Origin of the sequence: Parabacteroides sp. Marseille-P3160, assembly GCF_900162725.1 — a bacterium.
Lineage (GTDB): Bacteria > Bacteroidota > Bacteroidia > Bacteroidales > Tannerellaceae > Marseille-P3160.
This window is the reverse complement of sequence record NZ_LT799418.1, coordinates 4579387-4694729: the sequence shown is the minus strand read 5'-3', so window position 1 is coordinate 4694729 and position 115343 is coordinate 4579387. Positions and strand designations below refer to the sequence as shown.

Annotated in this window: 96 protein-coding genes and 1 riboswitch (2 of these 97 only partly in view); of the genes, 51 read left to right on the top strand and 45 right to left on the bottom strand. The window is 45.1% G+C overall.

Annotation, left to right across the window (positions count from 1 at the left end):
• Positions 1-310, bottom strand: partial view of a hypothetical protein gene (locus BQ8014_RS18645; RefSeq protein ID WP_080905671.1) — the beginning only. Its footprint begins 902 nt before the window's first position; the window shows 310 of its 1212 coding nt (coding positions 1-310); its start codon is at positions 308-310; its stop codon lies off the left edge, out of view.
• A gap of 60 nt (positions 311-370) precedes the next feature.
• On the bottom strand, positions 371-2266 hold the full coding sequence (locus tag BQ8014_RS18640) for a DUF349 domain-containing protein (protein WP_080905670.1): 1896 nt from the start codon (positions 2264-2266) through the stop codon (positions 371-373).
• A gap of 645 nt (positions 2267-2911) precedes the next feature.
• Here BQ8014_RS18640 and BQ8014_RS18630 point away from each other — a divergent pair.
• The 3 genes from BQ8014_RS18630 (at position 2912) to BQ8014_RS18620 (ending at position 11229) form a co-directional block, all read left to right on the top strand.
• The gene (locus BQ8014_RS18630) at positions 2912-4180 is read left to right on the top strand and encodes a DUF3472 domain-containing protein (RefSeq protein ID WP_080905668.1); all 1269 of its coding nucleotides are present in this window, start codon (positions 2912-2914) and stop codon (positions 4178-4180) included.
• Between the two features lie 100 nt (positions 4181-4280).
• Complete coding sequence (locus BQ8014_RS18625) at positions 4281-8900, top strand: translocation/assembly module TamB domain-containing protein (RefSeq protein WP_080905667.1); 4620 nt, start codon at positions 4281-4283, stop codon at positions 8898-8900.
• Entirely contained in the window at positions 8893-11229 is a 2337-nt protein-coding gene (locus tag BQ8014_RS18620; protein ID WP_080906066.1) for a translocation and assembly module lipoprotein TamL, read from the top strand. Before BQ8014_RS18625 ends, BQ8014_RS18620 begins: the two co-directional genes overlap by 8 nt.
• Here BQ8014_RS18620 and BQ8014_RS18615 read toward each other — a convergent pair.
• The 6 genes from BQ8014_RS18615 to BQ8014_RS18590 all read right to left on the bottom strand — a co-directional run bounded on the left by BQ8014_RS18615 (position 11226) and on the right by BQ8014_RS18590 (position 16892).
• On the bottom strand, positions 11226-12383 hold the full coding sequence (locus BQ8014_RS18615) for a 1-acyl-sn-glycerol-3-phosphate acyltransferase (protein WP_080905666.1): 1158 nt from the start codon (positions 12381-12383) through the stop codon (positions 11226-11228). The genes BQ8014_RS18620 and BQ8014_RS18615 overlap by 4 nt on opposite strands.
• A gap of 28 nt (positions 12384-12411) precedes the next feature.
• The gene (locus BQ8014_RS18610) at positions 12412-13392 is read right to left on the bottom strand and encodes a D-alanine--D-alanine ligase (RefSeq protein WP_080905665.1); all 981 of its coding nucleotides are present in this window, start codon (positions 13390-13392) and stop codon (positions 12412-12414) included.
• Between the two features lies 1 nt (position 13393).
• Positions 13394-14476, bottom strand: a complete 1083-nt coding sequence (locus tag BQ8014_RS18605) for an RluA family pseudouridine synthase (protein ID WP_080905664.1) — start codon at positions 14474-14476, stop codon at positions 13394-13396.
• Positions 14477-14478: 2 nt separating this feature from the next.
• Positions 14479-15096, bottom strand: coding sequence for a PASTA domain-containing protein (locus BQ8014_RS18600; protein ID WP_080905663.1), 618 nt, complete (start codon positions 15094-15096; stop codon positions 14479-14481).
• A gap of 158 nt (positions 15097-15254) precedes the next feature.
• Positions 15255-15407 (bottom strand): 50S ribosomal protein L34, encoded by a 153-nt coding sequence (gene rpmH, locus BQ8014_RS18595; RefSeq protein WP_080905662.1) that lies wholly within the window; start codon positions 15405-15407, stop codon positions 15255-15257.
• A 108-nt stretch (positions 15408-15515) separates the two neighbouring features.
• On the bottom strand, positions 15516-16892 hold the full coding sequence (locus BQ8014_RS18590; RefSeq protein ID WP_369808820.1) for a Gfo/Idh/MocA family protein: 1377 nt from the start codon (positions 16890-16892) through the stop codon (positions 15516-15518).
• Positions 16893-17047: 155 nt separating this feature from the next.
• On the opposite strand from BQ8014_RS18590, the gene BQ8014_RS18585 reads away from it, so the two are divergent.
• From BQ8014_RS18585 to BQ8014_RS18570, 4 genes are read left to right on the top strand one after another with little or no spacing between them, the layout of a single operon-like run.
• The gene (locus BQ8014_RS18585) at positions 17048-18025 is read left to right on the top strand and encodes a metal ABC transporter solute-binding protein, Zn/Mn family (protein WP_080905661.1); all 978 of its coding nucleotides are present in this window, start codon (positions 17048-17050) and stop codon (positions 18023-18025) included.
• A complete protein-coding gene (locus tag BQ8014_RS18580; RefSeq protein ID WP_080905660.1) occupies positions 18009-18767 on the top strand; it encodes a metal ABC transporter ATP-binding protein in 759 nt (252 codons plus the stop codon). The genes BQ8014_RS18585 and BQ8014_RS18580 overlap by 17 nt, the downstream gene beginning before the upstream one ends.
• 14 nt (positions 18768-18781) lie before the next feature.
• Positions 18782-18982 carry a hypothetical protein gene (locus BQ8014_RS18575; protein WP_080905659.1) on the top strand — a complete coding sequence of 67 codons (201 nt, stop codon included), beginning with the start codon at positions 18782-18784 and terminating at the stop codon, positions 18980-18982.
• Positions 18979-19986: an NAD-dependent epimerase/dehydratase family protein gene (locus tag BQ8014_RS18570; RefSeq protein WP_080905658.1), complete on the top strand. Its 1008-nt coding sequence runs from the start codon at positions 18979-18981 to the stop codon at positions 19984-19986. The genes BQ8014_RS18575 and BQ8014_RS18570 overlap by 4 nt, the downstream gene beginning before the upstream one ends.
• A gap of 9 nt (positions 19987-19995) precedes the next feature.
• Here BQ8014_RS18570 and BQ8014_RS18565 read toward each other — a convergent pair whose 3' ends face one another.
• Positions 19996-20808: a head GIN domain-containing protein gene (locus BQ8014_RS18565; RefSeq protein WP_080905657.1), complete on the bottom strand. Its 813-nt coding sequence runs from the start codon at positions 20806-20808 to the stop codon at positions 19996-19998.
• A gap of 451 nt (positions 20809-21259) precedes the next feature.
• Between BQ8014_RS18565 and BQ8014_RS18560 the strand changes: the two genes are divergently transcribed.
• Genes BQ8014_RS18560 through BQ8014_RS18545 form a run of 4 tightly spaced genes read left to right on the top strand, consistent with a single transcriptional unit; the run spans position 21260 to position 26381 of the window.
• Positions 21260-22387: a hypothetical protein gene (locus tag BQ8014_RS18560; RefSeq protein ID WP_080905656.1), complete on the top strand. Its 1128-nt coding sequence runs from the start codon at positions 21260-21262 to the stop codon at positions 22385-22387.
• Positions 22388-22403: 16 nt separating this feature from the next.
• Positions 22404-24272, top strand: a complete 1869-nt coding sequence (locus BQ8014_RS18555; protein ID WP_080905655.1) for a DNA topoisomerase IV subunit B — start codon at positions 22404-22406, stop codon at positions 24270-24272.
• Positions 24273-24293: 21 nt separating this feature from the next.
• On the top strand, positions 24294-24773 hold the full coding sequence (coaD, locus tag BQ8014_RS18550; protein WP_080905654.1) for a pantetheine-phosphate adenylyltransferase: 480 nt from the start codon (positions 24294-24296) through the stop codon (positions 24771-24773).
• A gap of 21 nt (positions 24774-24794) precedes the next feature.
• Positions 24795-26381: a S41 family peptidase gene (locus tag BQ8014_RS18545; protein WP_080905653.1), complete on the top strand. Its 1587-nt coding sequence runs from the start codon at positions 24795-24797 to the stop codon at positions 26379-26381.
• 39 nt (positions 26382-26420) lie between these two features.
• On the opposite strand, the gene BQ8014_RS18540 is transcribed toward BQ8014_RS18545, so the two are convergent.
• From BQ8014_RS18540 to BQ8014_RS18475, 14 genes are all read right to left on the bottom strand, one after another.
• Complete coding sequence (locus BQ8014_RS18540; RefSeq protein ID WP_080905652.1) at positions 26421-28577, bottom strand: TonB-dependent receptor; 2157 nt, start codon at positions 28575-28577, stop codon at positions 26421-26423.
• A gap of 12 nt (positions 28578-28589) precedes the next feature.
• A complete protein-coding gene (locus BQ8014_RS18535) occupies positions 28590-29294 on the bottom strand; it encodes a tetratricopeptide repeat protein (protein ID WP_080905651.1) in 705 nt (234 codons plus the stop codon).
• A gap of 129 nt (positions 29295-29423) precedes the next feature.
• The gene (locus BQ8014_RS18530; protein ID WP_080906064.1) at positions 29424-29714 is read right to left on the bottom strand and encodes a winged helix-turn-helix domain-containing protein; all 291 of its coding nucleotides are present in this window, start codon (positions 29712-29714) and stop codon (positions 29424-29426) included.
• 24 nt (positions 29715-29738) lie between these two features.
• Positions 29739-30362, bottom strand: a complete 624-nt coding sequence (locus BQ8014_RS18525; RefSeq protein WP_080905650.1) for a hypothetical protein — start codon at positions 30360-30362, stop codon at positions 29739-29741.
• A 593-nt stretch (positions 30363-30955) separates the two neighbouring features.
• Complete coding sequence (locus tag BQ8014_RS18520) at positions 30956-31507, bottom strand: RNA polymerase sigma-70 factor (protein ID WP_080905649.1); 552 nt, start codon at positions 31505-31507, stop codon at positions 30956-30958.
• A 71-nt stretch (positions 31508-31578) separates the two neighbouring features.
• Positions 31579-31797, bottom strand: a complete 219-nt coding sequence (locus BQ8014_RS18515; protein WP_080905648.1) for an immunity 17 family protein — start codon at positions 31795-31797, stop codon at positions 31579-31581.
• Positions 31798-31815: 18 nt separating this feature from the next.
• Positions 31816-32238, bottom strand: a complete 423-nt coding sequence (gene tsaE / locus BQ8014_RS18510; RefSeq protein WP_080905647.1) for a tRNA (adenosine(37)-N6)-threonylcarbamoyltransferase complex ATPase subunit type 1 TsaE — start codon at positions 32236-32238, stop codon at positions 31816-31818.
• Position 32239: 1 nt separating this feature from the next.
• Positions 32240-33790, bottom strand: coding sequence for a T9SS response regulator signal transducer PorX (locus BQ8014_RS18505; RefSeq protein ID WP_080905646.1), 1551 nt, complete (start codon positions 33788-33790; stop codon positions 32240-32242).
• 228 nt (positions 33791-34018) lie between these two features.
• Positions 34019-35539 (bottom strand): hypothetical protein, encoded by a 1521-nt coding sequence (locus BQ8014_RS18500; RefSeq protein ID WP_080905645.1) that lies wholly within the window; start codon positions 35537-35539, stop codon positions 34019-34021.
• Positions 35540-35597: 58 nt separating this feature from the next.
• Positions 35598-36377, bottom strand: coding sequence for a hypothetical protein (locus tag BQ8014_RS18495; protein WP_080905644.1), 780 nt, complete (start codon positions 36375-36377; stop codon positions 35598-35600).
• Positions 36378-36379: 2 nt separating this feature from the next.
• Positions 36380-37159, bottom strand: a complete 780-nt coding sequence (locus BQ8014_RS18490; protein WP_234998093.1) for an endonuclease/exonuclease/phosphatase family protein — start codon at positions 37157-37159, stop codon at positions 36380-36382.
• Positions 37160-37183: 24 nt separating this feature from the next.
• Entirely contained in the window at positions 37184-38968 is a 1785-nt protein-coding gene (locus tag BQ8014_RS18485) for a RagB/SusD family nutrient uptake outer membrane protein (RefSeq protein WP_080905643.1), read from the bottom strand.
• A gap of 18 nt (positions 38969-38986) precedes the next feature.
• Positions 38987-42343, bottom strand: a complete 3357-nt coding sequence (locus BQ8014_RS18480) for a SusC/RagA family TonB-linked outer membrane protein (protein WP_080905642.1) — start codon at positions 42341-42343, stop codon at positions 38987-38989.
• A gap of 120 nt (positions 42344-42463) precedes the next feature.
• Complete coding sequence (locus tag BQ8014_RS18475) at positions 42464-43465, bottom strand: FecR family protein (RefSeq protein ID WP_139785152.1); 1002 nt, start codon at positions 43463-43465, stop codon at positions 42464-42466.
• Positions 43466-43698: 233 nt separating this feature from the next.
• Between BQ8014_RS18475 and BQ8014_RS18470 the strand changes: the two genes are divergently transcribed.
• From BQ8014_RS18470 to BQ8014_RS18440, 8 genes are all read left to right on the top strand, one after another.
• Complete coding sequence (locus BQ8014_RS18470; RefSeq protein WP_234998092.1) at positions 43699-44265, top strand: RNA polymerase sigma factor; 567 nt, start codon at positions 43699-43701, stop codon at positions 44263-44265.
• Positions 44266-44383: 118 nt separating this feature from the next.
• Complete coding sequence (locus BQ8014_RS18465; protein WP_080905640.1) at positions 44384-44914, top strand: sigma factor; 531 nt, start codon at positions 44384-44386, stop codon at positions 44912-44914.
• A 128-nt stretch (positions 44915-45042) separates the two neighbouring features.
• Positions 45043-48159 (top strand): FAD-dependent oxidoreductase, encoded by a 3117-nt coding sequence (locus BQ8014_RS18460; protein ID WP_080905639.1) that lies wholly within the window; start codon positions 45043-45045, stop codon positions 48157-48159.
• Positions 48160-48333: 174 nt separating this feature from the next.
• Positions 48334-51606, top strand: coding sequence for a glycosyl hydrolase (locus BQ8014_RS18455; RefSeq protein WP_234998091.1), 3273 nt, complete (start codon positions 48334-48336; stop codon positions 51604-51606).
• Positions 51607-51642: 36 nt separating this feature from the next.
• Positions 51643-51765 (top strand): hypothetical protein, encoded by a 123-nt coding sequence (locus BQ8014_RS19915; protein WP_255376317.1) that lies wholly within the window; start codon positions 51643-51645, stop codon positions 51763-51765.
• A gap of 324 nt (positions 51766-52089) precedes the next feature.
• The gene (locus BQ8014_RS18450) at positions 52090-52788 is read left to right on the top strand and encodes a succinate dehydrogenase cytochrome b subunit (RefSeq protein ID WP_080905637.1); all 699 of its coding nucleotides are present in this window, start codon (positions 52090-52092) and stop codon (positions 52786-52788) included.
• A gap of 47 nt (positions 52789-52835) precedes the next feature.
• Positions 52836-54779, top strand: a complete 1944-nt coding sequence (locus BQ8014_RS18445) for a fumarate reductase/succinate dehydrogenase flavoprotein subunit (protein ID WP_080905636.1) — start codon at positions 52836-52838, stop codon at positions 54777-54779.
• 39 nt (positions 54780-54818) lie between these two features.
• The gene (locus BQ8014_RS18440) at positions 54819-55577 is read left to right on the top strand and encodes a succinate dehydrogenase/fumarate reductase iron-sulfur subunit (protein ID WP_080905635.1); all 759 of its coding nucleotides are present in this window, start codon (positions 54819-54821) and stop codon (positions 55575-55577) included.
• A gap of 144 nt (positions 55578-55721) precedes the next feature.
• Here BQ8014_RS18440 and BQ8014_RS18435 read toward each other — a convergent pair whose 3' ends face one another.
• Entirely contained in the window at positions 55722-55913 is a 192-nt protein-coding gene (locus BQ8014_RS18435) for a hypothetical protein (RefSeq protein ID WP_080905634.1), read from the bottom strand.
• A 410-nt stretch (positions 55914-56323) separates the two neighbouring features.
• Entirely contained in the window at positions 56324-57982 is a 1659-nt protein-coding gene (locus tag BQ8014_RS18430; RefSeq protein WP_080905633.1) for a sulfatase-like hydrolase/transferase, read from the bottom strand.
• A gap of 245 nt (positions 57983-58227) precedes the next feature.
• Between BQ8014_RS18430 and BQ8014_RS18425 the strand changes: the two genes are divergently transcribed.
• Positions 58228-58959: a LiaI-LiaF-like domain-containing protein gene (locus BQ8014_RS18425; protein ID WP_160150126.1), complete on the top strand. Its 732-nt coding sequence runs from the start codon at positions 58228-58230 to the stop codon at positions 58957-58959.
• Positions 58960-59748 carry a LytR/AlgR family response regulator transcription factor gene (locus BQ8014_RS18420; protein ID WP_080905631.1) on the top strand — a complete coding sequence of 263 codons (789 nt, stop codon included), beginning with the start codon at positions 58960-58962 and terminating at the stop codon, positions 59746-59748.
• Here the strand turns inward: BQ8014_RS18420 and dprA are convergent.
• From dprA to pnp, 4 genes are all read right to left on the bottom strand, one after another.
• Entirely contained in the window at positions 59745-60860 is a 1116-nt protein-coding gene (dprA, locus tag BQ8014_RS18415) for a DNA-processing protein DprA (protein ID WP_080905630.1), read from the bottom strand. The two genes, BQ8014_RS18420 and dprA, sit on opposite strands and share 4 nt — an antisense overlap.
• Positions 60857-61267, bottom strand: a complete 411-nt coding sequence (locus BQ8014_RS18410) for an acyl-CoA thioesterase (RefSeq protein WP_080905629.1) — start codon at positions 61265-61267, stop codon at positions 60857-60859. The genes dprA and BQ8014_RS18410 overlap by 4 nt, the downstream gene beginning before the upstream one ends.
• Before the next feature lie 2 nt (positions 61268-61269).
• The gene (locus BQ8014_RS18405; RefSeq protein ID WP_080905628.1) at positions 61270-62526 is read right to left on the bottom strand and encodes a peptidase U32 family protein; all 1257 of its coding nucleotides are present in this window, start codon (positions 62524-62526) and stop codon (positions 61270-61272) included.
• Positions 62527-62665: 139 nt separating this feature from the next.
• On the bottom strand, positions 62666-64855 hold the full coding sequence (pnp, locus tag BQ8014_RS18400; RefSeq protein WP_080905627.1) for a polyribonucleotide nucleotidyltransferase: 2190 nt from the start codon (positions 64853-64855) through the stop codon (positions 62666-62668).
• A gap of 512 nt (positions 64856-65367) precedes the next feature.
• Between pnp and BQ8014_RS18395 the strand changes: the two genes are divergently transcribed.
• The 3 genes from BQ8014_RS18395 (at position 65368) to BQ8014_RS18385 (ending at position 67597) form a co-directional block, all read left to right on the top strand.
• The gene (locus BQ8014_RS18395) at positions 65368-66534 is read left to right on the top strand and encodes a TlpA disulfide reductase family protein (protein ID WP_080905626.1); all 1167 of its coding nucleotides are present in this window, start codon (positions 65368-65370) and stop codon (positions 66532-66534) included.
• Between the two features lie 187 nt (positions 66535-66721).
• The gene (gene greA, locus BQ8014_RS18390; protein ID WP_080905625.1) at positions 66722-67192 is read left to right on the top strand and encodes a transcription elongation factor GreA; all 471 of its coding nucleotides are present in this window, start codon (positions 66722-66724) and stop codon (positions 67190-67192) included.
• A 12-nt stretch (positions 67193-67204) separates the two neighbouring features.
• Positions 67205-67597 carry an HIT family protein gene (locus BQ8014_RS18385; protein ID WP_080905624.1) on the top strand — a complete coding sequence of 131 codons (393 nt, stop codon included), beginning with the start codon at positions 67205-67207 and terminating at the stop codon, positions 67595-67597.
• Between the two features lie 344 nt (positions 67598-67941).
• Here BQ8014_RS18385 and BQ8014_RS18380 read toward each other — a convergent pair whose 3' ends face one another.
• Both BQ8014_RS18380 and BQ8014_RS18375 read right to left on the bottom strand, forming a co-directional pair.
• Entirely contained in the window at positions 67942-69042 is a 1101-nt protein-coding gene (locus tag BQ8014_RS18380; protein ID WP_080905623.1) for a PspC domain-containing protein, read from the bottom strand.
• A 4-nt stretch (positions 69043-69046) separates the two neighbouring features.
• Positions 69047-69379: a PadR family transcriptional regulator gene (locus BQ8014_RS18375; RefSeq protein WP_080905622.1), complete on the bottom strand. Its 333-nt coding sequence runs from the start codon at positions 69377-69379 to the stop codon at positions 69047-69049.
• Positions 69380-69572: 193 nt separating this feature from the next.
• On the opposite strand from BQ8014_RS18375, the gene BQ8014_RS18370 reads away from it, so the two are divergent.
• The 4 genes from BQ8014_RS18370 to BQ8014_RS18355 all read left to right on the top strand — a co-directional run bounded on the left by BQ8014_RS18370 (position 69573) and on the right by BQ8014_RS18355 (position 75096).
• Positions 69573-71393 carry an AMP-dependent synthetase/ligase gene (locus tag BQ8014_RS18370; RefSeq protein WP_080906061.1) on the top strand — a complete coding sequence of 607 codons (1821 nt, stop codon included), beginning with the start codon at positions 69573-69575 and terminating at the stop codon, positions 71391-71393.
• 50 nt (positions 71394-71443) lie between these two features.
• Positions 71444-72569 (top strand): peptide chain release factor 2 gene (gene prfB, locus BQ8014_RS18365; RefSeq protein WP_139785151.1). Its coding sequence is split into 2 segments (ribosomal slippage): positions 71444-71506 and positions 71508-72569, totalling 1125 coding nucleotides; the frame shifts between segments, so codons are not numbered across the junction.
• 21 nt (positions 72570-72590) lie between these two features.
• The gene (locus tag BQ8014_RS18360) at positions 72591-73550 is read left to right on the top strand and encodes a tetratricopeptide repeat protein (RefSeq protein ID WP_080905621.1); all 960 of its coding nucleotides are present in this window, start codon (positions 72591-72593) and stop codon (positions 73548-73550) included.
• A 1-nt stretch (position 73551) separates the two neighbouring features.
• Entirely contained in the window at positions 73552-75096 is a 1545-nt protein-coding gene (locus BQ8014_RS18355) for a glycoside hydrolase family 10-like protein (RefSeq protein ID WP_080905620.1), read from the top strand.
• 12 nt (positions 75097-75108) lie between these two features.
• Here BQ8014_RS18355 and BQ8014_RS18350 read toward each other — a convergent pair whose 3' ends face one another.
• On the bottom strand, positions 75109-75651 hold the full coding sequence (locus tag BQ8014_RS18350; protein ID WP_080905619.1) for a glutathione peroxidase: 543 nt from the start codon (positions 75649-75651) through the stop codon (positions 75109-75111).
• A gap of 266 nt (positions 75652-75917) precedes the next feature.
• Positions 75918-77804, bottom strand: a complete 1887-nt coding sequence (locus BQ8014_RS18345) for a lamin tail domain-containing protein (RefSeq protein WP_080905618.1) — start codon at positions 77802-77804, stop codon at positions 75918-75920.
• 131 nt (positions 77805-77935) lie between these two features.
• Between BQ8014_RS18345 and BQ8014_RS18340 the strand changes: the two genes are divergently transcribed.
• From BQ8014_RS18340 to BQ8014_RS18320, 5 genes are all read left to right on the top strand, one after another.
• Entirely contained in the window at positions 77936-78946 is a 1011-nt protein-coding gene (locus BQ8014_RS18340; protein ID WP_080905617.1) for an aspartate-semialdehyde dehydrogenase, read from the top strand.
• A 125-nt stretch (positions 78947-79071) separates the two neighbouring features.
• On the top strand, positions 79072-80433 hold the full coding sequence (locus BQ8014_RS18335; RefSeq protein WP_080905616.1) for an NAD(P)/FAD-dependent oxidoreductase: 1362 nt from the start codon (positions 79072-79074) through the stop codon (positions 80431-80433).
• A 445-nt stretch (positions 80434-80878) separates the two neighbouring features.
• Positions 80879-81694, top strand: coding sequence for a polysaccharide biosynthesis/export family protein (locus BQ8014_RS18330; protein WP_080906060.1), 816 nt, complete (start codon positions 80879-80881; stop codon positions 81692-81694).
• A gap of 22 nt (positions 81695-81716) precedes the next feature.
• Positions 81717-84047, top strand: coding sequence for a GumC family protein (locus tag BQ8014_RS18325; protein WP_080905615.1), 2331 nt, complete (start codon positions 81717-81719; stop codon positions 84045-84047).
• The gene (locus BQ8014_RS18320; protein WP_234998090.1) at positions 83983-84774 is read left to right on the top strand and encodes a tyrosine-protein phosphatase; all 792 of its coding nucleotides are present in this window, start codon (positions 83983-83985) and stop codon (positions 84772-84774) included. The genes BQ8014_RS18325 and BQ8014_RS18320 overlap by 65 nt, the downstream gene beginning before the upstream one ends.
• Positions 84775-84867: 93 nt before the next feature.
• Here the strand turns inward: BQ8014_RS18320 and thiH are convergent, their stop codons facing one another.
• The 7 genes from thiH to BQ8014_RS18285 form a co-directional block, all read right to left on the bottom strand.
• Positions 84868-85986, bottom strand: a complete 1119-nt coding sequence (thiH, locus tag BQ8014_RS18315) for a 2-iminoacetate synthase ThiH (protein WP_080905613.1) — start codon at positions 85984-85986, stop codon at positions 84868-84870.
• Between the two features lie 3 nt (positions 85987-85989).
• Complete coding sequence (gene thiC, locus BQ8014_RS18310) at positions 85990-87699, bottom strand: phosphomethylpyrimidine synthase ThiC (protein WP_080905612.1); 1710 nt, start codon at positions 87697-87699, stop codon at positions 85990-85992.
• Entirely contained in the window at positions 87699-88475 is a 777-nt protein-coding gene (locus tag BQ8014_RS18305; protein WP_080906059.1) for a thiazole synthase, read from the bottom strand. The genes thiC and BQ8014_RS18305 overlap by 1 nt, the downstream gene beginning before the upstream one ends.
• A 19-nt stretch (positions 88476-88494) precedes the next feature.
• Positions 88495-89133, bottom strand: coding sequence for a thiamine phosphate synthase (locus BQ8014_RS18300; RefSeq protein ID WP_080905611.1), 639 nt, complete (start codon positions 89131-89133; stop codon positions 88495-88497).
• Positions 89130-89726, bottom strand: coding sequence for a thiamine phosphate synthase (locus tag BQ8014_RS18295; RefSeq protein WP_080905610.1), 597 nt, complete (start codon positions 89724-89726; stop codon positions 89130-89132). The genes BQ8014_RS18300 and BQ8014_RS18295 overlap by 4 nt, the downstream gene beginning before the upstream one ends.
• A complete protein-coding gene (thiS, locus tag BQ8014_RS18290; RefSeq protein ID WP_080905609.1) occupies positions 89723-89947 on the bottom strand; it encodes a sulfur carrier protein ThiS in 225 nt (74 codons plus the stop codon). Before thiS ends, BQ8014_RS18295 begins: the two co-directional genes overlap by 4 nt.
• A gap of 60 nt (positions 89948-90007) precedes the next feature.
• A riboswitch (TPP riboswitch) is annotated at positions 90008-90100 on the bottom strand.
• A gap of 23 nt (positions 90101-90123) precedes the next feature.
• The gene (locus BQ8014_RS18285) at positions 90124-91347 is read right to left on the bottom strand and encodes a hypothetical protein (protein ID WP_080905608.1); all 1224 of its coding nucleotides are present in this window, start codon (positions 91345-91347) and stop codon (positions 90124-90126) included.
• Positions 91348-91701: 354 nt separating this feature from the next.
• Between BQ8014_RS18285 and BQ8014_RS18280 the strand changes: the two genes are divergently transcribed.
• Together BQ8014_RS18280 and BQ8014_RS18275 are read left to right on the top strand one after the other, a co-directional pair.
• Positions 91702-93066: a TrpB-like pyridoxal phosphate-dependent enzyme gene (locus BQ8014_RS18280; RefSeq protein ID WP_080905607.1), complete on the top strand. Its 1365-nt coding sequence runs from the start codon at positions 91702-91704 to the stop codon at positions 93064-93066.
• Positions 93067-93137: 71 nt separating this feature from the next.
• Positions 93138-94814, top strand: coding sequence for a uridine kinase family protein (locus tag BQ8014_RS18275; protein ID WP_080905606.1), 1677 nt, complete (start codon positions 93138-93140; stop codon positions 94812-94814).
• A 368-nt stretch (positions 94815-95182) separates the two neighbouring features.
• On the opposite strand, the gene BQ8014_RS18270 is transcribed toward BQ8014_RS18275, so the two are convergent.
• Together BQ8014_RS18270 and BQ8014_RS18265 are read right to left on the bottom strand one after the other, a co-directional pair.
• Positions 95183-95854, bottom strand: coding sequence for a bifunctional 4-hydroxy-2-oxoglutarate aldolase/2-dehydro-3-deoxy-phosphogluconate aldolase (locus BQ8014_RS18270; RefSeq protein WP_080905605.1), 672 nt, complete (start codon positions 95852-95854; stop codon positions 95183-95185).
• A 102-nt stretch (positions 95855-95956) separates the two neighbouring features.
• Positions 95957-97681, bottom strand: a complete 1725-nt coding sequence (locus tag BQ8014_RS18265; RefSeq protein WP_080905604.1) for a S1 family peptidase — start codon at positions 97679-97681, stop codon at positions 95957-95959.
• Between the two features lie 170 nt (positions 97682-97851).
• Between BQ8014_RS18265 and BQ8014_RS18260 the strand changes: the two genes are divergently transcribed.
• The 15 genes from BQ8014_RS18260 (at position 97852) to BQ8014_RS18190 (ending at position 111505) form a co-directional block, all read left to right on the top strand.
• Positions 97852-98772: a Mur ligase domain-containing protein gene (locus tag BQ8014_RS18260; RefSeq protein WP_080905603.1), complete on the top strand. Its 921-nt coding sequence runs from the start codon at positions 97852-97854 to the stop codon at positions 98770-98772.
• Positions 98769-99317, top strand: coding sequence for a DUF4924 family protein (locus tag BQ8014_RS18255; protein ID WP_080905602.1), 549 nt, complete (start codon positions 98769-98771; stop codon positions 99315-99317). Before BQ8014_RS18260 ends, BQ8014_RS18255 begins: the two co-directional genes overlap by 4 nt.
• Positions 99310-100182 carry a dTDP-4-dehydrorhamnose reductase gene (gene rfbD, locus BQ8014_RS18250; protein ID WP_080905601.1) on the top strand — a complete coding sequence of 291 codons (873 nt, stop codon included), beginning with the start codon at positions 99310-99312 and terminating at the stop codon, positions 100180-100182. The genes BQ8014_RS18255 and rfbD overlap by 8 nt, the downstream gene beginning before the upstream one ends.
• Before the next feature lie 3 nt (positions 100183-100185).
• Entirely contained in the window at positions 100186-101766 is a 1581-nt protein-coding gene (locus tag BQ8014_RS18245) for a peptide chain release factor 3 (RefSeq protein WP_080905600.1), read from the top strand.
• 436 nt (positions 101767-102202) lie between these two features.
• Positions 102203-103027, top strand: a complete 825-nt coding sequence (gene nifH, locus BQ8014_RS18240; protein WP_080905599.1) for a nitrogenase iron protein — start codon at positions 102203-102205, stop codon at positions 103025-103027.
• A gap of 44 nt (positions 103028-103071) precedes the next feature.
• A complete protein-coding gene (locus BQ8014_RS18235; protein ID WP_080905598.1) occupies positions 103072-103389 on the top strand; it encodes a P-II family nitrogen regulator in 318 nt (105 codons plus the stop codon).
• 13 nt (positions 103390-103402) lie between these two features.
• Positions 103403-103774 (top strand): P-II family nitrogen regulator, encoded by a 372-nt coding sequence (locus BQ8014_RS18230; RefSeq protein WP_080905597.1) that lies wholly within the window; start codon positions 103403-103405, stop codon positions 103772-103774.
• Between the two features lie 28 nt (positions 103775-103802).
• Positions 103803-105425: a nitrogenase iron-iron protein, alpha chain gene (gene anfD, locus BQ8014_RS18225; RefSeq protein WP_080905596.1), complete on the top strand. Its 1623-nt coding sequence runs from the start codon at positions 103803-103805 to the stop codon at positions 105423-105425.
• 18 nt (positions 105426-105443) lie between these two features.
• Positions 105444-105800: a Fe-only nitrogenase subunit delta gene (gene anfG, locus BQ8014_RS18220; protein WP_200814433.1), complete on the top strand. Its 357-nt coding sequence runs from the start codon at positions 105444-105446 to the stop codon at positions 105798-105800.
• A 142-nt stretch (positions 105801-105942) separates the two neighbouring features.
• A complete protein-coding gene (gene anfK / locus BQ8014_RS18215) occupies positions 105943-107334 on the top strand; it encodes a Fe-only nitrogenase subunit beta (protein ID WP_080905594.1) in 1392 nt (463 codons plus the stop codon).
• Positions 107335-107350: 16 nt separating this feature from the next.
• Complete coding sequence (locus BQ8014_RS18210; protein WP_080906058.1) at positions 107351-107794, top strand: hypothetical protein; 444 nt, start codon at positions 107351-107353, stop codon at positions 107792-107794.
• A gap of 27 nt (positions 107795-107821) precedes the next feature.
• Positions 107822-108316: a pyridoxamine 5'-phosphate oxidase family protein gene (locus BQ8014_RS18205; RefSeq protein ID WP_200814432.1), complete on the top strand. Its 495-nt coding sequence runs from the start codon at positions 107822-107824 to the stop codon at positions 108314-108316.
• 24 nt (positions 108317-108340) lie between these two features.
• Positions 108341-108988, top strand: coding sequence for a Fe-only nitrogenase accessory AnfO family protein (locus BQ8014_RS18200; RefSeq protein ID WP_080905593.1), 648 nt, complete (start codon positions 108341-108343; stop codon positions 108986-108988).
• Positions 108989-109112: 124 nt separating this feature from the next.
• The gene (locus BQ8014_RS18195; protein ID WP_080905592.1) at positions 109113-110378 is read left to right on the top strand and encodes a radical SAM protein; all 1266 of its coding nucleotides are present in this window, start codon (positions 109113-109115) and stop codon (positions 110376-110378) included.
• Positions 110375-111505 (top strand): homocitrate synthase/isopropylmalate synthase family protein, encoded by a 1131-nt coding sequence (locus BQ8014_RS18190; RefSeq protein WP_160150125.1) that lies wholly within the window; start codon positions 110375-110377, stop codon positions 111503-111505. The genes BQ8014_RS18195 and BQ8014_RS18190 overlap by 4 nt, the downstream gene beginning before the upstream one ends.
• A 5-nt stretch (positions 111506-111510) precedes the next feature.
• On the opposite strand, the gene BQ8014_RS18185 is transcribed toward BQ8014_RS18190, so the two are convergent.
• The 3 genes from BQ8014_RS18185 to cls form a co-directional block, all read right to left on the bottom strand.
• Positions 111511-111987, bottom strand: a complete 477-nt coding sequence (locus BQ8014_RS18185) for a GNAT family N-acetyltransferase (RefSeq protein ID WP_080905590.1) — start codon at positions 111985-111987, stop codon at positions 111511-111513.
• A complete protein-coding gene (locus BQ8014_RS18180; protein ID WP_080905589.1) occupies positions 111974-113536 on the bottom strand; it encodes a sigma-54 interaction domain-containing protein in 1563 nt (520 codons plus the stop codon). The genes BQ8014_RS18185 and BQ8014_RS18180 overlap by 14 nt, the downstream gene beginning before the upstream one ends.
• A gap of 192 nt (positions 113537-113728) precedes the next feature.
• On the bottom strand, positions 113729-115165 hold the full coding sequence (gene cls, locus BQ8014_RS18175) for a cardiolipin synthase (protein ID WP_080905588.1): 1437 nt from the start codon (positions 115163-115165) through the stop codon (positions 113729-113731).
• 165 nt (positions 115166-115330) lie between these two features.
• On the opposite strand from cls, the gene surE reads away from it, so the two are divergent.
• Positions 115331-115343, top strand: partial view of a 5'/3'-nucleotidase SurE gene (gene surE / locus BQ8014_RS18170; RefSeq protein WP_080905587.1) — the 5' portion only. It continues 767 nt past the right edge of the window; the window shows 13 of its 780 coding nt (coding positions 1-13); it begins with the start codon at positions 115331-115333; its stop codon lies off the right edge, out of view.

The following is a 115343-nucleotide window of genomic DNA, read 5'->3' as shown; positions in this document are numbered from 1 at the left end:
AAACGCTTTGGGGAGAGATACCCCAGGGCATTGCTTGGACGGGGGTTGGAAAAGGATTTTGTCCGCGGAGCAGGTTTTCTTTGTATACAGGTTTAGGAAATGTCATCCCCCATGTCTTAGTCAACGAAGAAAGAAAAAGGGGAGAGGCCTTCTCTTCCATGAAAATATAATCTTCCGAATCGGCATACCAGGCTGGAAGTAAAGCCAATTCATGTGTCATCGACCGTACCGTCTGGGTCGGTGTATAATTCGGCGAACCATCTAAGATTGCCGTTTCATGTCCCGGATTGAAGAAATGCAATTTGGGCATAGGACAAGAAATAAAAAAGCTACCTTCCGTTATGAGATAGCTTCTTTATTGATTAAGTTACTATTGTTCTAAATTTTCATCGATGGCATTGATTTTCTGTACCACCAGTTCCATATCTTTTTTAAGCTTTTCGATTTTGTGTTCCATCTCTTTGACCAATCCTCCTCCGCCTTTGGAAGAGATACTCAGGAATCCGATGTTGTTTTCATACGTCTGCAACTCGTTTTTCATCCGCTCGTAGGTGCGCATCAGCCGATCCCGTTCGTTCAGGATCTTTCCCCTGCCCTGTTCGCCCAGCCCGCTGAGGTTGGATCGGAACTGCTGTATCTTGCGTTCGCCCCGATCGATGTTCAGCGCCTCGAACTTCTTATCTACCTCGGCATGGAAGACCTTGTATATTTTATCCTTTTCCTTGAACGGAACAAATCCGATGGCATTCCATTCGGCGATATATTCTTTCAATGTTTCCAGTGCCTCGCTTGTATTTGTTGTTACGTCCAGATTGATGATTTTGTCGATCAGTTCCTTTTTGGCCGTTAGGTTCTCCTGCTCTTCCGACTTATGGGAGGCAAAGACCTTGTTCTTCTGTTCGAAGAAATAGTCGCAGGCAGTAATGAATCGTTTCCATATCGTATCCGAATACTTGCGCGCCACCGGTCCGATTGTTTTCCATTCGTTTTGCAGCGCAATGAACTGTTCGGTCGCCTTTTTCCAATCCGTACTGTCTTTCAGCTGTTCGGCCTTTTCGCAGAGCACCTTCTTCTGTTCCATATTCCTTTCCATATCTTCCTTGATGGATTTATAGAAGGCCGCTTTCTTGCTGAAATAGAAGTCATATGCCGCACGGAAGCGCTCGAATATCTTTATGTTCTGTCTCTTGGGAGCATAGCCGATCGTCTTCCATTTATCCTGTAATCCGATGATCTCTTTCGTCTTGCTGTCCCAGTCCTTAAAGCTTTTCAGGGAATCATAGTCGATCGCTTCGATCTGTTCGCAGATCGCCGTCTTTTCCTCCAGGTTTTCCTGTTCCCTTTCCTTTAATTTGTCGAAATGAGCTTGGTGCTTTTTATTGATGATGGAAGAAGCCGCCTTGAATCGGTTCCATATATCTTCCCGTATCTCTTTGGCTACCGGCCCGATTTCGCGCCATTGGCCATGCAATTTCTGTAATTGGTGGAATGCGGAAATGACATCCGGTTCTTCATCCAGCCTCTCTACCGTTTCGCAAAGCGCCGTTTTCAGTTCCAGGTTTTTTTTGAAATCATAATCGCGGAACTGGTTGTTTATTTTGATAATATCATAGAATTGTTCGGTATAGAGCTGGTATTCTTTCCACAACTCTTTGGCATGTTCTTGCGGAACCTGCTTGGTTTCTTTCCACTTGGCCTGGATGCTCTTAAATTCATTGTACAGCTTGTTGAAATCCTCCTGACTATTGATCAACGCTTTTAATTGGTCTATCAGTTGGAGTTTCAGTGCATAGTTCGCCTCTCTCTGCCGTTCTTCTTCAGCGGTCAGGTTGGCTTTTTTCTCCTTGATTACGTTCAATAACTCTTTTACCTGCGATTCGATTTCATCTTCAGAAGGAATAAATTCACTTTCAACCCCTCCGTTCTCCAGAAACTCTTTCTTTTGTTCTTCCACTTCTGCCCTATGAAGTTTATAGAAGGCCTGTTTAAGAGAATCCACTTCACTGCGTGAGGATTCCTCCACTTTTTCGGCAAGTGCTTTTAGCTTGTTTACAATTTCCTGCTTTGTTGCAATTTGGGGTGTAGGTGTGGGTGCTACCGATTCTACCAGCGGCGTTGTTTCTTCCTTAGCCATTTCAATCACTTCGTGTTCCGCAGTATCAGCTTTGCTTTCGTTTTCCGGGTTTGTGCCATTTACCGGAGCCTGAGTTTCTTCTAACTTACCGGTTTCTTCCGGTGGTAAATTAGTTTCATGAGAGTCCATCATATTCAATCGCATTTAACTATAAGAACAATTGTTCTTATGGATTTGTTCCGACTACAAATTAAACTAAATATTTTTTGATTCCACCAATTAAATAAAAAGATTTAATGACAGATTGCAAATCCATGGGCTTTTTAGCCCTGTTTCCACCTTTGGCCGACGTACGCTTTGTCTTTTTAGAATCAACAAGAAATCCAAAAGATAAAAACCAAAGGTTTTCAAACCAGTTAAATTCGGTCTGGCTGTCGACTGGGGTTACCGGACGGTCCGGGTAGACCTTCCCGTAGGGATCAGGTTTAATGTGTAATGTTGCAGTTGCTGAATAGAGATTTATCCGCACCTTCCTTGAATTGAAAATTCAGTTGCCTGAATAAATGCAACCAGTTAACTGAATGAAAGAATTCAGTCAACTGAATTTTCATAATGAGTTAACTGAATTTTTTCTATACAAATAACTGTGAACACGAAGTATCCGGCAGCCTCTAAATATAAAAAAACAATTGATTTTTGAAGTAAAGGAACCGTTTACCGATGTCTTTAGAATAAAAAAATGTATTTTTGAAAGCAAGAAGAATAGAGGAGGATTGTATCTTTCGATTTTAGAGATTAGCTAGGCAAGTGATTCCGACTCCTAAAAGATAGAGAAAAATGAGAAAAATTACATTACTGGCGTTGTTAATCAATGTGATAATAAGTCTGAGTGCCGCTCCCATTACTATCTCTTTTTCGGGCAATGCCTACGTAACGGAGGGCAAGGAGGGTGCACAAATTACGGATAACGGAGTTGAAGATTGGAAAGAGTCATCCAGCGTGATCTCTTCATGGTTTAAAGTAAACAAGTCCGGTAGTTTAAACCTGTCATTACGCGTGAAATCTTTATCAAAAGAGTCCCGTATCAACGTTACCATACAGGGGGATGTTTATCCACTCACGCTGGAGAGTTCCGAGTGGGCTATTATTCCCGTTGCCAACCATATCCTGATCGAACGCCCCGGATATGTAAGGGTCGACCTGCAGGGAATAAGTAAAACGGACGAATATTTTGCTGTTGTATCGGATTGGATAATCGATGGCTCTGTTGTTGAAGAACCCCTCAATTACATACATGACTTTTCTACCTATTGGGGGCGCCGAGGGCCTTCGGTTCATATGAAGTATACCTTTCCGGATGAAGATGTGGAATATTTTTATAATGAAGTAACCGTACCCGAAGGTGAAGACGTGGTAGGCAGTTACTTTATGGTGAATGGTTTCGGTGAAGGATATTGCGGCATACAAGTTAATTCGGAAAAAGAAAGAAGGATCCTTTTTTCGGTATGGAGCCCTTTTGCTACCGATGATCCGAAAGTGATACCCGAAGACCAAAGGATCAAAGTTCTGGGAAAAGGAAAAGATGTTCATATCGGTGAATTCGGCAATGAAGGGTCCGGGGGACAGAGTTTTCTCCGTTATATGTGGAAGGCGGGGGTCACTTATCGGTTTATAACCCGTGTACGCCCCGATAAAAAGGGAAATACTGAATATACGGCCTATTTCTTTTCGCCTGATGAAAATAATTGGCGCATGATCGCCAGCTTTCTTCGCCCTTTAACTCAAACATGGTATAAAAATGCGCATTCGTTTCTTGAAAACTTTAATAAGGAGCAGGGATATATCGAACGTAAAGTTTATTTCTCCAATCAATGGGTGGTAACAGCCAAGGGGAAATGGGCCGAAATAACCGAGGGACGTTTTACATACGATAATACGGCCCGGGCAAAAGTGAGAATGGACTATTCGGGAGGAATTGACGAGTCAAAGAACAGTTTTTTCCTGCATAATTGCGGTTTTTTTGATGATAATACCCCATATGGAAGCCTCTTTCACCGTACTAAAACCGGAAAACGCCCCGAGGTCAACCTGAAAAAACTGAAATAACATAAAGCGGTCTGTAATTGTTATGAATTAGTAAAGGGTGGATGGGCTTGTTTTATGCGAATGAAATAGCGGGAAGGGAGGAGTAAAAAATTATAATAAGATGAAGAGGTGGTTAAAGTGGATTGTGATTATAGGATTGGCGCCGATAGGATTGGTGCTTCTTGTCTCTGTCCTTTTGTATATACCCGCTATTCAGAATTATGCGGTTAAGAAAGCCACCACTTACGCTTCGGAAGTGTCTCAAATGAAAATCGACATTGAAAAAGTGCGCTTGTCTTTTCCTTTGGACCTGACAGTGAAAGGTGTGGAAGTGATCGCACCGCCGGCGGATACTTTGCTTCTGCTGGAAAGCCTGAGAATCGGCATCCACCCGCTTCCCCTCCTTAAGAAAGAGATTTCTCTTTCCGGTATGACTTTAAAAGGCGCCAGGGTAAATACCGGACAATTTATAGACGGCATCGAAATTAAAGGGCTTGTCGGAACTTTTAAGGCTTATTCCGACCGGATTAGCTTAACCGAAGAAACAGCCCGGTTGAACTTGCTGGAATTATCGGATGCCTCCCTGACAGTCATTATTACGGATACGACTCAGAAGGATACTACGGCCACTGCTCCTCTCAATTGGAAAATCCTTCTGGATGAGGTCTCCCTTCATAATGTTTTGTTTGCTTTACAAATGCCTCTTCTCGATTCGATGCAGATAAGTACGGCTATCAATAAAGCCGTACTGGCGGGAGGGACGGTTGACTTGGCTTCTTCTACTTACGAAGCTTCCCGCCTTACTCTCGATGCAGCCCTGTTAAATTATGATGCTAATACGCATGCTCCTGCCGAAGGTTTGGATGTGTCGCATATACGGCTGAAAAATATCAACTTCCGTATCGATTCGATTTTTAATCGCGGATTGGAAGCAAATGCTTCGATCCGGGAGTTTCGGTTGGAAGAACGTTCCGGCTTATCAGTTACTTCCCTGGCCGGGGAAGTATATAGCGATAGCATTTCATTACAAATTCCCCGGCTTTCGTTACAGACTCCCCATTCGGAGGCGGAACTTGCAGTTGCTTTGCCTTGGAGTGCCTTGGATAAGGAACCGACGGATGTCCTGTCTGCACTTTTTTCCGCTAAAATAGGGAAAGAAGACATCCTGATGGCGGCGGGAGAACTAAAACCTTATTTCCTGGAAAATCTACCCGAACGCCCGCTTACCCTCTCGGCAAAAGTCGACGGAAATTATAATCGGCTGAATATAGCCCGGCTTGAAGGAGATTGGCCGGGCGTCCTCCGCCTAAACATATTCGGTGTTGTTAAAGCATTGAACGATAGTCTGAGAACCTCCGGTGATTTCAGCCTGACGGCGGAAGGGGGTAACCTGAACTTCCTTAAAGGGCTCTTGCCTGTTTCTATACGGGAAACATACCGGATTCCTTTCGGAATGAAACTGTCGGGAAAGCTGGCGTTCCAACGGAATGCTTATCAGACGGCGCTTCTCCTGAAGGAAGGAAATGGACGTGTGCAGTTGACAGGGCGCTACAATACGTCGCTGGAAAGTTATAAAGTGGATCTGAAGGTGGATAGCCTGGAGCCGGTGCATTTTATGCCGAAAGATTCCCTCTTTTGGATAACTGCCCAGGTGCAGGCCGAAGGCAAAGGGTTGGATGTGTTTAAGAAAAAAACCTGGGCGACGGTGGATGGAAAACTGACCAACATTCGTTATGGGAGCAACGAGTTGTCGGACGTTACCCTCTCGGGTTCGTTGAAGGAACATGCGCTGAAAGCGAATTTGCATAGCTTGTATCCGTTGGCTGTCATGGATATTCTGTGGGATGGGACGCTCCGAAAGGATTCATTGGACGGGATGCTGATCGCAGACGTGCAGAAATTGGATATTCAGGGATTCCATTGGGTGGATATGCCGCTGACAACTTCGTTCCAGATTTTCTCCGAGGCGAAGAGCAACCTGAAGAATAATCACCAACTGGATGTATCGCTGGGAAACTGGAAAATGGAGATGCAGGATAAAACCTATGAGCCCAAAATGTTGACGCTCCATTTGCGTGCCGATGACGATACGACCCGCCTCTCTTTTCATGCCGGCGACTTTGGCATCCTGCTGACGGGAAATGCCAATGCACAGAAGATGGTCGACCAGTTGACGAAAACATCCGACCATCTTTTCACCCAGTTCAAGAGGGATTCTCTGATCGATTTTACCACGCTTCGGCCCTTGCTTCCCGAATTGCATCTACAGGTTCGCGCCTCGACGGATAATCCGATTTACAACTACCTACAGGAAAACCATATCTTCTTCGACAGTCTGTCGGTCGAAGGCTTTACCTCTCCGGAAAGCGGAATCCAACTGAATAGTTCGTTGTTTTCTTTTATTAATGATACGACCAAAATAGATACCATCCGGCTCGCTGTCTGGCAGGATTCATTGGGATTGAGATTTACCGGAGATGTCAAGAAAAACCGTTTCCGTATGCAGGAACCTTTCACTGTCGATCTGAAAGGGCAGCTCCAATATGGCTGGGGGGAAATGGAAGCGACTTACCTGAACGGCGAAGGAGAAACCGGATTGCAGTTGGGCGTGAGGGCAACGAAGATACCGGGCGGCTTTAGTTTTCACCTCTATCCTGAGAATCTGACCATTGCCTTCCTGCCTTTTACCATAAATAAAGATAATTATTTCAACTTCAGATCGATGAAGGATATGGATGCGGATGTCAGGCTGACGGGACAACGTTTTGCCTCCCTGGCTTTCCATACTGAACGGGATAGCAGTAAAATGGTTTCCTTACAAATGGAACTAAGCCAGATAAGCCTAGATACCATATCAAGAGGTTTTGCCGGCTTCCCGGAAATGAAGGGTAACCTGAACGCTTCGGTACGCTATGAACCGTCGGAAACTTCTTTCATGGTGGCCGGCGGACTGACGGTCGACAGCATGATGTATCAGGGTTCACGCGTCGGGGAGATATTGCTCTCGGCTGTATATCTCCCGCTGGAAAACGGGGAGCACCAGTTCGACGTGCATCTGTTCCGGGATGAAGCGGAAGTTTCTTCCTTATTCGCCCTTTATAGTGCCGGGAAGAATGACAAGGTGGAAGGGAATTTGTCGGTTCATCATCTACCTTTGGAGATGGTGAGCCCGTTTATCCCGAATGGGATGGCTCGGATGAATGGTGCGCTGGTGGGGGATATGGCGATCAGCGGAAGTACTGAAAAGCCACTGATCAATGGTTTCCTGCGGATGGATACAGCGACGATGTATGTGGTTCCCGCCGGGACAACTGTCCGGTTCGACAGTATTCCTGTTGATATTAAGGATAACCTATTTACATTCAGGAAATATAAGATCAATACGGAGGGAAATAATCCGTTTATTATTGATGGAACGATTGATGCACAGAATTTAAACCGTATGACCGCCGATTTGAAACTGACGGCAAACAATATGCTTTTGCTAAATGCCAAAAGGACGAACGAGAGCTTGGTCTATGGGAAATTGCTGGTGAATTTGAATTCAACCGTGAAAGGACGGCTCGAAGCGCTTCAAATGAGGGGAAACCTCGAGGTGCTCGGCAGTACGAATGTTACTTACGTAATGAAAGATTCCCCCTTGGCGGTGCAGGATCGTTTGTCCGGATTAGTTACTTTTACCTATTTCGAGGATACGATTCCGCAGAGCACCAGCCGTTTCCGGCGGGGAGATAGGTCGGCTTCGGTGGGAGGTATGGATATACTGCTGACCATTCATGTTGATCCGGTAGTACGCCTGAATGCGGATTTAAGTGCCGATCAGTCCAACCAGGTGGAATTGGTGGGAGGCGGCGACCTCACCTTCCAGTATACCCCGCAAGGAGATATGAACCTGACCGGGCGGTATACGATGACCGGTGGTAATGTAAAATACGCTTTCCCAGTAATCGGTACGAAGGATTTAGTGATAAAGGATGGGAGCTATGTGGATTGGAGCGGGGATATGATGGATCCTTATCTAAACTTAACAGCAACCGAACGGGTACGCGTTTCGGTGGCTCCGGCCGGGCAAAGCTCCCGTTTGGTGAACTTCGATGCCGGAATTGAAATCAAACAGCGGATGGAAAACCTCTCCCTGCAATTTACATTGGCCGCTCCCGAAGACATCTCTATTCAGGATGAACTTACGGCCTTGGGTGAAGAAGAACGGAACAAGCGGGCTATTGCCATGCTGGTGACCGGCATGTATCTGGCGGACGGCAGTAGTGGCAGCGGTGGCCTGGATATGGGCAATGCGCTGAACAGCTTCCTGCAGAGCGAAATCAACAATCTGGCAGGGAGTGTCCTGAAAGGGGTGGATGTCTCGTTCGGTATGGAGAGCTATAATGATGGAAGCGGAGCTTCGGATCGGACGGATTATTCGTTCCGTTTCTCCAAGCGATTCTATAATGACCGGATCAATATCATTCTGGGCGGACGAATCTCTACAGGAAGAGAGGTAGAGCAAAATCAGAGCTTTATTGATGACGCTTCGATTGAATATCGCCTCGACGAAGGGGGGACCCGTTACGTAAAACTTTTCCATAACAAGAACTTCGAAAGCCTGTTAGAGGGAGAGATCATCGAGACGGGGGCGGGTATTGTCTTCCGGCGTAAAATGAAAAACATGGGCGAATTGTTTATCTTCAGGAAAAAGAAACCGCAACCTGTAAATGAAGTGGAGGGCGAAAAAGATGAATAGATTAAGACCAAAACAACTGAACTTTTATCTCCTCATGGGAGTAATCATTATGATCTGTTTCTCCTGTTCGACCACGAAGAATTTGCCGCAGGATGAAGTTTTATATACCGGTATCTCCAAGATGGATTGGGCGGATAAGAAAGAAAAGACGGAGCGGGAAGCGGATGACGCCTGGGAGGAGGTAAGCGTTGCTCTGGCTTATCCGCCGAACAATGCATTGTTGGGCAGTTCTTCCGTACGGGTGCCGTTTCCTTTCGGGTTATGGGTCTATAATTCCTTCGTCCATTCGGAAAAGGGACTGGGTAAATGGATATTCAAAAATATGGCCGCCAAGCCGGTTTATATCTCGACCGTCAACCCCGAAGTCCGGACAAAAGTCGTACAGAATATACTGAAGGAGAACGGCTATTTCAATAATTCCGTTTTTTTTGAGGTCGTGCCGCATAAGAATAACCCTAAAAAGGCAAAGGTCAATTATATAATCCGGATGAATGAGCCTTATGCATATGATTCCATCGAATACAGGCGAATGCAGCATCGGGCGGACACGCTGTTAAAGATGACCGAGAGCGAACGCCTGATAAGAAAAGGGGACATTTTCAATGTCGTAAAACTTGAGGGAGAAAGACAGCGGATCTCTTCGCTCCTGCGGAACAACGGCTATTTCTATTTCCGGCCGGACTATCTTTCTTACCAGGCGGATACGAGCATCACAAAAGGAAAGGTCGCTCTCCGGCTTTCCTTGAATCCGGGAACTCCGAGGAATGCTCTGAGACCTTGGAAGGTGGGGAATATATCTCTTCGCTTGAATGGTTATACAAACGAAACTCCGACGGATTCCCTTCTATATAAAGATATGATGATTCATTATGAAGGGAAATTAAGAGTGAGGCCTTCGGTCATTTACGACAGGATCATGTTTAAAACCGGTGAAACGTATTCCCAGTTGGAACAATCCAGGACACAGTCGAGGCTTAATCAACTGGGAATTTTCCGGTATACGGAAATGCAATATGTCCCTCAGGATACCTCCCGGCGGAGCCGGAACGATAGCCTGGACCTTCGGATCAATACGGTCTATGATTTGCCTCTGGACGGTGAACTGGAGTTCAACATGACTTCTAAAAGCAATAATATGATGGGGCCCGGCATGATTTACAGCCTGACCAAGCGGAATCTGTTCGGCGGAGGGGAAACGTTTGGAGCCAGTATTCGGGGATCTTACGAATGGCAAACGGGGAACCGGATCGACGGAACCAATACGGCAATTAATAATTACGAATTTGGCTTGAGTACGACGCTGACTTTCCCGACGGTGCTGTTCCCCGGATTTCGTAGGAGGAGCTTTGATTTTCCTGCTACGACAACCTTCCGCCTTTACGGAAGTCAGCTTAACCGTTCGAAGTTTTTCCGGATGCTTTCTTTCGGCGGTACCATGACATACGATTTCCAACCGACAGTGACGAGCCGGCATTCGATTATCCCGTTTCGTCTGACTTTTAATAAGCTGACGAACCCGACCGCCCGTTTTGACAGTATCATTAATGAGAACAAGGCGCTGGCCCAAAGCCTGGAGGATCAGTTTGTCCCTGCAATCGGCTATACATATACCTATGATAACTCGTCCCTGCGGCAGTGGGGCAATTCATGGTGGTGGCAGGTTTCAGTTACCGAATCCGGAAACCTGCTCTCCGGACTGTATGCTTTGGCCGGGCAGGGATTCAATACGAAAAAGAAGTTGCTGGGAAGTACCTTTTCCCAGTTCCTGAAAGTGACCAATGAGCTTCGTTACAATCTTGCTATCGACCGGAACCAGTCGATTGCTGCGCGTTTGGGCGTCGGCGCCATTTATAGTTATGGAAATGCAATGGTTTCTCCTTATAGCGAACAATTCTATGTCGGAGGAGCCAACAGCATTCGCGCCTTTACCATCCGGAGTATCGGCCCCGGTAGGTTTAAACCTCAGGAAGGAAGCGCTTATTCGTATATCGACCAGACAGGGGATTTAAAACTGGAGGCTAACGTGGAATACCGGTTCCGCTTGCTTGGAGACCTTAAAGGCGCCGTCTTCCTGGATGCCGGAAACGTATGGCTCATCCGGGATGATGAGAATCGTCCCGACGGTCGCCTTAAATTGGGAAGTTTCCTGAACGACCTTGCGGTAGGAACCGGCGCCGGCCTGCGTTACGATCTCAGTTTCCTGGTCGTCCGTTTTGATGTGGGTGTAGCTTTGCACGTACCTTATGAAACCTCGAAAAGCGGATATTATAATATCGAGAAATTCGGTAAAGGCTTAGGCTTCCACCTGGCTGTGGGGTACCCTTTCTAATCGGCGTAAGTCAGATTGTTCTTTAAAGGATTGGAGTACATTTCCAGCATTTTGGTGCGCAGGAAAACATCGTCCTTTTCGGGCAAATCGATTTTATCCAGTTGCTTTTGTACGTATTCTTCAAATTCTTTCTTGTCTTTTAAACTGTAATGGCCATTAAAGCGACGGGTTCCGTTTAACCAGTCGTAGGCAATGTAGTTGCAAGGATAGAAGCGGTAGTATTTGAAAATCTGTAAATCGATGGCATGTGCAATCGCCGAGTATAGCTCGTTTTTCTCCATCTTAGGATCCAGCGTTGAGATCTGTGGATCCAACGGATCGCAGATCGTAAAGTGAACTCGTCCTTTATACCCGAGGATGCCGGTTCTCATACTGATCAAATCGTCATAAGGACTCTTCTGGAAATCCGGTTGGATACGTTTCTGCTGAAACTCTTTTGCCTTCAGGTAATCGCAAGGATCATACTCATAGGAGATGGAGATCGGAACGATATTCAGGGAGCGGAGATTCGTCAGGATGTCCCCGGTTCCGCCGAGATTCAACATCTTTAACACACTGTTCTGCGTCCGGTCGTCAGAATCCTTTGCTCTTCCTTCCCGTTGGGCAATCCAAAGGGACTCTTTCGTCTCCTTGATCGTATGATGTATGTAGGCGGATAATGTCTTGCTGGTTTCCAACATTTGGCGCATAGGCACATTCCGCTTGACAATGAAGCTGTTGTTCAGGCGGACCAACGTTTTGATCCACGGGCGGACGAGCAGATTATCTCCGATGGCGACTTGGGTTAATCCATGGCCGACATCATACATCAGTACATTTAGGAAGGCGACATCCAATACGATATCCCGGTGATTGGAGATGAACGTACAAGGGTTTTCCGGCAAACGGCTCCGCCCGGAGATCGTCAATGAGAAAGCCGTTTGTTTGGCGACAGCCATAACCGCATTATAACTGAAGGTCGCCTTAAATTCCTCCTTCGTCTTGCTGGCGAGCATTTGTTTTGCCAATTCTTCATAATCGATCCCCGGCATAATGACTTTTAGGCCATCCTTGAATGCCTGGTCGTTTACAAGTTCTTTGATGGCTTGCGGTACTTCGTCATTATTTAACGGGCGAATATCTTCAAAATCGTAAGCTGTCGTTTCTGTGTTCATCTCTATATCTTCTTTTATACAGTTATTCTTAGCTGTTCAATCTGTTTTCAATAATTTCCGTCAGGACTTTCCGAATGTCCAAGCCTGCCGCTTTGATTTGCTGCGGAATAAAGCTTGTGGCGGTCATTCCCGGCGTAGTGTTGATTTCCAATATGACAGGTTCCCCGTCCGGTAAGATAATATAATCAACCCGGATAAGCCCCTGCGCACCGAGGATATCATAAACGCGGGACGTTTCGCTCTGTATGCGGGACGTTAACTCCGTGGAAATACGCGCCGGCGTAATTTCCTGCACCTGTCCGTTATATTTTGCGTCAAAATCGAAGAACTCGTTCGGCGTTACCACCTCCGTGACCGGAAATACCTCCTCTTTTCCTTTGACCTTGTAACAACCGCAGGTGACCTCCGTTCCTCCCAGGAAGCTCTCGAGTATCACCTCTTTTCCTTCGCTGAACGCTTTGGAAATTGCTTCCTGCAAGGCTTCCGCTTCCTTGACTTTCGTCACGCCGAAGCTGCTTCCGCTATCGTTCGGTTTCACAAAGACCGGTAATCCCAGCCGATTGACCACTTCTTCCGTATCAATCGTCTGCCCTTTGAATAAGCGTATCGAGTCGGCTACCCGGAGGCCTTGGCTACGCAGGAAGCTGTTGCATACGAACTTGTTAAATGTCAATGCACTGACTAATGTGTTACAGGAAGAATAGGGCAGACCGATCAAGTCGAAATACCCTTGCAGAAGTCCGTCTTCTCCTGGTGTCCCATGAATTGTAATATAGGCAAAGTCGAACAACTTGGGCATCCCGAACTCCGTAAAACCGAAGTTATTCTTGTTGATCGGGATGAGTTCTCCATCCGGCAGTTTGACCACCCATTCATCTCTCTTGATGATGACAATATACAAATTATATTTGTCTTTATCAATAAAAGAATAAAGTCCTTCAGCACTTTTTAAAGAAACAACGACTTCGGAGGAAAAGCCTCCGGCAACAATGGCGATGTTTTTTTTCATTTTATAATTCTTTAGTGTTTACATAATTTGTCCATTTCTCTTTCAACGCTTTCAAGTCGTCGGGGATCTCGGAGTCGAAAAGCATTTGTTTGCCTGTCGCCGGATGAATAAATCCCAGCGTTTTGGCATGCAGCGCCTGCCTTGGGCAAACGGCAAAGCAATTTTGCACGAAAAGCTTATATTTGGAGAATGATTGCCCTTTTAGGATCTGGTCGCCTCCATAGCGGGCGTCGTTGAAAAGAGGATGTCCGATATACTTCATATGCGCCCGGATCTGGTGGGTACGCCCGGTTTCCAGTTGGCATTCGATCCAACTGACATAGCCCAAGCGCTCTAATACCTTGTAATGGGTAATAGCCGTTTTCCCTTGGTCTCCTTCCGGAAAGACCGTCATTTGCATCCGGTCGTGCGGATTGCGTCCGATATTTCCTTCAATCGTTCCTTCGTTGTCTTTCATTATGCCCCAGACAAGCGACACATATTTCCGTTGTGTCGTTTTATGGAAGAACTGAAGGCTGAGGTTGGCTTTTGCTTCCGGCTTTTTGGCAATAACCAATAATCCGGATGTATCTTTATCGATGCGGTGCACTAATCCGAGACGGGGATCCGCGGGGTCATAGAAAGGATCGTCCCGGAGGTAATAAGCGAGGGCATTGACCAGCGTCCCGGTGTAGTTCCCGTGCCCGGGATGCACTACCAGCCCCGCCGGTTTGTTGACGACCAACAGCTCCTCGTCTTCATATACGATATTCAAGGGTATATCTTCCGGGATGATCTCGAACTCGCGGCGGGGACGGGACATAACAAGAGAAACCGTATCCAGCGGTTTCACTCGGTAGTTACTTTTCACCGGACGGTCGTTCACCAGGATACAGCCCGCTTCTGCAGCTGCCTGGATGCGGTTACGCGTAGCATTTACCAGCCGACTCGCTAGAAATTTGTCAACCCGCAGCAAACTCTGTCCTTTGTCTGCGATAAACCGGAAATGCTCATATCGTTGAGATGAACCATCGACCGGTTCGTCTTCATCCGGAAAATCGTCATTTATCTGATCGTCATCCCATTCTTCCAGTTTTTCTTCCATAACTAAAACCAAGTTTCTTCTTCGCTGTCAATGGGGGTTGGTTCGCTGGTTGACAGGGAGTCGGTGTAGATGCCTCCGCCGTCACTCACGAGAAGTTGCAGTGGAGTTCCTATCGGCACCAGGGTTCCGGGAGACAAGGTTTTTCCTCCGGAAGCGACGCCGATTGCCAGATCTTTATAAGTCCCTGCGATATAACTTATTTCAATAGACGTGAAGCCCCTTGCCTGGAGAAGAGCCTGCGCCTGCCGGTAAGACAAATCCTCAACGTCGGGTATCGACGCTTTCTTTGAGGAAGTCGCATTGATCGTTACAAAGATAATGCGTCCTTGCTTTACTTTGGAACCTATGGCGGGAACTACTTCGGCAATGGCTCCCGGAGCGACTCCGGATGTATATACCGAGTCGACTATCGTATAATCAAGCTGGTTGTTTCTGAAAAATTCGGCGGCTTCCCCGATGGATAACCCTTTCACGTCCGGGACGGTTACCGACTGGTTATGCCGTGTGTAACCGTTCAACCATTGGAGCGTTAAAACAATCAGAATGAGGGTCACGAGAACCGCCAGCATGAAGTTGAGGAAAAACGGATTTTTTATCAGCTTAGATAGATTTTGTTTCATAACCCATTTCTGTTATCAGTAAGACAAAAGTAGAGAATAAAGAGACACTTTGCAACAGGAGCTGTGTACTTTTTAATGGTTTATACGGATAAATAGAAAAGGGTGCCCTCTTGCAAGGGCACCCGCTTCTTATAACACTATTATGCGCTTCCGTCTGCTTATTTCGGATATTCGTCCGAGACGGTTAATTTAGATCTTCCTTTCGCACGGCGTGCAGCTAATACGCGACGGCCGTTAGCGGTAGCCATACGGTTACGAAAACCATGCTTATTTTTTCTCTTACGATTGGAGGGTTGAAATGTTCTTTTCATCTTATTTTATATTTGTTATTATTATTCCTCTTTGAATCGAATCATAAGATTATGATTTGGGCTGCAAAGTTAGGCGCTTTTTTGTAATAAACAAACAGTTATTCCTAATTATTTGAAATATGGCAGACTGTACGGATTGCGATATTCATAATGGTACAGGCGATGGGCGGCCGCTTCCGGATCGTTGGCGAAACTGAGGGTCGCCGGATCCCATTTCACCGGACGCTGCAATTCCGTAGCGATATTTGCCAGGCAGCAAAGCGTATTGGTGCTACATCCTACTTCCACCGGGGCAATCGGATTCTTCCGTGAGCGCACGCAATCGATAAAGTTCTGCATGTGCGGCGCGTTAGTTTCGTAGTTGGCGGCTCCTCTCTTTGTGTCGTCTTCCGAGATCTTGGATGGGTCGGAGCATTTCAGATATCCGCGGGCTACTTCGATCCAGCCTTTATCTCCGATAAATTTGAGACCTTGGGCATTCGGATTATTATCCAAATAGGGTTGCTCCGTCATCACGATGCCGTTGGCGTATTTCATGGTCAGGTAAGAGGCACCGTTGTATCCTTTCGGAATATATTCGATCGGTCCCGAGCCATCCATGCCGATCGCTGCCTGGGCGATGTCAAACATGTGCGCTCCCCAGTCGGCGGTGAAACCGTTTCCGGTCTCCCGATACCAGCGCCAGGCGCCCCATAGCTTTTCGTTCTGTTCCGGATCGAGCGAAATCGGCGGACATAAATCGGGATGATAATGAATTTTCGGATCATTCAACGGACCCATCCACTGGTTGAAATTGAGATTAGCGGGAATGGCTAGTTCGGGAAGGTCCAATGGTTTTGGGGGATCTCCCACCTTGGCATAAATCTTTTCGATATGGCCGATCGCACCGCTGCGTACCAGTTCGATAGCTTTTTGGAATTCACGGCTGGAACGTTGCTGGCTTCCCACCTGCAGGACGCGTTTGTTTTCCCGGACAGCTCTTACCATGGCCAGTCCTTCGGCGATGGTGAAGGCTAACGGTTTCTGGCAATAGACGTCCTTCCCGGATTGGCAGCTATGGATAGTTATCAAGGCATGCCAATGGTCCGGCACAGCTACCTCTATAGCGTCGATATCTTTCCGTTCCAGTAAATCTTCATAAAATTCGTATGGGTCGCAGCGTTCCGCCATCCCTTTGGAGGCTTGCCATTTCCGGATACGTCTTATGAAACGTTCCCTTTTGATGGAGTCGACATCTGAGCAGGCGGCGACCTGTACGCCCGGACAACCGGAGAATCCCGCAAAATCCGATAATCCCTGCTGGCCGAGGCCGATAAATCCCAGTACTACTCGGTCACTGGGAGGGATGCGTATCCCGTCTGTTGTCCAACTGGGGAGGATGGTTAAACTGGCTAATCCTAATGCGGATAGGCTTAAAAAATCGCGGCGGCTGATGTTCTTTTGTTCTTGTGTGCCTTTTTCTTTCATGTTTAATTTCGTTAACATTGTTTTTTATTAAGGTATGTAAAGATAAGAAAACCCTTTATAAGGAAGATGCTTTTGCCCCATTATTTTGAGGAAGGAACTTTTAAAAAAAATAAAAATGAAAAGTTTCAGTATTTTTACTTAAGTTTGTTTTCCCAAAAATAAGGTTTCTTGATATGAAAGATGTGGTAAAAATAAGGAATAAGGTAAAAAATAGTTTCGGGGTATTCTTGTTATTTCTTTGCATTCTATGTGGCTGCCAGGGTAAACAACAGGGTGAGGAGCCGCTTATTTCGGTCACGATTGAGCCGCAACGCTATTTTGTGGAGCGGATCGGCGGCGAGCGGTTTAAAGTGAATTGCGTAGTGCCTTCCGGGCAAAGTCCCGAAACCTATGATCCGACACCCCAGGAGATGGTTCGCCTGGGCAAGAGCGTCGCCTATTTCCAGGTCGGGCACATTGGGTTCGAACTGGCATGGATGAAAAAGATACAGGAGAATAACCCCCAGCTAAAGCTCTTCGATTTATCCGAGGGGATGAATATCATTAAAGACGAAAAGGAGGAAGAAGGACATGACCACGAGTTCGAGGGCGGGCATGATCATAAGCAGGATTCTTCGGCAGAAGAAGGAGAACCTTCCTTTCATCACCATCATCCGGGCGGAATCGACCCGCATATCTGGAGCTCGATTCAGGGCGGTAAGGTGATCGCCCTCAATACGTTGAATGCGTTGATCGCCCTTGAGCCGGACCAGGAGGCTTATTTTAAGGCGAATTACGAAAGGGTTTTATCCGAAATCGAAGAAACGGAAAAAACAATCCGTACATTGCTGGAGCCTCTCCGCGGCCAGGCATTTATCATCTATCATCCTTCCCTGACTTATTTTGCGATGGAGAACGGACTGGTACAGCTATGCATCGAGATGGACGGGAAAGAGCCTTCACCGGGGCAACTGGAAGAACTGGTACGGACGGCCAAAGAGGCCCATGCGCGTGTCGTTTTCATCCAAAAAGAATTCGACCGGAAAAACGCCGAGCTGATTGCAAAAGAGGTTGGTTGCCGGCTCGTGCAGATCAATCCCCTGGCTTATGATTGGAAGGCTGAAATGATTCATATCGCAAAAACGCTGGCGGAGAATGGAAAAGCTGATTGAAATAAAAGGCGTCACGACTGCGTACGGAACCAAAATAGCTCTGAGAAATGTTTCGCTGGAGGTCTTCAGTGATGATTTCCTTGGGATTATCGGTCCGAACGGCGGTGGAAAAACGACGTTGCTGAAGGTGATCCTCGGTTTGTTGGAACCGGTGTCCGGCACGGTTACTTTCTTTTCGGAGGGGCATGAAGTGCCTTCCTTGAAGATAGGATATCTTCCTCAGTTGAATCAGATCGACCGGAAGTTCCCAATTTCCGTAAAGGAAGTGATTGCCTCCGGACTTGCCTCCGAGAAACGCCGTTTCCGTGATTTTACCGGAGAACAGAAGCTGCGGATCGGGGAGGTTATTACCCAGATGGGGCTGGACGACCTGGCCGGGAGGGCTATCGGAGAACTTTCGGGAGGGCAGTTGCAGCGTGTTCTGCTGGGGCGTTCTATCGTCTCACGTCCCCGGTTGCTGATCTTGGATGAACCTAATTCGTATGTGGACAAGCGCTTTGAGTCGCGTTTTTACGAGTTGCTGGGTGAAATCAACCGGGAGAGCGCCATCATTCTCGTTTCCCATGACATCGGAACCATCCTGGCCATGGTGAAGAACATTGCTTGTGTGAATGAGACCTTGCATTATCATCCCGGGACGGATGTTACGACGGATTGGCTGAACGAAACGTATGCTTGTCCGATAGAACTGATCGGTCATGGCGACTTGCCTCACCGGGTACTGAAAAGGCACGATCACTGAGGAAGGGAATCACGATGTTAGCTATGATCTCTTTTCCCGAAATCGGATATATTGTCGGAGTTGCGGTGATCCTCTTCGGGATTAAAGCTGTGCAGCAGAATCCGATACTCACTATAAAGCAGAAGATTCTCTGGATGTTGACCATCGTGTTCCTAAACTGGATCGGCCTCCTATGGTATTATTACATCTATTATATGAAAGGAAAAGACGAATGAGACTATTGATTACCGGAGCCAGCGGCTTCATTGGGGGGTATCTGGTAGAGGAGGCGCTGGGGCGTGGCTATGAAGTCTGGGCAGGCGTGCGGAAAAGCAGTCCCAGAGAGCGCCTGCAGGACGGACGGATCCGTTTTATCGACCTGCATTATTCCGATCCGGAAGCGTTGACCGCCCAACTGAAGGCATTCGTGAAAGAATATGGCGCCTGGGACTATGTGATCCATAATGCGGGATTAACGAAAACACCCCGCAAGGAAGATTTTTTCCTTGTGAACGCTGAATATACCTCCCATTTGATTCAATCCCTGGCCGCCGCCGGGGCCTCCCCGAAGAAATTCCTGCTGATGAGCAGCTTGAGCAGCTACGGGGCTGGGGATGAAAAGACTTTCCACCCCATCCGCCTGGAGGATCCGCAAAACCCGGATACGGCTTACGGCCGTAGCAAATTGCAGGCGGAGAAATATCTTCGCGAGCAATCTTATTTCCCTTATATCATTCTTCGTCCGACCGGAGTCTATGGACCCGGCGATAAGGATTATTTTCTGGAAATCCAAAGTATCAGGTCCGGCTTTGACTTTACGGTCGGACTCAAACCGCAACGGATCACGTTCATCTATGTGAAGGACTTGGCACGGGCAGCCTTTCTGGCCTTGGAGAAAGAAGGACTGGTGAACCGGCATTATTTCGTGGCGGACGGGGATGTGTATACCGATACGTCTTTTGCCCGCCTGATCCAGCGTTTATTGGGGAAGAAGCAGGTGTTGCACCTGCGTATCCCGCTTGGCTTGGTGAAGCTTGCCTGCCTTTGTTCGGAAGGGATAGGGAAACTGACAGGGAAGGCAATGACCCTGAACAGTGATAAATACCTCATCCTGAAACAGCGCAATTGGATCTGTGAGACCGCACCGCTTCAGGATGAGTTGGGTTTTGTTCCATCTTTCCTGTTGGAGAAAGGGTTGGAAGAGAGCATCGCCTGGTACCGTGAGAAAGGTTGGCTATGATTTCTGAGATTAATTGGAAGCTTGGACTTTACCGGAACCCATCGTGCTTTTCTTGACTTCCGGATCTCCTTTGTAGTAAATATCTCCGCTACCGATGATGTTTGCGCTCAGTTTGTTATCGGCATAGGTTTCCACCGAACCGCTGCCTGCAATGCTGCAGGAAACCGTATTCGCCTTGCAACCGTAGGCCTTTACACTCCCGCTGCCGCTGAGGTTAAAGGAGGCTTTGTCCGTTGTCCCGGCCAAAGACGCCGAACCGGAACCAGCAACATTGCAGGATAATTCATCGGCTTTCAGGTTATCGGAACGGATGCTTCCGCTTCCGGCTGTGTTAAGTTCAAGTCGGGAGACGGCAAGTGGTTTAGGCAGTTGGATATTTCCGCTTCCCGCCAGGTTCAACACAAGCCGGTCTGTCGACAAGGTGCTGTTTATGATAAAATCCCCACTCCCAGCCGTATTCAGTTCCTTCAATGTTTTGGAATTGGATTTAACCTTAAACACGGTAGGCTGGAGGTTATAAGAAGTGTTGCCCAAAATAGTCATTACACTTTTCGGCCCGATTTTAAGTTCTTTCTCTTTTACTTCGACTTTCAGGTATTCGAAGAGGTTTTCATCCAATGTTACTTCCAGGTAGGGACTTGCACTCGATTGTTCATATACGAAGACGACCGGGCCTGCACTCGAAATTTTTTCATAATCTTCGATTGAGAAGACTTTCTTTACCGCTTTCCCATTTCCCTTGATTTTGTTATTTGCAGCAAAAGAAGTAGCAATCCCAAAGAAAAAGAAGATTGCTAAACTGATAATCCATTTTGTTTTCATCTTTTTAAAGCATTTGTTTTTAATAAAGACGTAAGGACATGGCCGGCGTTGCATCTTTTTGAAAAAATATCGATACTTGTTCGATTTTATTTCCGTTCGGTGCAATATGGACGTTACGCCGAGGGGAGACACATGGCAATGCGTCTCTACTGACTTGTACGGAAAATCCAGTGCACTGGATTTTATAAATGAGTATACTGGATTTCAGAAATGAGTATGCTGAATCAAGTCATTGACTGCACTGGATTTTCAGGGTGGTGACCTTTATTGGAATCTTGCTGCTTGGGTATGTGGAAAAGAGATTTAAGGGAAGGAAAGGAAATTCCTGGGTACATATAAAAGGATATTTCGGTAAAATTTAAACAGATTCTCCGCTTTTCCAAGAGTATTTCGTTGTACCTTTGCATCTAATTCGTTAAAATAATTACTTTTGCGATCAAACTGTGAACCAATGAGTATAGAAATCAAGGAGGTTACATCCAGGAAAGAGTTAAAGAAGTTTATAACTTTTAGCCTTGACTTGTATAAAGATAATCCATATTATGTGCCGGGCTTGATTGATGAGCAGCTCGTTACATTAAGCAGGGATAAAAATCCGGCCTTTGAGGTCTGTGATGCTGTTCTTTTCCTTGCTTATCGCGGGGAAGAAATCGTCGGGCGCATTGCCGGCATCATTAATTATCCGAGCAATCAAGTTTGGAATGAGAAGAATGCCCGTTTTGGTTTTGTGGACTTCATCGATGACGCCGAAGTAGTTGACAGCCTGTTTTCCGCCGTGGAAAACTGGGCGAAAGGCAAAGGCATGGAAGCGATTCAGGGGCCGTTGGGTTTTACGGATATGGACTATGAGGGGATGTTAATCGAGGGCTTTGACCAATTGGGTACGATGGCAGCGATTTATAACTATCCCTATTATCCGGAGCACATGGCCAGGATGGGGTATGTGAAGGATCAGGATTGGAACGAATATAAGATCTATATTCCGGACGAAATTCCTGAGAAGCATTTGCGTATCGGGGAGATCGTAAAGCAGAAATACGGACTGAAAATAAAGAAGTTCAAGCGGGAAAGGGAGGTTTACCCATACGCCCATCAGATCTTTGAAACGCTGAATGAAGCCTATACGCCTCTTTACGGCTTTGCTCCGCTGACGCCAAAGCAGATTGACTATTATGTCAATATGTATATTCCGATGATCCGGCTGGATCTGGTGACGTTAATTATCCGGGAGGCGGACGACCGGGTGGTAGGCTTCGGGATCTCTCTGCCTAATTTGTCGAGGGCTTTGCAGAAGGCGAGGGGTTCTTTTTTCCCCTTCGGCTTTATTCATTTGTTAAAAGCGTACAAATGCAAGCCGAAGGTGGTGGATCTGTATCTGGCCGGCGTTCTTCCCGAATATAAGAATAAGGGAGTGAATGCCCTTTTGTTTAACGACCTGATCCCGGTATACCGGAAATTGGGAGTGGAGTATGCGGAAAGTAATCCGGAACTGGAATCCAATAATGCGATACAGTCACAGTGGGATTATTTCCGGAGAGAGCATCATAAAACAAGGAGAGCTTTCATCAAAAAGATATAAAAAGGAGAATGTATTTATGAATGAATTAAATTCTGCCATGCAGCAACAAACAGCCTACGAAGAAGATGATATCAAAACGCTGGACTGGATGGAGCATATTCGGCGTCGCCCTGGCATGTATATCGGTAAGCTGGGAGACGGAAGCTACGCAGATGATGGAATTTATGTTTTGTTGAAAGAAGTTCTGGATAATTCGATCGATGAATATATGATGGGTTATGGAAAAACAATCAAAATTACGATCGAAGAAGGAACAGTGGAAGTCCGTGACTACGGACGTGGAATTCCGCTCGGAAAAGTGCTGGATGTCTCCAGTAAGATGAATACCGGAGCAAAATATGACAGTAAGGCCTTTAAAAAATCAGTCGGGCTGAACGGCGTGGGTATCAAGGCTGTCAATGCACTAAGCAGCTTCTTTTCCATCGTCAGCTATCGTGACGGCGAGAAGAAAGAGATCGAATATTGTCGTGCGGTTGTGAGCAAGGATTCGGAGGTCGAAGCGACGACCGAACGGAACGGGACGTCTGTTTACTTCATTCCTGACCGGGAGATCTTCCAGAACTACCATTATAAGGACGAATATGTGGAGAGCCTGTTGAAGAATTATGTATTCCTCAATGCGGGACTGACGATTGTGTATAATGGGAAGAAGTTTTATTCCCAGAATGGCCTGGCGGATCTGCTGAATGAGAATATGACCACCGAGCCGCTTTATCCTGTCATCCATTTGAAGGGAGAGGATATTGAAATCGTGATTACGCACAGCAACCAATATGGGGAAGAGTATTATTCCTTTGTGAACGGGCAGTATACGACGCAGGGAGGAACACATCTTTCCGCTTTCCGCGAGTCGCTTTGCCGGGTAATCAAAGAGTATTATAACAAGAACTTCGAATATGCGGATGTCCGGGCCGGTATTGTAACGGCCATCAGCATCAAGGTGGAGGAACCGGTCTTCGAGAGCCAGACGAAAACAAAACTCGGCTCGAAGGATATCGCTCCCAACGGTGTGACAATCGCCAAGTTCATCGGGGATTTCCTAAAGAAGGAACTGGATAATTACCTGCATAAGCATTTGGAAACGGCCGATCTCTTGCTTAAAAAGATCCTGGAATCCGAGAAAGAGCGGAAAGCTATTGCCGGCATCTCCAAACTGGCGCGCGACCGGGCGAAGAAGGCGAGCCTGCATAACAAGAAACTGCGTGACTGCCGTATCCATCTGAATGATCCGAAGGGAGAGAAAAGGGAAGAAGCCAGTATCTTCATTACCGAAGGGGATTCAGCCAGCGGTTCGATTACGAAAAGCCGGGATCCGAATCTGCAAGCGGTATTCAGTTTACGAGGGAAACCGTTGAACAGTTTCGGCCTGACAAAGAAGATTGTCTATGAGAACGAGGAATTTAACCTGCTTCAGGCTGCATTGAATATAGAGGACGGATTGGAGGGCTTGCGCTATAATAAAGTGATCATTGCAACCGATGCGGATGTGGACGGGATGCATATCAGGTTATTGTTGATTACTTTCTTTCTGCAATTTTTCCCTGACTTGATCAAGCGGAATCATGTTTATATCCTGCAAACGCCGCTTTTCCGTATCCGGAACAAACAGAAGACTTTTTATTGTTATAGTGAAGAAGAACGCTTGGCCGCAATTCAGGCTGTCGGGAAGAACCCCGAAATTACCCGTTTCAAAGGGCTGGGCGAAATTTCACCCGATGAATTCGTGCATTTTATTGGAAAAGACATCCGGTTGGATCCGGTGACGATGAAAAAGGAGGATTTGATCAAAGAAATGCTTGAGTTCTATATGGGTAAGAATACAATGGACCGGCAAGGTTTTATTATTGATAATCTGGTTATAGAAGAAGACGTGGTGAACAATTGACGGAAATCACGCACAAAAAAGATGGAAGAAAATAAAGGCAGGGTGGTTAAAAGAGCCCTTTTTCCGGGTACTTTCGATCCTTTTACGATCGGCCACCAATCCTTGGTGAGACGAGGGTTGGAATTAGTTGACGAGATCATTATTTCGATCGGCATTAATGAACGGAAAAGCACCTATTTTTCTCTGGAAAAACGCTTGGAAGCCATTGAAAATTTATACGGGAATGAACCGCGGGTGACGGTCCGCTCTTATAATTCCCTGACGGTCGATTTTGCGACAGAGGTGGGAGCGCGGTTCATCATGCGCGGTATACGCACGGTGAACGATTATGAATACGAAAAGACGATTGCTGACGTGAACCGGGTTCTGACCGGCATCGATACATTCATCCTTTTTACTGAACCGGAATTTACTCATATTAGTTCCAGCATTGTCCGGGAATTGCTGAGCTACGGGAAAGACATTTCGATGTTTGTTCCGAAAGAAACAAAATTATATTAATTAAAATAGAAGAAGAATTCCATGAAACAACCGGTATATATATTATTGCTTGCCGCCATGGCATGTTTTTCTGCCAACAGTCAGAAAATCAATCAGGATGTCCGTAAATTGTCAATGGCACTTTATGCTGTTTCTACGTTCTATGTGGATCCGACAGACGATTCCAAACTGGTAGAAGATGCTATCGTCGGGATGCTTGAGAAGCTCGATCCTCATTCCGTTTATTCGGATCCGGAGGAAACAAAAGAGATGACCGAACCTTTGCAAGGGAATTTCGACGGCATTGGCATCCAGTTTAATATGCTTACGGACACTGTGTATATCATTCAGGTCATTGCCGGCGGACCTTCGGAAAAAGTAGGCCTATTGGCCGGCGACCGTATTATCATGGTGGACGACACCTTGATTGCCGGTGTGAAGATGAAGACGAATGACGTAATGAAGAAGCTCAAGGGGCGGAAGGGTACCGAAGTCCGGATTAAAGTGAAGAGAAATCATTATCCCGATCTATTGGAGTTCAAGATTATCCGTGATAAAATTCCGGTCTATAGCCTGGATGCCTCTTATATGGCGGATAAATCGACCGGATATATCCGGTTGAGCCGCTTTTCCGCTTCGACGGCGGATGAGTTCCGTACTGCGCTGGAGCAATTGAAGAAGAAAGGGATGAAGAATCTCATCCTCGACCTCCAAGGGAATGGGGGAGGTTACCTGAACATTGCGATAGACCTGGCGGATGAGTTTCTGGGAGATAATAAACTGGTGGTATACACGCAAGGCAGCAAGCAGCCGCGTGAGGATGCGAAAGCCAGTGCAAGAGGAAGCTTTGAAGAGGGGCGCTTGGTCGTTTTAGTAGACGAAACATCGGCTTCCGCCAGTGAGATCCTTGCCGGAGCGGTGCAGGACTGGGATCGCGGTGTCATTCTCGGACGGCGTACGTTTGGAAAGGGATTGGTGCAGAAACCGATTCCGCTGCCCGACGGTTCGATGATCCGCCTTACGGTAGCCCGCTATTATACTCCAACCGGGCGTTGTATCCAGAAACCGTATGAGAATGGGAAGATGGAAGATTACCAGCATGACCTGATCGATCGTTATAATCGGGGCGAGCTGATCAGTGCCGATAGCATCCATTTTCCGGATTCACTGAAATATAATACCCTTGTCTCAAAACGTACGGTGTATGGCGGCGGGGGGATCATGCCGGACGTCTTTATCCCGATCGATACGGCGAAAGTTACCCTGTATTACCGCAAGGTTGCCGGGCTTGGGATCGTCAATCGCGAAGCGATGAACTATATCGACAAAAACCGTACTTCGCTGAAAAAGAAATATCCGTCTTTCGACACATACAAAAAGGACTTTGAAATAACGGAAGATATCTTGCAGGATCTGATTGCATTGGCAAACGCTGAAAAGGTGGAGTATAACGAAAAGGAATATACGGAATCCAAACCGCTATTTAAGCAATATCTCAAAGCGTTGATCGCCCGTGATCTTTTTGACATGAGCGAGTATTTCCAGATTGTCAATGACAATAACGACAGCTTCAAGGAAGCGCTCCGCCTGATCAATGACCCGGTAGCTTATCGAGAGATATTGGAATAGGGTTTGGAGGGAGAAATTGTTTCGGGGTGACGTTTATATTTAAAAATTAAACATCATCCCGAAGTATATGATCCTGCAATCATAGTAATCATAGGAAAAACGACTGTAATCGCCATTGTATAATCGTTCCTTGTTATTCTTGATATTAAGGATATTATTGATGGCGCAATAGGTGATCAAGGTGCTTTCCCCGATAAATAAGAGTTTGTTTGCCGTAAAGTCGATCCGATGGTAAGGTCTCATCTGTGCCGAATTAATAGGCTGTTCATAAATAGGAGCATAGAATTGTGTAGCCGGATCGTATTCACTTCCCGTCACTGGAGTGAAACGAAGCCCGGAACGTGCCATGTAACTAAGAGCAAAAGTCCCAACGCGCAGATTTTGATAGCTTACCGACAGTTTGACGAGATAGGGTAGACTGTTGGATGCCGGAAATGTGGAGCCGTTTATCTTTTCTTTCGAACGAAGATAGGTATAGGAGCCCGATACATTGAAATGAGTGATCATCTCTTGTTGCATGAATAGCTCCGCTCCGAGAATTTTCCGCCGGTTACTCCGGTCGATGTAATTGGTGGTATAATCTCCGGTCTCTTCTTTGTAGTAAACTGCTCCCTGAATCTTTGTTTTCCCTCTGCTGAACTGATAGTCTAGCGTATAATGGGTGGCGGTTTGCGGAAGGTAAGAGAGATTATAATAATTAGGCTCCGCCTGTCCGTAATACTTGCCTATTCCCAATAAAGTCGAATGCTGTTTATTCCAATTATATCGCAAGCCCACCTGCCTGGAAAGACGGAAAGATTGGCCGGACAGTGGTAAACCCATCCGCACTCCACCGCTTAAGATGAATCTCTTTGTAAGGTATCCTTTTCCGTATACATAGGCTTCCGCACGATGTTGACTGATCAAGGAGTCTTGCATGTGGAAAGGCGAGCGGGGAGACATGGCATAGTAATAACTCGGCATACGACTGTCGTTCATATCAAAACTCGCATACTCATGGGATATGCCGGCCTGTGCGGTTATCCGGTCTTCTACGCGCTTATAGCCTGCCGTTGTATAGAACCGGACGGAGCGGGGTTGGTAAAGCATATTCCCGAACTGTAAGTGTTCCCGGCTAAAGTCATTTCCGTGGCTGAATGAAATCCCGTTCCGCTCTTTCTGATAACGGAACGAGATGATATTAAAATTACGTGTTTTCTCTTTAACGGCATTCTCTTCCCAAGTGTACATCCACATCCGATAGTTACTTTTTTCCCGGGTAACATAGCTATAAAGATTCAAAGAACTATAGCTGCCGGTCTTTAAATGTAGATTGACGCCGCCGTCTAATGTGTGATAACTGTTCAACCGGTCGTCAATGGTTTTCTTGTTCAGCCGGATTAGCCCGTCACCAAAACCGTAGTTTCCGTATAGCTGAACATAATTGCTGTCGGAATGCAGGCGTTGATTCCTCATAAATCCGGCGCTTCCTAACGAAAGAGACGCTTGTGTCCCACTTTTAGGCAAGGGGTCGGAATAAGTTTCAATTTCCACTATGCCGGCGGTCGAGTTTCCATAAGCCAGTGGGGGATTACTTGCATAGACATATTCGTGGCTAATCATTGCCGTATTGAACAAACTGAAATTACCGATATTGTTGAGTTGGGAAAAACGTACGGGACTATTTACCGGCATTCCATTCACAATCACCCGGCTTCGTTCCGCATTGCTTCCTCTCAATGACGGATTAGCTGATTCATCGGTGTTGGTAGAGGCCGGTAACAAGGTTATCGCTTTTAACGGATCGGCGTTGGCCGCCGGATTTTGATAAATATCCAGTTGGCTGAGCCGTTGTACGGAAAACTCTTCACTTATGGGACGGCGAGCCAGAACGCTCACCTCTTCCAGACTCATGGAGGATTCTTGGAGAACGATTTCCTGTTCTTTATCCAGGTCATAATACTTTAAAGCTGTTTTTAATGTCTCGAATCCCAGACAAGAAAATACGACCGTATCTTTTTGTAGATCGACGGCATTCAATAGAAGTGTGAAACTTCCGTTTTCATCCGTCAGGGTCCCTCGATCGTGTCCGGGAATCCAGATACCTGTTCCGGGAATCGTATTCCCCTTCTTGTCTGTTACTTTTCCTTTCAATGCCTGCCCCCGGAGCGGGAATAACAGGAGGCAGGCGAAGCAGATAGTCCATAAATATTTCATGGGATTTGTTTTTTAGAATTTTTCTCTCAAGCTTTCAATCATCCTGTCTTCAGGGTATTGCTTGATGGCTTCCTCCCAATATTTTCTTGCATTTACCTTGTCTTTGTTCTTCAGGTACAGAGAAATCAGCATTTGATAGGAAGAGTCTTTACCCCAGGTAGGAAGGTCCGCCGCATTACCGTATTGCTCTTCCAATGTGACGGCTTTCAATAATAGTTTTTCGGCATTTGTTCCGCCTCCATATTCTTGGGGCGTATAGTAATCAATGCTTGCCAGCGCATAATAAGCCCGGACATTCTGCCCGTCCAAAGTGATTGCTTTTTGAGCTTCGTCTTTTACTTGTTCCGAAATCATACCTTGCTTCATGGCGTTCTTTACGAATTGCATAGAGAAGGTACGCAGAACCGAAACCAGGGCGTAACTTTCAGAGGTTTTCTCTTTCAATTTCTCCAATCGTTTGATTCCGTTTTCAATGCTCTGGCGGCTTTTCTCCTTTTCTCCACTCTTCAACAGATAAATGGCCTTGTAATAGTCACAATAGGAACGCCAATAATCACTTGTCAGTTCTTTCTCCACCTGTTCCATCGCAGAGGGATTTTGTTCCCGAAAAGCGATTCCCAAGGCTTGTCCAATTCGTTGTTGGCTGTTTTGAGCCTTTCCGGTAATTGTTGATTGCAAGCTGATACAGCAGGCAATCAGAATCAAAATTGTTCTCATTTTCGTTTAATTTAATGTTCGTAAATTAGTTTATATTATAAATCACCAGAGGCATAACATCTCCTGACACATAAGAAATGTGCATACGAAGAATTCAAATTCGGTTATAACCGGAGATGAAAATCTCTTTTAATCCATTTTATTGATATAGCTTTTTAAAGCGTCTACGTATTCTTCAAAAGCATTCACCCCTTTCTCCGTGATTTTACAGGTTGTACAGGGCATATTCCCTTTAAAAGATTTGGTTACGTTGATATATCCCGCTTCATTCAATTTATTCAATTGGACGCTTAGGTTTCCGGCCGTCGCTTTCGTTTGCTCCCTAATGAAAACAAAATCAGCTTCTTCCACCGATAGTAACAACGACATAATAGCCAGCCGAAGTTCCGAATGAAGCAGGGGATTTAATTCTTTAAACATCTCTTTTCTAATAAGCTGGATCATTTACTCTGTAAAACCATCGATTGCCGGGGATTTCTTATTCTCTTCGTTATGCTTCCTGCAAATATAATTTAACCAGTGCCCGGCAATGACCATCAACAAAAAGGAGGCGGCAAAAACCAATATTTGAGAGAATCCGGGAACAAACAGCAAAACATAGGATAGGAGAATACCTCCTATACCGCACACAATAACCGGCTTAAAACGAATGGTAATGCCGGTAAGTACGGTTCCCGTATTCATACAGAAGAGAACGAAAAACAAAATCGGTATCGGTATTATAAAGGCTATAACGGATAAGATTAAAACCGAGACTCCCAGCAATAGCCAGATATAATTAGTCAACCGGTCAATGTACGTTTTGGCAAACACGGTTTTTCTCCTTTGTTTGGAGTGGAAATATGAAATCAGACCACCGATTATGGGAATAAGAAACCAGGCGAAGTTCCATTGTACATTTCCTGTCGTCTTCCAAAAATACCATACGAACAGGCTTACGAAAATAGTTGTATACCCCCATATAATGAAGGGGGCGCCACTGTTCTCGATAAAACGGTTTCTCGTGTTTTCTATCATTTGGGTTATTAAGGCCAAACTCTCTTTTTCATTTAATTTTCTATCTTCCATCTATTTAATTGTTTTTCAGTGAATAATTTTTATTTAAACAATCCAATTACTCTGCAAAGATAATAAGTTTATAATATAAACCAAATTGTTTTATAAAATATAATATGTTTTTCTTCTATTGAATAATGGATTTTTTCTCCGGTAAAAATTTATTATCCTATAAAATAGATAGCCCAAACTCTTACCCATCTGTTCTCTGTTCGGCGTAGTATCTTCGCCAATGTCACCAATCTATGCATTACAAAGCACGTTCCACTATATCCATTTTATCTGTAGGCTGTTCTGAATTTTGTCTCTGGCAATAGATAAATTGGATTTTCAGTAACGACAATTTAATTTTCTCCGGCCAGTCGAAGATCTTTTCACCACGGGTCGAAGATCTTTCTCCAGTGAGTCAAAGATCTTCGACTGGCCGGAGAAAACTGGGTTGACAAGTATGAAATTCGAACATCGGTATGAGGAAGGAACGTAATGAGGTTGCCGGACAAAGAAATTGGGTAGATTCTCCTTCTTTTTGTACGGGCCAGTCTTTTTTATTATGTTCAATTCTTTATTTGATAAACAATGTTTTGTAGGCGTTATTCCAATAAGAATTATAAGAAAAAGAACAGATAAAAATAGTCTTTTAACTGTTCTTTCAGCCGTTTTAAGGCTTGAGAAATCTGACTGTTTACGGTATTTGGAGAAATTTCAAATTTATCGGCAATTTCCTGATGGCTTAATCCTCGAAAACGACTTAACATAAAAATTTCCCTGCATCGTTCCGGAAGTGACTGTATCGCCTCTTGGATGAGCGAATTGAGCTCTTTTTCATACAATATATTATCATCAAATTGTTCCATGGAACGTAGCCTGTATTCAAATTCATGTATTTGAATTTCATGTAATCGTTGTTGTGTTTCTGCGCTTGTAATTTTATGCCGCAAAAAGTCGATACATTTATTCTTTGTTAACTTAAGCAAATAGGAGGGAATATGCTGGATATATGATAATTGGCTCTTTTGTTTACAAAGAAAGAGAAATACGTCCTGAACAATATTTTCCGCCTCTTCCTCCGATAAAACATATTCTTTGGAAAAACGGACTAGTTTAGGATAATACAACAAATAGAGCTGTTCAAAGTCATTTGTGTTATTTATATCCATACATAAGAATCATATTTAGATAACAAATATCTATTTTATTTTTGTATTATTTGCATCTCACCGCATTTTATTTATTTCCCATAACCGAAAAGGATGAATACCCCGCACAGAGTTAGCGCAATGCCCAAAATTCCATAAAAGAAACGGGCGCCCTTCCGGCCGAACCAACCTACAAAGGTTTGCGTCTGGCGGGTTTGGAAGAACCAGTTCAAGTCCAGTACCGAGGCGATAAGGGAAAACAGTCCGGTAAAGAGAAAAAGAAGGCTAACAATCAGATCGAGTGTTTCCATAGACCGCGGTTCTTTGTTTTAATCGGTGAGTTCCACACGGCGGCTGCCGTCCGGCTGTTCGGTAATCGTTACCTGTATTGAATCCGCCGGCAAAAGCTCTTCGATCTTCTCCGGCCATTCGATGAAGCAAAGCGCTCCGCTGTAGAAATAATCTTCCGTGCCGATGTCCTCAGCTTCACTCAGTTTATTGATGCGGTAAAAATCGAAGTGGTAGATAAGTTCGCCGGTGGTGTCGCTACGGTATTCATTGATGATAGCAAAGGTCGGGCTATTGATAACTTCCTCAACGCCCAACTCCTCACAAATCGCCTTGATGAACGTGGTCTTACCTGCGCCCATGGCTCCGTGAAATGCAAACACGGTATGGTCGCCCATTACCTGAATAAATTCTTTGGCAGCCGGACGTATTTCCTCCAGACTGCGAATCTCTATTGTCTTCATTTTATTTTGGTTCCATCGTAATAAAAGGAATCATCATTTCCTCCATCGAAATGCCTCCATGTTGAAATGTGTTCTTATAATACGATACGTAATAATTATAATTGTTCGGATAAGCGAAAAACGACTCATTCATTGCAAAGATATACTTACTGCTTAAATTAGGCGAGGGTAAGCCGGCTTTATTTGGCTCCCGTATTTCAAAAACTTCTTTCGGATTATAATTCAGGTTTTTCCCGACCTTGTAACGAAGGTTGGTGTTAGTGTTTTTATCGCCCACAACTTTGATCGGATCGTCCACTCGGATCGTTCCGTGGTCGGTCGTCAGGATGACTTTATAGCCCATCTCGGCTGCACGTTTGAACAATTCCAACGTTGTGGAATGCTGGAACCATGAAAGCGTCAGACTGCGGTAAGCCGCCTCACTCTGTGCCAATTCGCGGATCATCTTGCTCTCTGTCCGGGCGTGGGACAGCATATCGACAAAGTTGAGCACCAATACATTCAGGTTGTGATGTTGCAAGGACGACAGGTTGGCCAATAGTTTCTCTCCGTACTGGGAATCGTAGACTTTATTATAGGAAAAGCTGTATTTCTTGCGGAAACGGTCGATCTGTGTTTGGATAAGCGGCTCCTCGTTCAGGTTTTTCCCCTCCTCGCTTTCCTCGTCTACCCAAAGTTCAGGGAACAATTGTTCGATTTGCACCGGCATCAGCCCGGAGAAAATAGAATTCCGTGCATATTGCGTCGCCGTCGGTAAGATACTGTAATACAAATCTTCGTCGAAGGTGAAATACTCTGTCAAGAGTGCCTTGACCACCCGCCACTGGTCGAGCCGGAAATTGTCGATAAGGATAAAGAACAGTTTTTCCTCTTTATCCAATAAGGGGAATACCTTCTTTTTGAATAGGTCGGGACTCATCAGCGGACGTTCGTCCGGAGACTTCATCCAGTCCATATAGTTCTTCTTTATGAACTTGCAGAACGCATGGTTGGCCTCCTGCTTCTGCATCCGCAGCAGGTCTGTCATTTGCGCATTGCCTGCCTCCAGTTCCAGCTCCCAGTAAACGATTTTCTTATATACCTCGGTCCAGTCCGCAGCGGTCAGAGAATCGCCGATCTGCATGCCGATCCGTCCGAACTCCTGCTGGTATCCGACTGTCGTGGTTTCAGAGATGATATCATTCTTATGTACATTCTTTTTGATGGAGAGCAGCAACTGGTTCGGGTTGACGGGCTTGATCAGATAGTCCGCAATCTTGTTACCGATGGCTTGGTTCATGATGCTCTCTTCTTCGCTTTTGGTCACCATTACCACCGGAACATTGGGATTTAATTCCTTAATAGAAGACAGCGTCTCCAGGCCGGTCAGTCCCGGCATATTTTCGTCCAGAAAGATAATGTCGAAGGATTGCTCCCGGCAACAGTCAATGGCGTCCTGTCCGCTATTGACCGGAATAACCTCGTACCCTTTATCCTGTAGGAAAAGAATATGCGGTTTCAGTAATTCGATCTCGTCGTCCGCCCAAAGTATTCGATCTATTTTTGTTGCCATGGATTATCAATTAAATTTCAAGTTTCTATCAAAGATAAACGTAAATGTAGATATATCCGTATAACAGAATTGTCTTTTTTGAAAAGACATTATTTTTTTACATAAGGAAGCAGAGTTTACTCTTTTCTATCCCAATAAAAACATTCGTTTCATATAAAAAATACAGGCTGCTTTGCATAAACAGCCTGTATTTTTTATAAAACCGGGTGAAATAACTTATTGTTTTTCCTATTTCTGAACGATAATTTTTAATTTACACTTTTGTCCATAGAGCTTGGTTACTCCTATATAGTCAAATCCGGCTTGGTTTGGCCCTTTATAATAAGCCGATTTTCCAGGATCGGTACTGACTCCTACTATTTTATTTTGATTATTCAGGGCAGGGGTATCGTCTACTGCTTTAACAACCTTAATAATTCCGTATTTCTTTATGGAAGCATATTCGCGTCTTATAGCAATATAGGTCCCATCTACAATTTGAAGATTAACATCATCCGTCCGATCTGCCGAAGCACCTGTACGTTGGAGGCATTGTTTGTCACCGGTTGCCGTGCCTGTGACAAATGATGATAATGGTTCTAAAGCCTGATAAGTTTCCCAATTGCCGGTCGCTGTTTCAAATAGCTCTTCCAATTTCATGGCTGAAACAATCTCCGAAGGTATAATCTTGAAAAATACGGCATTGTTAGTTATTACGGATAGCCATGGGACATCTACCTGCCTTCCTACCGTACCTGAAGAAATTCGGTCGGCGCTGGCAAATCCCGGCCCGCGATTTGCGATTGGAACGAATCCGCTATTACGCCAGAAATTTACGAATGCAAAGTCGATACTTCCGCCGCTTGAATTGACAGCATCTTGCAGGGTAAGGATATTCTTTAATTGCCCGCCGACCGTCACGCCGTCAAAAGAAAACAGATAAGGCTGTGTCGGATTGTCAGGGCTTTCCCATTCCGGCGCCAGTTCAATATTATCAAAGATCGCAGCTTTTCCTTCCGGTACGCCTGTTATCGATTTAATCTCGACATAGGCTGTTTCTTTATAACCGTCTTTATCGGTTGCAACTACACTGATTGCATCGGCTCTCTCATCATTTATTACTATGCTAAAACTAAATTCTTTTTCTTTCTCCGATGGGGATACCGCTATATTTCCCGATGTAGACAATTCCAAATAAGGAGACTTTTGTATCAACGTATAAGAAATGGAGCTTAACCCGGTGCCGGATGATGCGGTTCCTTTAATGGTTAGAGATTGGTTCAGATCGACCTGGGCGATTTCAGACGGCTCAAGAGTTATAACGGGAGGTATCCCGACCAAATACCCTATCGTTACCTGTTGCATAATCGTTTTGGTATAAATATCCGTTGCAAAGACACCAATGGCGGCCGTTAACTTATCGGAGACATTAATTGTAAAAGAGGCGTCCAATTCATTTGGGAAACCATCCAGCGATTGGTATACCCTCAAGGATTTGTCAATTTCCTCATAAGTGTCATTTTCTGCCTTTTTCAGCAATGTGGCATAAACATCACGTAACCCATTGGTTGATTCGAAAGAAGCTGTTACGGTTTGCTCTTTTTTGAATTCAGCGCCACTTAAAGAAGTGGGTGAAGTGATGGTCACGACAGGAGGCGGATAGACGCTATCGTCTGTATAATCTATCGCCTCCTTGTCATCATTACACGCGGTTATTCCTGTGAGGATCATTGCCAACAGGATGTAAATTATATTTTTAATGTTTACCATAATTCTTGAAATTTAATTTTTAATAGTCATTTCTAAAGTCAGATAGATAGGGATAACTCTATTTTAGGATTTCTGCTTGGAGCAAGAAACTTTTAATGCTACCATTATCAATGGTCTCTTCCGTAAAATCACGGAGCTTCCATTTCGTAGTGCCTAACAGGTAAATACAATATTCGCTGTTTTTATCGGAATGCTCCATGATTTCTAATCTATATTCAGGAACCAGTGTTGTCATTTTTGACTCTAAAAGAGGAACCAAAGACCTTTTTATCGTTCCGGTAACCAGTGTGGCAGTTGTCTGAACAGACTGCATACAATCGGCAAAAGCATTAACTTGACTGTCTGCATCAAAAGATACTGTGGCTATGTTTGCAGTAAGGCTTTCCCCTATTTCGACAGATGTTTGCATCATGCGACAATCTTCCGAGATTACAATTTGTTCCATCTGAGGAACGGTATTTTTAAAGAACATGCTGTTGCCAATATATTCTGTAGCCGTTTTGGAGATTGGAATGAAAATCGGATATCTATGGGCGATAACTGCAATTTCCGCACCTGTATTTACTCTTGCCCCATTATAGATTACATTCGTTTTATCCAAAATAAGGATATGCCCGTCACTTTTTGAGGCAATATTTGCCACTGTATTATAATTACTCCTATTATATGGATTGCCTGTAGCCAGGGTTGAGATGAACAGAATCCTGACTGTTCTTGTTTTGTCCCATACCGTTTCAGGCTGTCCGGGATTATCCGGTTCGTCGCCTTGATTCCCGGAACAACTTACAACGGGAAGGCAAAACAATAAAGCAATTAGATAAGCACTTATTCTATTCATTTCTAATCAATTGATTCTACTTCTGCCAATAAAGCGCAATGGTCGGTTATTTCCGTCGTATTCGTTAATACTTGGTATGATTTGACAATCCAACTACCCGAAGGTTTCGCAAAAATGTAATCGATTTTACTCGACGGAGTGGGAGCTGGAAAGGTAGCAAAATTGTTACAGATTCTTTGCCAGGAACTCATACCGGTATGAATCGATGTTTCTGTTGGTTTTGCGTTGAAATCACCAGCCAGCAAGGTGGGTATACCTGTGCCCACGGCGGCATTGAGTTGCTGTATCATCGACATTCTAACTCCTTCGGTTGAATGATCAAGATGGGTCACAACAACACGCACTTTTTTCTTTGTTGCCGGTATAATTACATCCACAAACAAGGCCGTTCGCTTTTCTTTCATTTCCGAAGCATTGCCTGTTAACTGTGTATTGGATATTTTCTCAATCGGATATTTGGAAAGAATCGCTACGCCATACTCACCTTCAGCGTATGGCATGGCCTTTCCAAATGCGGAGAAATAGCCTAACCCGGCAGCCAGCTCCGTCGTAAAATCCTTGAATCCGTTCCTTGAGGTCCTGTAATCGATTTCTTGCAAAGTCACAAAGTCCGGATCATACTTTTTTATATATTCTACAAAAGGGGTTGCGTCATAACCAACCATTTGTCCGGACATCCGGGTGTTCATATTTAATAATCGGATTAGAGTCTGGGAATTTAATTCTCCGCATAAACAAAAGAATAGCAGGGAAACGATTATATATATTCCTTTCTTTTTCATCTTTATTCTTTCTTTCATTTTAAATTAGTCTTCCCAACCGGGATTGTTTGGTCTTAAATTGGGGTTTAACTCCATCTGACGATAGGGTAAAGAAAATAAGTAGTTTTTTGGATTTATAAAGACACGGGAGTCATCAAAAATCAAAAAGCCGTCGGAATCAAATTTCGTACTGGAAGAGAATACCGATGGGTCGAACGCATAATCTTTTCTAATCCCTTTTAAGATTCCCATTTCCTGGCGTGCCGCCGGTTCCGATTTGTCTACTCCCAACTCATAACCTTGCTTCCACCGTATAAGGTCAAACCATCGTTGTCCTTCCATGAATAATTCGACGCGGCGTTCGCGTTGTAACTCCGTCTTTACATCCAGTCCGTTTGCCTGCAATTCGCTTAATACCATTCTTTTCATGCCTACCCTGTCTCTCAACAAATTAATGGATTCATCGACTACATTTTGATTCAATGCATTTAAATTATACATCGCTTCGGCATAAGTTAACAGAACCTCTCCATAGCGGATAAAAATGATATCGTTATCGTCTTGATTATAAACCGGAACTTTTGACGGTTCACAATACTTTAAACAGTAATAACCTGTATATGTCACGGCGCCTTTACCGTCATTGTTAAATTTAGGTGACCGGAATACCTCGGTTTTGGAAGCATCTTCGGCAGGATTATTGCTGCCTCTTCCGTCTACTTTGCCATACCATTTATCATAGCCCGGATATACAATGGATTGTTTTAATCGGGGGTCACGATTTACAAAAACACTATCGTATGCACTATAGGCCGGCGTATACTTACCGTTTCCTTTGTAAAGGGGAGATTTTTCGATAGGTAATCCGTCCGTACATAAATAACTGTCTACCATTGATTTTGTCGGATTGAACCGAATGATTTGATCCGGAACCTGTAATTCGCGGCTCAGATTATGTCTTGTCGGCGAAGCTATTTCGAAATTAAAGACATACGATAGAATCGCCTCTTTATTATTTGCTTTGCGGGAAGCTCTCCCCTCGAAGGTAAATAAATCAAAATAATCTTGTTTGGGGCGGCCTGTCGAATAAAGTTGGTGATATGCATATTTACCGCCGGGCATGAGTGCTTTGCAAGCATCTCTGGCTACTTCCCAGCGTTCGTTTTGCAATGCCGTACGAGCCTCCATCGCTTTGGCTGCAGCCCCCGATATACGTCCGAAATTTGCGGTTGCAGGTTCTATATAGGGTGGTAGGTCTTCAGCGGCTTCATTTAATTCTTTCAATATGAAATCAACAATTATTTCGCGTGACGTACGTGGAGCCATGGATGCTTCATCACCGGCATCGATCGGTTCCGTCGTAAAAGGTACATCACCCCAGAAACAGGTTAGATAGTAGTAGGTAAATGCCCTTAAGAAACGTACTTCGGCCGCATATTGTTCCAAGACTTTGTCATTGACTGTTGTTGCTCTCTTATAATTTTTCAGAAAGTAGTTACACCGTCTTAATTGTTTATAAGCATCTTTATATCGGGTATCTAATAAACTAAAATCAGACCCATATAAACCACTGCCTATTTGTCTCCAACCACTCATCGTATACCAGGGCGCATTATCACTCAATCCTTCAGATATATTGATAGGCAAATCTTTTCCAATTAAAGCCCAATAGCAGGCATTCGCCGCATTTTTTATCTGCTGTTCAGTTTCCCAGAAATTCTCATCTGATAATTCATCTAACGGAGCTCTCTCCAGAAAGCTATCATTACAAGAGAAGAGAAAGGCAGACAGAGCAAATATCAAACTGTATAATATTCTATTCTTTTTCATATTCAATGGTTTTATATATTAATGAAGAGTAATATTTACTCCAAAGACATAAGTTCTGATTTGTGGATAGTTTCCTCCGGCCTGTATTGGAATTTCAGGATCTGCCGAAGAAAAATAATCTGAGATTGTAAACAAATTATCGGCAGAAGCATAAAAGCGGCACTTATCTATCCTTATTATCCGGGTCAGGCGGGAAGGCAGGGTATAGCCTATTTGAATGTTTTTCATCCGCAGATAGGAAGCATCTTCCATCCAGAAAGTAGAGAATCGCTGATTGTAGCTCTGATTATAGGTAAAACGAGGATAGCTTGCATTCGGATTCGGATTCGAAGCCTGGTATCTATCCGCATGGAACCATTGAGGGTAGGTGGACTGGTCTGTGAATGCATGACGAGCGGGACCATAAATGTATCCGTCTACTTTACCTACGCCCTGAATTAAGAAACTGAAATCGATTCCTTTATAAGCCATGTTTCCTTTGAAGGAAAAGGTATAACGGGGAATGGAACTTCCAAGCACTTTCCGGTCATTATCCAAATCAATCGTTCCGCTATTATCCAAGTCTTTATATTTGATATCTCCGGGTTGGACAAGACCGGCGTCGCCGGACATAATCGGGAATTTCGGATTTTCATACTTTCCTGTAACCGGGTTATATTTTTCGAAATCGGTTGGCACAGCAATGCCATCTGCAACTAACCCATAGAGAGCCAGATTACTATAACCGGCGGTTGTTATCGTATTACTGCCAAATAATACACCGTCCCATTCGGTAATTTTATTCCTTACATCTGCTAATGAGAAAGTGGCCCCGTATTCAAAATCATTATCTATCCTGTCTTGCCATCCTAATTGAATTTCCCAACCTTTGTTTTGCATCTTACCTCCGTTCTCGTCCATCGTGGAAGGAGAACCTATGACTCCCGGTAATTCCCTTTGATAGATCATCCGCCGGGTTTCCCGGACATAGTAATCACCCGTAAAGGAGAGTCTATTGTTCAAGAGATTGGCATCCAATCCTATATTCGTCGTATAGACCATTTCCCATAGCAGGTTGGGGTTTCCGATATACATTTCGGCATATCCGTCATTAGGTAAAGTTCCTATCGTAGGGACACTCGTATACGCTATACGGGATAGATAAGGATAATTATCCGATCCTGTAGAAAATTGGTTTCCAAGTGTTCCCCACGATACGCGAAGTTTCAACTGATCTAAGTAATCTTTTGTCCGGCTCATAAAATTTTCTTCGGAAATACGCCATCCTGCGGAAAAGGAAGGAAACCATTCCGCTCTGTTCTTTTTTATAAAACGGGACGTGAGATCGTAACGCAAATTTGCTTCAAACAAGTAGCGGTCTTTAAATATATAATTGATTCTGCCGAAACCGGATCGCATCGCCCAATGATCGGCTGAAGCCGAATTAGCCTGAGTGTCCGCCGAGCCGAAATCTAAAACCGGATCTTTTTCCGTTACCAGGTTTTTCCGGGAAGCATTAAACTGGTTCGATCTTTGCCATTCCTGTTGATAACCGCCCATTGCGTGAAAAGAATGATTCCCAATTTTGATTTCATAATCGGTTTGTGCAAAAAGATTTTGACTTAGTGTTCGGTAATCTCTGTTTTCCAATGAGTTCGGAGTATTAGTAGTATACCACAAATTTTCTGTTTCCGGGTAGTAAAAACGTATCGTTTTGCTTAACAATTCCCTAAAACTATTCGATTGGCGTGTGATATAATTCATGGAAGCAGTCCACCCTTTAAGTAAATCGGCCTTCAGGGAGAAATTTCCGGTAAACTCTTGTGAAGAGAAGTTTTGGGCACCTCCATCTGTCAGGTAAGCCACCTGATTGCTTTGACCTCCACCATATCCCCATCGACCATCTGTAAAACGAACAGGAACTAAAGGGCGGGTTCTCATTGCATTATATAGTACTCCGCCCGTGCCTTCAAAGGATGCATTGGGGGCCGTATAATTTCGGTTTATATAGCCCATATTAGCCGAGATCTCGAACCGGTCCGCGACTTTTGTGTGTAGTTTCAATCGGATATTGTGCCTTTTTGAATTCGTGGATTCTCCGACAGTCAATCCGTTTTGATCTAAATAGCCGTAGGAAATTAAATAACCCATATTTTGGGCTTTTCCATCTACACTCAGATTCAAGTTATATTGTGGGGCGGATGATTTAAAAGTTGCGTCTATCCAGTTTGTATTTGCATAATAATTGGGGTCCGACCCATCGATTGTCTTTTGAATATCAGCTTGCGAATAATTCTGATTGCCTCCCACATTAGCCTGAGCTTCATTTTCCCATGCCATAAAGGTAGGACTATCCACCATTTTAGGCATTTTAATAGGCTCTTGAGTGCCTATATATGTATCTATATTAATCCGGGGCGGACGGTCCTTCCCGGTTACATTTTTAGTTGTAATCAAGATGACGCCATTAGCCGCCCTATTTCCATAAATGGCTGAGGAGGCTGCGTCTTTTAAAACGGAAATACTCTCGATATCATTCGGATTAATGATATTCATGTCACCTTCGGCGCCATCGATTAATATCAAAGGATTATTATTACCCCTGGAACCGACACCACGGATCTGAATGGAAGCACTCGATTGTCCGGGTAGACCTCCATTGGCGCTTGCTGTAACAGTCATACCCGGGACAAGCCCCTGAAGGCCGGTAGAGACATTGGTTATCGGACGTTTTACGAGCTCTTCGGAAGTAACAATACCTATAGCTCCCGTCAAATTTATTTTCTTTTGTACTCCATAACCTACGACTACTACTTCATCCAGGTTTTTTGATGACGGGAGCAGCTTTATTGTCAAGGAAGCTTGATTTCCGATAGCCACCTGTTGTGGATTATAACCTATATATATGAATTCCAAAATACTGCCTGAAGTTACATCTATACTGAATTTTCCTTCCGTATCGGTTATGGTTGCATTTTGTCCCCCCCTCTCTTTTACAGTAGCTGCAATAAGAGGCTCTCCTTGTTCGTCTACAACAATACCGGTTATTATTTTTTTCTGATTGACTCCGGCTATTTTATCAGTTTCTTTTTTATTTTTCAGAATGATTTGATAACCGGATATTTGATAATGTATCTCGCTCTCTTTCAATGCTTCATTAAGTATTTCAGAGACGTCTCCTTTTTTTAGGTTTCCGGATACAATCGAAGCCATATTCACCGAATTATCGAATATGAAAGTATAATCTGTTTTTGCTTCTATCTCTTTGATGAATTCTTTTAACGATATATTTTTAGAGGTTATGGGCAATACCTCCTGTGACATTGCATATAGGGGAGTATATAACAGTAAGAACATTAGCAAAAGCAGGAAAGAATAAAATTTAAATTGATTCATAATAATCTTTTTTATATTAAATAATACAATAACCTCTTGATTGATAAAGAGATTAAATATCTGATGTCCATGTATATGTTTGATTGAAATAGTTAATTCGTAAAAAAGAAATTATTTCTTTCATTTGTATCGTATCATCACCTCCTCTCCTTCAACAGTGTATTTAATCGGGGTTATTCTATTTATAAGCTCGAGCATTTCGTTTAACGATTCTGTTTTAATAGTCAGCCAATAAAGTTTTCCGGTATCTTTTCCCTCCATTTGTATATCTACACCATACCAGCGTTCCATTTTCTTTATCACTTGTGTCAGAGTGGCTTGTTCTATTTTTAAGCGTCCTAATCGCCACAAACTTTCTATCTCGGCATCACAAGTTTCAAGCTGGTATTGATAGGATGTTTTGTTGACTACTATTTTTTGGTTGGGTTCTAGCGACACAGCATCCCTTTGGTCGTATGATCTATCGATCATTACGGAGACAGAGCCTTCGAGTAGGGAGACGGACGCATTCGGGTCATCATGATATGCATTTACATTAAACTTCGTCCCATGGACCTGTACTTTCAATTTGTTCTCAAGCAATACGTCAAAAGTTAGTAACCGGTTAGGCGAGACTTCAAAAAAAGCTTCCCCTTGAAGTTCTACTGTCCGGTTATCTTTATTATAGTCTGTATGATAAGTTAGCGTAGATCCCGAATTAAGCCATACTTTCGACCCGTCGGGGAGTATTATTTCCGACTTTTGTCCCCGGGGAGCATTTATTTGGACAATCTCTGCCGGTGAGACTCTTTTTGATTGGTAAATATACGCGATACCCATTGTTATGATAATGGCTATTAAGGCTGCGATACTTGTTGTTTTCAGAAGCATCGATTTCGTATACATTTTAACCGGTTTTGAAATAGTCCTGCTTATTTGATTTACTATGTCATTCCAGGTTTTTTCTTTATTGGGTATCACCCAGTTGGAAGAAGCATGAATCAGATGCCAGCTCTCTTTTAGGCCTTGATAGGTTTCTTCGTTTGCTTCTGATTCGCTACGCCATTTTTTTAACAAGGCGGTTTCTTCTGCAGTTGTTATACCTGCGAGTTCTTTTGCTATTAGTGTATATTGATCAATCATTTCGATATTATTACAATACGGAAGGAAGACACGTAAGGAGCGGAATACCCCCAAAGAAAATTCCAGCAGATTTTATTCTTAACAAAAAAGAAAAAGGAAGTATCAAAAATAAGATTATCCTCTATTTTTCTTAACCATTATGAAGCGAATATTTAATAATAAGTCAACAACATAATAAAATAAAACTCTTTACTTTTGGAGTAAATATTCAGATCCGTTAATTTTATATAATTATGGATACAAACAGTATCAATATCGAGAACTTTAAAGAAATCTATAACGCTTACTTTGATCCGCTGTGTAAGTATCTGAATTTTTATACAAAAGATCAGCAAACGATAGAAGATATCGTTCAGGAAGTATTCTTACGTTTATGGGAAAATAAAGAGGTCATCAAGGTTTCTCATTTTAAGGGATATTTGTTTAGATCGGCTCGAAATAAGATATTGAATTATCATCGTGATGAAATAAACCGGTATAAGATATTGGAAGAATGGTTTGAAAGTCAATTGATAGAAAATCAGGAAGAAGAGGAGAGGTTTCAGATAGAAGAATTAATTCAGACATTATTAGATGCTATCGCAGCTCTTCCACCCCAATGCCGGGATATCTTCCTCTTATCCAAAAGCGATAATCTCACTTACAAACAAATTGCGGAGCAAAAACAAATATCGGTGAAAACGGTTGAGAACCAAGTCGGAATAGCACTAAAAAAGATTCGTGACTACATGTTCGTGAATGTGAAGTTCCATTATCCGGTCTTACTCATATTGCTTGACCTACTTAATAATAAACCATAGAAACAGCAGAAAACTTCTTTTAAAGGCCATCTTCAGTGGTGATTTGGAGGGGTAATGTTGAAAAATATTATCTTTGGAGTGGAAGAATCACATAATATAACACTGTTAAGGGGACAGCATGAAAAATATTGACGAAAACGGTCATTGGGAATTTTCAAGGATATACTCCGTGTATTTCCCTAAAATGGTACGTTTTGCCCAGGAATATGTTATATCTCCTGAAGATGCTCAAAATATCGTACAAGATATTTTTCTTTATTTGTGGGAGCGCCATGAAACGTTGGAGGCAATTTCTAATCCCGTGGCTTTTCTTTTTACCTTGACGAAAAACAGGTGCATCGATTTTTATCGTCATAAATCCCGGTTGGACAGATTGAAAGAATCTTTGGATGAACTTCAAGTGAGGGAATTGAATCTTAAAATGCAAGCACTCCAGCAATTTGACGAGAACCTTTTTTCTTCCGAAGACGAGGAAATTACCCGTCAACTCAATGTTTCCGTTCATACGGTACAAAACCATAAAGGATCTGATTTTGAATTATATGATGATGATTTTATTAGGCTGGTGCAGAATAAGATAAATAGAAGGCCAAGAGAAAAACTCACGTTTCAAATACCTTCTAAAATATTTTATGCATCTTTGGATTAAATTATTGTATTGGGTTATTAAATCTGCGAAGCAATAAAAACTAAGCATTTTTTGTCCCTTTTGAAATAAATAGTTAATATTGGAAACTTTTATTATCAATGTAACATCTGATTCTTTAAATTAATACTATGAGAAGAAGAAATTTCATCTCTGTTAATCTTGCTCTTCTCGGGGGAATAGCCATCGGGCAAAACAGGGCGTATGGCGAGGCGTTGAGTGAATTTGCCGATATTTATAAAGAGGTTGATGGGTCCGGCTATGATTTGGTTATAAACGGGGGCGGATTGACCGGATGCTTTGCCGCTCTGGAAGCTGTAAAACAAGGATTAAGGGTCTTGCTTTTGGATAGAAGAACTTTTGTCGGCTTCGATATCACGGCGAAACGAAAGCTTTGGATTAAGGCTAACGGATCGGAAAACTGGCCGGAAGATTGGGGGGAATTGTTTGCTCCGGATGCCGAGAAAAAGGAGGTCTTTAATCATGAGCTTACAGGCTTTAAAGATAGTTGCTATGGGGATGAATTGCTTTTATTCGCTGGCAGCCTGAAAAAGGGGCTGTTACGTACGCTGCTGGTAAATAAGGTGGATGTCCTGCTGATGACGGATGTTTTCGGAGTGCTTACGGATCGCAAAAATAATATAACTGGTGTATCGATTGCTTGTAAGCAGGGCACTTTTGTCGTTCCTTGCAACGCTTTTATTGATGCGACGGATCATAATTTCTTTACTCGTAATCTGGTGGGGGAAAAATACAGAATTCAAAAAGCCGGCTTCGTGATGGAGTTGGAAAATGCTTTATTGAAAGAGAAAACGCTAACTGTCAATTCTTCATTAGGCCTTATAGGGGATCGTATAAACGTGCATCAGGGGAAAAAGTATACCGACCAATGCTTCCTTGAATTTGAAATCCCTGCGGAAACTTCCGACTTAAGTGCAATTGAGCAAAAAGCGAGGTTGACAGCCGCTGCCATAAGTAAGAATTTCGCTCAAATCGATTCACGTCTCAGCGGGGCAAAATTCCGTTTCCACGCCTTGGAATGTTCTTTCTATTTAGAGAACACAAAGATTCCCCAGGTTCCGATTGCAGGATATACTTACATAGATAATCTAACGGTGGAAACTCATACTTGTGCATCTCTTTTGGATAAGTGGAAAGATTCAGCGAATCACGTGAAAGGCATTTCTCCTAATAAGGGGGAAAGACGAGAGCATTATCGATTTTACTTTTCCGGGAAAAAAGTAGATGCAATAAAAGGAATAGAAAAGAGCTTTGTCAATGAAAAAGGAATAAAGCTTCCTCTTTCCCGCTTTTCCATTTCCGAGCTGGAAGCGGAGGAACACCCCTGTTCTTTATTGGTTGCCGGAGGAGGAACGGCTGGGGTGACGGCCGCTTTGGGAGCGATCGAGCAAAAAAATAAACCGACGATTGTCGATTATTTCTACGATTTGGGTGGTACTAAAACCATGGGAGGAGTGCTCGGCTATTATTTGGGATTAAGTAAACATCCTTATATCTTGGCTTTTGAGAAAGAGGTGAAGACGATCGCCTCCGAGTATCACCTGGGAGGGCCCGTGGCGAGAAGCCTATCGCATTTGATCGCTTTGAACCGTTCCGAATACGAGATGATCGGCGGAGCCATCTTTTGCGGAGCAACAACATCGGGAGACCGTTTGGAGAAAGTGGCCATTTGCGAGAACGGGCAATTGAAATGGGTCGAAGCCGGTTTGACAATCGATGCTACCGGTGATGCCGATATCGCCTATTTCGCCGGAGAATCCTATCATTTGGGAAATTCCCGCATCGGGATCACTCAAAATTATAGCCAGTGGGATCTTCCATACCGGAAAGAGGGTTTCCCTTCTTTTGCCATCAATAAAGATTATGATATTTTGGATACCACCGCAATCAATGAATTGCAGCGAGGATTGTTCCTGTCTCATTACGAGTCTGTCTATTATGATTTTTATCCCATGTTGACGGTGCGGGAATCAAGAAGGCCGGAAGGTTTGTACACTCTGAAATTGACGGATGTCTTGTCGGGTGTTTATTTTGAAGATACAATTGCTAATTCGTTCAGCGATTTCGACCCGCATTATTATGGGGAATCCGAGTATACGCGTTGTGGGTTTATGCTGCCTCATTCAAATGAAACGACAGTAAGCATCCCCTATCGCAGCATTGTCCCTAAAACGATAGACGGGCTGCTTCTCTCGGGGAGAGGTATCAGCCAGACGCATAATGCGATGCAATTTACAAGAATGTCTGCTGATGTGGCTTTGCTGGGTTATGCTACCGGGCAAATTGGGGCGGAAATTATTCGGGCGAAGGTTAAGCCCCGTGACTTTTCCGTATCGGCCTTCCATAAGAAATGGGAGCAGGAAGGTTTCATTTCAGAAGAGAACAAAAAACAAGAGGAGATCAATTACATTGTAGATCAATTGGCCCGGGGAGATGCCGCCTATTTGGCTATATGTTGCAGAATGGCAAAAGAAAAAGCTTTGCCTGCCTTACGTGAAAAATATCGGCAACAACCTTCTTTATTAATTGCAAAAGCCTTGTCCTGGTTCAGCGATCCTATTGGAAGTTCGTTGTTGAGGAAAGAGCTGGAATCGTTATTTAAGGAGGAGTTACAGATCGGACATTCTGCCGATTATTATGAAGAATATAGCCGGGGGGATTTGAATAGCCTTTATTGGAAAATCAATCAGGACGTTGCGCTCCTGGGGATGACAAAGGATAAGGAAAACAACGATCTTATCCATTCGATACTAAGCCAAGCTATAAGCGGAGGGAGAAAAGTTCCGGCTAAAGATGCATACAATCAAAATCGAATCGATTTATTCCTTATACCTTATTATAACCGTATTTTAAATTTATGTTTCTATATCGAACGCAATCCAGACGCTTTATTTATAAAAGAGTTGGAACGATTAATAGATGATGAAAATATTAGAAGCCAGATTTCAACGGAATATGAACAGACCCGATGGCGTATATACGGTTCTCTGTTGGAAATTATGCTTGCTTCTTCTTTGGCGCGCTGCGGTTCTAAAAAAGGATATATCATACTGAAAAATTATTTGGATGATGTACACGCGAATTTAAGGGATTTTGCTTCGAGAGAGTTGACCGCTATATCCGGAAAAAACTTTTCTTTTGATAAAAACCAATGGAATAACTATATTCAAAGAACGTCTTTCCCCGTAAAAAAGGCTGTTCCTGTTCTAAAAGAAATCGACTTATGAGCTCTTTTTTCCTGTCTACAAATTCCATAGCCTAAAATATTATGGAGTAGAAAAAGAATATTTCTACTCCATAAATAACAGGTTTTTTAGTACATATAATATGAAAATCTAATTCTTTTAGCTATCCATTCAAATACTTTTCTTATTTTTAATGCGAATAACCTAATAAATACAATGAAAGATAGAAAGATGCTTTTACATTTACTGGCAGGTATTTTCTTTATAATCACAATACCAACCATAAGCCAGGTACCAGCCTTACCTTCAAATGAAGAATTAGTACGTCCTTTCGGAAGTCAGGATTCGAAAACCTTTAAATCCCCTCCCAACGTTTATCATCCGGAAACGTGGTTTCATTACATCGGAGGGAATGTTTCCCTCGCCGGCATTACGGCCGATCTGGAAGCGATTTCAGGCGCCGGCATTTCCGGAGTCCAACTGTTTCACGGGCAGTTTGGGGGACCTTGGCCCGGAGTGGAACCGCAGATCGCTTGTCTCAGCCCGTTATGGGATGATGCGGTGAGGCATACGGCGGAAGAATGCCGTCGTCTGGGATTGCGATTTACTATGCAGAATTGTCCAGGTTGGGCTATGTCTGGCGGGCCGTGGATAGAACCGTCCAACGCCATGCGGAATCTGGTGTGGAGCCGGACCGATATTGATGGAGGAACTGCCGTAGATGAAATTTTGCCCGTTCCACAACCGAGCAACGAACCTTGGCGTGACTATAAAGATATTACGGTACTCGCTTTTCCTACTCCGCTCGATGATACCGGGCAGCCTCTCAAACCATCTTCCGTTAAAAGTAACCGGGAAATGGCTTGGAAAGATTGCTTGTTGGGAACGGCTACAGAACCGCTCCTATTTGCCCCGACGACAGCAGCAGACCCTCATTGGATAGAAGTCACTTTCCCGAAAGCGGTAACGGTTCGTACCGTCGAGTTTCCGAGTATTAACAGCCTTAACCACAGTTGGTGCTATGAGCCCGGGGTCGATGTGACCGTACAGGCCTTTCTTCCGGACGGGAAAACGGAGACCATCCTTCAGACTGCTTTGCCCCAAAGTAGTTGGCAGGATGATTATCCGATCTCTATCGCCTGCCCGGAAGTGAAAGGGGTAAAGAAATACAGGATCAGTATCGTCAACCGGCATGACATAGCCCTCCGGTCACTTCGTTTGTTTGCTGCCGCCCGCAAGAACAATTGGGAATCCGAAGCCGGATGGACGCTGCGCAGCATCGAACGGACAGGGGCGCATCCCCGCCAATCGGCTGAAGCGTTTATCCGTCCGGATAAAATTCTTGATTTATCGGGAAGCATGGATGAAAAGGGAAATTTGAAATGGAAGGCCCCGGCCGGGAAATGGACGATTCTCCGTGTCGGCCATGTAAATGCAGGTATGAAGAACGCTCCGGCGCCTGCTGAAGGGACCGGATGGGAATGCGATAAGCTTTCTGAGGCTGGGCCCAATGCTCATTTTGCCGGATATATCGGTCGGCTTTCCAACGGACCGCTGAAGGGCGGTTTGCTGAATGGGATGCTTTTAGACAGCTGGGAATGCAAAACCCAGACGTGGACAACTCAGATGGAACCGGAATTCCAACGAGTCACCGGCTATTCCCTTCGCAAATGGCTTCCGGCCGTATTCGGATATGTCATCGGCAATCAGGAGACGACGGCACGATTCCTGCTCGACTGGCGTTCGACTCTTGGCGACCTTTTCGCTAATAAATTCTATGAACGTATGTCCAAGCTGGCGAAAGACAACGGATTGAGCGTCTCTTACGAAACGGCTGCCGGCGATATATTTCCCGCAGACATTATGGAATACTATAAATATGCCGATATCCCCATGTGTGAATTCTGGCAACCTTTTTCCGAAGGATTTGTCGGTTCGCTGAACTTCAAGCCGATAAAACCGACCGCTTCCGCTGCGCGCCTTTACGGCAAGCCCCGTGTCGCCGCCGAGGCGTTTACTTCCTTCTCTCTGACATGGGACGAACATTGGGACATGTTGAAAGAAGTTGCCAACATCAACAGTGTGGAAGGTGTTACCCATCTGGTTTTCCATACCTATACGCATAATCCGCGTACCGATTTCCTACCTCCCGGAACTTCTTTCGGCTCGGGAATCGGTACGCCGTTCCTTCGCGGGCAGACCTGGTGGAAACACATGCCTGAGTTTACGACCTATCTTTCTCGTTGCACTTATCTGCTCGAACGGGGACGGCCGGTCTCCGACGTACTCTGGTACCTGGGTGACGAAATGAATCATAAGCCCGATCAGAACGCTCCCTTTCCTGAAGGATTCAAGTATGATTATTGTAATCCCGATGTCCTCCTGAACCGGTTGAGCGTGCTTGACGGTCAGTTGGTTACTCCCGAAGGGACCGCTTACCGTATCCTTTGGATACCCGATGCGCCGCGTATGCTTCCGGAGACCTTAGAAAAGTTACAGATCCTTATCCGTGAAGGAGCGACTGTTGTCGCCGATGCGCCGCAGGGACTTGCAACCCTTACTGGAGGTAAAGAAGCGCAAAAACGGTTTGATGACGCCGTAAAAACTCTCTGGGGAAAGGTATCCGGGAAAAGCGTCCGGAAGATAGGAAAAGGGAAAATACTTTCCGGCATGGCTTTGCCGGAGGCTTTACGGGAATTGCACCTCTCCCCCGATGTGAAAGGAGAGGCGCTTTGGGTGCATCGCAAGGCTGAAGGCGCCGACTGGTATTTCGTCTGTGCCCCGAAAGGACAGGAGTTCAAAGGGACGCTTGACTTCCGTTGCCATGGACAGGTGGAATTATGGGATCCCGTTACCGGCGAATGCATTCCCAAAGCCGGCAAGCATAATGGTGATTATACTTCCGTAGAACTCGATCTCCCCCGGGCAGGTTCTTGTTTTATCGTATTCAGGCCTGGAGAAGAAAGTCGTGTTCCTGGAGAAGGGACGCCTGCGCTCACTTCCCGCACGCTTGATAATCCATGGACACTCTCCTTCCCTTCCGGGTGGGGAGCGCCCGCCGAACTCCGGATAAAGGATTTGCAAGCTTGGAAGGAATTAGATCTTTCACCCGAAGGTAAGGCTTTTTCGGGAACGGTTACCTATACGACAACCTTTAATCTTGATGAGGTAATGCCTGCAATGCACTATTTTTTGGATCTCGGCCGGGTGGAAATGATTGCTGTCGTTTCACTCAATGGGAAGCCGCTTCGTACGTTATGGGCTCCTCCTTACAATCTCGACCTGACCGATGCCGTTAAACCCGGGGAAAATACATTGACGGTAGAAGTCACCAGTACGTGGTTCAACCGTCTTGTTTATGATGCCGGACAACCGGAAGCAAACCGCAAGACTTGGACGATTAACGGCCCGGATAAGAAGGAACCTCTCAGGAATAGCGGTTTACTCGGGCCGGTTGTCTTAAAAACTGAATCTTCAGTTCAAAAGTGAATGCTAACACGATATAAATGAAAAAGGTTTTCTTCGGTGGACCACTCGGTAATGAACCGGATCGGGTATCATATCCGTCCTGGGAAGCATGACGTAACCGATGTGGACGGGACAAACTATATCCTTTTTGCACGTAAACATTGCGCCTTATCCGAATAGCAGCCTATTTTTTTGCCGGCTGAATCAATAAAAAAACACCCGGCAAGGCTGTTGGAATTCAGTTGGCTCAATACCGGAAATTCGCCGGTTGAATTAAAAAGATCAGTTAACTATTTATTATTATGAAGTTAACTGGTTTTTTTATTCGGTACAAGTTGTGATTTAACAAGGAGATTCGGGGCGTGTAAGGCATTGGTGAAAAATTTCTTTAATCGTTTGTTTGATATATGGATTTAATCTACCTTTGCGGCATAGTTAAAATCCCTTTTGGAGGGTTTGATTGTGTAAATTCTATAACAATTAAATAACTTAAATTATCATCTTATGTGGTTACTTAATTCTTCTATCGGGAGGAAACTGATAATGAGTATATCAGGAGTTTTCCTTCTTCTGTTTTTAATTTTTCACTTATGCATGAATGTGACAGCTGTCTTCTCGGAGGAAGCATATAACATGATTTGCACGCTCCTGGGCGTTAATTGGTATGCCGTGGCGGCGACAGTGGTTCTGGCGGCGATCATTGCGATCCACTTCATTTATGCGACGCTGCTGACTTTGCAGAACCGGAAAGCGCGGGGTAATGACCGGTACGACGTCAATGTGCGTCCCAAAGGCGTTAGCTGGGCTTCGCAGAACATGTTTGTGTTAGGAGTCATCATTATCGGGTTTATGCTCTTGCATTTCAGCCAGTTCTGGTACAAGATGATGTTTGCCGAACTGCTCGGGAATCATGAGGTCGAGTTGGGTGGAACGCTGGTTTCGCCGCAAAACGGCGCTGCTTTTATCCGGTATTATTTTAGTCATCTGTGGGTTGTCATTGCCTATTTGATTTGGTATGTCGCTTTGTGGTTTCACTTGACACATGGCATCTGGAGCGCTCTTCAGACGGTGGGTTGGAATAACACGCTGTGGTATAACCGTTGGAAAACGATCGGTAACATCGTTGCCACTCTTATTTTCCTTGGTTTTGCTTTCGTAACCATCGTGTTTTATCTGAAAAGCCTCTGTGGCGGCGCTTGCTGACAAGAGGAAAGTAAAAAGGATATCTAACTGACGAAAATTATCAAATTATGGATCAAATAAATTCTAAAATTCCAAAAGGCCCGTTGGCCGAAAAATGGAAAAGTTATAAGGATCATCAAAAATTGGTGAATCCTGCAAACAAACGTCGTTTGGACATTATTGTCATAGGTACGGGATTGGCCGGAGCATCAGCTGCCGCTTCCCTTGCCGAAATGGGATTCAATGTGTTGAATTTTTGCATTCAGGACTCTCCTCGCCGTGCGCACTCCATCGCCGCTCAGGGAGGTATTAATGCCGCTAAGAATTATCCGAATGACGGCGACTCGGTATACCGTCTGTTTTATGATACGATCAAGGGAGGCGATTATCGCGCCCGCGAAGCCAATGTATACCGCTTGGCTGAAGTCTCAAATAGTATTATCGACCAATGCGTAGCGCAAGGAGTTCCTTTCGCCCGCGAATACGGGGGCTGGTTGGACAACCGTTCGTTCGGCGGGGCACAGGTATCCCGTACGTTTTATGCTCGTGGCCAGACGGGGCAACAATTGTTGCTGGGAGCTTATTCTGCATTGAGCCGTCAGATCGGCAGCGGAAAGGTGAAAATGTACACCCGCCACGAAATGTTGGACGTTGTGCTGGTTGACGGCCGCGCCCGGGGAATTATCACACGGAACCTGATCACCGGTGAAGTGGAACGTTATGCGGCGCACGCTGTCGTTATTGCGACCGGCGGTTATGCCAATACGTTCTTCCTTTCGACGAATGCAATGGCTTCCAACGGATCGGCTGCCTGGCAGTGTTATAGAAAGGGAGCTTATTTCGCTAATCCTTGTATGGCGCAGATTCACCCGACTTGTATTCCGGTACATGGTGAGTTCCAGTCCAAACTGACTTTGATGTCTGAATCCCTTCGTAACGACGGTCGTATCTGGGTACCGAAGAAGTTGGAGGATGCCAAAGCACTCCGTGAAGGCAAGTTAAAGCCGACGCAGATTAAAGAGGAGGATCGCGACTATTACCTGGAACGTCGTTATCCGGCCTTTGGTAACTTGGTGCCGCGTGATGTCGCTTCCCGTGCTGCCAAGGAACGTTGTGACGCCGGTTTCGGTGTAAATAATACTGGCCTGGCCGTTTATCTGGATTTTGCCGATGCGATCGATCGCTTGGGCAAAGAAGTAGTTGCTGAAAAATACGGAAACTTGTTCCAGATGTATGAAAAAATTGTAGATGATAATCCATACGAAACCCCGATGATGATCTTCCCGGCATTGCACTATACGATGGGAGGTATCTGGGTTGATTACGAATTGATGACTTCGATACCGGGGTTATTTGCTATCGGCGAAGCTAACTTCTCCGACCACGGAGCGAACCGTTTGGGCGCTTCTGCGTTGATGCAGGGTCTGGCCGACGGTTATTTTGTCCTTCCGTATACGATTCAAAATTACCTGGCCGACCAGATTCAGGTTCCACGTTTCAGTACCGATCTGCCGGAGTTTGAAGAGGCGGAAAATCATATCCGCAAACGGGTTGCCCGTTTGATGGAGGTCAAGGGAAAACGTTCGGTGGACAGCATTCATAAAGAACTTGGACACATCATGTGGAACCATGTCGGAATGGCTCGCGATAAGGACGGTCTGATTGAAGCTATCAAGATGCTGAAGGATCTGAAGAAAGAATTCTGGAGCAATGTCCGGATTCCCGGTAAGGCGGACGACCTGAATGTAGAGCTTGAAAAGGCGCTTCGTCTGGCTGATTTTATCGAAATAGGCGAACTGATGGCGCGCGACTCGCTGGACCGCGAAGAGTCCTGCGGAGGACATTTCCGTGTAGAGCATCAGACTCCGGAAGGGGAGGCTCTGCGGGATGATGAACATTTCGCCTATGTCTCCTGCTGGAAATACCAGGGAGAAGACCAAGACCCCGAATTATTAAAGGAACCGCTGGATTATGAATTTGTAGTACGTCAACAACGGAATTATAAGAACTAAGCGGGAAAGTCGATTCGTAAAATTGTAAAGATTAAAATCATGGATAAGAATATAGATATCACACTAAAGGTATGGCGCCAGAAAGGACCGAAAGAGAAGGGCTTTTTTGAAACCTACCAATTGAAAGGGATCTCTCAGGGCAGTTCATTTCTTGAAATGCTGGACGTGCTCAATGAACAGTTGATCAACGAGGGCAAGGATCCAGTTGTCTTTGATCACGATTGCCGCGAAGGTATTTGCGGTATGTGCTCGCTCTATATCAACGGCCATCCTCACGGGCCGGATACGGAAATTACTACCTGCCAGCTTCACATGCGTAAGTTTAACGACGGGGATACGATTACGATCGAACCGTGGCGTTCCGCCGGTTTTCCGGTGATCCGCGATTTGATGGTCGACCGCTATGCATTCGACAAAATCATCCAGTCCGGAGGATTTGTTTCGGTCAATACCGGCGGTACCTTGCCGGATGCCAATGCCATTCCTATTCCCAAGCATAACGCTGAAATGGCGATGGACGCCGCCGCTTGTATCGGTTGCGGAGCCTGCGTGGCTGCCTGCAAGAACGGTTCAGCCATGTTATTCGTTTCTGCTAAGGTCAGCCAGTTGGCGCTCTTGCCTCAAGGCCGGGTAGAAGCCACCAAGCGGGCGAAAGCAATGGTCGCCAAGATGGACGAATTGGGCTTTGGTAACTGTACCAATACTCGCGCCTGTGAGATGGAATGCCCGAAAGGAATTTCTGTCAGCAATATCGCACGGCTGAATCGTGAATTCATCGGCGCGAAGTTGAAAGATTAAACCAGTCATCTTTTTACATACGAAAAGAGGTCGTTTCCTTCCTGGGAAATGGCCTCTTTTGCATATATTTGGATGCATTCAAGGCGTCTCTACGGAGAATCTACCGGATGTCTTTATTCTTGCCTGACAATTTTTTCTTTGGATTCACCAGGGCAAACTCTTGTTATGTTCGGCGGAAGCTCCAGCTTCCGTCGGTGATAAAAGCGAGGCTCCTGCCTCGCAATGATTATCCTTCTTTAAAGATAGTCGAAGCAGAGCTTTGCTTCCAACACGACGGAGTGAGGATACTCCGCCGAATGTAAAGGAATAAATGCGAATCCCTGTTGGATTCACCATGTATATTTTTGACCCGGTCAAAAATAAATTAAACGGAAGTCAAAAATATATTTGAGTGGCAATTCTTCAAATTTTCTCAGGCGCCAAACGAATAAATGTTACGTGGGAATATGAAGATGGATCAAACCGATAAGCTATTTTTCCATCGGATTTCTGTCGTTTTAACATCTATGAATAGAAAATGGATGTTTCTCTGGCTTCTTTACGATTTATTGCATGTTGAAAAACATAATTTAGCACTTTTTCTATTGACAAACCATTGACACTGCCTTATCTTTGTACTGTGGTTTTTTCATAATAGTATTAGATTTAAGGTTAACAAAGTTGGTTAGGGGATGTCGGGAGACATCCTTTAATTGTTTTTAGACGTTTCTGTTTCTTCTCTAATCGAAAGTGCAATTTCACAAGATTTATTGTCCGGTATGTAAATGCCCTGATGAAGCGGCTAATCTGTTCGTCAATTCGATGACGCTTTCATAGCTGAGATCTCCGACCAAACGCTCCCGCTCTTTGAATGTATATGAAAACAAGCTGCGGGAGTCATCATATCCGTCATAGCGTAGCCCCGCCAAATCAGAGAGCGAATAAATGAAATCGTCGGTAGAATAGGGGCGGTTGATATCAAAACAGAGATCTCCCCGGCTCCGGCGGTAATTATCCGGAATCCATACCAAAAACGGAATTTCGCACATCGGCGTTGTTATTTTCTCATAAGCATGCCCGGCAAAATCCCGGTAGTCATAGACTTCTTCCCCATGGTCGGAGAAATAGACAAGCAAGGGATTTTCCCGCTTCTTGAGTAATTCGATCGCCTCAGCTAATATGGAATCGTTATATAATACGGTATTGTCATAGCGATCGATGGTTGTTTTGGCTCCATCTGTCAGATAGGGTGCCCCGGATTTTACTTTTCCGTCTTTCCTGTGATTAAAGACATTGAAAGCAACGGGATAGCGGAATTCGTATGCCATGTGGCTGCCGATTAGATGTATTACGATTAGCTGGGAGCGGACAAGCGGTTGGGTGAGTATTTTTTTGAGAGGTTCCAGTATTACTTCATCCGGCTTTTTACGAAGAGACAGGTTTTTGATATGTTGTGCCTGTTCCAGTAAGTTATCGTAGCTCGTACGGTAATTTCCTCCGAAAGGTTGATTGCTGATAAAGTATGTTTCATATCCGGCACGGTTGAAAAGTTCAAAAAGTGAAGGACGTGTTATAATATAATCCGGATTTTTTTTATCGGCAAAACTCATGACCGAACGAATAACCGGTATGGTATGCACTTGTGGGGAAATTACATCTTTATAAACAAGTAAATCGGATTCCTTGGAAAGCAACGGGTTGGTCGGCCGGTTGTAGCCATATAGAGACATATGATGCCGTGTCTCCGACTCTCCGATGATGACGATAATCGTTTTTAATTCGGAATTGGTCGTTGTTACAGCAAACGGGACGGTTTGCCGTTCCTTGATTGCTTTGTCTTCGATTGCTGTCCTCATCTTATATTCGAAGAAAATCCGGTAAAAGTTCACGAAATAAATAGACTTGGCGATCCGTTCAATAGAAAGGGAAAAAAAAAGGATGGTCATACAACCCAGGAAAAGATATTTATGTTTCCATACGGACAACCTCTTCGTGCGTTTCATTTTGCAGATGAGAATAATGGGGATTACTGCATAAATCCCCACACCTAAAAGAACCCAGGGGCTTAGGTAATAGGCTACGAATTCTTTCGATTCCTCGGGATTGGTTTCAAAGAGGCTGATAATGCTGTCTTCAAATAGGAGTACATGGGCAAAAAGCAGATATGCAAGGAAAATGACTCCGGGAACGAGGGTAATGAACAAAAGTAGTGAAGCGATAACCTTTTCCGTTTTACTCGTCATAAAGAAAAAGAGAAGAAAGAGAACAGCCAATAAACCAGCATTCACAAAAATATTTGCGATCAAATACCGGGCAGGTACATTTTGGGCAATCGGACTGACCAATGGGATAACAAGTAGGATATATATTAGAAAGAAGAGTTGAAGCTTCCTTTCCTTAATAGCTTGAAGCATTATCTTTTTCATTCATTCCTTATGTAAGGTTTATAAGAAACATTTCAATTTTCAGGTTTGATTCAGGCGCGTAAAGATACTTGCTTTATTTGATTTCCAAAAAGTATTTGCCCTTTTTATGGGTTATATGGTTCGGATCGGGATCGTTTTATCGGGAATAATACGGCATTCATCGCTATTTAGCTTGTATCTGACGCTGAATGTTTGATCGAGGAATTACAAAGCCATACATTTACCGAATATTAATAATAGAAAGAATGGAAACAAATCAGGGAAACAAATTGCATGGCCAAAGGAAAAGATTACTTTGGGCTGTTTTATTTATTGTAGCTGGCTCATTGCTCTTGGCAAATAATATGGGATATATAAATGATTCGCTTATAGATATCCTTATTTCCTGGCCAATGCTGCTCATTGTATTAGGTTTTTCTTCTCTTTTCGGAAGAAGCGGATATGTTGGCGGCTCGGTGCTGATTTTAATCGGTACTTATTTTCTTTTGCCTAAATTAGGTTGGATAGATTACGAACCGATTCGGGTGTATTGGCCTATCGTGTTTATTGTTGTCGGAATTATCCTATTGCTTAGGCCGAAAATACGGCATAATAAAGATTGGAAAAATGACTTTAGAAGGATCGAGGAGAATCGTTCGTCCGATGGATTTGTCGTATCGGATAATGTTGCAGGAGGAGTCAGGCAGGTTATACTTGAAAAAACGTTTAAAGGTGCCCGGATCAGGAATACGTTCGGAGGCACGATTATTGATTTGAGACGGACGGAACTGGAGCAGGAAGTAGCTTACATCTATATTTATTGTACTTTCGGCGGAGTAGAACTTTTTGTTCCGCCCGAATGGAATATTCTGAATGAAGCGAATGTGCTCATGGGAGGATTGGAAGACAAACGATATGGCGGGGCGGAAAAAGATCTTTTGCATAAGGTTATCTTACGAGGAAATATTACTTTTGGTGGTGTCGAACTCAAAAGCTAAATGATAGAGCATCCATTCATCTCTTCTCTACAATACCGGATGGCAGGCGTTGTGACCTGCCTCTGTGTAATGGCTGTCCAATGGGGATTATTGGTGTGCTATACCGGATTATCTCCCGATGAAGCTGTGATAGATAGTGTTGTTTCAATCGGATTGTTTGCTTTTTTCGGTTTCCTGAGTTGGCCACTATTTGGATTGGTTCATTCTTTTGGAATTAAAGTTTTGTTTCTGGGAGTTGTACTTTTTGTTAATTTTCTCGGAACTTATGGTTTGTTGTTTCTATTCGGAAATACGTCTGTTTTTCTTTCAACTCTTCCTTTCCGTCTTTTATTCGGCGGTCTGAGTTGGATTATCCTTTTCCAATGGTATGCTTCTATACTTCGTGAAGCGCGTTTCTTCAGCGAGTTGAGCGAAGAAGAAGACGAAGAGAAGGATAAAATTCCTGCCGAAGCGGAAAAGTTATCGGATTGGATTTCCGTAAAAGACGGGAGCCGTATTCATCTGATTCGCCTGAACGAGATTTTTTTTATTCAATCCTGCGGTGATTATGTAACCATTTTTGCTGTTTCGGGACAACATATTAAAGAACAGACCATGAAATACTACGAAACAAATCTTCCGCAGCCTGCCTTTGTCCGTATTCATCGTTCTTATATTGTGAATACCGGGCAGATTGCAAGAGTGGAATTGTACGGTAAAGATAATTATCAGGTTTTGTTGAAAAACGGTATTAGCTTGCGTGCCAGTAGCAACGGCTATAAACGGTTGAAAGAGCAGTTATCCCTTTAATCGCCGATAATTCGGTAAATGCCTCCCGGCAAGGACTTGATTTTACCGTCCATTTCCAACTCAAACAGAATGGAAGAAAGTTGCTGGACAGGTAGCCCTAATTCAACGGCTAACAGGTCGATTTGTACCTCTTTCTTTTCATGGAAGAGTTTCAGTACCGGATGGGTTTCTTCCGCATTGTTAAAAGGCAATTGAGGTTCTTCATTGGAAGGCGGCGTTTTCTTAGGAAGGGCCCAATTCAAACTTTCGATCAGATTGGCCGCCGAGGTGATTAGGCCGGCCTTGTTCCGGCGAATCAGTTCGTTACATCCTTTGGAGCGTATGTCTCCAGTGCGGCCGGGAAAGGTATAGACCTCCCGTCCGTAGGATAAGGCCAGATCGGCAGTTACGAGCGAGCCGCCTCGTTCGGCCGATTCAACCACAACAGTAGCGTCTGCCAAGCCGGCAATCAACCGGTTGCGCTTCAGGAAATTCGGCTTGTCGGGATTGGTCCCGCTGGGAAAATCGGTCAATAATCCTCCCTGTTTCAGCATTTCTACGGCAGTCGAGCGGTGGACGGGAGGATAGATCCGGTCCAAGCCGTGAGCCAGAACGCCTACCGTCGGCAGTTGGTTCGCTAAAGCCCGGCGATGGGCTTGTACGTCTACTCCGTAAGCCAGGCCGCTGACAATGAGTAAATCAGGAAAGACTGCAGCCAGGTCGCGGATCAGTACATCAGTCAATTCTTTCCCATAGGGTGTGATGGAGCGGGTACCCACGATACTGAGGATATGCCGGGCCTGCAGGTTGGCGTTTCCCTTGAAATAGAAAAGAACCGGAGCATCCGGGCATTCGCGGAGGCGGGTAGGGTAGGCTTCGTCCGTCAGGAAAAAGGTGGAAATATGATTCGCTTCGACGAAAGCCAGTTCTTTTTCCGCCCGGGCCAACAAGCCGGGCTGGCGGATGGCGGCGGCAGTTGATTCGCCGATGCCGGGGACTTTTTCCAATAGTTGTTTCTTTTCGGTAAAGACGGCTTCTGCGTCTCCGAAATACTGTAATAGATGGCGGGCCAGGATATCTCCGACCCCGTTGATCATAGTTAAGCCGATTTGGTAAATACGTTTGTCTGTCATTCTGTATTGGGTTGCCGTTTGAGCAATTCGTCGAAATAATCCCCCCGCGTGAGCTTGCCATTTTCCACGACTACCGTTTCGATACGGCCCCTTGCCGCCAATACCAGGTCCGGAATCCGGAGTATATCCTGGAGGAAGACCCACTTCGGGCCCTCTTTAGCCATGTTCAGGCAGGAGAGAAAGTGATCCCCGCTATGCAAAGGAGTTTTATATCGGATGTCCACGCGTGATACGAATGCATCCACATTCCTGTCATGCATCCGTCCGAAGTTTTCTCCGAGCGATTCGAGAAATTCGTGGCGGGTGTGTTCCATATAATGTTGATAATTGGCATTGTTTACCACCCCTTGCAGGTCGCATTCGTAATCGCGGACTTTCATTTCCAGTGTAAAAAGATACTCTTTCATATTTAATTGTTGGAAGTATGAGTAGAAACCATTTTATAAAGGCGGTCGGAAGGGCGTAGTTTTTGCCCGATTTTAAAGGAGAAACGCTCCCCTTTGACCGTTTCCTTCACAGGTTGCAGGTTTACGCGTATTTCGTCGATAGTGTGGAAAATCGCACCGGTAGTCGGACCGGTAATGAGGATTTCGTCTCCGGCTTTCAGCGAGCCCGATTCCATTTCGAATTCAGCTACCTGCAGGCCACTGAAATATTTAATGCCTTTGGCGACATATACCTTTTTCCGGGTAGCACTGGAACCGTACTGGCTGGTCCATTCCCCTAGCCGTTGCCCGAGGTAATAGCCATCCCAGAAGCCGCGGTTGAAGACTCTTGCCAGCCGTTCGTCCCAAACGGCTATCTTTTCTTCGTTGAAAGTCCCTTCGCAATAAGCCTCGACCGCCTCTTTATAGCAGGCGGTAACCAAGCGGACGTATTCCGGCCCGCGGGCGCGTCCTTCGATCTTGAAGACCCGGACGCCGGCATCCATCATTTTATTCATGAAATGGATCGTCTTCAAGTCTTTCGGCGACATGATGTATTGGTTCTCGATATCCAGCTCGATCGAACTGTCTTTGTCCTTCACCGTATAAGCCCGGCGGCAGATCTGGTTGCAGGCCCCCCGGTTTGCGGAGGCGTCCATCTCATGCAGGCTCAGGTAGCATTTGCCGGAGACAGCCATGCATAAAGCTCCGTGCGCAAACATTTCGATGCGGATCAGTTCCCCCTTCGGCCCCTTGATCTGTTGCTCAATGATCTTCCGGTGGATTTCGCTCACCTGGTCCAGGTTGAGTTCGCGCGCCAATACAACTACGTCGGCAAAGCGGGCGTAGAACTTCAGCGCTTCGATATTGGTAATATTCAGCTGGGTGGATAGATGTACTTCGACGCCGGCTTCGTTGGCATAGTTCATTGCCGCCACGTCAGCCGCAATAATGGCGGAGACTTCCGCTTCTCTGGCCGCGTCGATAATCTTGCGCATCAGCGACAGATCGTCCTCGTAGATGACGGTGTTGACCGTCAAGTAGCTTTTTAGCCCATGCTCGCGGCAAATGGATGCGATCTTCCGTAAATCCTCGGTCGTGAAATTATTCGAAGAGCGTGAACGCATATTCAGCCCCTCGATACCAAAATAGATGGAACCGGCACCCCCTTGTATGGCCGCCATCAACGATTCATAGGAACCGACAGGCGACATGATTTCAAATTCTTCTTTCTTATGCATGTAGCAACTCACTCGTTCTAACCGGCTACAAAGATAGCGCTTCTTTTCGAGTCGAGCGAGAAGCAGCGGGAAGAAATAAAAAAGCGGAAAGTCCTCTTTTGAGAACCCTCCGCTCGATTTCTATCGGTGAATCACCGTTTTATCTGCGATTGGCATTGTTGTTTTGTCCGTTTCCGTGAGGGCGCGGCGCTCTGGGAGGACGTTCTTCGTAACCTTCCGGCTTCGGAAGCAGAACTTTACGGGATAACTTGAACTTGCCGGTCTTCGGATCGATATCCACGAGCTTGACTTCGATCGTATCGCCTTCCTTGAGCCCGGATTCTTCTACTGTTTCCAGCCGTTTCCAGTCGATTTCCGAAATGTGCAGCAAGCCGTCCTTGCCTGGCATGAATTCTACAAATGCTCCGTAGGGCATGACAGAGGAGATTTTCCCTTCGTACACTTCGCCGATTTCCGGTACCGCAACGATGCCTTTGATTGCCCTGATGGCCGCATCGATCGTGCTCTTATTGGTTCCGGAGATCTCGATTTTGCCGACGCCGTCGATTTCCTCGATATTAACCGTAGCTCCGGTCTTTTCCTGAATACCTTGAATGATTTTTCCGCCCGGGCCGATGATGGCGCCGATGAACTCCTTACCGATCGTCATGGTCTCGATACGCGGGGCATGAGGTTTCAGATCCGGACGTGGAGCGGGAAGCGCTTCCGTGATTTTATTTAAGATATGGAGACGTCCTGCTTTTGCCTGCGCCAAAGCATTTTCAAGGATTTCATAAGATAATCCGTCCACCTTGATGTCCATCTGGGTGGCGGTGATGCCGTCCTTCGTGCCTGTTACCTTGAAGTCCATGTCGCCTAAATGGTCTTCATCTCCCAAGATGTCGGAAAGGATTGCATAATTGGTTCCCTTGTTTTCGGAAATCAATCCCATCGCAATACCGGATACCGGTTTCTTGATTGCCACGCCGGCATCCATCAGAGCAAGTGTTCCTGCGCAAACGGTAGCCATGGAAGAAGAACCGTTCGATTCCAAAATGTCGGAAATGACGCGAACCACATACGGATAGTTCTCCGGGATCATGCGCTTCAAAGCGCGGTGGGCCAGGTTTCCATGGCCGATTTCCCGGCGTCCGACTCCGCGCGACGCTTTTGCTTCTCCGGTAGAGAACGGAGGAAAATTGTAGTGTAAAAGGAATCTTTCTTTTCCGTAATTCAATACGTCGTCTACCAGCTTTTCGTCGGATTTGGTACCCAAAGTAACCGTCGCCAACGCCTGCGTTTCACCGCGGGTAAAGATGGCCGATCCGTGAGGCCCCGGCAGATAGTCCGTTTCGATCCAGATCGGGCGGATTTCGGTCGTTTTACGGCCGTCGAGGCGTTTCCCTTCGTCAAGGATGGCGCGGCGCATAGCCTCTTTTTCCACGTCGTGGTAATAGCGGTCGATCATCGCTTCTTTTGCCGCCAGGTCTTCTTCCGAAAATTGAGTCTTATATTCCGCTACGATTGCTTCGAAGGCTTCGGTGCGTTCCTGCTTCCCTGTTCCTGAAACCGCAATGGCATAGGCCTTGGCATAGCATTTGTCATGAACGTCTTTACGTAAATCTTCGTCGTTTTCTTCGTGATTATAGGTGCGTTTCACCGTTTTTCCGCAGGCTTGCGTCAGTTCGATCTGTGCCCGGCATTGAACCTTGATCGCCTCGTGAGCTATCTTGATGGCTTCCAGCATTTCGGATTCCTGCACTTCGGCCATTTCTCCTTCTACCATCATGATGTTGTCGATGGTTGCCCCTACCATTATGTCTATGTCGGCTTTTTCCAATTCGGAGGAAGTAGGATTAACCAGGAATTTCCCATTGACTCGGGCGACACGCACTTCGGATATCGGGCCGTTGAAAGGGATGTCCGAAACCGCCAGAGCAGCAGATGCGGCCAGTCCGGCCAAAGCGTCCGGCATATCTTCGTTATCTGCTGAGAACAGGATGATGTTGACAAAAACCTCTGCATGATAATTATCTGGGAACAAAGGACGGAGTACCCGGTCAACCAAACGTGACGTTAAAACTTCATAATCCGACGCTTTTCCTTCTCTTCTCGTAAACCCGCCCGGAAAACGTCCTATCGCAGAAAACTTCTCTTTGTATTCCACCTGTAGCGGCATAAAATCAACCCCGGGATTTGCATCCTTTGCGGCACAAACAGTAGCAAGTAAAACGGTATTCCCCATTCGCACGGTGACGGCGCCGTCTGCCTGTTTTGCCAATTTCCCGGTCTCGATGGTGATGGTCCTTCCATCCCCTAACTCGATCGTCTTGTTAATTGGATTAAGCATAATAATCTTTTTTTCTTTTTCTATCTATCTAAATTCGGGCAAAGGTAGTGAATGTTTGCTGAATATAAATAGAAAAGCGAAAGATTTACAGCCTTGTGGATGAAAAAAACGGTTGATTGAACGTGATAATCCGGATATTTTCTTTTTTTTGTTTTTCCAATCGATTCAGTACGCCCGCCATTTGGTAAGTCTGTCAAGACAGACAAATATACGGGAGTTTCACTTTTGTTGATTTACAGTAGGAAAAGGGTGTTGCTGTAGGCTGATTTTTATGTGGATATGCGCCCTATGCTTTGTTTGACTCAGGTCGTTCACGAGGGCCATCAGGTGTGAAAAATTATTTAGGCGCACCAGACGGGTAATCGGTAAGAAAAAACTTGAGGTGTTGTACAATTTTTGATAGAATTTCCCGTATTTATCTATAACGATGTATCTGCTTTTGTAATAAATAAATTATATTTGCATCTGTTAAAGATATTTTGAAATAAAAGATTGCTTTTTATATACTGTATATGAAACAAATACCCAATCGCCTACTGCTGGCATGTAGTGTTTTGCTGCTGCTGCTTTCCGCTTGTAGCCGCTCTTCTGATTTTAAGGTCAAGGGGGTTGTCACCGGTGCTGATGGCCAGCTTTTGTATCTTGAGAATGTAGGGCTTTCCAGTGTAATAACCTTAGATTCGATGAAACTGCCCACCGGAGGAAAGTTTTCTTTCAGGCAACATCATCCGGAATATCCCGACTTTTACCGCTTGCGGTTAAACGGAAATTTAATCAATTTTGCCGTGGATTCGACCGAAACGATCACAATACAGGCGGATGGCGGTACCTTCTCCACTTCTTACACGATAGAAGGCTCAGAAAACAGCAAGGCGATCAAAGAAATTACATTGGCCCAACTGGATGCGAACCAGACAATCAGCCGGTTGCGGAAAGACTATGAAGAAAAACTGATAGCTGATACGACTTATCAACGCAAAGTCTTGGCTGCGGTGGAAACTTATAAAGAGACCGCCCGCCGCTTTATTTATAGCGCTCCCATGTCTACGGCTGCTTATTTCGCTCTGTTTCAGAAGGTCGACGGATTACTGTTCTTCGACTTGTATGACCGCACCGATTCCAAATCCTTCGGGGCGGTGGCGACCAGTTATGATCATTTTTATCCTGAAAGCCCTCGCTCGAAGCATCTGAAGAATCTGGCCTTGCAGTCGATCAAAGTCACCCGTGCGGCCCGGGACAGGCAAATGGATCTCTCCAAAGTGGAGGCAAAAGAGATCGGTTTCCTTGATATCAACCTGCCGACGTTGGACGGCTCCCAGATTTCCCTTTCTTCCGTTTCCGGGGAGGGGAAAGTTGTCTTGGTTAATTTTACCGCTTACCAGACCGAATGGTCGGGGGAATTGAATATAACCCTGCGGGATATTTACAACAAATACAAGGGAAAAGGGCTTGAGATTTACCAGGTTTCCCTTGATAATGATCTGCATTACTGGAAAAATGTCGCTGTCAACCAGCCATGGATATGCGTGCGCGATCCGGAGTCCGTCTATTCCCAAATTGCGGCGCTCTATAATGTCAAGAAGCTTCCCGCTCTTTTCCTCCTGGATCGCAAAGGAAACATGACCAAGCGCATTGATGCAATCAATACGATTGATGCCGATATCCAAAAATTATTGTGATTGGATGACCGGGCGAAGGCCTGAGGGGATGTTATAAAGCAGCATCGGAAATTTGCATCTGACAAAACCTTCTTGTATATTTGCCCACATAATAGAATATAAAGAGTTCCGGCCATAACGTTGGTCGGGATTCTTTTTTTATTGCATGTATAACGAACTAACTAATTATAAATAAGGAGGGTTAATTATGGCTGTTTCTTATATGACCGAAGAAGGTTACAACAAGATTCTGGAGGAGATTAATTATCTGGAAACAATCAAACGTCCGGAAATCTCCGCACAAATTGCTGAAGCGAGAGAAAAAGGAGATCTATCTGAAAACGCAGAATATGATGCGGCCAAAGAGGCGCAAGGTATGATGGAGGCAAAGCTCGCACAGTTGAAAGCGCTCATCTCGAATGCCCGACTCATTGACGAATCGCGGATTAAAACGGATGCGATTCAGATCATGAATAAGGTAACGCTGAAAAACAGGAAAAACAATATGAAAATGACCTATACATTGGTTTCAGATTCCGAAGCGAACTTGAAAGAGAATAAGATCGCAATCAGTACGCCGATAGCTAAAGGGTTGATCGGGAAAAAGGTAGGGGATGTGGTCGACATCAAAGTCCCTTCCGGCGTTATGAGTTTTGAGGTACTGGATATATCTATTTAAAGGTAAGGAAAGATGGCAACAATTTTTAGTCGTATCGTGGCTGGTGAAATACCCTGCCATAAAATTGCGGAAAATGAAGAGTTCTTCGCCTTTCTGGATATCAGTCCGTTAGTCGAAGGGCATACGCTGGTGGTTCCAAAACAGGAAGTCGATTATATTTTTGACTTGGATGACGAGCGCCTGCAACACATGATTATTTTTGCCAAGCAGGTTGCAAGGGCACTTCAGTCGGCAATTCCTTGCAAACGAATAGGGTTGGCTGTTTTTGGCCTGGAAGTACCTCACGCTCATATCCATCTGGTTCCGATTAATAAGGAATCGGATATGTTTTTTGGAAATGAAAAACTGAAAGTGACGCCTGAAGAATTGGCTCGGACTGCCGAGAAAATACGTAAATTCATATAAATTAGGATAAAGAGAGTGAGAACACAATTTGTTTAATTATCTTTGTAGCCCTTCCCTCTTCATCATGATTAGGAAGGGGTAAGGTAAATATTCATTAGTGGTTTTTACTCATAATTTGTTAACCTTAGGAGAATGGCCCCTCTGAGACAGAGCGGCCTTCTTAGTTTTTAGACGAACCATGTACTATGAACTATAAAGGATGGTGAAGGATAAAACGATTGGTTTGACTGGGCTGGGGATGGCAGTTGGAAAGAGGACTTTATGAAATAACAAAGGCTGCACCTAACAGTACAGCCTTCATCCAAACAATTAATTATAGAAACAAATAATTAAGATCTTTTATTTTATATGATCGACCAGGGGAGCCAGTCTATATGCCCCCAATGAGGTGGGTATCCCACATGGTAGGCATATACCAGGCATAGGATGAGCGATACGATCCAGAGGCCGAGAAGAATCCATTTCGCCGGATTGGGCATCGGACTGAGCTTGAATATCTTGCCGCACAAGAGGTAGATCAGGGCGATAACCGGGATACCCAGTAGGAGAATGGCTCCGATACTGCCTAGCACTGTCAAATAGGTCGGGACTGCGGTGATGAAATTGATCTCGGGGCCGATGAAGGGTAAGGTACCGATCAAAGCTCCGGCTCCACCGGCAAATAAAGCGAAAATGACAATGAAAAGGACGAAAATAACAAGGACAAGCACCGGAAGCAAAATTATGCCGATAATGATCGCGAAGACCTTCAGTAGTACGCCGACGAAAGTGACAAGGAAGTCCGCGAATTTTTGAAGAGTTGTTCTCGGTTTGTCCGAACTGATATAGTCGTTGATCTGTGCCGACGTTTTCTCAAAGCCATCGGTCACGCTTTTCCCTATGTTCTGCAGGTTGACGCTCTTCCCTCTCATGATGAGCCGGTCGGTTGCCGTCTGTGCAAGTGGCATGACAAGCCATAAGATTAAATAAGGAATCACAACCGGTATATAAGGAATGAATAAAAGCAGGATTAAAGCCAGACGGACGGCTGTCGGATCGATGTTCAGGTAGGCGGCGATCCCGCTGGCTACTCCTCCTAAGATCCGGTCTTCGCTGTCCCTCATCAACCGCTTTTTCTTTTTCTTTCCCGTTTCGTCTCCTTCTTCTTCCAAGGGAATATCCTTTTCGGCATGAGGATTGCCTTCCTCAAAGATTTCTTCGGGGCTTCCCATCCGTTTGATTACGTCCTCCACATGGCCGATATTGATCACTTCGTAGCCGAGGCGCTTCCTCTCTCCCAGCAGTTCCGAGATGCGGGATTCGAAATCATTCATGATTTCATCCGAGCCTTCTTCCTTGCGGAAGTGTATTCGCAGGTTTGTTAAATATTTATCTAACAACTCATAAGCATCTTCATCTATATTGAAAACGCTTCCTCCTAAATTGACAGTTAGAGTCTTCTTCATTTATTTATGGATTTACTTGTTTTATATGGGCGATTGTCTCATTCAATTCTTGCCAGGATATCTCCAATTCCTTCAGGAAGTCTTCTCCCTTTTCGGTTAATTGGTAGTATTTCCGTGGAGGGCCCTGCGTTGATTCCACCCACTGATATGCCAGAAGTTCGCTGTTTTTTAACCGGGTTAAAAGAGGATAGAGAGTCCCTTCTACCACGATTAATTTTGCTTCTTGTAACTTCTGTATAATATCGGAAGTGTAAGCCGGTTCTTTTTTGAGAAGTAAAAGGATGCAATATTCCAATGCTCCCTTTCTCATCTGTGATTTTACATTTTCCGCATTCATCTCTTTATTCTTTTGATGCAAAAATATGCATTACTATTGTACTATGCAATACATGCTACTGATATTTAATTTATATTAACTATAAAAGAAGAGTTTTGAGTGTTTTTCTTTGAAAATGACCTTTAATACATGGAGAGATAACCCGGGATTAGGTTTAAAAGTGTATTTTTGTATTTACCAAATACAGGACAATATGAGGAATTATCATTTTGCAGAACTAATTTTCCGACAAGCGGAAAAGTACGGCTCCCGGACAGCTTTGAAACAAAGAGATGACGCGACGGGTAAATGGATAAAGATCTCGTGGTTACAGTTTGCCGAAAGAATTCTTTGTACTTCCCAGGCAATGGCCGAGTACGGAATTGAAGCAAAGGAGAATATCGGGGTTTATTCACAGAACATGCCCCAGTGTCTCTATATAGATTTCGGAGCCTTCCGGAACCGTGCAGTCACTGTTCCGATGTATGCAACCAGTTCATTTAAACAGGTCGAATATATCGTAAAAGATGCCAATATCCATTTTTTATTTGTTGGTCAGCAACTGCAATATAATAATGCCTTTAAGGTACAAAAAGAGAACGGTGGCATATTAAAGCGATTAATTATCTTTGATCCTTCCGTCAAGATATATCCTGACGATACAACCTCCATTTATTTTGAGGATTTTATCCGCTTAGGTATTAATGGAAGCGCCGAAAGCCTGGCAAATGCGCGGGCCGTACAAGCCGAACCGGACGATATCGCCACCCTTATTTATACTTCGGGAACGACCGGAGAGCCTAAAGGGGTGGTGATAACGCATCGTAATTACCTTGAAGCTATGCGTATCCATGACATACGGCTGACTTATGTGACGGACAAGGACCTTACGGTCTCTTTCCTTCCCCTTACCCACGTTTTTGAGAAGACATGGGTCTTTTATTGCCTGCATAAAGGAGTCAGGGTAGCGATTAATCAGGATCCGCATCAAATACAGCGTACCTTGAAGGAAATCCATCCGACGCTGATGTGCAATGTTCCCCGTTTTTGGGAGAAAGTCTATACAGGAGTGAACCAGAAGATAGAACATTCGGGCAAGATCATGCAGAAGCTGTTTTTAAATGCGATACAGACAGGAAAGGAGTATAATCTGAACTATCGCCGGTTGGGTATTTCCGCCCCCTTCGGTCTGGCATTCAAGTTTTACCTTTACAAACACTCTGTATTTCTTCTTTTGAAGAAAGTGCTTGGATTGGAGAAAGGAAATGCTTTTCCGGTAGCCGGTGCGCCCTTGTCCAACACAATCGCCGAGTTCCTGATTTCGGTCGATATTCCGATCGTTTACGGATATGGTTTGTCGGAAACGACAGCAACTGTTTGTTGCTTTCCCGAGAAAAACTATACGATCGGCTCCATCGGTACGATTATGCCGGATATCCAGGTGAAAATCGATCCGGAAACGAATGAAATCCTGGTAAAAGGGGAGACGGTAACGAAAGAGTATTACAAAAAGCCGGCGGAAACAGCGAAAGCTTTTACGGAAGACGGCTTTTTCCGTACGGGTGATGCAGGCCGGCTGGAAGGTGATACCCTTTATTTCCTGGAAAGGATTAAGGATTTATATAAGACTTCGAATGGAAAATATATCGCCCCCCAGGTAATCGAAATGAGCTTTAGCGGGGATACCTATATCGAGCAGATCGCTGTAATTGCCGATGAACGCAAATTTGTGAGCGCCCTGATCGTGCCTTCTTTTCCTGATCTGGAAGCATATGCCAAAGAACATGGTATCGAATATGAAGGCCGCGCTGATTTGATATCCAAGGAGGCGATCTACCGGATGATTTTTTCCCGGATCGAGGGATACCAGAAAGATTTCGCCACTTATGAAAAGATAAAACGGTTTACGCTATTGCCGGAGCCGTTTTCTATGGAAAAAGGAGAGCTGACCGATACTCTTAAATTGCGCCGCAATGTGATCGCCCAACGATATAAAGATAAAATAGATGCCATGTATGTGGAAAAGGACTTTTGAAAGAGAGAAGAAAAAGCTACTTTTGCATCAAATTAAAAAAGAAACGAATTATGATTACAGTAGACCAACTACACGATGTGTTGGAGCGCAGTGAAGCGCTGGGGAGGTACCTTTGACATCGATAATAAGAAAATCCAATTAGAAGAAGAAGAGCTTCGCACCCAGGATCCCGGTTTTTGGGAAGACGCCAAGCGTGCCGAAACACAGATGAAGGTTGTGAAAGACCTGAAAAAGTGGATCGAATTATATAAAGAGGTTTCCGATTCGGCCGAGGAACTGAATCTGGCATTCGAATACTCCAAAGAAGGCATTCTTTCGGAGGAAGAAGTCGAAACGACCTACAAGCATACCCTTGCCTTAGTCGAGAATCTGGAGTTTCGTAACATGCTCCGGGAGGAAGCCGACCAGATGAGTTGCGTACTCAAAATCAATTCGGGAGCCGGAGGGACCGAAAGCCAGGACTGGGCTTCCATGTTAATGCGTATGTATATGCGTTGGGCGGAAGCCAACGGTTATAAAGTGACCATTAATAATTTGCAGGAAGGAGACGAAGCCGGAATCAAATCGGTTACCATGCAGTTGGAAGGCGACTATGCTTATGGTTATCTCAAAGGAGAGAACGGTGTACACCGCTTGGTGCGCGTCTCACCCTATAATGCGCAAGGGAAGCGGATGACCTCTTTTGCCTCCGTCTTTGTGACTCCTCTTGTTGACGATACGATTGAAATAGATATCAATCCGGCGGACTATACTTGGGACACTTTCCGTTCAGGAGGTGCCGGCGGGCAGAATGTGAACAAAGTGGAAACCGGCGTCCGGATACGTTATAACTATAAGGATCCGGATACCGGCGAAACCCGTGAGATTCTGATAGAGAATACCGAAAGCCGTTCCCAGTTGGATAACCGTGAAAATGCAATGCGCCTTTTGCGTTCCATGCTCTATGATATGGAACTGAAACGCCGGTTGGCTGAGAAGGAAAAGGTGGAAAGCAATAAGAAAAAGATTGAATGGGGCTCCCAGATACGTAGTTACGTTTTTGACGACCGGCGGGTAAAAGATCACCGGACAAACTACCAGACTTCGGATGTCACCGGAGTGATGGACGGTAAGATCGATGGCTTTATCAAGGCCTATCTCATGGAATTTGCCGGTCAGGAAGCCGCCGAAAAATAAAATAAAAAGAGGGAGACAGGCATGGGAAATTTCTTTAAATCATTGTTTTCTGCCTCACCGAAGGATACGGAGGAGGAAGAAAAGGAGAATAATCAGAAGAACTTTGATGTATTTAAATACGATGGAGTCAGGGCGCAACAAATGGGACAGATTGCTTATGCAATCAAATGCTACGAACAGGCGCTGCTGATCGAGGAGGATTACGAGACGCTGGGCTTTCTTGCTTCTGCCCTTACGCAGTCGCATGAATTGGAGAAAGCTTTGGATGCGACCGGAAGGATGGTCGTGCTCGAACCGCAAAACCTTATGGGGCGGACGATGCGGATCAATCTCCTGCTCCTTCTGGATCGTCCGGCGGACGCCCTTTCCGAATGCAATGATATTTTGAGCTTTGCCCCGGACAATTATCTGGCCTATTTCCTGAAAGGCAAGGCGGGTAAGTTGACGGGCTCTCCAGTGGAAGCGCTTTCCGACTTGACCCATTGCCTGGAGCTGAAGGATGATTTTGCGGATGCGTATCTGCTCCGTTCGGAGGTTTTGCTTTCGCAGGAGTTGGCCGATAAGGCGTTGGCCGACGTTGAGAAAGTACTTTCGATTACTCCGGAGGAAGAGGCCGCTTTCCTGCTGAAAGGAAAGATCTTCCATAGCATCGAACAACCGGAGAAAGCGGAAGCGAATTACCGGCAGGTACTCGACCTGAATCCTTTCAATCGGGATGCAACCCTTTTGGTCGGTGAACTGTTGGTCGATCAGGGACGGTTGGAGGAAGCGCTCGAGCTGTATAATGACGCCGTTGATATAAATCCCGATTTTATCCAGGCCTACCTGAGAAGGGCGGAAGTGCATGATTTGAAAGGGAATGCTTCCGAAGCCTCCGAAGATCGGCAGAAGGCAAAGGAACTGGCGGAAAAAGCGCATGGCGCGGATGAGCAGAGCGAACCGCTGAATGTTAACGAACTATATAAAGGAGGAATTTATTGAGATGAGGCGAGTGTCAGGTAAAATCCAAAGCCTTCTATGGGTTGCTCTTTTTCTTTTTGTCATTACCTCTTGTGCCACGCGTCGCCAGCCGGTCTCTCCGGAGAGGGGAAAAGACGCTAAACATGAATTCCGCGGAGCCTGGATACAGACCGCTTTCCAAAGCGAATACCAGTCCATGAGCCCGGCCGAGATGAAGAAGAGCTTCATGCGGAAGCTGGACTATCTGCAATCTTGCGGAATCAATGCCATTATTTTCCAGGTACGTCCCGAGGCGGACGCCTTCTATCATTCCGAACTCGAACCATACAGCCGTTTTTTCACCGGCGAGCAGGGAGTCGCTCCGGAAGGTGGTTTCGATCCGATGGCCTTCCTGATCGAAGAATGCCACCGGCGGAACATGGAGTTCCATGCCTGGTTGAATCCCTACCGGGTTAGTACGGGAGGACGTACGGATTTCGCGCCTTCCCATGTCTATTATCGTCATCCGGAATGGTTTGTGGAATATAACAAGCAGATACTGTTCGACCCGGGAAGGCCCGAATCCCGCCAGTTTATTTGCTCGGTTGTCCGCGATATAGTCTTGCGTTATGACGTAGACGCCATTCATATGGATGATTATTTTTATCCCTACCCGGCGCCGGGATTGTCATTCCCTGATGACGAGAGTTTCTATCAATACGGGCTTTCCAAAGGGTATAAGGAATCGCAACGGGGAGATTGGCGACGCGAAAATGTCAACCAATTGATCCGGGAGCTGAAACGTACCATCCTGTTGGTCAAGCCTTGGGTGCGCTTCGGCATCAGTCCGTTCGGCATTTACAGGAACAAGAAAAGCACCCCGGACGGTTCCGGAAGCGAAACGAACGGCTTGCAGAATTACGACGATCTTTATGCCGACATTACCTATTGGGCAAAACAGGGATGGATTGATTACACGATGCCGCAGATCTATTGGGAGATCGGGCATTCGGCTGCCGATTACACGACTCTGCTGGAATGGTGGAACAAACATACGAACGGCAGGCCTCTCTATGTCGGTCAGGACGTGGCGCGAACGATGAAGGCACGGCAACTGACGCAAAAAATGCGCCAGGAACGAAGCCAGTTGAATATAAGCGGGCATTGCTTCTGGCCAGCCAATGAACTATTATGGAACAATGGCGGCGTGGCGGATAGTTTACGGCAAAATTACCACCGGTATCCGGCTTTGATCCCGGCTTACACGCATCTGCACAATCGTCCTCCGGAGGAAGTGAAGAAATTGAAGGGGGAATGGACGCCGGAAGGCTACCTATTGCACTGGCAAGCGGAACAGAGCGAGCTCAATCCCGAACTGGCGCGTTACTTTGTCATCTACCGCTTCGGGAAAGGCGAACCGATCGATCTTTCCAACCCGGCGCATATCGTGGCGACTACGCGTAATCTGCATTATTTTGTCCCTTACGACAAAAACGATCACAACCACACCTTCCATTATGTGGTGACGGCAGTCGATCGTTTCCATAATGAGAGCCTGAAGGGAAAAGGAAAGAAGGTAAAACTGTAGTAAAAACCGTTTTTACTTCCTTTCAACCCATTGAACGATCTTGTCGGAAAGCGGACTTTCTTTCGGGGGCACAAAGCCGGCCAGATGTCCGTTTTCGTCGATCATGAATTTCTGGAAGTTCCATTGTACCTCCGCATCCAGCAGTCCGTTCTTTGATTTCTCTGTCAGCCATTGATAGAGGGGAATTTTCTTTTCTCCTACCACCGTGACCTTATCCATGATCGGGAAGGTGACACCGTAATTAAGCGAACAAAACTCTTTGATCTCCGCATTCGTCCCTGGTTCCTGCCCCTTAAAATCGTTGCTGGGGAAGCCGAGGATGACGAAGTTCTGGTCTTTGTATTTCTTATACAATTCTTCCAACTGTGCGTACTGGGGAGTCAATCCGCATTTTGACGCAACGTTGACAATGAGTACTTTTTTCCCTTTAAGACTTGATAAATCGAACGCATTACCGTCTATATCCTTCACTTTGAAGTCATAGAGTGTTTTCTCCTGCGCTGTCAAACCGATACAACTCAGAAAGAAAATGAAAGAAAGCAGGAATGATTTCATTTTTGATTCGTATTATAGTTACTTTATAATAACATCGGAGATAAGCAAACAGTTTTAGCTGTGGTGATTCTATTTTCGACCAAGGTCAGCCAGGTGGTCAACCAAGGTTAACCTGGTGACCAACCTTGGTCAGTCACCAGGCTAACCAAGGTAGAACAATTGGTTATATTCTATTGTGCAAATCTAAGAGTTTTCCCTGATGCATATTTATAAATCACTATGTAGCGATTGCTCTACTGCTACTGATTGACAGTAGAGATTCGGACCTATTTCCGTATATGCGGGAATAGTTTATGATAAACCAACCTTTTTGACTCGGGATGGCAGAGCTCGGCCCGGAAAAGATAGAACCCAGGAAGTGAAAAATCGTCGAAAGCGCTGTCGTCCCAAAGGAGAACGCCCACCGTATCCTGCAGGATTTGTTCCGGCAGGGTCGCTATCCGGCGCCCTGATAAGTCGTAAATGAAAGCCTTACAATGATAGTCGGGCTTGTCCACGCTATAGCGCAGGCCGATTTTGCCTTCGGCTTCATACCAACTGACCGGCTCGTTGGCCGACGGAGCTTCGACGGGGCTGCCTTCTTCTGCCGAGTTCTGATAGCCTGGCGTGCCGTATCCGGAAGCGGCCGTGGCGGAAATCCAGTTCGAAGCGTCTTGCGTCTCTTTATCGGGGTCGATACGCTCGAGGGACACACCTTTCGCGTCTTTGACCGGAGTGGTGTGCCATTTGGATGAATAATTGAGTTGGTCGATCATTTCTTCGCCTTCACTTCGGAAAAGAAGCAGGGTGGACGAGGTGTTGGCCAAGACCGGAAGCTTTATCTCATGCACGGATTCGGGCGACAGGATGGCGTAGAAAGCGGTGACGCCGGAAGCGCTTTTAGTCAACAATGCATATCCGCCGGGGAGGAGGGAGTCCGTCAGGCTGGCTAGCGGATAACGGGGACCGATGCTGCCGTCGCTTTTCCGGGTCGCGACAGTCAGGCCGTTTAATGACAATGTTTTTGCTGAGCGGTTATATAACTCAATGTATTCGCTTCCTCCGGCGAAAGGATTCGGCAGGACTTCATTGAAAATAATCTGTCCCGGCAAGACCGGAGCCGGTTCCGGGTTTTCCGGCTCTTGGGGTTCTCCGGGTTCGTCTCCTTCCTCCGCTTCGAAAACAACGTCCCATGAGTCGTTCGGAATGGAATGCCCTTCCATATCCTTTAATCCGCTCCAACCGATCGTATATTCATTTCCCAACACTAAAGGAGCCGGGAAACGGGTGTTGACGATGGCCTGCGTTGCGCCGTATGTCTTCCGTATGGCGTCGCCTATGCCGGAGACGGAGAAGGTAGCCTCCATCATGTCTACCGGAGCGGAAAAGATAAATTGGATTTCGGTGTTGCTGAGCGGTTCGAGGCCGATTAATTCGGGTAAATCCGAAGGAATTTCCGGTTCGGTTGGCTCCGGTTCTTCCGTTGAGGGAGAAAGGGGTAAATCGGAAATATCGGGTAGTTCCGTTAATTTGTTATATACCCGGATGCGGTCAATGAAGAATGTGGAGATTCGCGCTTTTACATACCGGAAAGTCATATTGAGCTTGCCTCCTTCCCTGAGACCGGTCAAAGGGTTTGTATGGCTGCCTTCCCTTGTAAAGTCCTTTTCTCCAGCCCTGCAGGTATAAAGAGTCCAGATTCTATTATTTTCCAGCGTGACGACAATACGGACCGTTGTAGCTATTTGTTCGAGCAATCCTTTTCTCCCGCTGATGCATGGTTTTTTACTCTTTTCCCATTCATAGAGGGATATTTGTCCGTCATTATTTCCAACTTGTACATAGTAGATGGTTTGGTTGCTTTCCGGATTCGTTGAATAGAGATAGATCAATAAGTTGTTTTTATTGCTTGGATTAAAATCTAATTGAACATCGAACATCCAGGTCATGTCCGGCGAATAAGTAGTCGGGACCTGAATGACATCTTCTCCCGCCTTTCCTTTGGGAGAGGTGAATTGCAACTGCCCGGAATCATTGATGAAAAACCGGTTGCTGTCCGTTTGCCAGGGATATTTCGAATCGGGTAACGGTCCGTCGAAGTCTTCGATGAATTGGGCGGATAAGGAAAAAGTAAAAAGAAAAGAGAACAAACAGTTTAATAGTATCGCTTTCATAGTATAAGATATTTGGTATAAATTCGTATCTTCGCACTCTCAAACAAAAAGGCCTGAAAATGGTTATTTTATTATAAGTTAAAGCAAAGATAAAAACAATCGATTTTTTTATATACTAATTATTGTTTAAAATGACTGTAGCTATTGTAGGTGTAAGTGGTGCGGTAGGACAAGAGTTCCTCCGCGTACTGGAAGAGAGAGATTTTCCGATAGATGAACTGCTTTTATTCGGTTCGTCTCGTAGTGCCGGACGTGTTTATTCTTTTAAAGGTAAACAGTATACAGTCAAAGAGCTGAAACATAATGATGATTTTAAAGGGGTCGATGTTGCTTTTGTTTCGGCCGGAGGGGGCACTTCCCTTGAATTTGCAGAAACTATAACGAAGTATGGAGCGGTGATGATTGATAATTCGAGCGCATTCCGTATGGAGAAGGACGTTCCTTTGGTTGTACCGGAAGTCAATCCGGAAGACGCTTTGAATCGTCCCCGCGGAATCATTGCCAATCCGAACTGTACGACAATCCAGATGACCGTAGCGTTGAAAGCGATTGAAGGTCTTTCTCATATCAAACGAGTCCATGTGTCGACTTATCAGGCGGCTAGTGGTGCAGGCGCTTCGGCAATGGCGGAACTGGCGAAGCAATATGAGCAGTTGCTTAAGGGAGAAGAGCCTACGGTAGAGAAGTTTGCCTACCAGTTGGCATATAATGTCATTCCCCAGGTAGATGTCTTTACGGAAAACGGTTATACGAAGGAAGAAATGAAAATGTATAACGAAACGCGCAAGATCATGCATTCGGATATCGAGGTGAGTGCAACCTGCGTACGTGTACCGGTGATTCGCGCACATAGCGAAGCCACTTGGGTAGAGACGGAACATCCGCTTGGCATCGAAGAGGTTCGTAAGGCGTTTTCGGAAGCGGAAGGTGTGATCCTGCAAGACGAAACGGCAAAAAAAGAATATCCGATGCCTTTGTTCGTTGCAGGAAAGGATCCGGTTTATGTCGGGCGTATCCGCAAGGATCTGACGAATCCGAACGGAATTACCTTTTGGACGGTGAGTGATCAGATAAAAAAAGGAGCTGCGCTGAATGCGGTGCAGATTGCCGAATATCTGATTAAGGTGAAAAATATCGGATAAAAAGGAGGAAATGATAATAGGAGAAAAGGGTTTCCTGAGTATAAATTTACTTGAGAGGCCCTTTTCCCGTTTTATTCCATAGTTCAAAAGAATTTGTTTAGGTATTCAATAAAATTGTTTTAATTATGAGTTTTAATATTCCACGAACAGAAAAGAAGAGAGTCGTGATTGTAGGTGGAGGTTTTGGCGGGTTAAAGCTTGCGCAAAAGCTCAAAAAGGCCGACTTTCAGGTTGTATTGGTAGATAAGAACAACTATCATCAATTCTTGCCTTTGATTTATCAAGTCGCTTCTGCCGGGATGGAGCCTACTTCGATTTCCTTCCCGTTCCGTAAGATATTCCATAAACGTAAGAATTTCTATTTTCGCCTGGCCGAAGTCCGGGCTATTTTCCCGGAACGTAACATGATTCAAACGTCTATCGGCAAAGTCAGTTACGATTACCTGGTTTTTGCGGCCGGAACGACTTCTAATTTCTTTGGCAACAAGAATGTTGAAGAATATGCCATCCCGATGAAGACGGTCTCCGAGGCGATGGGGCTTCGCAATGCATTGCTTTCGAACTTTGAAAGGGCTGTGACTTGTGCCGACGAAGAGGAGATGCACGAGCTGCTGAATGTCGTGATTGTCGGCGGAGGCGCCAGCGGGGTGGAGATTGCCGGGGCGATCTCCGAAATGAAACGGTTTGCCATTCCGCAGGATTATCCGGATATGGATAAGAATCTGCTGCATATCTATTTGATCGAAGCGGCTGACCGTTTGTTAGCCGGTATGTCTCCTGAATCTTCCGAGAATGCGCTGGAAGCCTTGACTAAGATGGGAGTGGAGGTTAAACTGCACAGCAAGGTGGTCGATTACTGCGATCATAAAGTCATACTCGAAAGCGGCGAAGAGATTCCGACTCGCTCTTTTATATGGGTTAGCGGTGTGTCAGCTGTCGATATAGGCAATATGGACCATTCCTGGCTTGGGAGAGGGCGACGGATCAAAGTCGACGAGTTCAATCGAATAATTGGGAGTGACAATCTTTTTGCGATAGGCGACCAATGCCTGATGACTTCCGATTCAAACTTCCCGAACGGCCATCCCCAAATGGCCCAGCCTGCTATTCAGCAAGGTGAATTATTAGCTCAAAACCTTGTTCGCCTGGACAGGGGGGAGCCGATGGAGCCTTTCCGTTACAACGATCTGGGTTCGATGGCAACGATCGGCCGTAACCGGGCGGTTGCCGAGTTCGCAAACATGAAACTGCACGGCTGGTTTGCCTGGCTTATCTGGCTGGTTGTCCATCTCCGTTCCCTCCTGGGCATCCGCAACAAGGTCTTGGTACTGCTTAACTGGACCTGGAATTACATCACCTATGATTACTCCATGCGCCTGATTATTTACGCACGCCGTGCCAAAGAAATCATCGAGCGTGAAATTCGTGAAGCCAACTGTCACTGGGGCGAGGATGTCCTCGGCCCGAAAAAGGACGATGAAACATGATAAAGGACGGTTTGTCATCTATATAAGATTTGATCTGCGTTTGAATCCAAAGTAAAATCCGTTCCTACCCAATCAGACTATTTAATTGCGGGAATGTAATATCTTTTCTTTCTTACTGGCGGAATTTCAATCGATCGTTGTTGACTTTTTCTGTTTTGATTCTTGTCTTTTTATGCTTTTTTTTCTTTTCTGTTTCTTTTTGAGAGATTATGAGTAATTTTTTATCTGTATTTAAACTGCGGTTGTCGTTCGGTTTTATTAATAAAGAACAGACCCTCTTATTTACTCGATAAGTGCAATGAGTTATAAGCAAAGCTTATGTATATTTGAAACCTTCGAGCATTTCTTGCTCGGATACGTTTTTATGGACTAATATGAATATAGAATTAACAATATGCGTAGAAGTGGGGGAGAATCCAGGTTCTGGGACTGTACTTTAAGAAAGATGGATGTCATAAATAATGTTTATAAAATCACAAAGTACCTTTGTGTTGGAGCTATAGGAATTCTGATAGGTTGTACATCGCCTAAAGAAGTGTTGTATCTCCAGGATATTGACTCATACAAGGCCCAAAAAATAGAGTCTATTTATCAAATGTCCATTCATAAGGATGATTTGCTGGCTATTTTGGTAAACAGTAGAAATCCGGAGTTGGCATTACCTTTTAATATGCCGATGGTTACCTATCAATTAGGCTCGGAAGAAGCCGGAGGTTATGGACAACAGCGGATACTCGGATACCTGGTAGATACGAATGGAGATATAGACTTCCCTATCTTGGGTAAACTTCATGTGGAAGGGCTTACCCGGTTGGATCTGACAAATTTGATTAAAGAAAAATTGATGGAATCCGATCTGATCAAAGATCCTATTGTGACGGTTCAATTTCTTAATTTTAAGATATCGGTGATGGGGGAAGTTGATCGCCCCGGGAGTTTCACTATTAAAGGAGACCGGGTGACCTTGTTGGAGGCATTGAGTATGGCTGGTGATCTGACAATCTACGGAAGACGGGATCGGGTTGCTGTCATCCGGGAAAATAATGACGTCCGAACGGTTTTATATCATGATTTGCGTTCGGCGGATATATTTAACTCTCCTTGTTATTATTTACAGCAAAATGATATTGTATACGTGGAACCGAATAAAGTGAAAGCGGCACAAAGCGGCATTAACCAGAATAATTCTGTCGGAGTCTGGCTTTCGGCCATTTCTGTGATTGCCTCGGTTACAGCGATTATTGTGAACTTATCCAAATAAATGCAGGAAAAGATCTTATATTATGGAAGAAATAGAAAAAGAAATCAACCTGAGTGATTTATTGTTGATTCTTCGGAAAAACTGGATGTTGTTTGCCGGTTCTGTCCTGTTTTGTTTAATCGTGGCTTTTATTTATTTGCAATGGGCTCCTAAATCATATACACGTACGGCAACCGTACTGATCAAAGACAATTCCAAAGGGGGAGCGCCGAGCGAATCAGCTGCGTTTGATGAGTTTAATATGTTTAATATTAAAAGTAATGTGGACAATGAAGTGCTGGTGTTCCAGGCTAAGCGATTGATGAAAGACGTGGCTAGCCGGCTTCGCCTGGATGTCAGCTATACCATTCGGGAAGGAATACGTACGGTCGAGTTATATACGCAATCTCCGGTAATGGTTCAGTTTCCGGATGCGGAAGAGCATGAGTCTTTTTATTTTACGGTGATCCCTTTATCTAAGGAAAAGGTACAATTGTCCGGTTTCTCGACAGAGAATAGCGAAATCCTGACCGTAAATTTAAAAGATACGGTTAACACACCGGTCGGACGTCTTTTTGTCCAACCTACACTTTATTATAATGAGACCTATTTCAATAAAGATATTCAAGTTACAAAATCCGATTTGGAGGCGGTTGCCTTGGCTTTCCGGCAAAGCCTGCAAGTGTCGTTAGCCAGCAAAACGGCTACCATTGTCAATCTGACCTTGACGGATCAATCAATTCCCCGTGCGGAAGATGTGGTGAATACGTTAATTGCCATTTACAATGAAGATGCCATTAACGACAAAAACCAAATTGCAATCAATACATCTGAATTTATTAATGAACGTTTGATTATCATCGAAAAAGATCTGGGAGCCGTGGATTCGGATATAGAAACGTATAAACGTGATAACCAATTGACGGATATTTCTTCAGAAACCGGTATGTATCTTCAGGAATCCAGTTCATACAACAAAGATGCACTCGCTTTGGAGAACCAACTTACTTTAGCTCAATATATACGTTCGTATCTGGTAGATCCTTCAAAAAATGCCAACTTGATTCCGGCTAATACCGGCATTGCCGATGCGAATGTGGAAACGCAGATCAACGAATACAACGCTGTTTTATTAAAAAGGGATAGACTGATCAATAATAGTAGCGATAGGAACCCGGTTGTTATGGATTTGAACAACTCCCTGAATGCGATGAAACAGTCGATTATCCGGACAGTAGACAATTTGATCATGGGGCTGAACATACAAATGAAGAATACACGCCAACGGGAAGCTCAAACGGCCCGTCGAATTACGGCTGTACCGACACAACAAAAGTATGTCTTATCAGTAGAGCGGCAGCAGAAAATCAAGGAAGAATTATACCTCTATTTACTGAATAAACGCGAAGAGAATGCCTTGACTCAAGCAATCACCGAAAGTAACGCCCGGATTATTGATGCGGCGTCGGGAAGCAATCAACCGGTATCGCCGAAATCAATGATCGTGATGTTGGCTGCTCTCATTTTAGGCTGTGTCATCCCGGCCGGAAGCCTTTGGCTACAAGAGTCATTGAGTACTACCGTACGCAATCGTAAAGAGGTGGAAGATGCGGTAAAAATACCTTTCTTGGGCGAAATTCCTTTGCGTGAAAAGAAAAGCAAGGCGGAAGTCGTGATTCATAAAAGCGGAAGGGATTCCGTGTCCGAGGCTTTCCGTATTCTTCGAACGAATATGGATTTTATGCGTGTGAAGACTGAAGAGTTAAAAGTGATCACTTTGACCTCTACCAATCCGGGAGCGGGGAAGACTTTCATATCTATTAATTTGGCCATGAGCCTCGCCCTGATTCATAAGAAAGTCGTATTGGTCGATTTGGACATTCGTAAAGGAACGTTAAGTGAACGGACTAACATAACGGGGGAAAAGAAAGGGGTAACGAACTTCTTGTCCGGTCAGGTAAATTCAATTGACGAAATCATCCACAAGGGGGTCTTGGACGAAAACCTGGATATAATCGGAGGCGGTCCGGTTCCTCCCAATCCGGCGGAACTTTTATTGAGTGACCGTTTGGATTTTATGATCGAAGAGTTGAAAAAGCGGTATGATTATATTTTCCTGGATAATGTTCCTTCTCAGGTAGTCGCGGATGCAGCGATCGTGGATCGTGTTGTCGATCTGACAATTTACGTGATTCGTGCGGGTCGGTTCGATCGCCGAATGCTACCCGACTTGAATAAATTGTATGATCAGAAGAAATTCCATAATTTAGCTCTGATACTAAATGGAGTAGATTACAAACATTCCGGTTATGGCTACGGCTATGGCTATGGATACGGTTATGGCTACGGTTATGGAAATGAAAAAGAAAAGTAGTTTATTTTATTGTTTCATACCTAAGAAGTCTGCCTGGCAAACAGATTTATTGGAAGGTATGACGGACATTCACTCCCATTACTTACCCGGTGTGGATGACGGAATGCGCACGGTGGATGAATCGGTAAAAGCTTTGGAAGAAATGAGAAACCGGGGAGTAAAACATGTTTACCTGACCCCTCATATCATGTCGGAGCTCGAATCGAATCGTCCGGGTTTCTTGCGACAACAGTTTTCTTCTTTACTGCAAAAGGCACCCGAAGGCATTGCATTGCGGTTAGCCGGCGAATATATGTTGGACGCTGCTTTCGACGGGCAGATGAAAGAGGGATTGCTTACCTTGTCTGATAAATATGTGTTGATAGAAATGTCATACATGTATCCTTCTCCCGAGCTGAATAGCGTGGTATACAATCTGCAAGTGAAAGGCTTTCAACCGATTATTGCACATCCGGAACGTTATATGTTCATGGAAAGAGCGGATTATACGACTTTAAAAGAAAAGGGTTGCCTGTATCAGCTTAACCTCTTGTCTTTATCAGGGCAATACGGGAAACGTGCTTATGACGTTGCCTGGTATTTGTTGCAGCATGGGTTTTATGATTTTGCAGGAACAGATATACATAGTTATCGGATTTTGCGGGAAGCGTTGGAGCGGCTGAAACTAAGTTTGCCGGAAAAAAATTTGATCCGTAGTTTGATAGGCCGGAATGACCTGTTATGGTAGGTGTGAAAACGATTTCTCAGGAAATAGAAAGAAAAACCACGCCGGTGAATGAGTGGATTCACCGGCGTGGTTTTTTTATAAAATAAATGGAATTCACGATTGCAGGCAAAGATCCCAGTCCTTCCAGATGACCTCGTAGCCTTGGACTTTTACTGCTGCGGCAACGACTTCCGGCGCGCGGTCATCATTGATCATGAATTGTTCCAGCTCGGATTTGTAGACGCTGTAACCTCCCGGATCGGTTTTGGATCCGGCGCTGATGGACGTCAATCCCAAGGTTGTCATGTGATCGCGGAAATCGGGGCTTTCACGGGTGGAAAGCGATAAGTCGAGATCATGATCGAAGAGGCGAAAAGCAAAGATGGATTGCGCCAGTTCCCGGTCATCCATGATTGAATTCGGCTGGAACTCTTTTCCTTCATGAGGACGTATCCGGGGAAAAGAGACGGCGTATTTCGTTTGCCAATAGGTTTTCTCCATATAGCGGAGATGAAGCGCCATCATCGTTAGGTCGGTTCGCCAGTCTTCCAATCCGATCAGAACCCCCAGTCCGATTTTATGTACGCCGGCCAGCCCCATCCGGTCATAGGAGTTGACCCGCCAGGTGTAGTTGGATTTTTTCCCTTTGGGATGATAGACCTTATACCGAGCTTCGTGGTATGTTTCCTGAAAACAAGTCACTCCGTTTAGTCCGGCGTCAATCAACTGTTCATATTCATCTACCTCCATGGGAGGTATTTCCACTGATAAATTGGAAAAATAGGAGCGGAGCAGTTCAAGAGCCCGCCTGACATAATCCACATTCGCCACTTTCGGATTTTCTCCGGTGAGGACGATCACGTTCTGAAAGTCCCCCAATTGTTTGATTGCCTGCGCTTCCTCGAGGATTTGCGTTTCGTCCAGTACGATGCGATGGATGTCGTTATTGATGTTGAAACCGCAATAGATGCAGTGATTCGTGCATGAATTGGTGATGTAAAGCGGGATGAACATCTGCATGGTTTTACCGAACCGTTCCTGCGTATATTTCCGGCTGAGCGCCGCCATCGGCTCCAGATAGGGTTTGGCAGCAGGGGAAATCAACGCCATGAAGTCATCCAACGTTAAACGGCCTTGTTTGGTGAGTGCGTTTTCCACTTCTTGGGCCGTCTTTGAATAGATTTTTTCTTCGGTCTCTTCCCAATTATATTGATCGATTAAATCTTTAAACATTCTTTATTCTTCTGTTAAAACGTTACATGTATGCATTTCTTTTGTCAGCTTCATAGCGCAAAAATTCGGCCCGCACATGGTGCAATGGTCACTTTCGTCGCCCAGATGCCCGAGGCGGTAATATTCCAGCGCTTTCTCCGGATCGAGCGAAAGGTTGAACTGGTCTTTCCAGCGGAAATCATACCGAGCCTTGCTCAGGGCGTTGTCACGTATCTCGGCGCCGGGATGTCCTTTCGCCAAGTCGGCGGCATGCGCAGCAATCTTGTAGGCAATTACGCCGGCGCGTACATCCTCTTTATCCGGCAGGCCGAGATGTTCCTTTGGAGTCACATAGCATATCATCGCCGTGCCGTACCAGGCGATTTGTGCGGCGCCGATCGCCGAGGTGATATGGTCGTATCCGGGAGCGATGTCGGTCGTCAAAGGACCCAAGGTATAGAACGGAGCCCCGTGGCAATGACTGATCTGCTCGTCCATATTGGCTTTAATTTTGTGCATCGGTACGTGTCCCGGCCCTTCGATCAGGACTTGTACATGATGCTTCCAGGCTATCTTTGTCAGTTCGCCTAATACTGAAAGTTCGGCAAACTGTGCGCCGTCGTTGGCATCCGCCGTACAACCCGGGCGCAAGCCGTCACCCAACGATACCGCCACGTCATACAGGGCGAGTAATTCGCAGATCTCTTCGAAATGCGTATAGAAGAAATTTTCTTTCCCATGTTGCGACATCCAATTGGCGATGATCGATCCTCCGCGGGAGACAATGCCGGTCGTCCGGCCTTCGATCAGCGGGAGATGCCTCCGGAGCAATCCGGCATGGATAGTGAAATAATCGACCCCCTGTTCGCATTGTTCGATAAGCGTGTCCCGGTAGATCTCCCATGTCAGGTCACTGATGCGCCCCTCTACCTTCTCCAACGTCTGATAGAGCGGTACCGTGCCGACCGGCACCGGGGTATTCCGCACAATCCATTCCCGCGTTTCGTGTATGTTGTTTCCGGTGGAGAGATCCATTATGGTGTCCCCTCCCCATTTACAGCTCCAAACTGCCTTTTCCACCTCCTCGTCGATGCCGGAAGAGAGGGCCGAGTTGCCGATATTGGTATTTATCTTGACCAGGAAATTTGTCCCGATAATCATCGGCTCGGCTTCCGGATGATTGATATTTGCCGGGATGATAGCCCGCCCGGCGGCAACTTCGCTACGCACAAACTCCGGTGTGATGGAAGTTTCGATCCCCAGGAGCTCGTTCTGTTGGTTTTCGCGGATTGCCACATATTCCATTTCCGGAGTGATGACACCCTGCCGGGCATAATACATTTGTGTAATCTGCTTATCCTCCTTTGCTCGCCGGGGAAGATGCGTTACCGGGAAACGGATGGAATCCAGGTGCGGATCCGCCCTTCGCTCGTTGCAATATGCGGAAATGAAGTCCGGAAGCCGTTTGGTGTCCTGTCTTGCCTCGATCCACGGCTCGCGGAGGCGGGACAATCCCCGGCAGATATCGACTTTTACTTCCGGGTCGGAGTATTCTCCGCTGGTATCATAGACGACTACCGGTGCGTTCTTTTCCGCTTTCCGTACGCCGTTCTCTTCCGATACCGTATCTAACAAACGGATGGAGCGCATCCCTACGGAAATGTCATGCAGTTTTCCGTTTACATAAATCTTGCGTGACGATGGGTAAGAGATCCGTTGATATCGATTCTTCATTATTTTGAGGATATTAAGAAAGACGTTAACGGACTGGTTGCTCCGGCGATTTCCAAGGTGCCGGCCAACCGGGCTTCGTAGGCAATCCGCCCGCTTTCGACGGCCAGACGGAAAGCGTATGCCATGGCGACCGGATCACCGGCAATGGCGATTGCCGTATTGACCAAGACGGCATCGGCCCCTAATTCCATCGCTTCGGCGGCATGAGAAGGAGCGCCTATGCCGGCATCTACGACTACCGGAATCGTACTCTGTTCAATGATGATTTCCAATAAATCCCGTGTACGCAAGCCCTTGTTCGTCCCTATCGGAGCGCCCAAAGGCATTACGGTAGCCGCACCGGCCGATTCCAGCCGCTTGCATAAAACGGGATCGGCCTGGATGTAAGGCAGAACGATGAATCCGAGTTTAGCTAACTCCTCCGTTGCCTTCAATGTCTCTATCGGGTCGGGAAGTAGATACTTGGGATCCGGATGGATCTCCAGTTTCAGCCAGTTGGTTTCGAACGCTTCTCGGGCCAGCTTGGCGGCGAAGACAGCTTCTTTGGCGTTACGTACTCCGGAAGTATTCGGCAACAACTGGATGCCCGGCTTACGAACATGGGCCAACAAGTCGTCCTCTTTGTCTTTCAGGTCGACCCGTTTCATCGCAACGGTAACCATTCCGGTCCGGGAAGCTTCGATTGCCCGCCCCATCAGTTCATTGGAACTGAACTTGCCTGTACCGAGAAAAAGACGGGAATCGAATTCCTGTCCGGCGATTATTAATTTTTTCATATTGCTGGTTATATATTGATTAATAATATGATTCATGCATTTTCATCCGTTCTACAATCTCCCGGGTCTTTTTTACGGGATCATCCGCCTGAAGGATCACGGAAGAGAGAGCGATCCCGCTGATTCCCGTCTCCATCAGGCAGGGGATATCGTCGGGAGTGATCCCTCCGATAGCAAGAACCGGAAGACGGATGCCGTTCGCTTGGCACCGTTTAAGGATGGTCCGGTAACCATTCAGTCCCAGAAGCGGACTTAGATTTTTTTTTGTTTCGGTGAAACGAAACGGTCCGAGTCCGATATAATCAACTCCTTTTTCCGCAAGCCGGCAGATATCGTCAAACGTATTGGCTGTTCCCCCGATCCGGTACGCTTTGCCCAGATAGGTACGCGCCTGCTCCGGAGGCATATCCAGTTTGCCTAGATGGACGCCCGCAGCGCCGACTTCACGACAGACGTCGACGTGGTCGTCTATGTACAATTCCGCTCCGACCTTCTTGCATAAAGCCATGGCTTCCCTCCCGACCAGGGCGACCGCCTCTTTGGCGGCATCCTTCATTCGCAGCTGGATTTGGCGGCATCCGCCTTCCAATGCGATCCGGACAGAGTCCAGCGTATCGTATTGGTTATTTTGGTGAGTGATAAAAAGTAGTCCTTTCATAATCGATCACATTCTTGTCTTAAATCCTGGAAAATAGGGATCCAGTCCTTTCTTGTATTTCCCGCCTTCCAGAGGGTACCGAGTATGGCCGCTCCGCCGAAACCGTAAGCTGCAGCCTGAGGGAGCGTTTCCCGGCTGATCCCCCCTAAGGCGATGACCCGTCCGCTGAGGATTCCTTCGTCTTTTGCCCGGAAGAGTTCCGCATCGGAGAAGGCCTGCCCATACTTTTCTTTCGAGATGCTTTGGAAGATGGGACTGAGGAAAACGTATTGGAAAGCCCCGGATTCCCTCACCTCTTCCAGCGTATGGCAAGAGCGGCTGACGGAACCGGTATATCCTTCCGGCCGGTGCGGATTGCGCCTGTTCAGATGGATTCCTTTCAACGGATAAGACTGTGTCAATTGGAAATGGTCGTGCAAGACAATCCTGCCGAGGAAAGATGGCAGGATACTGTCCAGCAAACGCTTTACCTCTTCCGCTCCGGATGCCGGTTTCCGCAGGTGGAGCGTCTCCAAGCCTTCTCCGAAAAATGCGTTTAATACGGCCGCTTCTTCCGGAAGAAACTCCTCCGCTGTCAAAACAATCAGTTTCACAGGCGGACGCTTTTGCCGGAACCTCCGCAGACGGCACGGATCATCATTAGCTCCATACCGTCGGTCAGTTTGGTCTCCTTCCAGTTTTCACGCGGGATTACGTCGTAGTCGATGGCGATGGCAAGCCCTTCGGGACGGAATCCATGGCTTTCCAGGAAAGTAAGAAGCGTACTTTCTTCCGCTATCTCATAAGATTTGTCATTTAATTTAATAGTAGTCATCTCCGAATTTGTTTATTTCTACCAATAAACAACCGAGGGGAGAGTGTCCCAAAGGACAAAAAGATAGGAGTATATCATTCCTACGGCGGCATTATCCGCATCAGGTTCGAGGGTGTAATCTCAGCCTATACTTAGGCACCCCTTGATTGTTGTTTCGCAAATATATTGTTTTTTTCTCAGAAACGATAGAAAAAAGTACATAAAACGCGGTGGTTGGTTACCCCGTGCGTATCGCGCACTTTCCCGTCGAAGTTGTCGATCGTCCCATAGTCGGCAGTTGTTGCCAGGTATTCTATTCCGACCGTCCAGTTAGGCAGGTTATAGGTGATTTGCGCCCCGCCGGCTTTCAGTTGGTCCACTTGAAGTCCTCCGCCGTAAACGCTGCCGACCAACGGCTCGTCCGTCCCCAGGTTCTTCGTATAACCGGCAAAGAGGCCGCCTTGCCATTTGGTTCCGTAGGTAGCGTTTACCCAGGTTGTCGAATGGCGGAAAGGCGTATAATCCTGTTGCCCGGTGACCGGGTCGATGGCCGTTACGCCGTAGCCTCCGAGCAGGGAAGTATGCGTCAGGTTAGACGCGAGGAGTGTTTTGGCGGCAAGATTAAGCTCCTTTGTTGCATATCGGGCATGCGCCTCGTAGGAAAAGGTGGTAATCCGCTCGTCTACCTTGTATATTTCATTGTCCACCACCGACTGCAGGCGCGGTTTAAGGGAAAGCATATCGATGCCTACTCCGGCCAGGAAGTTGCCTTTTGAATAGTCGATCCCGGCATAAAGTTCCGGTAAGACGCCGTTCTTCTGGTATTCCTCGCTTTTCCCGGCAGGGCCTTCGGATTTATAAATTAGTTGGTAAATCGCCGATCCGGTGAGGGTGAATCTTCCGGCCTGATATTTGTATCTTATTTGCGGACTACGGTTGAAAGGTTGGAAAGGGCTCCCGGTAGCCAGGTTCAGTACGTCGGGCTTTACTTCTCCGAAAAGCGGATGCCAGGTTTGCCCCAGCAATAGCGTCGATCCGTTTTCCCATTTCAACTGTGCATAGGCATGGCGGATACGAAGCATAAAATTGATGGACGTTGTCCCGCTCAGGTCGGTTTCAATCTTGGCGGAGGTCTGTGCCGAACCGATCCGGGGGCCTGCTATATCCAATCCCAGCCGGGTGCAAAAAGAATAAAAGGAACTGTTTGGATTCGCATTCAAGTCTTTCCCGTTCGGATCCTTCACCTCGTCTTTGGGATAGAGGTAGAAAACACCATCTACCGTTTCGTAATTACTGCGTGAATTATAGTAAAGGTCACCCCGGACGAATCCGTAAAACTGATAAGAAAAATTATCTTTTTGCGCTTTGGCGCCGGTTAAGAGAAGAAGAAAAGATAATATAAGAAATGTTAGACGTTTCATCAATATTTCAGGCTATTCTGTCATTGTTTTCAATAGAGGACACAAAGGTATGCATTTCTTCAGAGAAGTTAAATAAACCGTTTAAGTTTTATTTCCAACTCTTTTTCATGCCGCGGCATAGGCAAAAAAGTAATATGGCAACGACTTTTTCTTTAACAGATAGTGGAAATCTGATTTTCACCGGCCGGTGAAAGTTGAGTAACCAGTATAAAAAAATAAAAGCAGTCCGTTGAAATAATCAAAAGCCAACGCGCAAAAAACGTTTTCCCTTGCAGGCATTTGATGTAAAGAAATATTATTCGTTTCTTTGTTAATAGGTATGAGTATACTAACATTAATAAAGAATCTTAGAGCATGAGCACAAAGAAATTCCTGTTGCAGGAAAAAGACATTCCGACGGCATGGTATAATATCGTCGCGGATTTAAAGAACAAACCGTTACCCCTTCTGAATCCCGGAACCAAACAACCGCTTAAGGCGGAAGAACTTTATCCCCTATTCGCCAAAGCGTTGGTAGAACAGGAACTGAACCAGACTGATCCGTGGATCGAGATTCCGGAAGAGGTGCGCGATATGTACAAGAACTGGCGTCCCACTCCGCTTGTCCGCGCCTATGGACTGGAGAAGGCGCTGGATACGCCGGCCCATATCTATTTCAAAAACGAAAGTGTCAGCCCGGTGGGTTCCCATAAGCTGAATTCGGCCATAGCACAAGCTTATTACTGCAAAAAGGAAGGCGTGACCAATATCACGACGGAAACCGGCGCCGGGCAATGGGGAGCTGCCCTTTCGTATGCAGCCAAGGCTTTCGGGCTGGAGTTGGCTGTCTATATGGTAAAAATCAGCTATGAGCAGAAGCCTTACCGCCGGTCGATCATGCAGACCTTCGGTGCGCAGGTGATCGCTTCCCCCAGTATGAGTACGAAAGCCGGGCGCGCGATTCTGACGGCTCATCCGACTTACCAGGGCAGCTTGGGAACGGCTATTTCGGAAGCCGTCGAGCTGGCGATCCAGACGCCTAATTGCAAATATACCCTGGGAAGCGTCCTCAATCACGTGATGCTTCACCAGACTGTCATCGGCCTCGAAGCGGAAAAACAGATGGAGATGGCCGGGGAATATCCGGATGTCGTCGTTGCTTGCTTCGGAGGCGGAACGAACTTCGCCGGCATCGCGTTCCCTTTCTTGCGTCATAAACTGACGGAGGGAAAAGAAGTTCGTATCGTTGCCGCCGAACCTTCTTCCTGCCCGAAATTGACACGCGGGGAATTCCAATATGATTTCGGAGACGAGGCCGGTTACACCCCGTTGATCCCGATGTATACGCTGGGGCATAATTTCGCTCCGGCCAATATCCACGCCGGAGGCTTGCGATATCACGGTGCCGGTTCTATCGTGAGCCAGTTGAAGAAAGACGGTTATATGCAGGCGGTCGACATCAAACAGTTGGATTCCTTTGCTGCAGCTACTCTTTTTGCACAAGCGGAAGGCATCATTCCCGCTCCCGAATCGGCACACGCCATCGCAGCGGCCATTCAAGAGGCCAACCAGGCGAAGCTGGAAGGGAAACCCCGTACGATCCTGTTCAATCTTTCCGGCCATGGCCTGATCGATATGGCGGCTTACGACCAGTATCTTGCCGGAGACCTGAGCAACTATGAGTTGTCAGAGGTCGAGCTGGAAAAAAATCTGGATCAGTTGGAGCAAATTATCAAATAGGAAAAAGAGACGGTTAACCGTATTCTCATCGCCTTAGAAGTGATGGAATTTGGAAATTAAAGTCCTGAATTATGAATAATTACGATACAATAACTATTTACTGTAAGAACAATAAAACTTATACGGATGTTCCGATCGGATCTTCCCTGCTGGAGATTTATGAATTGCTGGGAGGTAATGTGCTGCACTACCGGCCGATGAATGCGCAGGTAAATAATAAGGTGGAAGGATTGAATTACCGTTGCTGGCGTTCAAAGGACGTGAAGTTTCTTGATTGTACGCACCCTTCCGGCTTCCGCACCTACGTCCGTTCAATCTGTTACGTTCTTTCCAAGGCGGCGCACGATATGTATCCCGGCGTCAAACTGAATCTGGAACATCCGATATCCAAAGGGTATTATTGTGCGCTGGCCAATGGTGAAAAGCTGGATCCGGAGGCGATCGGTAAGATTAAGGAACAGATGTGGAGGATCATCCGGCGGGATCTCCCGTTCGATCTGAAAAATGTACGGACGGAAGACGCGGTCCGTCTTTTCCGCAGCCGGGGAATGATGGATAAAGCCTTGCTGATTGAGACGGCCGGCATGGCCTATACGTCCTATTATGAAATGGAAGGCTACGAGAATTTCTTCTATGGTTGCCTGGTGCCTTCTTCGGGTTATATCCATCTGTTCGATTTGATTCCTTACGAAGACGGCCTGTTGATCCGTGTGCCGCAAAGAGACAACCCTTATGAGCTGGAGCCGGTTATCGAGCAGAAGAAAATGTTTGCCGCCTATAAGGAGCACCTGACTTTGCAGCGTACGCTGAACCTGAATGATGTGGGTGATTTGAACCGGGCGATAGAGAACGGCTTGACGCAAGAGGTCATCATGGTGTCCGAAGCGGTGCAGGAGAAACAGGTCGCGCGGATTGCGGTGGAGATCGCCGAGCGTTATAAGGAAGGGGTTCGCATCGTATTGATTTCCGGCCCTTCTTCTTCTGGAAAAACGACTTTCTGCAAGCGATTGCAAGTGCAGTTGATGACTAACTTATTACACCCGCTGGGCATTTCGCTGGACGATTATTACGTGAACCGGGTCGATACGCCGAAAGATGAAGACGGGGAGTATGATTTCGAGTCGCTGTATGCCATCGACCTGCCCTATTTCGACCGTGACATGCGGCGTCTGATTGCGGGGGAGGAGATCGACTTGCCGACGTATGATTTTAATTCGGGCATGCGCATATACCGGGGACAGAAATTGAAGATGAGGGAAAATTCCATCCTGTTGCTGGAAGGTATCCATGGGCTGAATCCTGAACTGGTGTCGGAAGTGGAGGATAAATATATCTACCGGGTGTATGTTTCAGCGTTGACGACTATCTCTCTCGACGGGTACAACTGGATTCCGACGACGGATAATCGTCTGCTCCGCCGTATCGTGCGGGATTACCGTTTCCGCGGATACACGGCCAAAGAAACGATCTCCCGTTGGCCGAGCGTTCGCCGGGGAGAGGACAAATGGGTCTTCCCTTACCAGGAAAATGCGGATGCTACCTTCAACAGCGCCATGCTTTATGAACTGGCTGTCCTGAAGAAATACGCCGTCCCGATGCTGAATGAGGTGAAGCAGGTAGATACGGAAAATGCCGAAGCCTATCGTCTCATCCGCTTCCTCCAGTATTTCAATAGCATTCCGGACGAAGAACTTCCCGGTACTTCGCTTCTTCGCGAGTTCCTGGGGGGAGGAATGTTTAAATATTGATATCCGGTTAAGATTCGGGTATATGTTTATGATATCAAGGATGCATTGTGAATAGTCGGGGCTATAAAAGATGAGGGACCATAATATCGATCGTGTTTTAATTCCGGCTTTTAATTTATTTTTCAAATAAAAAAGCATAAAGTCCGCTCTTATACAATCGAGTAAGAGGAAAATAAACTATTTTCCTCTTACTCGATTTTTCGATCTCTTACGCCGACTGGCATACTGTTCAATATTAAGCGGAATTCTTGCTTGGGATTCATTAAACTATTTATTTGCTGAATATTCCCAAATAATTCTGCTACTATTTGCGATGAACGCGACCTGATAAAAAGTTTTTACCCGATTTCCGTATCCCGCCTTCCTGTTTATTGCTTGCTTTTCCGGATATACGAGAGTGCATTTTCACAGAGGGTGGTGATGGCTTGCCAGTCTTTGGCAGCAATCGCTTCCTTCGGAAATAGTTTGGAGCCCATTCCTACGCAGGTGACGCCTGCTTTGAACCAGGCGGAGAGGTTTTCTTCCGTAGGTTCGACGGCTCCGGTCGCCATGATCAACGACCAGGGCATGGGGGCTTTGATGTTTTTCACGAACGAAGGACCTCCGACGTTGCCGGCCGGGAAGATTTTGCACAGGTCGCAACCTACTTCCTGGGCGAATCCGATCTCGGATACGGAACCGCACCCCGGGGTATAAGGCACTAGGCGACGATTGCATACTTTTGCGATTTCGGGATTGAACAGCGGGCCGACGATGAAGTTCGCTCCCAACTGCAGGTATAGGGCGGCTGTGCCCGGGTCGACAATCGAACCGATTCCCAACACTAATTCCGGACATTCCTTAGCGGTATATTTGACTAATTCGCCGAAAACTTCCTGCGCAAAGTCTCCGCGGTTGGTGAATTCAAACGCACGTACTCCGCCGGCGTAACAGGCTTTTACCACTTCTTTTGCAATCTCAACATCCTTGTTGTAGTAAACCGGGACCATTCCCGTGCCGATGATTGCGTTCAGCACTTCGATCTTGCTAAATCTTGCCATTCTTATTATTCTCTGTGTTTATGATCTAATCTATAATCTAATTTTTAGTGAGTACAAAAGTAACTATTTTCGTCTTATCGTTTTTAGGAAATGATTACCGGATTAGTTACAATTCGTTTTTATCAGCCGGTCGGCCAGCGGGTCTCCTAATTCTTTTGCTTTGTTAAAGAAGGTGCAGGCTTCTGCTTTCTTGTTCTGGCGCATCCGACAGATGCCTTTCAGCCGGTAGCAGGATGCAAATTCCGGGGCTAACTGCAAGGCTTTGTCCAGATACTCCTCCGCTTTGGCATACTCTTCGAGTCGGATATGGATTGAGGCGGCTTCCGCCTGGTAATCCGGGGCTTTTGGGTCGCGGAACATAGCTTCTTCGATGTCGGCTAAAGCTCCTTGCAGATCGTCCGCCCGGTATTTGGCTTGCTCGCGGTAGTAATAAAACGGGGCGTTCACTTCACCTTTGAGCAGGTCGTAGTAAAGATTATAATCCTCTACCGCTTCTTTGTAAAGCATTAGTTTCATTTTCCAGTCGATACGTTCCAGGACGTAGGAGGCGGCGGATGCGGTAGGCGGATTGCCGGTCCGGTTAATAGCGGAATCCAGCAGGGCAATGATTTCGGCGGTATTGAATCCGGGGGTATTCTCCCTTGCTTGGGCTGCCATATAGAAGGATTGCGGAGAGGCGATATTGCTTGCATTGACTAGTTGGTACTCCTGATAGGCTTGCTCGAATTGGCTGACATAGAAGTTTATATCACCCTGTAATTGGTGGTAAAGAGGTAGGTCTTCCGCTTCAATCGCCTTACGGATGGATTCCCCGGCGGCCTGGAGCGTCCATTGAGGATCAGTAATCGTCGTATCCGTAGACGCCACTTCGAAAATAAGTTTGGCTTGACTGTATAGTATATTTCCCTTATTATCTGTATGGCGGGAGGCCTCTTTCAGGTCGGAGATGGCAAGGCGCAGGTATTCGTTGGGGTCGCCGCTGCCTGCCAGTTCTTTCCGGCTGTGCGCATAATGGGATGCCCGGTTCAGGTAGCCATCCGTTGTCGAAGGAAATGTCCGGATGAAATCGTTGAGTGTTTCCAGGTATTCCTGTGCATTCTGGGAGTTGCGTAGCAGGAAGAGGGCGACAAGAGCCTGGTCGGCATTAGCCGGCCAGGCCTTCTTTATCAGAAGGGATTGGTAATTAGAGTTCAGTACATCCATCGAGTTAATATGTAGGCTCTTCAGGTATCCTGCGGATACGGCGTAGGAGACATCTTTTCCCTTTCCGGCACTCTCCTGTGCCAATCCCAGTACTTCTCCGTTTTCCAGCAGCAATGGTGCATTCTTCTCCGTTATATCCAGAGGAAAAGACACCTTATAATAACCGAAAGATTCTTTCAGTTTGGAGACTTCCAGTATTTGCCCTTGCTTGAAAGCGACCGTTTTCCCGGTGGAGTATGGCAGCAGGTAAACCTGAGTCTGTAGAGCGACCGGTTCTTTTGCCAAAGGCAGATAGTTCACCTTTTTCGGGGCGGCCACCTGAAAACGGATGACATCGTATAGCTCATCTCCTCCCAGGATCTGCTCTACCGGATAGGTCTTTCCTTCCGTATCCGTAACTTCGGCCCGCGTTACTCCCTCGAAGAGGGTATAGGAGGAAAGTGCTTCCCCCGTTTCGGAGATGAAAAAACCCGTACCCGACTGAATTTTTCGGTTCTCTTTATCGTAGGTAGTGATCGAGATAACGGCATTCCGACTTTTAGTCAGCCATTTGGGCGCACTCTTCTGCGCCGTCAGCAGCAAGCATTGGGAGATAGCAAATAGAGTAAGGATAATTTTATTCATTCTGTTTATATTTCGTTTAGTACAACCTATGCAAAGATAGTCAGAACGCTTCTTTCCCAAATGGATATATCAGAAAAAAATAAAGAATGGTCTGCAACAGTTAAAGATTTCATGAGAGTAGACATCGGACATTGGCGAAAAATTGTACTTTTGTATTCAAATTCTAATCAATGCGAAAAGTTCATTTGATCTCAATCTCCGAACCGCTCCTTTCGGACTTGGCTTCCGCCATTCATGAAGAGGGGTATGAGGTGACCGTTTCCGGCGATAAAGTCACGGAAGAGTTAGCGGCGAAGCTGTCGGCTTTGGATTTTCGTTTTCCAGGTAGTGGATGGTTTCCTGAAAGGCTGACGAAAGATATTGAATTTGTAGTGATAGGAAACGAGGTAAAACCGGATAATCCCGAATTGCTTCGGGCAAAGGAATTGAACTTGTTGATCATGTCCATTCCCGAATTTGTTTTTCTGCGCAGCAAGTCGAAAACACGCATTGTAATCGTCGGTAGCTACGGGAAAGAAGAGGTGCTGTCCCTGATCATTTATGCGTTGCAAAAACAGAAATTTGCCTTTGATTATGCATTGACCAGTAAGATCGATCTGCTTTCCGGGCATTTTAGCTCGAGTTACGAAGCCCGGATTTCCCTGATTGAAGGGAATGAGCACCTTAATTCCACCTTGGAAAAGAGATATCAGTTAGAATTTTATCGTCCCCATATTGCCGTCATTACCGGTTTGGAGTGGAGGCAGGCAACCGACCATGTGACGCCGGAAACTTATTTTAAGATGTATAATGACTTTATCTCTTCGATCGAGCGGGAAGGAAAGTTGGTCTATTGTTCCGACGATGCCGGCTTGGTGGAATTGGCCGATGAAGCGCGCGAAGATATTACGGCGATCCCGTATACGGCCCATCCTTTTATAGAGAAAGAAGGAAAAACTTTCCTGACGACTCATTACGGAGAAATTCCGGTACGCATACCCAATCCCTTTTTCTTGACGAATCTGAATGCGGCGCGAATCGTCTGCCGCCAATTAGGCGTAAAAGACGCCGATTTTTACCAATCCGTATCTGCCTATAGCCAGTCCTTATGATTGTAGCTCACCAAAAGCGAAAAGAGAATATCGTAGAATATCTGCTTTATATGTGGGAAGTAGAGGATTTGATCCGCGCGAACCGCTTGGACATGGATTCCATCCGGCGCACCGTCCTTCCCCAATATAACCAATCGCCCGAAGTTATGGCGGAGATCGAGCAATGGTATGAGAACCTGATTGAGATGATGCGGCGGGAAGGCGTGGCGGAGAAAGGACATATCCAACTGAACAAGAATGTGATCCTCACCTTGACCGACCTGCATTTGCGCCTGTTAAGATCACCGAAGGAGACGGTTTACGGCGCTACCTATTATAAAACGCTTCCATCTATCGTTCAACTGCGTTCCAAATCGGGTGGTGAGGAAATCCCCGAGATCGAGACCTGCCTGACGGCAGTATACGGTTATCTCCTGTTGAGGATGCAGAAGAAGCCGGTATCCCCGGAGACGACGGAAGCCGTCAAGCAAATCATGCTATTCCTCAACCTGCTGGCTGCAAAACAGAAAGAAGAGCAAAACGGAGAATTGAACCTCGATGAATAAGAAAAAAAGAATCATTGTCACGGGAGCCAACGGGCAATTAGGAAACGCCATTCGCCGGTGGGCTCCTTCTTTTCCCGATTGGGAGTTTCTCCCGACGGATGTCGACCGGCTCGATATCTGCGATGCGGAGGCTGTCCGGAGTTATGTACGGGAGGCCGGGGCCGGATATTTAGTGAACTGCGCTGCTTATACGGCCGTCGATAAAGCCGAAGAGTTTCCCGAACTGTGCATGCGACTGAATGCCGATGCGGTACGCAATCTGGGGGAGGCTGCGCAGGAGACCGGCGTCAAGGTGATCCATCTCTCTACCGACTATGTCTTCGACGGGCGGAGCTATCGTCCCTATGTGGAGACCGATCCTACACATCCGCTTTCCGTCTATGGAAAGACGAAGCTTGCCGGGGAACAGGCCCTGCGGGCAAGCTGCCCCGATTCGGTGATCCTCCGTACGGCCTGGCTCTACTCTGAGTTCGGGAATAATTTTGTGAAAACAATGTTACGCTTAGGCGCCGAAAAGGAGCAATTGAACGTCCTTTTCGATCAGATCGGAACGCCGACCTATGCAGTGGATCTGGCGAAAGCGATTCTGGATGTGATTTCCGGCGAACGATTTATCCCCGGCATTTATCATTATTCTAATGAGGGCGTTTGCAGTTGGTATGACTTTGTCGTACGTATCTTTGCCCATGCCGGACTATCCTGCCGGGTAATGCCGATCGAAACGAAGGATTATCCGGCTAAGGCTCCTCGTCCGTCTTACAGTGTATTAAACAAAGGGAAAATAAAACAGACTTACGGCGTCCGGATCCCCCATTGGGAAGAGAGCCTTTGCCGCTGCTTGGAAGAAATAAAAAAGAATCAATAAGATATGGGTATCTATTCCGAAGAGATAGAAAGAAGAAGAACGTTTGCGATCATCAGCCACCCTGACGCCGGGAAGACGACTTTAACCGAAAAACTGTTGTTATTCGGAGGGGCGATCCATGTCGCCGGAGCGGTCAAGTCGAACAAAATCAAGAAAACGGCTACCTCCGACTGGATGGAAATAGAGAAACAGCGTGGAATATCCGTCGCCACTTCGGTGATGGCCTTTGACTATAATGAGCACAAGATTAATATTCTAGATACTCCCGGACACCAGGATTTTGCGGAAGACACGTTCCGTACTCTAACGGCGGTGGACAGCGTGATCATTGTCATCGATGCCGCCAAGGGTGTTGAGGCGCAGACGAGGAAACTGATGGAAGTATGCCGGATGCGTAAGACACCTGTCATTGTCTTTATCAATAAAATGGACCGTGACGGGAAAGACCCTTTCGATCTGCTGGATGAGATCGAAGAGGAGTTGCATATCCACGTCCGCCCTTTAAGTTGGCCGATTGATATGGGACAGCGCTTCAAAGGGGTCTATAATATCTTTGAACGAAAACTGAACCTCTATACTCCTAGCAAACAATACGTAACGGAAAATGTGGAGATCCGGGATATAAACTCGACCGAATTGGATGGGCATATCGGAGAGCCGCTCGCCGAAAAACTGCGTTCGGACATCGAACTCATCGAAGGGGTATACCCCGTATTCGAGGTCGAAACTTATTTAAAAGGAGATATCGCACCGGTCTTTTTCGGTTCGGCGCTAAATAATTTCGGAGTGAAGGAATTACTGGATTGTTTCATCCGTATCGCCCCTTCGCCCCGCCCTGTCCAGGCGTTGGAGCGCGTGGTCGATCCGGAAGAAAATACCTTTTCCGGTTTTGTGTTCAAGATCCATGCCAATATGGATCCGAACCATCGCAGTTGCATCGCCTTTGTCAAGATCTGTTCCGGCCGCTTCGAGCGGAATGCCAACTATAAGCACGTGCGTTTCAACAAGATGATGCGTTTTAGCAGTCCGACCGCCTTCATGGCTCAGAAGAAGGAAACCGTGGACGAGGCCTTTGCCGGGGATATCATCGGTTTGCCGGATACGGGTAACTTTAAGATTGGGGACAGCCTGACTGAGGGGGAAGACCTGCATTTCAAAGGACTTCCCAGTTTCTCTCCGGAAATGTTCAAATACATCGAAAATGCGGACCCAATGAAATCCAAGCAGTTGAACAAGGGAATCGAGCAACTGATGGATGAGGGCGTTGCCCAATTATTTGTGAATCAATTCAACGGACGTAAAATCATCGGTACTGTCGGGCAGTTGCAGTTCGAAGTTATTCAATACCGCCTCCTTCATGAGTACGGCGCCCAATGCAAATGGGAGCCCATCAGTTTATATAAAGCCTGTTGGATTGAGAGCGAAAACAAGGAAATGCTTGCTAATTTCAAAAAACGGAAGTCACAGTATATGGCTCTCGATCGCGAAGGGCGCGATGTCTATTTAGCCGATTCTCCTTATGTTCTAACCATGGCCCAAAACGATTTCCCTGATATCCGTTTCCACTTCACATCCGAATTTTAAACAGAGACGGATAAGAGGGATTATTCCGGTGAGATTCCGGTTAAGCCTTAACAACAAGCACTTTTTGTATCTATCACAGCTGGTTCGGCTGGGACAAAAAGGTCATTCCCCAATATTACCCGGCAATTTCTTTTAAAGATTATCGAATCAAAATAGATTGCATCTTATTTATGTACAAATAAGAACTATTTAACAAAGGAACGTTCCAAAGCGTCCAATAAATAGAGTTTTGACCATCCGTTATTATTTTATTTCCCGAACGAGAAAAATAAAATAACGACTTTCAAATAGCTTCACATTCGTTTATTAATGCATCAAATCAATTTTATTATTGCCATTTCTGTTTCTTTATGGGCGATAAATATATTTTTTGGCACGCATATTGATTTTATGATATTATTCTAACTCATATTATTCATACTAAAAATTATCATTTATGAAAAAGATTGCTTTTTATGGGAAAGGTGGTATTGGAAAATCTACTACTCAACAGAACACGGCTGCTGCTATGGCTTATTTTCACGGTCAAAAAGTTTTTATCCATGGTTGCGATCCAAAAGCCGACTCAACACGTATGATATTGGGGGGAATGAATCAGAAGACAATTATGGATACATTACGCGACGATGGAGCTGAATTGGTTACTGCAGACAAAGTTGTAAGTTCCGGTTTCGGCGGAATTATGTGTTGTGAATCAGGGGGCCCGGAACCAGGTGTAGGCTGTGCCGGACGTGGTGTAATCACGGCCATTGATCTGATGGAGCATCAGGGCGCATATGCAAAAGATTTGAACTATGTATTCTATGATGTATTGGGAGACGTTGTATGCGGTGGATTTGCCATGCCGATTCGTGATGGAAAAGCACAGGAAGTTTATATCGTAGTATCGGGAGAGATGATGGCAGTTTATGCTGCAAATAATATTTGCAAAGGACTTGTCAAATATGCAAAACAAAGTGGCGTTCGTTTAGGAGGGCTTGTTTGTAATAGCCGTAAAGTAGACCGGGAAAGAGAATTTATCGAAGAATTTGCAGCGGCGATTGGCACTCAAATGATTCATTTTGTTCCTCGCGATAATATTGTTCAAAAAGCTGAATTCAACAAGAAAACAGTGATTGAGTATGATGAAGAGTGTAATCAGGCGCATGAGTATAGTGAATTGGCACGTAAGATTATTGCGAACGAGAATTTTGTTATACCTAAGCCGCTTACAATGCCTGAGCTTGAATTAATGGTTGTAAAATATGGTATTGGAGAATGATTTGACCGACTAAAAGGATTAAACATTAAAATATTATTGAACTTATGAAAATGATAAGAGCAATTGTACGTCCCGAAACTGCGGATAACGTTACGGATGGTTTGGCTGAATCGGGATTTTATTCCATGACGAAGATGTCGGTCTTCGGCCGAGGTAAACAAAAAGGGTTAACAGTCGGGAATGCACATTATGATGAACTTCCCAAGGTCCTCATCATCATCGTTGTAAAAGACGAATCGGTAGAAGAAGTAATAAAAATTATCCAATACAAGGCTTATACAGGAAGTGAAGGAGACGGCAAGATATTCATTTCGCCGGTCGAACAGGTACGGACAGTCAGAACAGGTTCCAAAGAACTTTAAAATAAACAATGAGATGAAGGAAATAATAGCGATCATTCGTCCCAACAAAATGAATGCCACGAAGAAAATTATTGATGAACTCGAAGTTCCTTCCGTTACGGCTATGCCTGTTTTGGGCAGAGGAAACCAACGTGGATTGAACGCTATACTAAATGGATTTGATGTTCATCCGGGATTGATAGCCAAAGGACATACGATGGGAATGAAATTTGTTCCGAAACGAATGCTGATTATCGTGGCGAGTGATGAAAATGTAGAAATAATTATGAATGCTCTTATAAAAGCAAATCGTACCGGATACATCGGCGATGGTAAGATATTTGTTTGCCCTACCGACGATGCAGTCCGAATTCGAACTAATGAAAGCGGTGATACCGCATTGTAAACAAGCAACAATTTAAAAAGTAAAGATTATGCCCTATCATCAGTTTAAATGCAGTGAAAGTATTCCGGAACGGTTACAACATGCCGTAGATAAAGCGCCGGGTGAGCAATTGACAGACGCCCTCCCATTAGGGTACTTGAATACAATTCCCGGAACCATTTCGGAACGAGGATGTGCTTACTGTGGTGCGAAGCATGTAATCGGCACACCGATGAAAGATGTGATTCATATAAGCCATGGACCTGTGGGATGTACCTACGATACATGGCAGACCAAACGTTATATAAGCGATGATGGAAATTTCCAGTTGAAATATACGTTTGCTACTGATATGAAAGAAGCGAACGTAGTATTCGGAGCCGAAAAAATGCTGAAAAAAAACATTATCGAAGCTTTCAAAGCTTTTCCAGATATCAAGAGAATGTCGATTTACCAAACCTGTGCTTCGGCGCTGATTGGGGATGACATAAATGCTATTGCGGACGAAGTAATGGAAGAAATGCCGAATGTTAAAGTGTTTGTATGTAATTCTCCCGGATTTGCAGGGCCGAGTCAGTCGGGTGGCCACCACAAGATCAATCTAGCCTGGTTGTCGCAAATGGTAGGCACCGGAGAACCGGAAATTTACAGCAAATATGTCATCAATTATGTGGGCGAGTACAATATTCAGGGTGACCAGGAAATTATGAAAGACTATTTTCATCGGATGGGGATACAAATCTTGTCCACATTCACAGGGAATACTCATTTTGACGATTTACGTTCAATGCACCGTGCCCAGTTGAATGTGTTGGAATGTGCCCGGTCGGCTGAATATATCTGTGACGAGTTGCGTGTAAGATATGGAATTCCACGAATGGACATAGATGGGTTTGGATTTGAAGCACTCTCGGATTCGTTACTGAAGATCGGCTACTTCTTCGGCATTGAAGACAAGGCACGTGAGATCATTGCTGAGGAAACGGCACGCTGGAAACCGGAATTGGATTGGTATGCCGCCCGATTGAAGGGGAAAAAAATATGTCTTTGGCCCGGAGGATCCAAACTGTGGCACTGGGCACACATGATCCATAAAGAAATGGGTATTGAAGTGGCATCCGTATATACCAAGTTCGGTCATCAGGGAGACATGGAAAAAGGTATTTCCCGCTGTGAACCGGGCGCTTTGGCAATTGACGATCCGAATGAACTGGAAGGTTTGGAGGCCATGTACGAATTGAAACCCGATGTAATCTTAACAGGGAAACGTCCCGGTGAAGTAGCTAAAAAAATTCGTGTACCTTATCTGAATGTACACGGCTATCACAATGGGCCGTACAAAGGCTATGAAGGATGGGTACGTTTGGCAAGAGATCTTTACAATGCTATTTATTCGCCGATGCATAAATTAGCTTGCCTTGATATCAGCAAAGATGAAATTCCTACTGATAAAGGTTTTGAAACACAGCAAATATACTCTGATGTTATGCTCAGTGATGAAATCAAAAACTCAACTGAATTAAGAAAATGCACAAGTAAATATGATCCGATACCCGGAATAAGGAAGAAGGCGGAAGATGGTCTTTATTTGTTTCCGGATCCTAAGACCGGGGAATTGAAACATGTGCCGGTTGAGAAATTGAGAAAAAATAAAGTGGTTGATGTAGAGTAAAAATCAATTATAAAAGAGATGGATAAAAAAAGTGCCGAAGAAAAAATGTCCCAATTAGAGTGGTATATTACAAAGCATTGCCTTTGGCAATATAATTCGCGAGGTTGGGACAGGGAGATACAAAACGAGCGTATCTTGACCAAAACGAAGCAATTGCTCTGTGGCGAAAATGCGCGGGAAGATGATAGCTATGCCGACAGATATTATTGGAGTGAAGCAAAGACTTTAGTGGAAGCATTCAAAAGGTATTTTCCATGGTTAGAAGAAACAAGTAAAGAAGACATTGCTGAAATTATGCAAATGCTGAAAGAAAAGATGGATTATACAATGATTAAAGGATCTTTGAATACGGAGCTCATCAAAGAGCAATATTGATAATAGCCTTATCATTGTAGAACCAATAGGTATTATTGGGCTTATAGAGAATATAAAAATCTATTCATTGTTGCGATTTAGAACGGGATATAGCCTAATCGGTCTGTTTTTAACGGGCAGTGAAAATAATAATAAAAAAATTATGAGTTGTGAATTAAAACCCAAAGAACGGGTAGGGGTCATTAACCCTATATTCACCTGTCAACCGGCAGGTGCTCAATATGCCAGTATCGGTATAAAAGATTGCATCGGGATTGTTCATGGAGGTCAAGGGTGTGTCATGTTTGTTCGCTTGATCTTCTCTCAACATTTCAAAGAAAGTTTCGAATTGGCATCATCCTCTTTGCATGAAGATGCCGCCGTGTTTGGAGCGCTGCACCGTGTAGAACAAGGAATAGATGTTTTACTGATGCGTTATCCCCACGTAAAAGTCGTCCCGATTATTACAACCTGTTCAACTGAAATTATCGGTGATGATATTGATGGAGTAATATTAAAACTGAATAATGGCTTGCTGAAGGAGAAATATGCCGGCCGGGAAGTGCATCTTATACCCATTCATACCCCCAGTTTCGTAGGAAGTATGATTAGCGGATATGACATAGCTGTAAAGGATTTCGTTTCTTATTTCGCTAAAAAAGAAGATTCCTTAAATGGGAAAATCAACCTGATCACCGGTTGGGTCGATCCCGGAGATGTAACAGAATTAAAATCCCTGTTATCAGAAATGGAAGTAGAAGCAACTGTTCTTTTTGAAATAGAAACTTTTGATTCTCCGCTGATGCCGGATGGCAACCACGTGTCACATGGCGAAACAACGATTGAAGATCTCCGCAGCACGGCAAATGCCATCGGAACCATTGCCCTGAACCGTTATGAGGGAGGAAAAGCCGCTCGATATCTCGAACAAGAGTTTGATGTTCCGGCTATTATCGGACCTACGCCTATTGGCATCCGTAATACGGATACTTTCTTGCAAAATGTGAAGAAAATGACCGGCAAACCTATTCCCGAATCGCTTGTAATAAAAAGAGGCATTGCTATTGATGCTATTGCGGACGTCTCCCACATGTTTTTGGCAGGAAAGAAAGTGGCGATATACGGAAGTGCCGATTTGGTGATAGGACTTGCCGAATTTTGCCTTGATCTGGAGATGGAACCCGTCCTTCTTCTTCTGGGTGACGATAACCCCAATTATGCGAAAGATCCCCGCATTATAGCCTTAAAAGAAGGAGTGGCCTTCAATATGGAGATCGTGACCAATGCCGATTTCTGGGAATTAGAGGATCGTATAAAAAATAAGGGTTTGGAACTGGATCTTATTCTGGGACATTCCAAAGGGCGTTATATTGCCATTGACAATAATATACCTATGGTCAGAGTCGGATTTCCTGTTTATGACCGTGCCGGATATTTTCGTCATCCTGTCGTTGGCTATGCCGGTGCAACCTGGCTCGCTGAACAAATGGCAAATGCGCTGTTTACCGACATGGAGTACAAACACAATAAAGAATGGGTGCTGAATGTATGGTGATTTTAGAAAACTGATTATGGATAATATAGAATATGATTACGGAATAGAATCCCTTTTTGAGGAAGACTATAAAGATGCACAAGCGTATCACAGGCGGGCATTGCAGTTTCATCATAAAGGTCAGGCATTTAGTTTGGTATTTAATATAGCATCTGTTGCTCTTGAAAGATATTTAGTTGCTATCTGCGAACTATATGGCGTGGAACCTATGAATCACAATTTCATTACCCTGATGATAACAGTGGATAAATTAATAGAGGTTCCCCGGAAACTGAGTAAAGAGGTAAAGTCATTGGACCAGATCTTCGGCATTTGTTTTCTTGATAATTACTTTCATGGGACACCGGATGAAGCAGATGCTATAAAGACATTACGGATGTGTGAGGAAATGAAAAAACTGTTTGACCAGGAAAAAATCAAATCAGTACGGGCTGCTTTGGCACATGCAGAACAATATTAAAGTCAAATTTAGAATAAAGAACTAATTATGGGAGAACATATGCTGACACATCCGCATGGAACAATGCGACGCAAAGAACGCGAAATAACGGATAGAAAAGAAATAGACGAAATTATCCATATCGGAAAAGTGATGCATTTAGCTTTTTCTGATAATAATTTACCTTTTCTCGTTCCTGTGTTTTATGCATACGATGGGACGTCCCTTTATTTTCATTCGGCCAAAGCCGGAACGAAAATAGAGATAATGAAGAAGAATGATAATGTATGTTTCGAAATATCCATCGATAACGGCATTGTTGAAAATGATATGGCCTGCGATTTTGAGGCTAAACACAGAACCGTGATTGGTTTCGGTAAAGCGGAATTCATAGAGGCTGAAGAGGATAAGATTGCTGTTCTAAACAGTATTGTAGCCCAATTTACGGATAAGAAGTTCGAATTTCCAAAAGGAAACCTGAGTGCTACAGCTGTTATTCGCATCAATATAATATCTATTAAGGGGAAGAAACATGGTGTTTGAATAGAACAACGAAAAAGAAAAGAGATGAAAATAGCAGCTTTTGTCGATTCCGAGGGAAATACATTGTCATTTGATTCGTCAGGAATAGTTCTTGTCTACGAAAAAAACTATAATGATTTGCAATGGCGTTGTGTATGTAAGGTTCCTTTTTACATCAATAAGGAAATGAATCTGGCGGATATAAGGAAAAGTATCTATACAATGGCTTCCGGTTTGGAAGGCTGTAAGGCGTTTATAGCCAAACGTGGTATGGGTATATTTAATGCCATTTTTGAAGAAGAATTGCATATTCGTATCTTTTCAGTAAAAGGTTCTCCTCTTACGGCGCTGGATCAGGTTCGGGATCGTGTCAGAACAGATATTATTGAGGCAATAAAGAAAGCTGAGCTTTGTAAACAGCAAAATGACAGTATCAATCCTATTGCAATAGGAGATTCGACGAAGGGATGTTATCAGATTAATCTGGTGAAAGTGCAAGAGAAAAATGAGTCTATGAATTCGAAAGATATTCTATTGCCGTTTTTTGAGAAGAATAAATTTGTAGAGTTGGAAATCATTTGCCTCCATACACCAAAATGGATAGAAAAAGAATTGGGGAATTTGAATTTTAAGGTGAAAACAGAGGTAAGAAAAGATGGACTCTGCCATGCCTTTGTCTATCCTGATAAATAAATTACAATAGTAGAGCTGCTTCTGTATAAATACAAAAAAGTTCCGCACACTTTCATTCCACAATAGTAGATATATGGAGGTAGCTCTTATATTATTTGATTGAAGAGATAATTAAAAAATCGGTATGAAAGATTTATCATTACATCCCTGCTTTAATGAAAAAGCAAAACATAGCCAGGCGCGTGTACATCTCCCGGTAGCGCCGAAATGTAATATTCAGTGCAATTACTGTAACCGGCTATATGATTGTTGCAATGAAAGTCGGCCGGGAGTTACAAGCTCCGTACTTTCTCCCATTCAAGCATCTCACTATTTCAACGAATTGGAGAAGAAAATGGATAATTTGCGTGTGGTCGGAATTGCCGGTCCGGGAGATCCTTTTGCGAATCCAAATGAAACATTGGCTACTATCGAATTAATCGAAAGGAACTATCCGGAAATGATTTTTTGCCTCTCAACAAATGGCTTGGAACTGGCTCCTTATATTGACCGGATTGCCGGATTAAATGTCTCGCATGTGACTATTACTATTAATTCACTAAACATCGAAACCTTATCCAAAATATATGCATGGGTACATTTCCGGGGAAAGACCTATAAAGGGCGGGAAGGAGCGCGTATCTTGCTCGAACAACAATTGGCTTGTATTGAACAGTTAAAGAGAAAAGGGATGATAGTCAAGATTAATACGGTTGTTATTCCCGGAGTAAATGAGAGTGAAATTGGCGAATTGGCTGAGAAAGTTGCGGCAATGGGGGCTGATACGATGAATTGTATTCCTCTTTATCCGACGGAAAATACGTTGTTTGGTGCATTGGAAGAACCATCGAAGGAGATGATGAAAAATATTAAGGCGACCATTGCTCAATATATCCGTCCGATGGGGCACTGCGCGCGTTGCCGGTCGGATGCTGCCGGATTATTGGGGCATGACGATACGGAAGCCATTTCATTGATCAAAAAACACGCGGCTATGACAACTGAAGAAAGCGATATGACCAGGAAAAATGTAGCTGTTGCCACATCAACCGGTTCGCGTGTAGATCTGCATATAGGCGAAGCTTCCGAGTTTTGGATTTTTGAGCAATCGAGGAATGGATATCGCTTCATTGAAAAGCGAACGACAGCGGGTGCGGATACATGTGACGATAAGTGGGCAAATTTATCCAAAAGTGCATTCTCCGATTGTCAGGCGGTTCTGGTAAGTGGTGCCGGCAGAACGCCTATAAATGTTTTACAACGGAATGGAATACGGGTGATACAGATGAAGGGATTGATCGATACCGGATTGGATCTGATTTATCAAAAACGACCGATAATCGATTTATGTAAAGTGGGACCTTTTAAATGCGGGGCAACCTGCCATGGAGACCAGAAAGGATGTGGATGATGGAACGAAGGCCTATTTTGTTAGACACAACACTGCGGGACGGGGAACAATCTCCCGGCGTGTACTTCACACATGAAGAGAAATTACATATTGCCCGTACACTCGATAGCTTAGGTATCGAAATTATTGAAGCCGGTATTCCATCCATGGGGAGAGAGGAAAGACAGAATTTACGTGCTTTGAAACGGCTCGGCTTGAATGCCGAGATACTATCTTGGAATCGCTTGTTAATCGAAGATGTGGTTAATTCTTTAAAGGCCGGTGTGCCGACATTGCATGTTTCAGTACCGACAAGTGACCTGATGATTGAAAAGAAAATGGGAAAGAAACGTGATTGGATCATTCCACAGATGGAGCGCGTTTTTTCTTTTGCGATTGAAAGGGGAGCAACTATCTCTTTTGGTGCGGAAGATGCTTCACGGACGGATTTGTCTTTCCTGCGGCAGGTGTTTTTGGCTGCACGCGATTTAGGAGCAAAGCGAGTACGGTTTGCAGATACTTTGGGAATTATGACACCATCAATGGTTTCCCGGACGATCCGGTTTTTAGCGCAGGATTTAGGTATTGCAATCGATTTCCATGGGCATAATGACTTTGGAATGGCAACAGCTAATGCATTAAGCGCATGGGAAAGTGGAGCCGATGTGATTTCATGTTCCGTATTAGGGCTTGGAGAACGGGCGGGAAATACTTCATTAGAGGAATTCGCTTGTATCATGCAATGTCTTGAAAACCGGATCCAAGGATTTAATTTTGTCGCATTAAAAGAGTTATGTTTGCTTATTTCAAGTTGGATAAACAGTCCGATTTCCGAACGAAAACCTATCGTGGGAGAGAAAATATTTATGCATGAATCCGGAATACATGTGGATGGGCTCTTGAAAGAGCCTTCGACTTACGAATTTTTCCCTCCTGAGTTATTAGGGGAAAGCCGGACTTTTGTTCTGGGAAAGCATTCCGGGCGTAAGGCAGTTCGCTACTTTGCAAATAGTGAGGGATTTAATATGACAGATAAGCTGATTGATGATTTCCTAAAAGATATGCGACACTGTATGGCGCAGGTCAGAGGCGTAGATGCATCCTCCATGCTCAACCATTATCTCGTATCACAGATAAAAAAGCAATGAAGTGATTACAGCATTTTTCTCCAGTAAAACATAGAAGGATCAGCTTCTTCGAAACCTATGATTTTGTAAAGTTTTTGTGCAATAAAATTATCATGACGAACTTCCAGCGTCACCCGGCTACATCCTTTTTTCCGTCCGATCTCTATAATCGCTTCTAAAAGTGTTCGTCCTATCCGTTTACCCCGGTATTGAGGAAGTACGATTAAATCGTGAATATTAATCATCGGCTGAACTGTAAAAGTAGAGAAATTCTCAAATGCAATAAGCATACCGCAAAATATGTCATTTGCTTTCGCTAATAACACGATGGAGGTGGGATGCCGGTTCAATCCGTCCACTAAACGGAGCTTTTTTAAAGGCGAAAGTAATTGCCCCCCTCCCATATCGTCTTCAATATATGCATTGATTAAATTTCCGATCGCAGTCAGGTGCTCCGGGTCTGAATAATTACAAGATAAAATTTCCAATTCAGTTTTGTTCATTCGATAGATGTTTATAGTTTTTGACTTGAATTTTATACCTGGCAATCAGCAGACCCATAATTCGTCGTGTAATACCTAATTGCTCTGCCGATTTTGTGATGTTTCCTCTCATTTCAATAAGCGAATCAATTAACATCTGCTTCTCCACCTGTTCCAAAGCATTTTTAAGCGTTCCTTTGTTTATTGTATTTGAAGACATACCGGTTTGTAAAGTCGGGGGAAGATTATAGGAATGAATCACGCAATCTGTAGACAATACCATTGCACGTTCGATCACATTTTCCAACTCACGTATATTCCCTGGCCAAGAGTACATCATCAACATGTCCAATGCACTTCCTGTTATCCGTTTCACATTTGTCCCGTTTATTTTATTTAGCTTGGCAATGAAATGATCCGTTAAAATTGGAATATCTGCGGCTCGTTCCCGTAAAGCAGGAACATAAATCGGAAAAACATTAATCCGGTAATAAAAATCTTCGCGGAATAAGTTTTGCTTAATCATTTCTTCCAGATTACGATTTGTCGCCGTAATGATCCGGACATCAATATCGATCGTTTTGTTTCCACCGACTCGCTCGATTTGCCGCTGTTGCAGTACCCGAAGTAGTTTAACCTGTATGGATATCGGTATGTCTCCTATTTCATCCAAAAAAATAGTTCCTCCGTTAGCCATTTCAAAACGTCCGGTATGAGATAGATTAGCTCCGGTAAACGATCCTTTCTCATGCCCGAACAGTTCACTTTCAATAAGAGATTCGGGCAGGGCGGAGCAATTAACTTTTATAAAAGGCTTGGATGATCTTCCACTTGCATTATGGATTGCTTCGGCGATCAATTCTTTACCAACGCCACTTTCTCCACGAATCATAATGGAACTATTTGTTGGCGCCACTTTCTCTATCAGCCTATATAAGTCGTTCATCGATGATGAATTACCAATAATATTATCCGGTTTATAGATTCTCTCTCCTCTTAACAGCCGGTTTTCTTTACGTAATTCATCCACTTCTTCTATTTGTTTGCGCCGGATGGATACATTTTTGGCAATTAAAGTTCCTACAATATTCAAAAATTTGATCTCGGCCGAGAAATCGGTCATTCCATTGTGAGCTTTATGAATACTCAATGTTGCTGTGATCTCATTCCGTATAACTAAAGGCACACAGAGAAAAGCCATTGGCCCACTCGAGTCACTTGTTACTCCTGTTTTATTTAAAAAACGCTTACTTTTGGATATATCATTGATAATGATAGCCTTTTCTGTCTGTACAACTTCACCTATAATACCTTCACCAATTTTATAAACGCCCCTGTTTTTTTCCTCCTTTGTTAAACCATAAGCTGCACTGATCATTATTTTGTCATCGTTGCGATCAACAATTGCTATCATACTATATTGCGCATCTAAAAATTTGCACAAGTCTTCCAACACCACCTCCAGATTTTGGTAAATGTCCTGACTATGGCCTATGATGTTACTAATATTCACGAGAAAAGTTAAGTCAGTCTCTACATAACAATTCCTTTTAATTCTATCACAAAGCATAAAAGACCTCCTATTTTTGAGAATAAAACCAGTACCTATTATGTCTTCACCTATTCTTGTAGTAGACACAAATGTACGCTAATTTAATTATAAAAGGTAATTTTTGATATTAAAAATAACAAATCACTGTCTTTTTGTTTTTCGTCTCTTATGCAAGGCCGACAGTAGAATGACTCATCTCTAAAAGTCAATTTACAAGAGAGGAGAGAACAAGCGCATGAAGGATTCACACATTCGTTGCCAGCGGGGACGGAGCAGCCAGCGGGAGGGGATGAGCCGTTCGCACGAGGCCAGGTCTTTGGTGAACATGCGGGTCATTTCGAGGGCGAATTCCTTTTGATACACAAAGAGGTTCATTTCAAAATTGTGTTCGAAACTGCGGAAATCAATATTGGCCGAACCGATGGACACCACTTCCTCGTCGAAAACAAGCAACTTGGAGTGCAGAAATCCGGCAGTATAGAAAAAGACTTTTACCCCGGCCTTCACCATATCGTCGAGAAAAGAATGGGAGGCCATATTGGCCGTCTGCGTATCCGAGCGCTTGGGAAGCATTAGTTGTACGTCGATTCCCCCCAGGGCAGCCGACTGTAGAGCCTGGTTTAAACCTTCAGTCGGCATGAAATAAGGGGTCTGGATAAGGATGGATTTTTTTGCATTGGCTACGCAGAAGATGATTGCCTGTAAAAGGGTACGCCATGGACCGACAGGTCCGCTGGTCGCCACCTGCATCAGATTGTCGCCGAAGCTTTCCACCGGCGGATAATAGCGCCGCCCCTGCACCAGTTTTTTGCTTAACACGTACCAGTCGATCAGGAAGACGGACTGCAAGCCATACACACCTCTCCCTTCTATCCGGAAGTGCGTATCCCGCCAGATTCCCCAAGAGACGCCCTCGTTGTACCGGTCGGCTATGTTCATTCCGCCGGTAAAACCGATTTTGCCGTCGATGACGACAATCTTCCGGTGATTTCGGTAGTTCACTTTGCTGGTTAATGTAGGGAATGCTACCGGGAGGAAGGCGAATACCTCGATTCCCGCTTCTTTCATCTCCCTGAAGAAATACTGCTTAGTGTTCCAACTACCTACGTCATCATAGATGAGGCGTATTTCCACTCCCTCTTTTGCCTTGTCGATGAGGGCTTCCTTGATCCGGTTACCGATTTTATCGTTGGAGAAGATATAATACTCGATATGGATATGGTCACGGGCCTGGCGGATGGCTTTGAGCAGCGCCTCGTATTTCGATTGTCCGTTGATATAGGTTTCTATTTTACTCCCGTAGAGTAGGGAAGATTCATTGCTCCGGCTTAACAGATGCACCAGCGGGTGGTAGGATTCGGGGATGAGAGTAGTGTCGATCGAAGGGGTACCCTGTTGCGGACGCTTCATGATCCGTTTATAAATCCGCCGGGAAATAATCCTTTGCTTCCGGTTATCCTGCCCGAAGAAAAAATAAAGAATCAATCCGATACCCGGGACAAACATAAGTACGACTACCCAAGGGATTGTTTTCAGCGGGTTCCTGTTTTCCGTTATGATCACGGTCACAAGTCCGATGATGGTGATCATGTAAAGGATCAAGACGATTAGCCCGATGACAGCGCCTATTTGAATCGTTGTTAACATACCGTTTTAGATGTGGATGCTAAGATAAGAAGCATTTTGATAACCGCCTTCCCTGGAAGAATGTTTTTTTAAGTTTTGATTACATTAGATGGATTCGGGACAGGGGAGCATTTGAAATGCCGAATAAAATAGTATTTTTGTAAATAACATGAAAGAATAATATTGATGAGGACGAACA

Excerpts from the sequence above, each read along its gene's own strand:
- BQ8014_RS18245 (WP_080905600.1), top strand. The coding sequence starts at position 100,186 with ATGGGTATCTATTCCGAAGAGATAGAAAGAAGAAGAACGTTTGCGATC.
- BQ8014_RS18540 (WP_080905652.1), bottom strand. The coding sequence starts at position 28,577 with ATGAAATATTTATGGACTATCTGCTTCGCCTGCCTCCTGTTATTCCCG.
- BQ8014_RS18370 (WP_080906061.1), top strand. The coding sequence starts at position 69,573 with ATGAGGAATTATCATTTTGCAGAACTAATTTTCCGACAAGCGGAAAAG.
- BQ8014_RS18445 (WP_080905636.1), top strand. The coding sequence starts at position 52,836 with ATGGATCAAATAAATTCTAAAATTCCAAAAGGCCCGTTGGCCGAAAAA.
- rpmH (WP_080905662.1), bottom strand. The coding sequence starts at position 15,407 with ATGAAAAGAACATTTCAACCCTCCAATCGTAAGAGAAAAAATAAGCAT.
- BQ8014_RS18180 (WP_080905589.1), bottom strand. The coding sequence starts at position 113,536 with ATGCTTTGTGATAGAATTAAAAGGAATTGTTATGTAGAGACTGACTTA.
- BQ8014_RS18200 (WP_080905593.1), top strand. The coding sequence starts at position 108,341 with ATGAAAATAGCAGCTTTTGTCGATTCCGAGGGAAATACATTGTCATTT.
- BQ8014_RS18320 (WP_234998090.1), top strand. The coding sequence starts at position 83,983 with ATGGCTACGGCTATGGCTATGGATACGGTTATGGCTACGGTTATGGAA.
- BQ8014_RS18350 (WP_080905619.1), bottom strand. The coding sequence starts at position 75,651 with ATGAAATCATTCCTGCTTTCTTTCATTTTCTTTCTGAGTTGTATCGGT.
- BQ8014_RS18585 (WP_080905661.1), top strand. The coding sequence starts at position 17,048 with ATGAAAGATGTGGTAAAAATAAGGAATAAGGTAAAAAATAGTTTCGGG.
- BQ8014_RS18360 (WP_080905621.1), top strand. The coding sequence starts at position 72,591 with ATGGGAAATTTCTTTAAATCATTGTTTTCTGCCTCACCGAAGGATACG.
- BQ8014_RS18385 (WP_080905624.1), top strand. The coding sequence starts at position 67,205 with ATGGCAACAATTTTTAGTCGTATCGTGGCTGGTGAAATACCCTGCCAT.
- BQ8014_RS18280 (WP_080905607.1), top strand. The coding sequence starts at position 91,702 with ATGAGCACAAAGAAATTCCTGTTGCAGGAAAAAGACATTCCGACGGCA.
- BQ8014_RS18205 (WP_200814432.1), top strand. The coding sequence starts at position 107,822 with ATGGGAGAACATATGCTGACACATCCGCATGGAACAATGCGACGCAAA.
- BQ8014_RS18210 (WP_080906058.1), top strand. The coding sequence starts at position 107,351 with ATGGATAATATAGAATATGATTACGGAATAGAATCCCTTTTTGAGGAA.
- BQ8014_RS18590 (WP_369808820.1), bottom strand. The coding sequence starts at position 16,892 with ATGTTAACGAAATTAAACATGAAAGAAAAAGGCACACAAGAACAAAAG.
- cls (WP_080905588.1), bottom strand. The coding sequence starts at position 115,165 with ATGTTAACAACGATTCAAATAGGCGCTGTCATCGGGCTAATCGTCTTG.
- BQ8014_RS18480 (WP_080905642.1), bottom strand. The coding sequence starts at position 42,343 with ATGAATCAATTTAAATTTTATTCTTTCCTGCTTTTGCTAATGTTCTTA.
- BQ8014_RS18340 (WP_080905617.1), top strand. The coding sequence starts at position 77,936 with ATGACTGTAGCTATTGTAGGTGTAAGTGGTGCGGTAGGACAAGAGTTC.
- BQ8014_RS18455 (WP_234998091.1), top strand. The coding sequence starts at position 48,334 with ATGAAAGATAGAAAGATGCTTTTACATTTACTGGCAGGTATTTTCTTT.
- BQ8014_RS18430 (WP_080905633.1), bottom strand. The coding sequence starts at position 57,982 with ATGAAAAAGATAATGCTTCAAGCTATTAAGGAAAGGAAGCTTCAACTC.
- BQ8014_RS18525 (WP_080905650.1), bottom strand. The coding sequence starts at position 30,362 with ATGGAAGATAGAAAATTAAATGAAAAAGAGAGTTTGGCCTTAATAACC.
- BQ8014_RS18345 (WP_080905618.1), bottom strand. The coding sequence starts at position 77,804 with ATGAAAGCGATACTATTAAACTGTTTGTTCTCTTTTCTTTTTACTTTT.
- dprA (WP_080905630.1), bottom strand. The coding sequence starts at position 60,860 with ATGACAGACAAACGTATTTACCAAATCGGCTTAACTATGATCAACGGG.
- BQ8014_RS18495 (WP_080905644.1), bottom strand. The coding sequence starts at position 36,377 with ATGAATAGAATAAGTGCTTATCTAATTGCTTTATTGTTTTGCCTTCCC.
- BQ8014_RS18490 (WP_234998093.1), bottom strand. The coding sequence starts at position 37,159 with ATGAAAAAGAAAGGAATATATATAATCGTTTCCCTGCTATTCTTTTGT.
- BQ8014_RS18475 (WP_139785152.1), bottom strand. The coding sequence starts at position 43,465 with ATGATTGATCAATATACACTAATAGCAAAAGAACTCGCAGGTATAACA.
- thiH (WP_080905613.1), bottom strand. The coding sequence starts at position 85,986 with ATGTTTAAAGATTTAATCGATCAATATAATTGGGAAGAGACCGAAGAA.
- BQ8014_RS18230 (WP_080905597.1), top strand. The coding sequence starts at position 103,403 with ATGAAGGAAATAATAGCGATCATTCGTCCCAACAAAATGAATGCCACG.
- BQ8014_RS18195 (WP_080905592.1), top strand. The coding sequence starts at position 109,113 with ATGAAAGATTTATCATTACATCCCTGCTTTAATGAAAAAGCAAAACAT.
- anfD (WP_080905596.1), top strand. The coding sequence starts at position 103,803 with ATGCCCTATCATCAGTTTAAATGCAGTGAAAGTATTCCGGAACGGTTA.
- BQ8014_RS18545 (WP_080905653.1), top strand. The coding sequence starts at position 24,795 with ATGAAACAACCGGTATATATATTATTGCTTGCCGCCATGGCATGTTTT.
- BQ8014_RS18255 (WP_080905602.1), top strand. The coding sequence starts at position 98,769 with ATGATTGTAGCTCACCAAAAGCGAAAAGAGAATATCGTAGAATATCTG.
- BQ8014_RS18530 (WP_080906064.1), bottom strand. The coding sequence starts at position 29,714 with ATGTTTAAAGAATTAAATCCCCTGCTTCATTCGGAACTTCGGCTGGCT.
- BQ8014_RS18380 (WP_080905623.1), bottom strand. The coding sequence starts at position 69,042 with ATGAAGAAGACTCTAACTGTCAATTTAGGAGGAAGCGTTTTCAATATA.
- BQ8014_RS18260 (WP_080905603.1), top strand. The coding sequence starts at position 97,852 with ATGCGAAAAGTTCATTTGATCTCAATCTCCGAACCGCTCCTTTCGGAC.
- BQ8014_RS18330 (WP_080906060.1), top strand. The coding sequence starts at position 80,879 with ATGGATGTCATAAATAATGTTTATAAAATCACAAAGTACCTTTGTGTT.
- BQ8014_RS18640 (WP_080905670.1), bottom strand. The coding sequence starts at position 2,266 with ATGATGGACTCTCATGAAACTAATTTACCACCGGAAGAAACCGGTAAG.
- BQ8014_RS18560 (WP_080905656.1), top strand. The coding sequence starts at position 21,260 with ATGAGTATAGAAATCAAGGAGGTTACATCCAGGAAAGAGTTAAAGAAG.
- BQ8014_RS18435 (WP_080905634.1), bottom strand. The coding sequence starts at position 55,913 with ATGGTGAATCCAACAGGGATTCGCATTTATTCCTTTACATTCGGCGGA.
- anfG (WP_200814433.1), top strand. The coding sequence starts at position 105,444 with ATGGATAAAAAAAGTGCCGAAGAAAAAATGTCCCAATTAGAGTGGTAT.
- BQ8014_RS18325 (WP_080905615.1), top strand. The coding sequence starts at position 81,717 with ATGGAAGAAATAGAAAAAGAAATCAACCTGAGTGATTTATTGTTGATT.
- BQ8014_RS18405 (WP_080905628.1), bottom strand. The coding sequence starts at position 62,526 with ATGCATAAGAAAGAAGAATTTGAAATCATGTCGCCTGTCGGTTCCTAT.
- BQ8014_RS18355 (WP_080905620.1), top strand. The coding sequence starts at position 73,552 with ATGAGGCGAGTGTCAGGTAAAATCCAAAGCCTTCTATGGGTTGCTCTT.
- BQ8014_RS18625 (WP_080905667.1), top strand. The coding sequence starts at position 4,281 with ATGAAGAGGTGGTTAAAGTGGATTGTGATTATAGGATTGGCGCCGATA.
- nifH (WP_080905599.1), top strand. The coding sequence starts at position 102,203 with ATGAAAAAGATTGCTTTTTATGGGAAAGGTGGTATTGGAAAATCTACT.
- BQ8014_RS18570 (WP_080905658.1), top strand. The coding sequence starts at position 18,979 with ATGAGACTATTGATTACCGGAGCCAGCGGCTTCATTGGGGGGTATCTG.
- BQ8014_RS18460 (WP_080905639.1), top strand. The coding sequence starts at position 45,043 with ATGAGAAGAAGAAATTTCATCTCTGTTAATCTTGCTCTTCTCGGGGGA.
- BQ8014_RS18465 (WP_080905640.1), top strand. The coding sequence starts at position 44,384 with ATGAAAAATATTGACGAAAACGGTCATTGGGAATTTTCAAGGATATAC.
- BQ8014_RS18515 (WP_080905648.1), bottom strand. The coding sequence starts at position 31,797 with ATGGAAACACTCGATCTGATTGTTAGCCTTCTTTTTCTCTTTACCGGA.
- BQ8014_RS18375 (WP_080905622.1), bottom strand. The coding sequence starts at position 69,379 with ATGAATGCGGAAAATGTAAAATCACAGATGAGAAAGGGAGCATTGGAA.
- BQ8014_RS18520 (WP_080905649.1), bottom strand. The coding sequence starts at position 31,507 with ATGGATATAAATAACACAAATGACTTTGAACAGCTCTATTTGTTGTAT.
- BQ8014_RS18485 (WP_080905643.1), bottom strand. The coding sequence starts at position 38,968 with ATGAAAAAGAATAGAATATTATACAGTTTGATATTTGCTCTGTCTGCC.
- BQ8014_RS18450 (WP_080905637.1), top strand. The coding sequence starts at position 52,090 with ATGTGGTTACTTAATTCTTCTATCGGGAGGAAACTGATAATGAGTATA.
- BQ8014_RS18575 (WP_080905659.1), top strand. The coding sequence starts at position 18,782 with ATGTTAGCTATGATCTCTTTTCCCGAAATCGGATATATTGTCGGAGTT.
- BQ8014_RS18500 (WP_080905645.1), bottom strand. The coding sequence starts at position 35,539 with ATGGTAAACATTAAAAATATAATTTACATCCTGTTGGCAATGATCCTC.
- BQ8014_RS18190 (WP_160150125.1), top strand. The coding sequence starts at position 110,375 with ATGATGGAACGAAGGCCTATTTTGTTAGACACAACACTGCGGGACGGG.
- BQ8014_RS18610 (WP_080905665.1), bottom strand. The coding sequence starts at position 13,392 with ATGAAAAAAAACATCGCCATTGTTGCCGGAGGCTTTTCCTCCGAAGTC.
- BQ8014_RS18605 (WP_080905664.1), bottom strand. The coding sequence starts at position 14,476 with ATGGAAGAAAAACTGGAAGAATGGGATGACGATCAGATAAATGACGAT.
- pnp (WP_080905627.1), bottom strand. The coding sequence starts at position 64,855 with ATGCTTAATCCAATTAACAAGACGATCGAGTTAGGGGATGGAAGGACC.
- BQ8014_RS18185 (WP_080905590.1), bottom strand. The coding sequence starts at position 111,987 with ATGAACAAAACTGAATTGGAAATTTTATCTTGTAATTATTCAGACCCG.
- BQ8014_RS18470 (WP_234998092.1), top strand. The coding sequence starts at position 43,699 with ATGGATACAAACAGTATCAATATCGAGAACTTTAAAGAAATCTATAAC.
- BQ8014_RS18265 (WP_080905604.1), bottom strand. The coding sequence starts at position 97,681 with ATGAATAAAATTATCCTTACTCTATTTGCTATCTCCCAATGCTTGCTG.
- BQ8014_RS18275 (WP_080905606.1), top strand. The coding sequence starts at position 93,138 with ATGAATAATTACGATACAATAACTATTTACTGTAAGAACAATAAAACT.
- BQ8014_RS18630 (WP_080905668.1), top strand. The coding sequence starts at position 2,912 with ATGAGAAAAATTACATTACTGGCGTTGTTAATCAATGTGATAATAAGT.
- BQ8014_RS18270 (WP_080905605.1), bottom strand. The coding sequence starts at position 95,854 with ATGGCAAGATTTAGCAAGATCGAAGTGCTGAACGCAATCATCGGCACG.
- BQ8014_RS18305 (WP_080906059.1), bottom strand. The coding sequence starts at position 88,475 with ATGAAAAAATTAATAATCGCCGGACAGGAATTCGATTCCCGTCTTTTT.
- BQ8014_RS18535 (WP_080905651.1), bottom strand. The coding sequence starts at position 29,294 with ATGAGAACAATTTTGATTCTGATTGCCTGCTGTATCAGCTTGCAATCA.
- BQ8014_RS18565 (WP_080905657.1), bottom strand. The coding sequence starts at position 20,808 with ATGAAAACAAAATGGATTATCAGTTTAGCAATCTTCTTTTTCTTTGGG.
- coaD (WP_080905654.1), top strand. The coding sequence starts at position 24,294 with ATGGAAGAAAATAAAGGCAGGGTGGTTAAAAGAGCCCTTTTTCCGGGT.
- rfbD (WP_080905601.1), top strand. The coding sequence starts at position 99,310 with ATGAATAAGAAAAAAAGAATCATTGTCACGGGAGCCAACGGGCAATTA.
- BQ8014_RS18285 (WP_080905608.1), bottom strand. The coding sequence starts at position 91,347 with ATGAAACGTCTAACATTTCTTATATTATCTTTTCTTCTTCTCTTAACC.
- BQ8014_RS18620 (WP_080906066.1), top strand. The coding sequence starts at position 8,893 with ATGAATAGATTAAGACCAAAACAACTGAACTTTTATCTCCTCATGGGA.
- BQ8014_RS18580 (WP_080905660.1), top strand. The coding sequence starts at position 18,009 with ATGGAAAAGCTGATTGAAATAAAAGGCGTCACGACTGCGTACGGAACC.
- BQ8014_RS18335 (WP_080905616.1), top strand. The coding sequence starts at position 79,072 with ATGAGTTTTAATATTCCACGAACAGAAAAGAAGAGAGTCGTGATTGTA.
- BQ8014_RS18615 (WP_080905666.1), bottom strand. The coding sequence starts at position 12,383 with ATGAACACAGAAACGACAGCTTACGATTTTGAAGATATTCGCCCGTTA.
- BQ8014_RS18300 (WP_080905611.1), bottom strand. The coding sequence starts at position 89,133 with ATGAAAGGACTACTTTTTATCACTCACCAAAATAACCAATACGATACG.
- anfK (WP_080905594.1), top strand. The coding sequence starts at position 105,943 with ATGAGTTGTGAATTAAAACCCAAAGAACGGGTAGGGGTCATTAACCCT.
- thiS (WP_080905609.1), bottom strand. The coding sequence starts at position 89,947 with ATGACTACTATTAAATTAAATGACAAATCTTATGAGATAGCGGAAGAA.
- BQ8014_RS18425 (WP_160150126.1), top strand. The coding sequence starts at position 58,228 with ATGGAAACAAATCAGGGAAACAAATTGCATGGCCAAAGGAAAAGATTA.
- BQ8014_RS18555 (WP_080905655.1), top strand. The coding sequence starts at position 22,404 with ATGAATGAATTAAATTCTGCCATGCAGCAACAAACAGCCTACGAAGAA.
- thiC (WP_080905612.1), bottom strand. The coding sequence starts at position 87,699 with ATGAAGAATCGATATCAACGGATCTCTTACCCATCGTCACGCAAGATT.
- BQ8014_RS18235 (WP_080905598.1), top strand. The coding sequence starts at position 103,072 with ATGAAAATGATAAGAGCAATTGTACGTCCCGAAACTGCGGATAACGTT.
- tsaE (WP_080905647.1), bottom strand. The coding sequence starts at position 32,238 with ATGAAGACAATAGAGATTCGCAGTCTGGAGGAAATACGTCCGGCTGCC.
- BQ8014_RS18410 (WP_080905629.1), bottom strand. The coding sequence starts at position 61,267 with ATGAAAGAGTATCTTTTTACACTGGAAATGAAAGTCCGCGATTACGAA.
- BQ8014_RS18505 (WP_080905646.1), bottom strand. The coding sequence starts at position 33,790 with ATGGCAACAAAAATAGATCGAATACTTTGGGCGGACGACGAGATCGAA.
- BQ8014_RS18420 (WP_080905631.1), top strand. The coding sequence starts at position 58,960 with ATGATAGAGCATCCATTCATCTCTTCTCTACAATACCGGATGGCAGGC.
- greA (WP_080905625.1), top strand. The coding sequence starts at position 66,722 with ATGGCTGTTTCTTATATGACCGAAGAAGGTTACAACAAGATTCTGGAG.
- BQ8014_RS18600 (WP_080905663.1), bottom strand. The coding sequence starts at position 15,096 with ATGAAACAAAATCTATCTAAGCTGATAAAAAATCCGTTTTTCCTCAAC.
- BQ8014_RS18440 (WP_080905635.1), top strand. The coding sequence starts at position 54,819 with ATGGATAAGAATATAGATATCACACTAAAGGTATGGCGCCAGAAAGGA.
- BQ8014_RS18395 (WP_080905626.1), top strand. The coding sequence starts at position 65,368 with ATGAAACAAATACCCAATCGCCTACTGCTGGCATGTAGTGTTTTGCTG.